The following is a 115343-nucleotide window of genomic DNA, read 5'->3' on the forward strand; positions in this document are numbered from 1 at the left end:
GCATTCCGGCCCTGGGTGGCGGCAGCTACCTGACACGGGTACAGGTGGAGGCCTGCATGGCGATGCCCGGTGCTGCGCTTTGACGGTACCCGCGAGTTCAACGCCTGCCGGAACCTGCCCGCCGGACGCCATGGGCGACTGGATCCGCGAGCACCTGGAGCCCGTGCTGCGCACCCTGGACCGGCAGCGCCGCCATGCCCTGGGCCAGGACTTTGCCCGCAGCGGTGACCTGTCGGTGATTGCCCCCATGGAGATCGGCTCCACCCTGCACCGCACGGTGCCGTTCCTGGTGGAGATGCACAACGTGCCGTTCAAGCAGCAGGAACAGGTGCTGTTCGCCGTTGGCAACGGCCTGCCCAGGCTGTGCGGCGTGGCCATCGACAGCCGGGGCAACGGCAGTTACCTGGGCGAGGCCGCCCGGGATGAGTGGGGCTCACTGGTGGACCAGGTGATGGCCACCGAAAACTGGTACCGCGAGCGCATGCCCAAGCACAAGGCCCGGTTTGAGGATGGCGGCATTACCATCCCTAAGAGTGACGAGCTGCTGGAAGACTACCGCGCCTTTACCCTGGTGCGCGGTGTGGCCCGACTGCCGGAGGGCAAGACCAACAAGGCCGGCACCCGCCACGGTGACGCCGCCATGGCCATCGTGCTGGCCGACAGCGCCTCCGATATGGACGGCGTGGAAATCGAATTCACCCCGGCACCCCGCCCGGGCAGCCACAACGATGACGACGGGGACAATTTGAATCTATCCGGCTTTGGCATTGGAGGTGGTGCATGGTGAACGGACTGAAACGCCTGGCCGGCCGCCTGTTTGGCGATGACGGCGAAGGCAAGGAAGACCTGGGCAAGGCCCTGGAAGAACAGCAGACCCAGGAGGCCCGCGTGGGCATCCTGCGCGGGAGTTTGCGGAGCACCCCACCAAGGGCTGACCCCGGCCAGGCTGTACGAGATCCTGGAAGCCGCCGAGCACGGCGATCCCAAGGCCCAGCACGAACTGTTCGAGGACATGGAAGAGAAAGACCCCAGATCGGTGCGGATCTGGGCAAGCGCCGGCAGCTGGCCGCCGAACTGGAGTGGCAGATTGTGCCGCCGGATGGTGCGAGCAGCGCCGAGCGTAAGGCCGCCGAGCACGCCGCCGAGGTTTTCAGCTCGCTGGAAGTGGAAGACCTGATCCTGGACATGGGCTCCGCCATCGGCCATGGCTTTTCCAATTTGGAGTTGTCCTGGGGCCGTGATGGCAGCCTGCGCTACATCGAGCAGCCGCAGCTGCGGCCGCAGTCTTGGTTCCGCCTGCACCCGGATGACCAGAACCAGCTCACCCTGCGTGACATGAGCCTGACCGGTGCACCACTATGGCCACTGGGCTGGGTTCAGCACCGGCACAAGGCCAAGCCCGGCTACATCGCCCGCAGCGGCCTGCACCGCATGCTGGTGTGGCCGTACCTGTTCCAGAACTACGCCCTGGGCGACCTGGCCCAGCTGCTGGAGATCTACGGCATGCCGGCGCGGGTGGCAAGTACCCCCGCAACGCCTCCGACAAGGAAAAAGCCACCCTGTTGCGGGCGGTGGTCACCCTGGGCCAGAACGCTGCCGGCATCATCCCCGAAGGCATGGCCATCGACTTCCTGGAAGCGGCCCAGGGCCGGGCCGATGTGTACGTGGCCATGATGAACTGGTGCGAGCGCGCCAAGGCCAAGGCCATCCTGGGCGGCACGCTCACCAGCGGCACGGGCGAAGGCACCAACACCAATGCTCTGGGTAATGTTCATGAGCGCGGCCAGGCCAGCCTGATCCGTTCCGACGTGCGCCAGTACGCCGGCACCATTCGCCGGGATATTCTGTGGCCGATGGCCTGCCTGAACTACGGCATCGAGAAGGTCAACCGGGCCCGCGCTTCTACCTCGACATGGGCGAGACCGAGGACTACAAGACGCTGTCGGAGTCATTGCCGGTGTTTGTCGACATGGGTGCGCGCATCCCCACCTGGTGGCTGCATGAGCGCACCGGCATTCCCGAGCGGCTGACGACGACGAAGTGCTGCAGCCGAAACAGAAGCCGGAGGCCCCTGGCCTGAGTGTGCTGCGCCAGGCACTGACGGCCCAACCGACACCCCGCAACCGATAGCAGCCCTGCGCCAGGACGAGCCCAACCTGGATGGCGAGGAGCAGGCCGCACAGTTGGAGACTCTGGCCAAAGCCGCCGCCGAGGCCGAGACCGCCCAGGTGGAAGCCATTCGCCAGGCGGTGGAACAGGCCGAGAGTCTGGAAGACCTGCGCGACCGCCTGGTGGAGCTGTCGGCGAGCCTGCCGATCGGCAACCTGGCGGAGGTGATGGGCGATGCCCTGGCCGCCGCCCAGCTGGCCGGTCGTGCCGACCTGCTGGATGAGGTGCGCTGATGGCCGTGCGCTATGGCAACCTGCCGTTCCGGGAACAGATCGAGTACCTGCGCGAGAAGGTGGCCGTGCCCACCCGCGCCTGGACCGACATCTACGGCCGCGAGAACGATCACGCCTTCATGGTCGCTGGTGCCAATCGCATGGCCATCGTGGAGGACTTCCAGCGCTCGGTGCTCAAGGCCATCGAGAACGGCACCACCCTGCAGGACTTCCGCAAGGACTTCGACCAGATCGTGGAGCGCCACGGCTGGAGCTACAACGGCTCCCGGGGCTGGCGCACGCGGGTGATCTACGAAACCAACCTGATGCAGAGCTACAACGCCGGACGTGAAGCGCAGATGGCGGACCCGGAGCTGCGCCGCCTGCGGCCGTTCGGGCTCTACCGCCACGGCGGCAGCGAGAACCCCGCCCGGAACACCTGGCCAACGATGGCAAGGTGGTGCCGCTGGACGATCCCTGGTGGGGTGTGTGGAGCCCGAAGAATGGCTGGGGCTGCACCTGCAAGAAGTACATGATCAGCCGGGCCGAGGCCGAGCGCCGGGGCTACACCGTGCTGGACCAGGGCCCGGAGATCGAGTGGGAGGAGAAAGTGGTGGGGGCCAATGGCCCCAGCCCACGCACCGTGCGTGTACCGAAGGGTATCGACCCGGCTTTGAGCACCGCCCGGGTGCCGATCGGGTGCGCAGCGTAACCCCGCCGCAACTGGACGGCCCGTTACGCGGCACACGCGGGCCATTCCCGCCCGGCCAGCGACTGACCCGATGCCCGGCCCCGCCGCTTTGGCGTTGATCTGCCGGACCAGGCGGAGAGCGACACGGCCGCCGTGGACCGATTCCTCGGTGTGTTCGGTGCCCGCCGTGGTGGTGAACCCGTGCGCTTTGATGACGCCGTTGGTGAGCCTCTGCCCATCAGCGAGGCGCTGTTCCAGGCCGCTGACGATGCCTGGCAGTTGCCGGCCGGCACCGACCGCCGATACCTGGGCGTGCTGGCCGAGGCGCTGCGCGATCCGGACGAGATCTGGGTGGCGGCCGAGCTGCCCGGCGATGACCAGCGGGCGGTGTTGCGCCGGCGTTACCTGGCCCGTTTTGCGCTGCCAGGTGATGAGGGCGTGGCCGTGGCCATCTTTGAGTGGGGCCGCGATGGCTGGGCGGGTACCACCGCCACCGGAGAAGACAACGCCGAGCTGCAGCGCCTGCGCCAGGGCGTGCGGCTGTACCGCCGGGGTGAGGACGACTGATGGCCGGGGTGAACCTGCAATGGCGCATCGAGACCGAGCGGCTGGAGCGAGCCCTGCAGGCGCTGGCCGACCGGGGCGGCAACGCCCGCCCCGCGTTCGAGGCCATCGGCGAAGACCTGCTGCTGAGCCACCGCGACCGGTTCGACGCCCAGGAGAGCCCGGAAGGCGAACCGTGGGAGCCCCTGAGCGAGGCCTACCGCAAACGGAAGAAGCGCCGCAAGGATGAGATCCTGGTATTGAACACCTATCTGCGAGACACTCAGCGCTACCGGGCCGATGCGGACCAGCTCGAGTACGGCAGCGATCGGGTGTACGCAGCTACCCACCAGTTCGGTGACGATGAGCGCGGTATTCCGGCCCGCCCCTGGCTGGGCCTGTCACCGGATGATGAGCGTGCTGCCGTGCAGACCCTGCTCGATTTCATGGGCCACCCCCTGGGTTTGAATTAAGCAACGCCCTCAGAGCCGCTACAGCGACTCAGAAAGCCCACCCGGGGCGATGGCACCAGAAAACCCGAAAGGCCCGTTAGACCCGCGTTAGATTTCCTCCAGCGGGCCATCCGATCCGACAGTCTGACCCACGGTTGCGCGAAGCGCCCACCCACACCTCAAAAACTACCAAACCGCTTTATATCCTGACTCCACCCGGGGCCGGCAATCTGGCCCCATGAACCGACACGCAGTGAACACCCAGACCCTTGCAGCCTGCAGCCAGGCCACCACCCGCCAACCCATTGCGGTGTGCGCCCTGGAAGTGCGGCTGGCCGACGACAAGACCCGGCTGATCCCTGCCGGCCGCTTTGATGCGCCCCGGGGCTCCATGGCGGGCCAGGGGCCGTGGGTGCTGGATGAAGCCGGCGCCCAGGCCGTGATCCGCAAGGCGTCCAGCCGCAGCACCGACATCGCCATCGACTACGAGCACCAGATTCTGCTGTCGGAGGTCAACGGCAAGCCGGCCCCGGCGGCCGGTTGGGTGGACCCTCGCTCACTGGAGTGGCGGGAGGACGGCCTGTATGGCCGCATCGACTGGACCGACAAGGCGCGCGCCGCCATTGAGGCCCGGGAGTACCGCTACCTCTCCCCTGTGTTCCCGTACCACGCCAGCACTGGCGCGGTGCTGGATCTGTTGCATCTCGCACTCACCAACACGCCTGCCATCGACGACGGCGCCATCACTGAGCTGGCCGCCGCCCGCATGGCAACCCATGAAGCCGAACACGAGGAGGAAGACTCCGTGAAACGTGAACAGTTGATCAAGGCGCTGGGCCTCAAAGCCGACGCCACCGACGAGCAGATCGACCAGCACCTGGCCGCCCTGAAAGCCAAAGCCAGCCAGGCAGACGAAGTGCGCCAGGCCCTGGAACTGGGCGATGACGAAAAGCCGGCCGAGGCCGTGGCCGCGCTCAAGAGCAAGGCCGGCAAAGCCGCTGAACCAGACCTGACCCAGTACGTGCCCCGCGCGGTTTACAACGAAGTGAATCAGCAGCTGGCCGCCCTGAAGCAAGGCGGTGACCAGCAGGAGCTGAACAACCTGGTGGAGGAAGGCCTCAAGGATGGCCGCATCGCCGGCAAGGCGCACGCCGAATGGCTGAAGAGCCAGGGCCTGGCCGCGCTCAAGGCACACCTGAAGGACGCCCCGGGTATTGCCGCCCTCAAGGGCACCCAGACCAACGGCCGGCAGCCTGAAGGCAACAACGACGGTGAGCTGACCGAAGAGCAGCTGGCCGTGTGCAAGAACATGGGCCTGGACCCCAAGACCTACAAAGAGACGCTGGCCAGCCAGGCCTGAGCGTTGAACCACTGACCGAATAACGGGAGGACACCCTGATGGTAGCGGCCACCAAAAACCGAAACACCCCGACCCGCGCCGGTTACAGCCGGGGCCACGCCGTCAAGGCAGGCGTGATTGCCTACGCCGGCACGATCGCTGTAATGGGCGCGGGCGGCTTTGCCGAGCCGGGCATCACGGCCACCGGGCTGACCGCCCTGGGCCGATTCGACGAGTTTGTGGATAACTCAGGCGGTGCCGACGGCGACAAGGAAGTGACCATTTCCCGTGGTTGCTTTCATTTTGCCAACAGTGCCGGCGCTGACGAGGTTGTGCGCGCCGACATCGGCAAGCTCTGTTACATCGTCGACAACCAGACGGTGGCCAAGACCGACGCCACCGCCACCCGCTCAGTGGCAGGCATCGTCGATGGCGTCGACGACACCGGCGTCTGGGTAAACATCGACCCGACCAACGGCGTGAACGCCTAACCGATAACCTAGGAGCCATCCGATGGATTTGACCAACGCAAGCCTGCAGGCGCTGTTCCAGGCCTACAGAATGAACTTCCAGCAGGGCATGACCTCGCTGGGCGACCAGGGCTCCCTGTACGAGAGCTTCTGTACCGTGGTGCCCAGCACCACCGCCGTGGAGGTGTACCCCTTCCTCAAAACCCTGCCGCGTTTGCGCGAATGGGTAGGTGATCGGGTTATCCACTCCCTCGAGGGCGCGGACTTCTCGATCAAGAACCGCAAGTTCGAGCTGACCGAGGGCGTGCCCCGCGACAGCATCGAGGACGACACCTACGGTCTGTATGGGCCGGTGTTCCAGGAGTTCGGCCGCAGCTCCCGCGAGCATCCGAACGAACTGGCGGTGGAAGTACTCACGGCTAACCCCGAGTGCTACGACGGCCAGCCGCTGTTCGACACCGACCACCCGGTGCTGGATGAGAACGGCGCGGAACAGTCCGTGAGCAACGACATGGGCGGTGTTGGCCCGGCCTGGTACGTGATGGACCTGACCCGCGCGATCAAGCCGCTGGTGTTCCAGCGCCGCCGGGACTATGACTTCCGCTCGATTACCAGCCTGACGGACTCCGAAGTGTTCATGAAGGACAAGTTCCTGTTCGGCGTGGATGCCCGGGTGAACGCAGGCCCCGGCCTGTGGCAGTTGGTGGTGCGGTCCCGCCAGGACTTCACGGCGGCCAACTACGAGGCTGCCCGCAAACGCCTGCAGGAGCTGAAAGGCGACTACGGCCGCCCGCTGGCGTTGCGCCATAGCCACACCATGGTGCCCAACAACCTGGAAGGCCCCGCGCGCAAGGTGCTGCAGAACGCCCTGGCCGCCGGCGGCGAGACCAACGAATGGGCCAACACCTCCACCCTGGTGATGAACTCCTGGCTGCCCAGCAGCTAAGGCAGTAGGCACCCGGTAAAGCGTTAGAAAACCCGCCCTCGCGTGGGGCGGGTTTTTTCAGGAGACCGATCATGGCAGCACGCAAGAGCACCGCAAAAACCAAGGCCGCCGCCAGCACCAAGGCAGCGGAACCGAATACCCAACCTGGCCAGGGCGCCAAGGAAACCGAAGCAACGGAGCCGGCCAAGGACCAGGCCGCCAAGGAAGGCACCACCGATAACGCCCAGGCACCGCAAGCGCCAGAGAGTGCGAGCGCCACGGGCGAGGCTGGGCAGCACGTTGCAGAGCCGGCTGGCGACGCCAAGCCCGAGGACGCCCAGGGTGACAACACCCAGGAAACCGGCAACCAGAATGACCAGGGCGAGCAGACCCAGACCCGGAGGGCGACAACGACAACCCGCCCGAGGGCGAGAAGGCCGCGCTGTGGGTGCGTACCCGCCGCCGTGTGGGCAGTCGCCGGCGTGCCGGCATTCGCTTTGGCCGCGAGCCCATCGGTGTGGACCTGGAGTCCCTCACCGACGAGCAGGTGAAAGCGATCAAGGAAGACCCGGCACTGATTGTCGAGGACGTGACCTACCCGGCCGAGTCCGAGGAGTAAGCCATCATGCCCTACTGCACCCTGGATGACCTGATCGAGCGGTTCGGCGAGAACGAGCTGCTGGATCTGGTGCCTGACAGCACTGGGGCAGTCATCGACCAGTCGGTGGTCGACAAGGCCATTGAGGACGCCAGTGGCGAGATCGACGGCTTTGTGTCTGCCGGTGGCTATCCGGTGCCGATGGACCCGGTGCCGCGCATCGTCACCGCCTACTGCACGGACATCGCCCGGTACCGGCTCTACGACAACCGGGCAACTGATCAGGTGACCAAGCGCTACGACGACGCGGTCAAGTTCCTGCGCTCCGTGGCCAGCGGCCAGGTAAAGCTGGGCACCCGGGTACCGACGGAATCCTCGGTTGGTGACGCGCAGTTCGACACCGGCCGGCGCACCTTTAACGGCGGTGGCTTCTGATGCTGGCCACCATTGAGGACGCCATCATCGAGCGCTGCCAGGCGGTGCTGGGTGCGCACGTGCGCACGGTGGAGGATCTGCCGGGGCGCTGGAGCGAGGCCACCCTGCGCGCAGCGCTGCGAAGAACACCAGGTGTTTACGTGGCCTGGGGTGGCAGCAGCGGCGGTGGCGACAACACCCAGGCCACCACCAATGCCCGATACGTGGTTTACGTGGTGACCTCCCACGCCAGTGGCGAGCGTGAACGCCGCCGGGGCAACAGCCGCCAGGTGGGCGCTTACGAATTGGTGGAGCGCGTGGCGCCTGCCGTGCATGGGCTGAAGGTGGACAATATCGGCAGCCTGAGCCTGGAGAGCATCGACAACCTGTACTCCGACCGGTTCGACAAGGAAGGCGTGGTGATCTACGGCCTGGCCTACCGGCTGCGGTTGACCTTCCCGCCCGCCTTTGATGTGAACACTTTGAACGATTTTGAGCTTTACACCGGCACCCATCAGGTGGGTGATGCGGACGATCCCGAGCTGCAAAGCCGGGCAGATCTGAACCAGCCAGAGTAGGAGGAGTGATCCGTGGCCAAAGAACGCATTTACGTGAAGCCTCGCCAGCGTGACCCGGCCAAACCCGCCGCCGGTGTGCTGCAGGTGCGCCGGGAGAACGGCACGCCGATCCCGGACGAGGGCGCCTGGGTAGAACCCAGCCAGTACATCCGCCGTCGCCTGCGCGATGGCGACCTGGTAACGGCCACCGCCCCGAAAAAGGCGAGTGCCAAAACCGCCGCCAAATCCACTGACACCCAGGAGTAAGCCATGATTACCGCCGGTGTATTCAATGACATCCCCAGCGCGCTGCGCATTCCGGGCGTGTTCATCGAGTTCGATGACCGCCTGGCCAACAGTGGCGTATGGCAGACCCGCCTGCTGGTGCTGGGCCAGCGCAGCGCGGCTGCTGAAAAGCCCGCCCTCTCGGTTGAGCGGGTCACCAGCGCCGAACAGGCCGACCGCTTCTACGGCCGCGGCTCCATGATCGCCGAGATGATCCGCGCGGCACTGGAGATCGACCCCTACATGGAAACCTGGGCCATCCCTCTGGATGACGACGGTACCGGCGTGAAGGCTACCGGGAGCATCACCGTGGCTGGCACGGCCACCGTGCCGGGTACCCTGGCGCTGTACATCGCCGGTTACCGGGTGCGTGTTGCGGTTGACGCCGCCGATGCGGCCGCCGATATCGCCCAGAGTATGGTTGCGGCCATCACCGCTGACGATCGTTTGCCGGTGACCGCGGCCGTGGACGGCGTGGATACCACCAAAGTGAACCTCACCTGTCGCTGGGCTGGCGAGACCGGCAACGACATCGATCTGGATCTCAACCGCCAGGACGAGGTAAGCCCGAATGGCGTCACCCTGACCTTTGGGGCGATGGCCAACGGGGCCGCCAATCCGGATCTGGCCGCTGCGATCGCCGCCATGGGTGACCAGTGGTACCACTACATCGCCTGCCCCTACAACGACACCGCCAACCTGGGAGAGCTCAAGAACGAGCTGGACCGCCGCTGGGGCCCAATGGTGCAGCAGGGTGCCCGGGCGTTCACCGCGTTCCGGGGCACTCACTCTGAGACGGGCACCTTTGGCAGCGGCCACAACAACCCGCACCTGACCGTGATGGGCACCAACCTGGCAGCCAGCCCAACCTGGTTGTGGGCGGTGACCTACGCCATGGTGTCGGCGGGCTCACTGAGCAACGACCCGGCCCGGCCGCTCCAGTACCTGGCGTTGCCAGGGCTGATCGGCCCGCGTACCTCTCTGGCCTGGACCAAGGCCGAGCGCAACCTGCTGCTGTACGACGGCATTGCCACCTTCACCGTGGCCAACGACGGCACCGTGCAGATCAACCGGGAGATCACCACCTTCCAGACCAACAGCGCCGGCGTGGCCAGCGATGCCTACCTGGACATCCAGGTGCCGGAAACCCTGGAGCGGATCCGCTACGAGCAGATCAGCCGCATCCTCTCGAAGTACCCGCGCCACAAGCTGGCCGGCGATGCCGACGCCGGCAACTACGGCGCTGGCCAGCCGATCGTGACGCCCCGGGTGATCAAGGCGGAGCTGCTGGACCTGTACCGCGACTTCATGACCAGCGGCTGGGCCCAGGACTACGCCGGCTACGCCGAGAGCCTGACCGCCAACATCGACCCGGCCGACCCCAAGCGCATGAACGTGATTGACTCGCCCAAGCTGGTTGGCCAGTACCGCATCCACGCCATGCAGACCCAGTTCCGCCAGTAAGGCCTGACGCCCCTGGCATTGAGAGACAGGAGTAAAGAGACATGAGCCAGATTACCGGCAAAGCCACCGTCAAGGTGGATGGCGAGGAGCTGCTCACCGACGTGGACGCCACCCTGAACGTGGGCGGCGTGAGCCGCGAGGCCGTGATGGGGCCCCGTGGTGTGCAGGGCCACCGGGAAACCCCGGAAGCCCCAACGCTCACCACCACGGTGCGCCACACCGAAAACACCGACCTGCTGGCCCTGGGCCGCATTACCGGTGCCACCGTGCTGTTTGAGACCGACACCGGGGATGGCTACATGCTGCGCCGCGCGTTCGTAACCGACACGGTCGAGCTGAGCAGCGGCAACGGCGGCGTGCGGCTGAACTGGAGCGGTTACGGCGTGGAGCGGATCTGATGGCGGGCGCACGAATCACCGTTGCATTGATCCATGGCCTGGCCCTGGGTGAGGAGGTGCACAAGGAAGTGACCCTGCGTGAGCCCACGGCCGGCGACATTCTGGACGCCCAGGAAGCCTCCGAGCGCCTGATGATGGTGCCCACCGGCGACGGTGGCGTGGAGCCCATGCTGGTGAGCAGCCCATCGCGCAGCAGCATGGAAGTGCTGCGCCGGCAGATCGTCAGCGTGGGCGACATCAGCGGCCCGCTGGACATGAAGATGCTGCGCAAGCTGGACCCCGAAGACCTGGACCTGCTGCTGGCCACGACCGGCAACCTTAACGCCGGCAGTATCAACCAGGTGCAGCAGGAGGTGGGCAAGCGGGGGCGAGACGGCGGCGGCCGTCCGGACGCTGACTAAAGCGATCTGGAGGGTTGCCACCCACACCGGCTGGAGTGAGGCCGAGCAGCGCGGCATGACCCCGCGCCAGTTATTGCGATACATCCACCAAACCCTGAAGGACTCAGCATGAGCGAATTGCGCGCCAGCGTGGTGATGAACCTCCGGGGCAACCTGGAGCGAAACGCCAGGCGTTACGAGGGCTCTATGCGCCAGCTGGCCACGAACGGCAGCCGGCAAATGAGCCGCCTGCAGCGGGCAACCAGTGGGCTCGGGCGTACCCTGGAGTCCCTGGGCGGCAAGTATGCTGCCATGTTGGGCGGCGCTGCTGCTGGGTATGCGGGTATAAGGGTGGCGGTAGAATCAGCAAAGCTGGACAAGCAGTTGATCCAAATCCGGCAAACCGCTGGGGCTACCGTCGAACAATCTCGGCTCTTGAGGGAAGAGCTGCATCGAATGAGTGAGGAAACGGGCCAGTCTCTTGGCTCCTTGCTCAATGGGTTTAATAGCCTGATCCAGGCTGGCCAGACCTGGGACCAGGCTCTGGCCACTATCATGGCCATTAACCCGGCCATGGCGGTGACTGGTGCGAATGCCGAAGTGCTTGCCTCGGCGGTTGGTGTTGCCGGTGAAGCATTCAAGTTTGATCTGTCTGATCCAAAGACGGCGGTCATGCTCATCGATAAGATGACCGCAGCTGGCCGGGCAGGCAACGCTGAGCTGGAGGATTTGTCCAGTATCTTTGCCCGGGTTGGTGTGAATGCCAAGGCTGCAGGCCTGGACTTTTCAGACACCCTGGGCCTGATCGAACAACTCTCAATGACAGAAAGAAATCCCGAACGCTTGGCAACGTTCATGGATTCTACACTTCGTGTTTTCACAAACTCGAAGTACATGATGAACGCTCAAAAAGCGACGGGAGTGCGCTTTTATAACGCAGAGGGGGATCGCAGGGCTGCTTTTGATGTATTGGAAGACATCTCATCCAGGTATCAAGAGATGGGGTCCGAGCTGCAAAAAGACAGGTTTGTGGCGAAGGCCTTCGGCGATGCCGACCTAGACACGATCAAAGGCATGCGCACGCTTTTAAGTGAGGGCGCAATTGCATCGGCCAGAGCAAAGACTGATGTGATCACTAGTAGCGCCGGCACCATCAGCAAAGATCTGGATGAGGCGTTATCCAATTCCCTCGATCAGGTTGCTCGCCTCAAAAATGCCCTTTCCAGCGCTGCCGATGAATTCGCGAAGCCGATCAATGAGGCCGTTGAAAACGCCGTCAAATATCTTCTCGACGAACAGAATCTTAGCGGCAAAGAGATCATTGGTGGCGGTTTAGCGGTTGGTGGCGTTGGCGCGCTTTTGGCTCGAAGCGGTGGCAAATTGCTCCAGCGGGCTGGAGGCCTGGGAACCGGTGTTGCAGTCGGTAAAGCTTTGGAAGAGGCATCGGGAGTACAGCCAGTCTATGTGGTCAACATGCCTGGTGGTGGATTTGGTGGTGAGCCCGGCGCCCGCAACCGATCCGGACGAGCTGGACGAAACGGCCGACGCGTAAACCGTGTGAGCAACTGGCGGGTGGCGCGCCGGGCACCATCTCTGCGCATGCTGCCGGCGGCAGGTCTTGGGGCTGTGGGTGCGGCAGGGTTGGCCGTTGGCGCTGCGGGTGCTGCTGGCTATGGTTTGGGCACGTTAATAAACGACAAGTTGATTGATGGCACCGCCTTGGGTGACAAGATCGGCGAAAGTGTTGCCCGGGTGCTGGCTGCCTTCGGGAACGATGAAGCTCAGCGGGCGCTTCGCACGAATGAAAGTACCGTCAGAATTCAGATTGATCAGGACGGTCGTGTGAGAAGCGCAACCCCAGAGAAAGGTACTGGCGGGCCTGATTTGGATGTGGACTCTGGGGCATGGGGGATGTGGCCGTGAACTCAGTGTTTGTACAGTTCAGGTTTTCGGCCCTCGGCCAGTTGAAGGAGAGTGAAATAGCTCCCTTGTTGGGTGAGATGTTCTTCTGCCAACAGGGTTACATCTTCCTTGGTAAGGTAGTAACCCTCAAGGAAGGGACCGTCGCCGGGAGTGGTGCAGGTGCCGTAACGGTCCTTTCCATGAGAACAGTAGATGAGTTCCACGCCTTCATAGCTGGCTTGCCGCTCACATTTCTTAGGCTCGGTCCAGGTGCCGCAGTCACCAATGGCGGGGACGTAGAAGCGGAAACCTTTCAGTGTTTCCTGTTTCCATTCGGTGTAGCTGTACCTTTGCCCGTATTTAAGTCCGAGATCGCTTGCGAGTTTTTTCGATTCGGCTTTTTCGGCCTCGTCAACTTCAACGGGGATCGGCGCGTTGCTTGCGGGTTCCCCCTTGGTGTAAACCAAAGTTTCATGCAGGCCCGGTACTTGACCGCAGAATTCTGCGCCGGCGTCCTTTTGAGTAATCCAAAGGTCGTTCCACATGTAGTACCGAAGATGATGCCCGCTGGCCACCCCTGCGTCAGACTTCACCACCAACTTGACTGCAACCTCAAGGGGCCAGCCGTATGTGTCTTCACGGTATGGCTCGGGTTCTTGCAGCTCGATCTTAGGGCCTTCAGCAATGCGCCCTTCAAATTTCCCAAGGAGGTTTGGGCACGTCTGCAGAAAGCCGTCCAGGTAACCCTTGGCTTTCTGAATATCTTCCTTGGTCGCCTTCTCCGCGCTCACTTTCATGATGTATTCCGGCTGAACCGGACCGCCAAAAATCGCACCGTAAGCGGCAGCAACCACTGCAAGAACCAGGAAACCACCGCCAAAGTAACGAATGAACTTGCTCATCATGACATTTCCTCCATCTATTCGGGGAGCATAGCCCAATGACCTGGCGAGATCGAATCGGAGACGGCACCGCCGAGTTCCGGGGCGTGGTGCTATACCTGGAGCGCGGCTCCATCTCACCCGGTCGACGCGTGGAGGTGCACGAGTACCCGCTGCGTGATGAGCCTTACGCCGAAGACCTGGGCCGCAAGGCACGGGAGTGGCAGATCACCGGCTACCTGGTGGGTGACGATTACGACGCACAGCGCAACCGCCTGGCGGATGCCCTGGAGCTGCCGGGTGCCTTTGAGATGCGCCACAGCTATTACGGCACACACCAGGTGGTGGTGATTGGTGAGCCGCGCATCACCGAAACCACCCGCGAAGGCGGCATGGCCCGGGTAACCCTTACCGTCGTTCGGGCGGATGACAAGCCCCGGTACCCGCGTGCGGTGGCAGACACCCAGAAGGTGGTGGAAGACCGCGCCGAGAGCGCCTTCGATGCCCTGCAGGCGGAGTTTGAGGAGCAGTTCGAGATCGTCGACCTGGCCGCTGATCGGGTGGAAGAGGTGGAAACCGCCATTCTGAATGCCCTTCAAGACGCGGAAGGCATCGCCGGCGATATCGGCGGCACCATTGCCCGCGTAATCCGCACGCCAGGTGAATTGGGCGTGGCCATCATAGACAGCCTGGTGGGCATTGCCGATCGGCTGGCCGAGCCATTGCGGGCACTGCGTTCCTATGAGGCGCTGTTCGGTGCCGGTGAGACCCGGTCCGCATCGCTAACCGCTCCACTGGACACCCGCCTGCAGGCCCAGGCGCAGACCGCTGCCGTTAACCTGGTTCGCCGTGGCTCAGCCGTGGCGGCTGCCCGTGCCTCTGCCAGCTGGACCTACAACACCCGCGACAGTGCCCAGCAAAGCCTGGAGACCATCCACCGTGGCTTGACCGACCCGCTCTCCACCACGGAGCCACCCACACCGGCAACCACTCAACGCCTGGTGTCTCTGCGCGCGGCCGTGGTGGATGACCTGCGCCGGCGCGGTACCGCCCTGCCAGAGCTGACTGTATTCAACACCCGCCGCGCCATGCCGGCGCTGGTGATCGCCCATCGCCTGTATGGCGACGCCACCCGCAGCGAGGAGATCGTGGCCCGCAACCGCGTCCGTCATCCAGGTGCGGTGCCCGGTGGTTCGGAGCTGGAGGTGCTGAGTGAGTGAGCTGATGTTGCGCGTAGATGGAAAGCTCCACGGCGGCTGGAAGAACGTGACCATCCGCCGGAGCCTGAAACAGATGGCGGACACCTTCGAGGTAAGCCTGACCGAGAAATGGGCGGACTCACCTGAGCCCCGGCCGCTGCGCCCGGGCCAGTCGGTGACGGTAGAGATTGACGGCGAGCGCGTGATTACCGGTTACATCGACGACGTGCTGCCTAGTTACGACGCCCGCACGCACAGCCTGGTGGTTAGCGGCCGTTCTAAAACGGCAGACCTGGTGGATGCCTCCGGTACCGCCCAACCGATTGAGACGTCCCAGACCGTGCTGCAGATCGCCCGCAAGCTGGCCCGGCCTTTTGGCATTGAGGTGGTGGCCGAGATCAACGTGGGCGGGCCGATTCGTAGCCTGGAGGTGGAGCCTGGCCAGACCTACGCCGAGGCCCTGGCCCAGATTGCCAGTTACCGCGCACTCATTCTGGTACCGGATGCCGATGGCCGCCTGGTGATCACCCGGCCGCCGCGCGGGCGCTTGAGCACGGAGCTGGCCCTGGGCGAGAACATCCGCACGGCCAGCGGCCGCTTCAGCGATCGGGACCGGTTCAGCGAAGTGATTGTCCAAGGCCAAAGCGTGGCCGACGACGCCATCTGGGGTGAAACAGCCAGCGAGCCGGAGGGCCGGGCCAAGGACACTGGTATTGGTCGGTACCGCCCCACGTTGGTGGTTTGTGACACCGGTGTGGATCGCAGCTCCTGTAAGCAACGGGCGGATTGGGAAGTGCGCCGGCGCTGGGGTGAATCCCGGGGCGTGACTTACACGGTGGCCGGCTGGCAGCACGCCCAGGGCATCTGGCGGCCGGGGGACATCGTGCCAGTGCGCGATCGTTGGCTGGGGCTGGATGGCGTGGAGTGGCTGATCACTGAGGTGCAGCTGCTGCTCGATGAGCGCGGCGAACGCAGCGAGATCCGTGTGGCCCCGCCCAGCAGCTTTGACCTGCAGGCCCAGCCGGAGCCCGAGCAAGAGGAGAGTGTGTGGTGAATGCGCGCGAGGCTTACAAACTGCTGTCGCCGCTGTGGCGCCGCCTGCGCCTGCTGATCAGCCGGGGCGTGGTTGGCCGTACCGAATCCAGCGCAGGGCTGCAGCGCCTGCAGATGAGCCTGCTCAAGGGCGAAACCCGCAACCTGGAGCACATGGAGCCGTACGGGTTTACGGCTCGACCGCTGAAGGGCGCGGAGACCATCGCCGCTGCCGTGGGCGGTGCCCGTGGCCACCTGGTGGCGCTGGTGGCCAGCGACCGCCGGTACCGCCGCAAGGGCTTGGCCGAGGGTGAGGTGGCGCTTTACACCGATGAGGGCGACGAGCTGGTGTTCGCGCGCGGTCGCGTGGTGCGCCTGAACGCCGGTAACGCGGTGGAAGTGACGGCGCCGGAGGTACGGGTGATCGCCAGCACGTCCGTCACCCTGGACACGCCGCTGACCACGGCCACCGGCAACCTGGTGGTTGAGCAGAACATCAACGCCGGCGGCAACATGGTGGCGGCCGGCCAGGTGCAGGACGGCGTAGGCACCATGAGTGACATGCGCGGTACCTACAACAGCCATACCCACAATGAAAACGACAACGGTGGGCCGACTGATTCGCCCAACCAGGGGATGATCTGATGGATGTGCGCCTAAAGGGACTCAATGGGGAGCTGGACGTGTCTCTTGGTACCAACGGCGACCTACTGGCTGACGATGGCATGCGCACGGCCGTGGCGCTGTCACTCCTGAGCGATCGCCGCGCCCGTGCGGACGACGCCTTGCCAGACGGCACCACCGACCGGCGTGGCTGGTGGGCCGACGCCCTGGCCGATCGGCAGGGTGACCAGTTTGGCTCGCGCCTCTGGCTGCTGAGCCGCGAGAAGGATCTGGAGGAAGTTCGCCGGCGTGCCGAGGGCTACGCCCGGGAGGCGCTGCAATGGTTGCTGGATGACCGCGTGGCCACCGATATCGAAGTGGAAGCGCGCACGGTGGGTGGTGACCGGCTGCTGATCGACGTGGCTGTGATCCGTGGTGACGGCACGCGCCTGGCGCAACAATTTGACTATGTGTGGAGGTAATCGATGCCCTGGAACTCGCCGAGCTTAACCGAACTGGCCGAAGGCGTCCGGGCCGATATCCGGGGTCGGGTGTCGTCGGCACGTCCGGAGTTGCGCCGGTCGCTACTGCGGGTGATTGCCGATGTGGATGCCGGTGTGGCTCATGGCCTTTATGGCTATCTGGCGTGGCTGGCCAAGCAACTGATGATCGACACTGCGGATGCGGAGTACCTGGAACGCTGGGCAGGCATCTGGCGGATCGAGCGGGAAGAGGCGGTGTCTGCCACTGGCCCGGTGCTGTTGACCGGCACCTCCGGCGCGCAGGTGTTGCAGGATACAGAGCTTGAGCATGACAGCGGTGCGGTCTACACGGTGGACGACACCGTGACTCTGGATGCTCAGGGCAATGCGGTGGCGCAACTCACGGCTGTAGAGCCTGGTGCCTCCGGCAATCTGGATGCCGGCGCCACGCTGCGTTTTGTGGAACCGGTAAGCGGCGTGAATGCTGAGGCCACAGTAGATACAGAGGGGCTCACTGGCGGCGCCGATCAAGAGGACATTGAGCGGCTCCGGGAGCGACTGCTGGAGCGGATTCGCCGGCAGCCCCATGGGGGCAGCGAGGCGGATTACATTGGCTGGGCCCTCGAGGCGCATCCGGATGTGACCCGGGCCTGGGTTTACCCGCATCAACCGGACGAAGGGGAGGTGTCCCTGCGCCTGGTGTGCGACGAACTGGCCAACATTATTCCCACCGATGCCGTCATACAGGCGGTCGAGACCTACATCGATGGGGAGCGTCCGGTGGCCGCCAGAGGGTTTTATGCTGTTAAACCAGTGGCCAAACCGTTAGATCCGAGCATCCGTCTAACGCCTGACACCCAGCAAGCCCGCGATCGGGTAAGTGCCGCACTCAAGGACTTTCTGACCGATGTGGCCAAGCCTGGTGGCACTCTATATCGAGAGCAGCTATCCGGTGTCATCTACGTAGCCGCCGGAGACAGCCGCCATGAACTGGTGATGCCTGACACGGATGTGGTGCATGCCATTAACGAAATCGCCGTTCTGGGGACACCGACATGGCTTTAAGCCGTGACCAGTATAAAGACCTGATGAATCAGCTGGCTCCGCCCGGGGCAGCTCTGCCGCAAGCGCCCGAGAGCCTTTGGCAGCAACTTCTGGCTGCTCGGGCTGGCGCGTTCGAACGATTGGACGGTCGGGCGGATGTGCTGATCAACGAGGCGGATCCGCGTACCGCCTATGAGCTGCTCAGCGACTGGGAGCGAGTGGCCGGCTTGCCTGATCCTTGTGTCGACCGTGAGCAGACCATCGCAGAGCGTCGAGCGGCCCTGTTGCGAGTGTTCACGAGTACCGGCGGTGCCAGCCGCAAGTACTTTCAGGAACTGGCGGCGGATCTCGGTTACGCCGTTGCGGTGGAAGACTACACCGCGCATACCGTTGGCGACCCGGTTGACAAGCCGATCTATGGCATCGCCTGGCGATGGGCTTTCACCGTGCGCAGCGCCGAGGAAACCGTGATCTATCACTCCGTCATCGGCAACGTCGGCGAGGCCCTTGCCACGTGGGGCAACGACCGCTTGGAGTGTGTTATTGAGCGCCTGAAGCCGGCGCATACCCGTGTTCTATTTGCTTATGGAGAGGACTGATGGTCGATAGAGTTTATGAGCGCAATGCAACGCAGTCGGCGCCGCAGGCTCCACAAACGCCCAGTGCAGGTTATCCGACCGATGGCAACCCCGCGCAGGGTATCCCCGCGACAATTCCGGGTGCTTACTGGTACCACATGATTCTGGAGAGCCTGGTGGCCTTGGTCTCGAAATCAGGCCAGCAACCGGATCACACGGACTTGCAACAGGTGGTCGAAGCTGTAAGTCGGCTTTCTGCCCGTGGTGTTACGACCGTTACCAGTGCGGACTCGCCGAAGTCCCTGACCGTGGCCGAGGCCGGGCTGGTGCTGGTGGATGCTAGTGCAGGCGATGTGACACTGAATTTGCCGGCCTCTGCTGGCAATAAGGGCCTGGGCTACACAATCGCCCGCACCGACAGCAGCGCCAACGCCGTGACGGTGACCCCGGACGGCACGAACCCGGACACCATCGAGGGTGCTGCCAGCCTGTCCCTGACCGTTTCCCGGCGCTTAGTGCTCATTGCGGACGGTGTGACCGACTGGACTGCGCCGGTGTTGGTGGCGACGGATGCCGAGGCTCAGGCCTTCGACGCCGGACGGTTGATCGATGGCGCAGCTTTGTTGGCAGCATTTAAAGGCGGGAACCAGAATCTGGCGGACAGTGGTTATCAGAGGCTTCCAGGTGGTCTGATCATTCAATGGGGTAAAGCAGCTACCGATAGTCAGGGCTTCATAGCAGCTTTCTTTCCGATCGCCTTCCCAAACGCGTTCTTGGGCGCAGTATTAACTGAGGCAAATGCGGATTCAGCTACTGGAGGACTTTGGGACACGGACACCGCGACTGTTTACGGAACCAACGGTAATAGCACTTTGACGGAAATTCGAGGCGCGGGACGCAGGCTCGACCCTACAGGCCCTTCCAAGCAGGCAGGGATGGCTGTTCAATACTTCGCTTTCGGATACTAGGAGTCGTATATGGCACTTTACTTTAGCAAGACTGCCGGTGGATTTTTCGATGACGCCATTCACGACAACCTGCCTGCCGACGTTGTCGAGATTTCATATGAAGATCACGCTACATTGATCAACGGGCAGGCGGACGGAAGCACGATAAAGGTTGATTCAGATGGCAGGCCGTACTTGGAGTCGAAGCCGATACCCGTTTTGGCCGATCGGCGAAAATCAGCCAAGCAAGCCATCGACCGGGCTGCGGGACAAGCCCGCCAACGCTACGTAAGTGATGGCCAACTGGTGGAGCAGGAATATCGCCAGGCGCTGGAGGCCACAAAAGAGTGGCGTGCGGCCGGCAGTCCGGCAAATTCGGTGCCGGCAGATATTCAGGTGTGGGCAGACGCTGCAGGTATTTCTGCAGAGGAATCGGCCCAGAACATCGAAGCTACTGCCGCAGCCTGGACACAAGTTCTCAGTAACATCCGCCAGATCCGCCTATCTGGGAAAGCCGCTGTCGACGCGGCCACCGACCAGTCATCCGCACATGACATGGAGGTGGTCGCCCAGCCTTATATAGACCAGCTAGAAGCCCTGAAACCATGATCACCCTGCAATTCTCCACCACCAAAGGCATCGGCAACCGGGTGATCCGCTGGGCCACCTGGTCGCCGTTCAGCCATGTGGACCTGGTTCTGGACGATGGCCGGCTGCTGGGCGCCACGGCCCGTTTCGGTGTCTCCGTGCGAGATCCCGAGCCGGTTAAGGCGTCTGTTCGCTTCCAGGTGGCTGCGCCTGCTGAGGTTGTTGAGGCCGCCCGCAGCCAGATTGGCCGGCCCTACGACTGGCCCGGCATCTTTGGATGGGGCTTTCGCCGTAACTGGCAGGAGCAAGACTCCTGGTTTTGTTCTGAGCTGATTGCCTGGGCTTTCCAACAGGCCGGGCATCCGTTGCTCCGTTTCGACAAGGTATGGAGGGTCACCCCCCGCGACATCCTATTGTCTCCACTGCTGGAAGCCATCGATTAATTTTGAAGAAAAGAGAAAGCGACCCAATAGCGCTGCCACGCTAGAGGGCCACCAGAACACAGCGAGCTAGGCGCTGTGAACCAGCCAAGGCTTTCTCACCGCGACGTCACGGCGCGAGAAAGCCTACCAGAAACAAGGTAGGTTCACATGCATAACATCCGTTGTGGTAGTTGCAACAGGCTGCTCGCTAAGGGTTTGTTTGAACAACTAGAAATCAAATGCCCGCGCTGCGGGAAAATCAACGAGAGGACCGCGAGTCCCATGGAAAAGGATGTGAAGTACTCCCATTGCAAAACCTCTCGTACCCTGGATCGGCGGCAAACGAAAACTCGCTGATCACATTATCCCGCTGTTCCCAGACCACAGCTGCTACGTAGAACCATTCTGCGGCGCAGCTGCACTGTTTTTCATGAAGGATCCTTCCAAGGTCGAGATCTTGAATGATGTGAATGGCGACTTGGTTAACCTTTACCGCGTGGTCAAGTACCACCTGGAGGAGCTGTACAAACAGTTCAAGTGGCTGCTATCGAGTCGGCAGCACTGGGAGTGGATGAGCCAGACCCCGCCTGAGACCATGACGGACGTCCAGCGGGCTGCGCGCTTCCTATACCTGCAAAAGCAGGCGTTCGGTGGCAAGGTCGATGGTCAGTGCTTTGGAACAAGCGCCACCAGCCGTCCTCGGTGGAACATCTACACACTTGAGCATGACCTGGCCGAGGCCCACTATCGGCTTTCGGGCACAACGATCGAGCACCTCGACTGGAAAAAGATAATCCAGAAGTACGACCGCCCCGGCACTCTGTTTTACCTAGACCCACCATACTGGCAAACCGAAGGATACGGAGTTCCTTTTGGGTTCGAGGAATATGAGTCTATGGCGTCTCTCGCCAAGTCAATCGATGGTGAGATGATCATAAGCATCAACGACCATCCTGATGTCAGATCGGCCTTCAGTGGCCTTCACGTTGTAGAGGTCGATTATCAGTACACTGTGGGTGGTTCAGACAAGCCCTCAAGCTGCGTTGAGCTCATTTACGGAAGCTGGGAAAAGGCTCCGGTCCCGAGGGGGCAGGCTGGTCTATTTGAGCGGTGATTTACCGTGGTTTGCGTGTGCCAAGTCCGGCGCCACTCGGTGCCAAATCCGGCGCGCGTTTACACATATCACTCTGGGCGAGGGCGAGATCATCCAGTTTGGTCTGCAGCTCGGTGTTGATGGTCTGCAGTTCCTCGTTCATCGACAGCATTTCCTCCTTGGAGGTGGTCAGCTCCTCATTGGCCGACTGCAACTCTTCGTTGGTGGACTGCAGCTCCTCGTTGGACGCCTGTAACTCCTCCCGGGACTCTTTTGCCTGCTGGCGCAGGCTGTCAATTTCCTGCTGATACTGCTGGCTCAGCGCGGCCTGGTCCGCCCTGGCGGCTGCCGCCGGGCTTCGGCGCCGGGAGGGAGCAGGGGCTGGCGCATCGCGGAACACCACCATGGTCATGCCTTTGATGGCATCAGGTTCACCCAGCGGCCGAATGATCACATCAACCGCCTGAGTGCCGGCCTCGGTCTGGACCGGCAGCCCCGTGAGCTCCACTGGTTCCTGTTGCCCGGATGCCTTCTTCAGGGCGCTGTACAGAGGTTCGCGCAGCCCTTCCCGGGCCATCGCGTGGATGTTCCAGTTGGCTTTTCCGGCGGCCGGTTCCAGATACTTGCCGGTGCGCCCGCTGATGTACACGATGTCAGCATTGGCATTGAGCACCACAGCAGCCGGCGCATAGCTCTGTAGCAACACATGATCCGCGGCGGACTGCAGAGTGTTTGTGGCCCCCTGTGGCGGCGTCTGGCTGGATGACACGGGCTGCTCCCTGGGTAAGGTGGACATCGGTGGGAAGGATTTTAGCAGGAAGTCCGAGTGGCGGGCGGATTGAAAAGGCTTGCACCGGTACAGCCGCATCTTCGGCTTCAATGGGGCAAACAGATGATTCAGCCGGCCGATGGTTTCCGAACTGCCCAGCATCAGTAATCCGTTGGGGCGAAGGCTGTAGTGGAACAGGGGCAGTATCCGCCGCTGCAATGCCAGGTCAAAATAGATCAGCAGGTTTCGGCAGGCAATCATATCCAGCCTGGTGAACGGCGGGTCGAGAATGACATCGTGCCGGGCGAACAGGACCTTGTCCCGTATGGACGGCCTGATCTGGTAATACCGGTCATGCCTGGTGAAAAACCGTGCCAGCCTGGCCTCGGACACGGCGTTTTCAATGGAAAGTGGGTATTGCCCCCGGCGAGCCACGCTAATGGCTTCCGGGCTGATATCGGAGGCAAAAATCTGCAGGTCCGGTGCCCGGCCGGGCTCGGCCTGTTCCAGCGCCTCGGTAAAGGCAATCGCCAGCGAATAGGCCTCCTCCCCGGTTGAGCAACCGGCCACCCATGCCCGCAGCGTGCCGTCGCGGGGCCGATGCGCGATCAGATCCGGCAGGCCGGTTTCAGTCAGGTAGTCCCAGGTGCCCGGGTCCCGGAAAAACTCGGTGACGCCAATCAGCAGTTCCCGGAATAGCAGCTGCACTTCCTGGGGGTTGTCTGCCAGGAACCGGGTGTAGTCGTCCAGCTCCGAAATGCCATGGATGACCATGCGTCGTTCGATACGGCGGTTCAACGTTGTCGGCTTATAGAGGGAAAAGTCGTGCCGGGTGTGCTTCTGCAGCAGCTTGAGAATCGGCGCCAGCCGGACCAGCGAGTGGGTGGGGCCAGAGGGGCTTTGCCCGGGGCTGTCACCAGGCTCCGGAACCTGCCGGACATAGGCCAGAATCCGCGCCGGCATCTCGCTGGCCGGTGCCACAATATCGGCGCAGCCGGCGGCGATGGCACTTTTGGGCATGGCATCAAACTGGGCCGATTCCGGGCTCTCAACCACCGAGAGCCCGCCGGTGGCCTTGATGGCCTGTAATCCGAGGGTGCCATCCGAGCCCATGCCGGAAAGCACAACGGCAATGGCGCGCTCGTTCCGGGCGCTGGCCAGGGACGAAAACAGCACATTGATGGGCAGGCGCAGCCCGCGAACCTGGGCCGGCTCTTCCAGCTTCAGGGTCTCGTCGACCACTCGCAGTTCCCGGTTCGGCGGGATGACATAAACCGAATCCGCCCGCACCGGCATGTTCTGCTGTGCTTCGAACACCGGCATTTCGGTATACCGCTGCAGCAGCTCCGCCAGCATGGCCTTATGGTTGGGGTCCAGATGCTGCACCACCAGAAACGCCATGCCGGTGTCGCTGGGTGTATTGCGAAAAAAGTCCTCGAGGGAAGCCAGGCCTCCGGCGGAGGCGCCAATACCAACGATATGCATCAGGGCGGCGCGGCGGCTTCGGTCAGTATCACCAGAATGCTGTCACCGGACTCTGCAGGCCGTGCATTCAGCATCAGGTACCGGTGGTCCGGGAGTGCAACCGGGTGCATTGCCGGGCTGTGCGCCTCCGGATGGCGGAGCAGCGTGTTCAGGGTCTTGTCCTGGCCCGGGGCCAGAAACCCGGACAGGGCTTTACCGGCAAGTTCGGCAGCCGGTTGGCCGAACAGCTCGCCCGCAGCCTGGTTGCCTTCAATGATCTCGCCGTCATTGGCCATAGTCAGATAGGCAGCGGGCGCCTGCTCATAGAGCGATTTGTAATGCAGCAGCTCCTCGCTGAGTTCGTGCTCGTTTGCCTGGAGTTGTTCATAGAGAAGGTCGAGCTCTACCTGATAGGTCTGTAGCTCATGAAGTAGTTTGACCGCGTCAGCCGCGGATGCAGGCGAGCTGGCCCGCTCGTACAGCAGCTGCAGCGCGTCCACGCTCAGGTTACCGCCGCGGTGAGGGGGTGGCACGCCGTGGTCGATCAGGTCTCTGGCACTGGCCCGCAGCCGCTCATGGCTGTGGGCATTCGGGTATCCGTCCGTGTGCTTCATTGGGCCTCCAGAATGCGCCGCCCGAACCTCGGGGTTGGGCCAGGTGAATTGAGTCTACTCCAGCTTCGGACACCCGAAAAGCCAGGGTTGGCGGTTTTTGATAAACAGCCGCCTGGTGTGTGCGTTAACGAACAGAAGATATGCAAGGTGGGGCCTAGTGTGTTTGTAACGGAATGTTGCCGGGCCGCCCAGGTTCGCGTAACGCCCCGGCATGAGGAGCACTGCCATGACTATCGACCTGATCCGGTGTGCCATCAGACGCATCGGCCTGTTCACAACCTTGCTACTGGCAACCCTGACGCTGGTTGCCTGCGCCTCCGCACCCTTACCGCCAACCGAGTCCCTGAACGATGCCAGGGATGCCATTGCCAGTGCCGAGCAGGCGGAAGCCCGCCAGTACGCCGGTGCGGAACTGGAGGAGGCCAACCGGCATCTGACGGCGGCCCTGAAAGCCGCCGAGGCAGAACGTATGGCGGAAGCTGACCGCCTGGCCAAGGAGGCCCGGGTTGCCGCCGAGCTGGCCATCGCCAGGACGGAAGCGGCCAAGGCTGCGGAAATCAATCGTGAGATGGGTCGCAGTGCCGAGGCCCTGGATGAAGAAATGCAGCGTCAGGGAGACTCGCAATGAAGACTCTATCGTTCTGGAAACCCATGTCCGGGGTAAAAACCGGTGCCGCAGTGCTGCTTTCCTCGCTGCTCCTGACCGCCTGCGCCATGTCGCCGACCAGCCCCGATGGCTCGGAGGACGTACGAGCCAAATTGACCGCCCTGCAACAGAACCCGGACATGATGGCCCATGCCAGGGTGGAGCTGCGTGATGCCGAAGCGGCTGTACAGCTCGCCGAACAGCCATCGGATGACGAGGCGGTGGTGGCGCACCGGATCTACATGGCAGACCGGATGGTTGAAATTGCCCGGGCCAAGGGCCAGGTCGGCCTGCTGGAGGCGGAGCGGGCGCAGTTGGGCGAGCAACGGGATGCGTCCCGGCTGGCGGCCCGAACCCTGGAGGCAGATCGGGCCCACACCGAGGCCGAACGGGCTCGCAGCGCCCAGGCACAGGCAGCAGCCATGTCTGCCCGGGAAGCCGAGGAGTTGCAGCGGCAGATCGACACCCTGGAAGCCGAGGCGACCGAACGCGGGCTGGTGCTGACCCTGGGTGATGTCCTGTTTGCCACCGGCAGTGCGGAAATCCAGGGTGGCACCAATCAGAATCTGGAAAAGCTGGTGAACTTTCTCAAGCAATACCCTGATCGCCAGGTACTGATTGAAGGCCACACCGATAACGTCGGCAGCGCCAGTTTTAACCTGGCACTGTCACGCCAGCGGGCCGAATCGGTTCGTGAATTTCTGATCAGTCGTGGCATCGAAAGTAGCAGGTTGTCGGTGTCCGGTTATGGTTTTGAACGCCCTATCGCCAGCAACGACACTGCAACCGGCCGGCAGCAGAACCGCCGGGTTGAAGTGGTCATCGAAAACGGGGAATAACAGAATGCTGAGATACCGGGATTATTTTCCTCTGGCAGCGGATACCCAGTCGAATGCCGGCCACGGAAACGGCAGCCCACTGGCGGATGCCCTGCCGCTGGGCATACTGGTAACCGACCGGGAGGGTAAATGCCTGTACAGCAACGCCGCTTACCAGAAGCTCTGCGGCTGGAGTGGCGATGAGCTGGTCGGCTCACACTGGAGTGCCGTTATCCACCCGCAGGATCACGACCGGGTTGTCCAGCATTGGGAGGCGGCCGTGCTGGGCCGTCAATCCTTCCTGTGTGAGGCGCGCCTGAAGACCTCAAACGGCAAGGTCATCTGGATCCGCCGCAACGCGGCCCTGATGACCGATAACCTGCCCGGCCACGGCTACGTGCACACGATAGAAGATATCAGCGTGTACAAGGCCCACGAAAAAGCCCGGAGAAAAGCCGAGGCCCAGTTGTTCGAGGAAAAGGAGCGGGCACGGGTTACCCTGGATTCCATTGGTGACGCGGTGCTGTGCACCGATATCGACGGCCAGGTGTCCTACATGAACCTGGTGGCGGAGACCCTGACCGGCTTCACCCGGCGGGAAGCCATTGGCCGACCCCTTAAAGAGATTTTCAAGGTGGTGGATGCGACCAGCCGAAAACCAACACCCGATCCGGCCCGCCGGGCGATTCTGTCAGACAGCATTGTGGCGCTGGAAGCCAATTCGCTGCTGGTTGCCCGGGACGGCGAGGAACTGGCGATTGAAGACTCCGCCGCACCCATCCATAACCGCTATGGCGTGGTGACCGGTGCGGTGATCGTATTCCACGATGCCCGCTATTCCAGGGAAAACACCGCGCGCATGGCGCACCTTGCCCAGCACGATGCGCTTACCGGCCTGCACAACCGCAATGCCTTCTTTGAGCGGTTCGAGCAGTCCCTGGCCCTGGCCCGGCGCAACGGGAAGCAGATGGGCCTGCTGTTTATCGATCTCGATAACTTCAAGGCCATCAACGATGTCCTGGGCCACGACAGCGGCGACATTATCCTGGCGGCCCTGGCCGGAAAACTGAGAAGCTGCGTCAGAGCGACAGATACCGTGTGCCGGTATGGCGGTGACGAATTCGTGGTGTTGCTCAGTGAGATTGCCCAGCCGGACCATGCCGTTGCCGTTGCCGACAAGATACGGGAGGCGGCGGCCGCGCCCATGCAGCTGGCCGGCCATGAGGTGGCGCTTCAGCTCAGTATCGGCGTGAGCGTGTACCCTGACAACGGGGAAACCGCCGAAGAGCTGCTGAGGAAGGCCGACCGGGCCATGTACCGGATCAAGACGCTGAACCGCCCGCTCCCCGGCGGGAGCTTGATACCAACCGGTCCGTTTCGCGTTTGACCACGGCGTAGCATTCGCAGCAGAGTTCCTCGAGCCGGGCCCGGTTGATCACCGTAATGTGCCCGCGGTGGTATTCGATGACGCCCTGTTTCTGCAGCTTGCCGGCGGCTTCGGTTACCCCCTCGCGCCGCACCCCCAGCATGTTGGCAATCAGTTCCTGGGTCATGGTCAGGTGATTGTCCGGGAGGCGGTCAAGAGATAGCAGCAGCCATCGACACAGTTGCTGGTCTATTGAATGGTGGCGGTTGCAGACGGCTGTCTGGGACATCTGGGTAATCAGTGCCTGGGTGTAGCGCAAGGCCAGGAACCGCATCTCGGGCGTGGCGTCGAACTCAGCCTTGAGTTCCGGGGCCGGTAGCCGGTATGCGAAGCCCTTGCTTTGTACCACCGTGCGGCTGGGAGTGCGGTCTCCGCCCATGAACACAGAAATACCGACCATACCTTCGTTACCCACCACCGAGATTTCGGCGGAAGAGCCGTTGAGCATCACGTAAAGCAGCGAAACGATGCAGTTGGTGGGGAAATAGACAAACTCAATGGTTTGGCCGGATTCATGAATCACGCCGCCGAGGCTCATTTCAACCAGTTTGAGCCGGGGGAAAATCCGCTGTTTGGCACTGTCCGGAAAAGCGGCCAGCAAGTGGTTCTGCTCGGGAGTAATTGAAGCCTTCGACGTAGTCGAAGTAGTTGAAATATCAGGCATAGTCACCTCCATGGCGAAGCTATTGGCGATGGGCGCATTCCTATATCAAAGTGATCGCTGACAGGTTCGAGCAGGCCTGCCAGTCACCACAAGAAGCTAGCACAAAATAAACATTCTGACTGCAAGATTCGTCCTTAAGATTTGTTCCTATTTTGCCTGGCTACAGGTCGTTCTTTGAGTGTGCGATTTATGGTGACGGTCTGTGCCTTTCCCTCCCTGGCAATGGCGCCCCACGCCTGCTCCAGAGTTGCCCGGGCAATGGCCTCGTGGTTCTGGGGCAGAGAGTTTACCGCCAGTGGTAGAAAATCCAGCAGCCGGTCATCCCCGAAGGTGGCCAGGCGCAGGTTTTCGGGCAGCCCGCCTGGTTGGTCCAGCAGCACATCCAGAACCCCTTGCAGCAAAGTGTAGGATGCCGTCACCAGGGCATCCGGCAGACCATGTTCGTACATCAGCCGTTCCATCATCGCGGCACCGGAGGCGCGGTCATAGCGGGGGCCGCTTTCAATGAGGGTATTGACCCCGGCCCGGCCAGCCGCCGCCAGAAAGCCCTTGCGGCGTTCCCGGGTCATGGCGATTTCGGGTACGGCGTCCAGCCAGGCTATGCTGGCGGTATCAGGGCCCAGCACCGAACGGGTCAGGGCGTCTGCCGCAGTGCGGTTGTCGCTGACCACGCAGCGGATCTGCGCCGGTGACTGGGCCCGGTCGACGGCCACCACCGGAAGGCCGTCTTTCTGCAACTGAGGGTAGAAGGGGTCGTCCTGGGCCAGGGCGCTGGCCACAATCAACGCATCGCAGCGCCGGGCCTTGAGTGCCCGGGCCAGGGACTTCTCGGTTTCCGGATCGTCGTCGGAGCCGACAATCAGTAGCTGATAACTCCGGGCTCGGGCACCTTGCTCCAGCAGTTTGGCGAGCCGGGCGTAACTGGTGTTTTCCAGGTCTGGCAGGATAAAGCCCAGGGTGCGGCTGGCGCCGCCCCGCAGGGCGGCTGCCTGGGTATCGACCTGAAAATCATGTTCACGAGCCACCGCAAGTACTTTCTCGACGGTGTCCGGCTTGATGCGCCGGGCAGGCCCCTGGCCATTGATGACATAGCTGGCGGTGGTTCTTGAAACGCCGGCAAGCCGGGCAAGTTCCGCAAGGGTCATGGGCGACAGCTCCCGTTAAAAGATTGCTTGATTTCTGATCATATCTGTTTCATCATCGATTTTAAGCATGCTGACACGATTCAGCAAACAAAAACCGATATGCATCACAACAAAAAGCGAGGCAACCATCATGCTGACGCTGACCGCCGATGACGTTCGACTGGGTGCCCGGGCCACTGACTGGCAAGACGCCCTGCAACAGGCCGCCCGGGACCTTGAAACCGCCGGCCGCACCTCCCCCGATTACCTGGCCGGAATGAAGGCCCGGGAACAGCAGTCCTCCACGGTGCTGGGTAACGGCATTGCCATTCCCCACGGCACACCGGAAAGCCGGGAGGCCGTTCTCAAAACCGGCATCCGCATTCTTCAGTTTCCGGAAGGCATCACCTGGCACGATGGCGCCCGGGTCAATGTGCTGGTGGCCATCGCCGCGCAGTCTGATGAACACCTGGACATTCTCCGCCACCTTACCCGCGTGCTGGACAAGCCCGGTCTGGCTGAAAAGCTGGGCCGGGCTACGGAGGCTGCTGAACTGGTTGCCTTGCTCTCCAAAGCCCCCGCAGTGGCCAAATGCGACAGCGAAACCCTGTGTCTGGGTATCGACGCTTCCACTCCGAACGAACTGGCTCTGATTGCCGCAGCCCGCCTGCAGAGCCTGCGCTGTGTGGACACCGAGTTTCTCGCCAGCATTATTGGCCAGCCGCCGGTGGCGCTCGGCCAGGGCTTCTGGCTGACCCACCACACGGTTGGTGCCAGGCGCCCGACCCTGTCCCTGGCGACACCCAAGCGGGCAACGCCGGAACTGCGCGGGGTGTTCTGCCTGGCCGGTCCCGGTGATGAATGCCATGACCTGCTGGACCGCATTGATAACTTCCTGGCTCGCAATGAACCGATTGACGGCCTGAGTGCCGAGGCCGTACTGGCCAGGCTGTCCGGTGAGGCTGCGGATGCGGTTACCGCCAAAGTGACCCTGCTCAATAGCCACGGGCTGCATGCCCGGCCGGCGAAGCAACTGGTGCAGGAGGCACGCCGCCACAATGCCAGTATCCGGATTCGCCTGCTGGAGGGCGATGGCAGTGCGGTGTCGGCCACCAGCCTGACCCGGGTGATTGGTCTGGGCGCTCGCCGGGGCCAGACCTTGCTGCTGTCGGCAACCGGGGATCAGGCCGAACAGGCCATCACGGCCCTGAGCCGGGCCATCGAAGCGGGCCTGGGTGAGAATGTCGCTCCACTGCGTTCGGCGGAGCAGCAAGCCACGGTGCTGGAGGCTAAACCCCCAGAACCACTGGCCGATGACCAGCCGGTCAAAGCTGTGGCCGCGTCTCCGGGGCTGGCGCTGGCGCCGGCGTTTGTGATGCGCCAGCCGGTGCTGGAGTACCCGGAATCTGCCGCCGACAGCGAGCAGCAGATCCAGCGTCTTAACCAGGCCATGGATGAAGCCGATGGTCAGCTCCGGACCCTGATCCGGCAGGCCGAAGGCGGTGAAGCCGCGCCGATTCTCTCGGTGCATGTGGAGATGCTGCAGGACGAAGACCTGTATCAGGCCACGCTGGAAGCGATCAACGAAGGGGCATCCGCCGAGGCGGGCTGGTGGAAGGCCATTGATACCGCGGCCCGGGCCCAGGAGGCGCTGGCCGATCGGTTGTTGGCAGAACGGGCTGCTGATCTGCGGGATGTCGGCCGCCGGGTGCTGGCCAATCTTTGCGGCGTGGCCATGCTGACGCCGCCGGACACCCCCTACATTCTGGTGGCCGACGATCTCGGGCCGTCGGATGTGGCCCGGCTGGATACCACACGGGTACGCGGTCTGGTTACAGCGCGCGGTGGCGCCACCTCCCACAGTGCCATCCTCGCCCGCGCCCTTGGCCTGCCTGCGGTGGTGGGTGCGGGTGAGCGCATACTTACCATCCCGGACGGCGCGGATCTGGTGGTGGATGGTGAACGGGGCTGCCTGGTGCCCAACCCCGGGGCCGAACGATGCGACAAGATCCGGCGCCGGTTACAACAACTGGAATCCCTGCAGGCCGAAGCCCATGAAAACCGCCACCAGCCTGCCACCACCGAAGATGGCCATACCATCGAAGTCTGCGCCAATCTGGGTAACACCGCCCACACACCGGATGCGGTGGATCGGGGCGCTGACGGTGTCGGCCTGCTTCGTACCGAGTTCATTTTCATGGCCCATCCGGAAGCGCCGGATCTGGCCACCCAGGTCAGTGAATACCAACACGCGTTCGATGCCCTGAACGGCCTACCCCTGGTGGCCCGTACCCTGGACGTCGGTGGCGACAAGCCGCTGGATTACTGGCCGTTGCCCCAGGAAGACAACCCGTTTCTGGGCATGCGTGGTATCCGGTTGTCACTGACTCGCCCGGATATCCTGGAAACCCAGGTGCGGGCGCTGCTAACTGCCGCCGGCGACCGGCCCCTGCGCATCATGTTCCCCATGGTGAAGGATGTCGAAGAGTTCCGGGCGGCCCGGGCGATTGTTTCCAAAGTTCAGGCGGAGGTAACCGCCGGCGATGTTCAGGTGGGTGTGATGATTGAAGTGCCCTCCTGTGCATTGTTGGCGTCGACTCTGGCGCCGGAGGTGGACTTCTTCTCGGTTGGCACCAATGACCTGACCCAGTACACCCTGGCCATCGACCGTGGCCACGGGCAGCTTTCGGCTGAATCAGACGGTCTGCACCCGTCAGTATTGCGGCTGATCCGGATGACCGTGGAAGCGGCTCACGCCCACAATCGCTGGGTCGGGGTGTGCGGAGAACTTGCGTCCGACCCGCAGGCCATTCCGGTACTGGTCGGGCTGGATGTGGACGAGCTGTCCGTGACCAGCCGCCGGGTACCCCTGGTCAAGGCCTGCATTCGTGGCCTGAGTCTCGAAAGCGCTCGCCAGCAGGCGGAGAAGGCGCTGTCTCTGGCAACGGCGGCCGAGGTGCGTGACGCCCTGGAGGCCTGGTGATGGCCAACATTCTCACAGTCACCCTGAACCCGGCCCTGGACCTGAGCGTTGAAACCCCCACGCTGAACCCCGGTGAAGTTAACCGTACCGGCAATACCCGGCTGGAGCCGGCCGGCAAGGGCATCAACGTGGCAAGGGTACTGGCGCGACTGGGCCATTCGGTCACGGTAACCGGCCTGTTGGGCGAGGCCAATGCCGCGCCCTTCGAGCGCCTGTTCGAAGCGGAAGGCCTGCAGGACAGTTTGGTGCGTATTCCGGGCCAGAACCGCATCAATATCAAGATTGCCGAAGCCGGTGGCCGGGTGACTGATCTGAACGGACCGGGTTTCCGGGTGTCGGAAGACGCCCTTCAGCGCCTCGAATTCCGGCTGGCGCAATTGCTGCCGGAATGCGATGCGGTGGTGATCGGTGGCAGTCTGCCCGAGGGCTTTCCGTCCTCCGGGCTGGCGGGCCTTGTGCAGTTGGCCTCCGGTGCCGGCAAACCGGTGTGGCTGGATACCAGTGGCGAGGGCCTCAGAACGGGTATCGAGGCCGGGCCTTTTGCGGTCAAACCCAACACCGATGAGTTGTCCGGCTGGGCGGGCAAGCCTCTGAAGGACATTACGGCCGTGGAAGCTGCAGTCGCCCGTGTCCATGCTGCCGGTGTTTCCCATGTGGTGGTGTCCATGGGCGCGGACGGCGTTTTGTGGTCGTCACCGGCCGGTACCCTGCGATCGTGGGTTCCCCCCGTGACGGTGGTCAGCACCGTGTGCGCCGGCGATACCCTGCTTGCGGGCATGCTCCATGGTGTGCTTCTGGGCCAGCCTGATGAGACGATACTGACGTTCGCCACCGCTTTGTCTGCCGAATGTGTGCGCCACATTGGTGTCGGAAACCCGGATGCACCGGACTTTTCTTCCCTTCTCCAACAAACCCGGGTGCAGCCCTGGCCTGCGGAAAACAACACCGGAGAGATGCCGTTATGAATCTGATTATAGTGACTGCCTGCCCCCAGGGCGTGGCAACCCGTTTTCTGGCCGCCCGGGCCCTGGAGCGCGCGGCGAACCGGCGTGGCTGGTCGGTGACCACAGACAGCCGGGGACCGGATGGCAAGGCGGATAACCTGCCCGACGCTGCAATCATAGAACAGGCGGATCTGGTCATTGCTGCGCTCGGTGTGCCCGTTGACCTTGACGCCTATGCCGGCAAGCGTCTGCTGCAGATTCCGGTGACCGCGGCGCTGCCGGATCCGGAGGCTATTCTGGACCAGGCCCAGGCGCAAGCCATCCCCTGGGATCCTGCAAACGCCAGCCAGCAGTCGTCAGCATCAAGCCCCTCTGCCGGCGGAGCATCGGACGTTAAACGAATTGTCGCCGTTACGGCCTGCCCCACCGGCGTCGCCCATACCTTTATGGCGGCGGAGGCCCTGACCGCTGCGGCGGAATCCGCTGGCCACCAGATCCGGGTGGAAACCCAGGGCTCGGTTGGCGCCCAGGATCCGCTCACTGATGGGGAGATTGCGGCGGCCGATGTGGTTGTTCTCGCCTGCGACATCGAGGTGGACCCCAGCCGGTTTGCCGGCAAACGGGTGTGGCGGACCTCCACCGGTGCCGCCCTGAAAAAACCGGCTGATACTCTCAGTGATGCCCTGGCCGAGGCCGTGGTTCTTGAAACCGGCCAGCAGAAAGCTACCAGCGGTGCAGGAGGTGGCGAAAAACGGGGGCCCTACAAGCACCTGCTCACCGGCGTGTCCTTCATGCTGCCCATGGTAGTGGCGGGCGGTTTGCTGATCGCCCTGTCGTTCGTGTTCGGGATTGAAGCGTTCAAGGAGGAGGGCTCCCTGGCGGCCGCCCTGATGCAGATCGGCGGCGGCACCGCCTTCAAACTGATGATTCCGTTGCTGGCCGGGTACATTGCCTGGTCGATTGCTGACCGTCCCGGCCTGACTCCGGGGATGATCGGCGGCTATCTGGCCGGCGAACTGGGCGCCGGTTTCCTCGGCGGTATTGTTGCCGGCTTCCTGGCCGGCTACGTAGCTCGCTTTATCAGCCAGAAACTGCCGATGCCGGAGAGCATCGAATCCCTCAAGCCGATCCTGATCATTCCGTTGCTGGCCAGCCTGGTGACCGGCCTGGGGATGATCTATGTGATCGGCGAGCCCATGGCGGCCATCATGGACGGTTTGACCGGCTTCCTCGAGAGCATGGGAACCACCAACGCGATTCTGCTCGGCGGTATCCTGGGTGCCATGATGTGTTTCGATCTGGGCGGACCGGTGAATAAGGCTGCCTATACCTTCGGGGTTGGCCTGCTTTCGGAGGGCAGCGGAGGCTCCGCGCCCATGGCGGCCATCATGGCGGCGGGCATGGTGCCGGCCATCGGCATGGGAGTGGCCTCGTTCGTGGCCCGGCGCAAGTTTGCCGAGGCCGAACGCCAGGCCGGCCGGGCGTCGTTTGTGCTGGGGCTGTGTTTTATCTCGGAAGGCGCCATTCCGTTCATGGCCAAAGACCCGCTGCGGGTGATTCCGGTGTGCATGATCGGCGGCGCCATAACCGGTGCCCTGTCCATGCTGTTCGCCGTCAAGCTGATGGCGCCCCATGGCGGGCTGTTTGTGCTGGCCATTCCCAATGCGGTCAGCGCGGTGGTGCCCTACCTGATTGCGATCACCACAGGATCACTGGTAATTGGGCTTGGCTATGCCCTGGTCAAGACCGGCAAGGCGGAGGTGGTGGCTGGCGCGAGCTGAGCCGCTGCCGGCATCAGTCGTCGTTGCCATTGGCCACTATCCGGTTACGGCCGGATCGTTTGGCCGCGTACAGTGCCTGGTCGCAGGCCGAAAGCAGATCCCGGACAGCAAGTGTCTGCTCCTCGGCGGACCAGTTGACCACCCCGGCGCTGAAAGTAACGGTGAAGGTTTCACCCTCATCACTGACAAAGCGCTCGGATTGCAGGGCAAGCCGCAGGGATTCCGCCACCTGTTCGGCTTCGGCCAGGCCGGTTTTTGGCATCAGGATAATGAATTCCTCGCCGCCGGTACGGGCAACGGTGTCGGACTTTCGGGTTCGGGATGCGATGATATCGGCGAATCGTATCAGCACGGCATCGCCGGTCGGGTGGCCGTAGGAATCGTTGATCGCCTTGAAAAAATCGACATCCAGCGAAATCAGCGAGAAGGTTGCGCCGTAGCGTTCGCCCTCCGCGACCGATTCCTGCAGCTTGCGGAGCATGTAGCGCCGGTTGTACAAGCCGGTCAGCTCATCGGTAATCGAGAGTTGCTCAAGCTCAAGCTCGAGATTTTTCTGGATGTCGATATTGATGGTCATGCCGTGCCAGATGATCCGGCCGTCCGGTTCTTTTTCCGGCCGGGAGACACCCTTCAGCCAGTAGCAGGTACCCCTTGCCCGGACACGGTATTCGCAGACCCACTCCTCAAGGGTCTCAGCAGACCTGGCAATACTTTCGTGCACCCGGGGCAGATCCTCCGGATGAATCAGGCTAAAGATATTGTCCGGGTCGTCCAGGCATTCTTCTGCCCTGGCCCCATAAAAATCCCAGGTTTTTTCACTGACGTAGGAAAAGTAATAGCGCCCGTCCGGTTCCAGCACAAAGGTGTAGATAATGCCCGGCAGGGACTTGGACAGTTGCTCCAGCTGATGCTCGCTCATCTTCTCCCGCGTGACATCCAGGTGGGTGCCCATCAGCCAGCGGGTGCCTGAATCATCCTGACTGGTCAGCAGGGTTCCGCGGGTGTGGATCCAGCGCCAGTCGCCATCCCTGTGGAGCATGCGGATCACGCATTCAAACTTCTGGCTGCCGCCGCCCAGATAGCTGGCAAGCGCGTTTCTCGCCTCCTGCAGATCGCTGGGATGGCACAGGCTTTCCCAGGTCTGGAAGCTGACGGGTTCGAGCTCTGCCAGACTGTATCCGAGAAGCTGGGCCCAGCGTTCGTTGTAGATGACCTCCTGGGTGTCGAGGTTCCACTCCCAGGTACCAGCCCCGGTGCCTTCAAGAATCGCTTTCAGTAGGATTTCCGGTGTCAGTTCCATGTGTTCCGTCACGCTGTCTTTTACAGTCAGGCCTCGCTGAGTGCTCTGCTCTCCCAGCTGAAGTTCTTTGCCCATTCCAGAGCCTGGCCGAGTGGCAGGGGCTTGCTATAGAAGAAACCCTGCCCCAGGTCGCAGCCAAGTTCCATGAGTTTTGCTTCCACCGCAGCAGATTCAATGCCCTCGGCAACCAGCCGGCGCCTGAAACTTTTCGTCAGGCTGATGATGGCGCTGACGATCATTGCGCTGTCGGTGTTCTCCAGCATATCCATCACGAACGAACGGTCGATCTTGATCTCCTGGGCGGTCAGGCGGCGGAAAAGATCCAGCGAGGAGTAGCCGGTGCCGAAATCGTCGAGTGAGATATCCACGCCCAGCTCGTCGCAGGCCCGGAGGTTTTGCAGAACCCGGTCGGTATCGTCCAGCGCGGTGGTTTCCAGAATCTCGAGAATCAGTCTGGCGCGAACAGCCCCTGAGCAATCGGCCAAAGCCCGGGCCAGGTCGTTATGGAAACCGGGCCCGAGAAAATGCGACGGGCTGAGGTTTACGCTCAGGGTATAGGGCAGCCCCTTCTGTTCGAAATCCTGCAACAGGCTGACCGCATCCCGGATGACAAAATTACCCACGCTGCGGGCGTATTCGGTGTATTCGATGTGGTCGAGAAAATGCCCGGGGCCCAGCAGTCCTTCCTGCGGGTGGTTCCAGCGCAGCAGTGCCTCGAAGCCGACGACCGTGCGCCGGGAAAAGCAGATCTTGGGCTGGTAGTAGAGCTCGAGCTGGCCGAGTCTGATGGCATCGCCGATCTGTTCAATCACCCGCACTCGTTCCTTGCGGGAAAAATGGGAATCCAGGTCAAACAGGGTGTAGGTGTTTTTGCCCGCTTCCTTGGCGGCGTACATGGCCTGGTCGGCGTGGCGAATCAGCAGGTCGGCATCGGCATCATCATCCGGATAGACCGTCACCCCCATGCTGCCGGATAACTGCAGAACATAGTGCTTGTAGCTGATGGGCTGGCGGATGGCGTCCAGAAGCCGGGCATAGACGCGCTCGTCATCCACATCCCGCAGAATGGCGACAAACTCGTCGCCGCCGAGCCGGGCAACGACGTCGTGGGTGCGTACGCTGGTCAGCAGGCGGCTGGCCACGGATTTGAGCACGGCATCGCCGACGGCGTGGCCATGCTCATCGTTGATTTCCTTGAATCCGTCCAGATCAATGAAGCATACCGAGACCAGGCCATTGCGCTCATTGGCTTCCTGCAGCTCCTGCTCAAACAGCTCCGTTAGCCGCCGACGGTTGGGCAGGCCGGTCAGTGCGTCGTAATTTGCAGCCTGCTCGAGACTTTTCTGATGCTCCCGCTTTTCCTGGTACAGCCACTTGCGCTCAATCAGGTTGCCGACGGTTTGCATCAGCGGTTCCAGTTCTTCGGCGAGCTTGGCCTTGTAACCACCACTCCGGTTGGCCAGGCCAACAAGGCCCACCTGCCGCTCGCCGGAGAACACCGGAATCCCGATATAGCTCCGGATGGGCGGATGACCCTTGGGCAGGCCGCCGCGCCTGGCATCGGAGGCCAGGTTATTGGAGACAATCACCTCGTTGGTCACCATGGGCCGCCCCATGATGTTGTCCAGGCGCTCGAACACCAGCCCACGGCGCTCCACTTCCTGGTACAGAGCCTGGGTTTCCGGACTCCAGGCGATATTGGTGATGGCGCCGATTTTCAGGTACGGGGTCTGGTCCTGGCGGTGGAGCACTTCGCCCACGAAGCCGAACTGGCTGCCGGTCAGCGACAGCAAATCGCTGAGCATCAGCTCGAAGGCGGCCCGTTCGTTATCGCTGGTCAGGAATACATTCTGGGCCCGGTGAATGGCCCGGCCCAGATGGGAGACGGGCACATATTCGTTGTTGTCCGAGTCGATGTAGGAGCGCTCCAGCTCATCCTCGACAATACTGGCCAGGCTGCGCAGGATATCCAGATCGATCTCGCTGAATTGCCGGGGTTTGTCGTCAATGATACAGAGTGAGCCAATCTTGAAGCCGCTGGGTTCCCGCACGGGCATGCCGGCGTAGAAGCGGATGTGGGGTTTGCCGGTCACCAGGGGGTTTTTCTGAAACCGGGGGTCCCGGGTAGCGTCCTCCACCAGCAGGAGCTTGTCCTGCTGGATGGCGTAATCGCAGAACGCGACCGACCGCGGGGTTTCGGTGGTATCCAGGCCCTGGCGGGATTTGAACCACTGGCGATCTTCATCCAGCACGGAGAACAGCGCGGTTTTCACGCCGTAGTATTGTCGAGCGATCCTCGTCAGCCGCTCAAAGCGCTCTTCCGGTGGGGTATCGAGAATACCCAAACGATCGAGCGCGGCCAGCCTGCGCCTTTCGATGCCTGGGTTTATCATAGGCCTGTCTCCGCAAAGGTTCAGGGTTTGGTTGAACCTTGCAACCAGTAAGTGGAGCTCGTTCTCAATCGCTCTCTCTGGCTAACACTATGGGTTTATTCTTCTCGTTTGGCCAGATGGTTTGACACCAAACCAGAAAATTTCCCGCCGGTTTGATGGTGTGGCTCCTCAGGTCTCCGGGAAGACCTGCACTTAAACCATGTGGCTGGTTTAATGAAATTTAATATCCGTTCCTAATGCCGAAGATTTACCAGGAAATTCAACGGCTAAGCGGACAACCAATAAACCTGCGTCGTTGAGGGTCTGCCTTTGATGGTTCATGCTCATGGAGTATGGGCAAATCAGGGTAATACCATGTTGGGATCGCCAAAATCACTCTACTTTCTGTTTGTCGCCATCACGGTGTTGCTGGGTGTTGTTTTCTACCTCTGGAACCCGGTCTGGCTCTTGCCCTGGGGGATTCTTCCGGCACTTGTATTGGTGGGCGCGCGAGATCTTCGCTCCACTCACAACGTTCTGCGCAACTACCCTGTCCTGGGGCATATCCGCTACCTGCTGGAGTTTGTCCGCCCCGAATTGCGCCAATACTTTTTTGAGTCAGGGCAAAGCGGGCGCCCCTTCAATCGCGAACAGCGGGAAATCGTCAACAAGCGGGCCGACGGCCTGGCCGATACCGAACCTTTCGGCACCCGGCGAGACGTAGAAGGGGCGGGGTTCGACTTTTGCCAGCACTCAGTTTCACCGAAGGAGGTTGACGCGAGTTTCTCGCGCATCTGGATCGGCGGGCCGCAATGCCTCAAGCCCTATCACTCGTCACGATTGAATATCTCTGCCATGAGCTTCGGGGCGCTTTCCAGTAATGCCGTGCTGGCCATGAACAAAGGCGCCAGGTTGGGAGACTTTGCCCAGGACACAGGCGAAGGTGCGATAAGCCCCTATCACAAGGTGCACGAAGGCGATCTGATATGGGAAATCGGCAGCGGCTACTTTGGCTGCCGGACCCGCAACGGTGATTTCGATCCTGAGGATTTCAGAAAGAAATCGAGATCGGACCAGGTGAAGATGATTGAAATCAAGATATCCCAGGGCGCCAAGCCCGGCCACGGCGGGCTGCTGCCGGGCTCCAAGGTAAATGCGGAAATCGCCAGAACCCGGGAAATAGAGCAAGGGAAAGACTGCCAGTCGCCGGCCCGGCATCCCGAGTTCGATACCCCGGCCGGCCTGCTTGAATTTGTCGCCCGGTTGCGCGAACTGTGCGGCGGCAAGCCCGTTGGCTTCAAGCTGTGCCTGGGCAAACGCGACGATTTCATGGGTATCTGCAAGGCCATGCTGGAAACCGGCATCCAGCCCGACTTCATCACCATAGACGGCGCCGAAGGCGGTACCGGTGCCGCGCCTGCAGAGTTTGAGGATTTTATCGGCACCTACATCAATGAAGCCCTGCCGTTTGTCGATAATTGCCTGAGGGGCATCGGCAAGCGTGAGGAAATCGTGGTGATCGCCAGTGGCAAGGTGGCGATGGGGTTCGATATGGTCACCAAGCTGGCCCTCGGGGCCGACATGTGCAATGCCGCCCGCCCCTTCATGTTCGCCGTGGGCTGCATCCAGGCCCAGCGCTGCCACACCAACACCTGCCCCACCGGCGTGGCCACCCAGAATCCGGCGCGCGCAAAATCGCTGGATGTGCCCTCCAAGGCGGTGCGGGTCCGCAATTTCCACCATGCAACGATGCAGTCATTCCTTGATATTACGGGGGCACTGGGCCTCGATTCGCCGGAACTGCTTGGCCCGGAGCACATATACCACCGGCCGGAATACGGCCCGGCCTGCACCTACCGGGAGATGCACCCCCGGGTCGAGCCGGGCGACTTTCTGAACGGCAAGGTTCCGGACGCCTACCGGGCGGATTGGCAAAGAGCCGATGCCGGGCATTTTTAACATCGCCAGTCTTGGGAGTGATGCTGCCGAGCAGGCCCTGTTCAACACCTGTATGACCCTTCTGGGGCCCCAACCTGATATGAGGACCGGTTCATTAAGGACGGCGTGGAAGACGATCAGCAACTGGGGGACTGGCTGCTCGAAGTGCTGGGGGTCGCCATGTGTGCAACGGGCCTACCAGAGTGTATTGCCAAGTCTTAAAGGGCTTACTATAGTTTAGGTTATGTGAGCAAAGATCTCAGGATCAAACATTCAGGCAGGCAGCATTCCAATTTGATGGAAATTTGATCATTTTAGGGCGACTGCGTAGAATGCTGCGACCTCAATAAGTTAACAGGGTATGATTATGCTGACGTTATCAGTTGCGCTAGGGATTGTCGCACTGGGAGTATTTGCTTACCTGGCATTGAAATTCGCGGGTGAATGGCAACTCCGTAACAAGATGATTGATAAAGCAAGTCGTCTTGAGCGTCAGGGTGTGAAACCTGCTGGATCTTCCCTTTCCCATGGCATGTGCCTGCATAAAGAATCTTCCAAAATTATTCCTGATCAGATGGAATCGCTTGTCTGGTACAAACGGTTAATGGACTGACCACAACTCAATGGAATATCAGTATCTTGGCTGGATACCCTGTATCAGCGGCCATCTTGATTTCGGCTTGATGAAGCCAGGAATATCTGGCGGCTTCACGAATAAGGATATCAAGGACAATAAAACCAACCACATCAATTTCGGTTATCTGGCGCAAAAGGATCATCATGCACGTCGGGTAATGCTGCAGTCGAAGGTCAACTGGCAGGATCGTCTCAGTGACGACGAGTACGACGGTTCCTTCCGGGTATTTGTGCTCGCCGAGGCGTCAGAAAGTGCCTGCATGGATAATCGGGAACTGCTTGGCAGAGTCTACGTTTACCCGACCAGTGAACAGGAAGGCAGCAAAGCCGAAAACCGCGAAAAGTCATGGTTTCAGACGATTCACGAGGCCCAGAAAGTCTATAACAGTGCCAACGGCAATATTGATGGTTGGGATAAATCGCGAAGTCAGCTCAATCAGTGTTACGACCGGCTCAAGGGCGAGTTGGAAACAATGGGCTTCTGGCGAGTGGACTTCAAGGCCACGTCCGGCGGACTGGTTTATCTTTCCACCCCCACGGAACAGCACCGCTCACTGTCCGATAACGAAAAATACCTGATTACCCGTCAAGCGTACTACTACATCAAGTATTCGCTTCACTCCCATAAACATCATCAGGCTGAGCAGGACTCCCTCACCACGATCGTTCCCTATGACCCATCCAGAGATGGCAAGCTCGAAGCCGCATTAAAGATGTTGTGCCAGTTGAAGCGGGAACTTACCCACATCAAGCGAACACTGACCCAAGAGCAAGGACTGTATTCAGACGATGCCCTGGGAATCCTCAGCTATATGGGTTCGCTGTTAACAACCTTGCACACTCGAAAATTGATCGATGGTGATCTTCACCAGCGAGAGGGGCGTTACATCGATTCGCTCCGCAGTTCTTTTCAGGTCCAGGAGTCGAGAACCAGGAATTTCCGTTCAATCGAAGATTCAATCCGCTCTACGTACAGAGTCTATATCGGCTGGGGTTTGGCGTTACTCTCACTGTTCTTCGGAATAGTCGCACGGCCGTTTTATGCACCAGTGCCGGAAAATCAACTGTTGACGATTCCTTCGCTCGCGGAATTGATATTGTTGGTAGCGTTGACTCTGTTAGTAGCCGGCATGGTTTACAGCAAACTGTCGGCATATATGATCAGCACCAAGCGCGACGAGGCATCGTTACGATATTTCGTACAGACTCGTTATCATCCAGGTAGTTGGAAGCTTGTCAGATCATTCCTCAAAGATAACAAGGCGACCATCTTTGTGTTGATGCTATTGGTGGTGGGGGCTGTTGTTGCCGCGTTGGTCTGACAGATTCCGCGATTTCGGGAAACGAGATTTAATCTTGTCGATCATTTTTGAGTGACTTTGAAAGATTCTTCGAGATATCCATCAATACGGACTCAATATCCGGGTCCATGTGTTTGGTAGCGACATACTGCGGTATAACAAGCCCGGCCTTCTCGATATCAGGTAATTGGCGCAGAATGTCAAGGTAACGCTCAAGCAGCTCGGGTTTGGTAGTAGGCCGCGTTAGTTCCTTCTTGAGACGCTCCTCGAAACGTTTCAGCTCTTCATCATCATCAGTGTCATTCAGTTCCCAGTGCAGCTGTCGGGCAAGCGCCTTGCGTGACCAGCCCACTCTCGCGATCAAAGACTCAATCGCTTTCTGAAGCTCCAGCGTTCGTTCAGTCCCCATTTGTCCCCGACCCCCTCTGTATCTTTTGAACGGTCCCAGCGGGGACATAAACCAAACATTGATGGAGAAATACCATGAGCAAAGCAAAAACACCGATGTCGCCGGCCGCTGCTGCACGTATTCAGAGCGCTACCGCAAAACAGCATGGTGGAAACACACCGAAAGGCTCTTTTGCAGCGAAAGCGCAATCCGTAGCTGCCAAAAATATGGCTTCCGGTGGTCAACGGCCACCTAACGGACCGAGCACCACGGGTAAACCTTCCGGTAAAGGGCGCGGTAATAATCGGCCCTCACGTTAATTAGACGTGGGGATGCGGGGGCATGCTTGCCCCCGTTTTACCAACATTCGTTGGCACTGGAAGACAGAATTGCTCTGAGTTCGGACTTTCGTTCGTCAAACTCATTGTATGGCAGCGCTTCCACGGTCTTTCCCACAGCACAGAGACAGATTTCCTGCTTCGACTCATACAGTTCACGCGGCAGGACGCTCAAATCCCCATTTGCGCATGCGTTCACCATCGCATACTCCAGTTCCATGGGATAACGTTTGGCGTCCAGGAAATTGCGATCCACAAGGCCGTATCCCGTAAACCCAACCGTGAATGCCAGAACCGCCGGTAAAGCACCTCGTGTGCCATACTTCTGCCCCGTGATCGGTTTCTGGCATTTTTCGCATTCGATAGGGCGGCGCTGGTCCAATTCGTTGACGGCAGAACAGGCAGGACAATTGACCGATACAGTGGTCGAGTGTTCGATTTCTTGGGTCATTTTTCAGCCTGTTCGGTATTCCTGATTTTTTTGCGGCGTGCCGCGGGTTTTTGTGCCGCCCGCTCTGCCTGGATCCTCTCCAGCAACGCCTCCGCGCTGTTCTCCCCACTGATCAGTTCCGGGTTGTCCTTGCGCCATTGCTCGGTGAGTTCGCCCCGGAAGGCCTTGGCCAGGATCGACTGGGTGAGGTTATTGACGCGGGCCAGGGCGTTGTTGACCTGCTGTTCGATGCGGTTGGCGCGGGCGAAGAGTTGGTCTACTCGGCGGACGATTTCATTGAGCTCATTTTCTGGAGGCAGGCCCATTGGTAAAGAATTCAAAGCCGCTTGTGTGAGCTTTGCGCGCCCTGTAGTTCCAGAAAGCCAAGGGATGACGTTGTAATGCATCAAGCTATAGCAGAGATAGTCGTTGGCAGACTTGGTAGGAGCTTTCAGGATGTGTGCATGGTTATTGACCCAACATTTGCCGGAGTAACGATAAGCAATGGGCTTTTCTCTACCGTAAAATGTCTCGTCCTCCGTGACGAGGACAAAATCTCCGTCAAAAATATAGTCATCGACTTTATCAACTTCCCCGTTAGCACCGAAGTATGGGTACAGACCTTTAGCTGTAGCCCTATCATCTTTCTTCACTGGAATCCTCATGTGATCTAAGCATTCAGCAAACTGCGAAACACTCACTAGCGTCCAGCTGTCGGGAGTATCTGGTGGTGGCGCTGTATCGATGTCAGGTTTGGATGGCGCTTTAAATTTCCTGATTTTTTTGATTTTTCTACTTTGCAGTAGTTTGCCTTGTGCTTCGTCAAACATCTCATAACGAGTCTTTTCCCAACGAGAAAGTAGCTGATCTGAATTTTCCGTTGGCGAATGGGTGCGCCGCCACTCCTCCGTCAACCGCCCACTCACCGCCCCAGCCAGCACGGACTGGCGGAAGAGTTTGAGGATTTGCGGGATGCGTTCGAGACGGGCTTTGGTGTTTTCCACCTGGGCCAGCAGGATGTCGAGTTTGTCGGCGATGACTTTTTGTTCGGCGAAGGGCGGTAACGCTAACGGAAATGCTTCTACAAATGCTCGCGGAACTCGACGCAGACCCACTGCCCCCGTCATGTTTTCTGCACCCTGCTGCATGAACGACTGAGTTTTGATGATCGCAAAAAGCAGGCTTGATGAAATCTCTTTGCTGGCTGGCCTGAGGACGTAGAATTCCGAACTCCCAGCGCCAATTCCGGCCGGCATATCGCGCACAATGGCTGCTTTACCATTTTCGAAACAGGGAGTCACCTTGGCGAATATGACATCGCCATCAGCGAAGTTGGTATAGGACTTTTTAATCTCGCCCCATAGTTTTTCTTCGTAGTGCAGCGCGCCGTGATAATCGGTAGGAGCCAGTGCCATTGGAACAAAGCCTGCCCTTTGCTCGGCGCTGGCATCATTCTTGGGGTTTAGTACAACAATATCTGCGAGCGAGCACCGTGGCCAATTCTCTGGAGCAGGATCTGTTTCACTCACGCGTCACCCTCCAGAGCTGTCGCCAGTGCTTCAAGCTCACCCAGTGCCGCCCTGAGCTCCCCCATCGCCTCACCCGCCAACACACTCGGCTCCGGCAGATTGGCGGCATCCACACTGTCATTGTCTTTCAGCCAGGAAATATCCAGCGAGTCGCCCTTGTGTTCGGCAATCCATTGGCGGCTGAAGCTACGCCAGCGGCTGTGGGCCAGGCGGGGGTCGATGCCTTCGTTTTCGTCGCTGTGTTCGGGCAGCTTAATGGCGTCGGAATGGAAGCTGTATTCGCCCTCTTTGCGATCACTGTCGCCGTTGGGGCTGTTGCCATACACGGTTTCAAACGGCTTCAGGTGCTGGTCGCCAAAGGGTGTGCGTTTGCCGAAGCTGGGCATGTTGGTGCGCAGGTCGTACACCCAGACGCTCTCGGTGCAGTTTTCTTCCTGGTATTTGTCCGCCGCGCTGCCCTTGGTGAAGAACAGCACGTTGGTTTTCACGCCCTGGGCGTAGAAGATGCCGGTGGGCAGGCGCAGGAGGGTGTGCAGGTTGCACTTGTGCATCAGGTCCCGGCGCACGTCGGTGCCCACGCCGGCTTCGAACAGGACGTTGTCCGGCAGTACCACGGCGGCGCGGCCGCCGGGCTTGAGGTTGCGGTAGATGTGCTGCAGGAAGGCCAGCTGTTTGTTGCTGGTTTTGTAGGTCAGGTCGTCCCGGGTGATGCTGGCATCGCCGCCTTTGCTGGTGCCGAAGGGCGGGTTGGCGAGGATTACGTCGGCCTTTTCCAGCCCGGCGCCGGTCTGGCCCAGGGCGTTGCCCAGGTGCACCACGCCTTCGGCGTCCCCTTCCATGCCATGCAGCAGGCAGTTCATCAGGGCCAGGCGGCGGGTGCCGGGGACCAGTTCGATGCCCACATAGGCCTGGGTGGTCTGGAAGGTTTTGTCTTTGTCGCTCAGCTCGTACAGGTCGTCGGTCTGGCTTTTGATGTATTCGTGGGCGGCAATCAGAAAGCCTGCCGTTCCCGCCGCCGGGTCCTGGATGTGCTCGCCGGGTTGCGGCTTCAGGCAGCGCACCATGGTGTTGATCAGGGCGCGGGGGGTGAAGTACTGGCCGGCGCCGGATTTGGTTTCATTGGCGTTTTTCTCCAGCAGGCCTTCGTACAGGTCGCCCAGGCCGTCCTTCTGGGCGCTGAACCAGTCGATCTGGTCCAGGGTCTTGATCATCTGCTCCAGGTGGCGCGGCTCCCGCAGGCGGGTCTGGGCGTCGGCGTAGATGGCGCTGATCAGCGGGTCGTCATGCACCAGCGTGCCGTCACCGTCCTTGCCGGTGGACAGGCTGAGCAGGATGCGTTTGTAGTCGTTGAGCAGGTTGATGCCGGATTTGCCGTTGATGTCTGTCCAGCGGCAGCCTTCCGGCAGCGGGTGCTTTTTCAGGGTGCCGGCTTCGGTGTTTTCATGGACCATCTTGATAAACAGCAGCAGCACCAGTTCGGTGACGTAGTCCGAGTAGTTGATGCCGTCGTCCCGCAGAACGTCGCAGAGGTTCCAGAGTTTCTGGACGATGTCGTTGTTGGTCATTGTTACTTCCGGATTGGTGAATGCCTGGCAATGGGCGCAGTACACAATGTGGGTGTCGATTATGCCAATTTTTCGATTGTCATGTTTGGACTGCAGAATGCCTTGCGATATAGTCCGGGCGCTTGGCGGCCCAATGCCGTGCTAGTTGCCTGCGACAGGACTGAGCAGGTGCCTTCAGAGTGACAAGGAGTTGTTTGATGTTGAACCCACTGAAACGTGTTCTGCAGAGCAGAGTTGGAGGAATTGTGGCTGCGCTGTCTGTTACATTCCTGACCGCCTGTGGCCCGGAAGACAAGCCTGTTATCCCTGAGTTCGATGCAGATAAGGGATTATGCTATTCGATGACACCTCTTCTTCAGACGTTGCCCCAGACCGCAAATCTGGGCAGTTTTGTGGAGCTGCAGCGAGACTGTTCATTCCATACTGTGTCTGCTCTCTATGTCGATAAAGAGGCTCGTGGCCGCCCGCGTTATGAAATTACCACGAAGGTTATTGATGGCACGTCACCTTTCGTAGATTTTTTTACAAAAGATCGTCCCGATTTGCTTCAGGACCCGGCTGTTAATCAAAGAATGATTAGTCGATATGGTAAACAGTCACTCATGCACTTCAAAGATTGTCATCAGCACGCAGTTGAGCTTGGAACTGCCATACTGGGGAGGCACTTCAGCGTTGTAACGGAGGAAGCAGGCCATAAGGTTTGCGTCAGTACGTTCTCCTCCCCCAAGCGGGGAGAGATGTATGGCGATTTATATATCCAGCCTCGGCCAGATATTCTCATGGAAATCCGCTATGCCCGGAGCTCCAAAGAATACTGGCACAACGTGGACGATGTGGCTCAGCATCTACTCCCGCTTGTTTCGGAGTTGAATGTTCCCACCAGCGAGTGGCCAAAGCCGATTGAGAAAAGCAAAAACGATGGGGTTGGCAGGCAGCCATAGTCTTTTCGGGTTAGCTATTGGCGGTGTCGCTGTTGGTAGTCGGAAAGATGTCTTTTCCTTCACAGATGTTAAGAAGTTCTGGAAAGGCGTAAATTGAAGCCCGGCGACCCTGTCCTTCCTGTAGGATAATCAGCGGCCCATCCTCTTTTACCAGTTGACGTAACAAGCCGTGGAGTGTTTGCCGGTGGATACCTGTCCATTTGGCAAAATCACTGGTACTGAAGATGGGGCGGTCAAAAATGCCATCCAGAAGTAGCGGTGTATGCTGGGAATGTGTAGTTTCCCTGATCCAGGTCTTGGTGTCTTCATAGAGCGCCATGATTTGCCGAACCCGACGAAGGTTAACCTCCGCCTGCTGGACGATGGCGCCAAGGAAGAACTTGATCCATCCTGTCCAGTCCCCCTGTTGAGAAATGGCCGACAGTCGCTGGTAGTACTCTTCTCTGTGGGATTCCAGATAGTCCGATAGGTAGAACATCGGGCTTGAGAGCCGCTTTTTTGAGTACAGGAATAGGGGAATCAGAAGCCTGCCAATCCGGCCATTCCCGTCCTTGAATGGATGCAGTAATTCGAACTGAGCATGGACGATTGCCGTCTGTGCCAGCACGTCAAAATCATCCGCCCGCAGGTAGTGTTCCCAATACTCCAGATAATTTGGTAGCTGCAATGGGTTAGGTGGCACAAATGTCGCCTGCTCAATTGCGCAGCCAGCACGCCCAATCCAGTTTTGCTCTTTTCTGAATTGGCCAGGAGACTTGTGCTGCCCCCGAACACTGTCCAGCAGAATGCTGTGGAGTTGAAGTAACAGGTTCAGCGTTATCGGCCGGCCATCTTTGAGGTGGTCCTGGGACAGACGTAACGCTTTACGATAATTGAGTATTTCGTTGATGTCTTCGTTCTTTTGGTCATCAAATTTCTGGCCGGCTTCTCGCTCCAGAACCTCTTCAATGGTTGCCTGTGTACCCTCTATTTTGGAGGAAAGTACAGCCTCCTGTTGGGTCAGGGGTGAGAGCATGACAGCCGGGTTTACAATGCCTTGCAGGAGGCCACTGTACTCGGCCAGCTTTGAATTGGCTTCCCCGACCAGTGTGATGAGCTGGACGTAGTCCAGGTCTTTGAGCGGTAGTGTGTCAGGGACGTAGGGTTCCACGTTGCAAGTATCCTTTTGTATGAAATTATTCGTTATCTAATACGCAAATATATTTGTGTGTAATCTACCATACAAAAAGCTCTTTGTGTATTAAGAACAGGAAAATGCCATAAGCAAGCTTGTTACTGTATTAGAGGCCGTACACAAAGATACTTGTGTATGCTTTGTACAAGAATACCGGATGCAAATCAGGTCAATGTCGATGCCGTAAACATAGTTTGATCAGGCGCTCCGCTCCGGCCACATCGCCTCATTCAGCTCCTCCAGCACCGTATCCAGTTGCTCCCCCAGCACCTTGTCCATCTGCTTCGCGCCGCCGTCATCGGCAAACCGGTGGTTCACAAATTCCCGGTCGATGATCACTTCGTGTACCAGTTGCTTGGCCAGGCGATTCAGCCAGGTGCGTTGGTTGTGGGTCCAGTTGTGCTGGGTGAGGATACGGTCCATGGCTTCGGCTACCCGTTGTTCGAAGGGAATCAGCGCTTCGCCCAGGGCAGCGCGGCGGATGTAGCCGATGATGCTGGCGGCAATGTCCTTGTTGGTCTGGTTGCGCACGGCGGTTTGCAGGCTGGCTTCGGAGTAGCCGTGGTTGTCCAGCAGCAGTTTTACTTCCCGTAGCTGTTCCCGGGTGAGGTCCCGGGGTTTGTTGACCACCACGGCCAGGGCGGCGGACTGGTTGAGCTGCTGTTTGATGAACTCGTTGAAGCTGTCCAGGTAGTCTTCCGGTTTATCGTGCACGCCATAGCTCTGGATACGCTCGCGGATTTCGTCTTCATGGTCGGATATAACCGGCATGTAGTCGCTGACCACCAGCGACTTCACCTCTGCCAGTTGGTTAAGCAGGCCGCTGTGCTGTTTGATGAACTCGGAAGCCTGCCGTGGGCCGAGCTTATGCAGGTGGGTATGCAGGGATTTGGGCTCCACGCCCCAGCTCTGGTGCAGTTCATCCAGTTTCTGTTTCAGCGCTGGCCGGCTTTCGGCTTTGTTGTCGGCCTTGCGCAGCACCCGCATGAGTTTCTGGCTGAGCTGGCTGAGTAGCACATCGGCCTGGCTTTCATCAGGTTGTTCGCCGGGGCTGTTGATGGCCTTTCCCAGTTGCTCGTCGTCGGTGAGTTCTTCCACCAGTTGTTCCAGGGTGATGTTGGGGTCTTTCACCAGGGGCTTCATGGTGTTCACATCCTGCAGCGCGGCGTAGATGTCCACCGGGTCGTAGATGCGGAACACGGTCTTGCCGATCTCGTCGCAGCGGCGGGTAGCGCGGCCGATCATCTGTTCGTACAGGATGCGTGAGCGTACCCGGCGCATGAATACCAGGTTGCAGATGCGGGGTACGTCGATGCCGGTGGTGAGCAGGTCCACGGTGATGGCGATGTTGGGGTAGCGTTCGTTCTTGTAGCGGCGGATAAGCCGATCCACTTTGTCGCTCTGGCCGGTGATCTTGGCCACAGCGGCTTCGTTGTACTGGCCGTTGTAAAGGTCTTTGAAGGCATCATCCAGCAGGCGTTTGACCATATCCGCGTGCAGGTCGGTGGCGCAGAAGATCATGGTTTTTTCGTCGCCAAACGGGTCCAGCTCCTGCACCAGCTGTTCGCAGATCACCCGGTTGAAGTTCTCGTTGATCACCCGGCGGTTGAAAGTATCCACTTCGAAGTTGAGTTCGTCCTCCAGTTCGGTGGTGTCCACTTCCCCGGTCTGGGTGTTGATGACTTCGACGGGTTTGCCCTTTTCAAAGGTAATGCCATTCTGGGTCAGCAGGGTTTCGTAACGGATGGGCGGTTCGTGGTCGATCAGCCAGTCGTCTGCCACCGCTTCCCGGTAGGAGTAGGTGTAAACGGGTTTGCCGAAGATTTCACTGGTGTGCCTGGCAGGGGTGGCGGTGAGGCCGATTTTCACCGCATCGAAGTAATCCAGTACCCTGCGGTAGCTCGACAGATACTGGCTGGTGTCCCGCAGGGCCAGTTCGCCTTCGGTCATTTCCTGGTCCAGGGTGTAGCCCCGGTGGGCCTCGTCGATAATGATGCAGTCGAACCGGTCGATCGGCGGCGGGTTCTCGCTCATGAAGATGCGTTTGACCATGGCCTGCACGGTGGCGACCTGAATGCGGGTTTCTGCTTCGGCCGCCATGTCACCCAGCTCGGCAACATTATAAATCTTGCTGAGGGTGAGGTTCTGGTCCATAGGCGCTTCGTTGAAGGCATCAATGGCCTGTTGTCCGAGAGCGGTGCGGTCCACCAGGAACAGGATGCGGTGGAAGCGTTCGGTCTTCAGAAACCGGTACATCAAACCGATGATGGTGCGGGTTTTACCGGTGCCGGTGGCCATGGCAAGAAGTGTGGAACGGATACCCTGAGCCAAGGCGTGTTCAGTGGCGATGATGGCTTTTTGCTGGTAGTCCCGAAGTTTCAGGTAGCCGAAGGGCTCGTGTTTTAACAGTTTCTCGGCGTTTCCCTTGTCCCGTTCGAGCAAATCCAGCAGGCCGCCGGGGGTGTGGAATTGCGGCAGTGCCCGGCTCAGGCTACTGGGCTCCCGCACATCCCGAAACCAGGTGCCGGATTGTTCCGCCAGTTGCGGTACGTAGGGCCGGCCGTTGCAGGAATAGACAAAAGGTACGTGGTAATGGCCGTTGTCATCGGCGGGCCAGGCAATGGTGCGGCCTGTTACCTCCCACGCACCCACTAACGGTGCGGCTATCTTGAAGCCTTTGCTGTAGCGCTCGGCCTGGCGGATTTTGCCGGCGACGTTGGTGTTCTCTTTCTTGGCTTCCACGACGGCGATGGGGGTGAGGCCAACAAACAGCACATAATCCGCCCGGCCCTTCTCGCCGTTGTGGTTGGTGGGCCATTCGGCAATGGCGCGGTAGTGGCCTTTCTCCGGGCGTGCGCCTTTCTGGAAGGTGATGTCCTGACTGTCGGCTTCCCAGCCGGCGTCCTGCAGTTGCTGGTCAATCAGGATGCGGGTGAGTTCTTCGTTCAGTACCAGGGTGTCGGTAGCGGCTTTGGTCTGTTTGGCTACCTGTTGGCGCTGTTGGTTAACAGTCTGTTCGCCCTGTTCCGTGAGCTGTTGTTGCAGCGCTTTGATCTTCTGCTCGTAGGCCTGTTGCTGATGGCTCAAGGCCTGTTCGTGCTGGCGGGCCTGTTTGGCCAGGGCTCGGGATTCTTCGTCCATGGCCACGGCCAGGGCTTCGTATTCGGCCTTCTCTTTCTCGATCAGCTGGCTGAGCTGCTGGCTGCTGTCCAGCGCCATATTGGCGTGTTGCAGATCGTGGCGGAGCTTTTCGATGTCACTCTGCAGCTGGCGCAGCTGGGTGCTGGGGTCGGCTGGCGGTACAAAGGGGCCGGGCTTGAAGCTGGCACCGGCTTTCCCGAAGGAGCGGTGAAACCAGGTTGCCAGGGCTCGCGCCACTTTCAGGCCATCCATCGCTTCTTTGTGTTGGGTGCGGAACTGGTGAGTGGCCTTGTTGCCCTCGATGCGCAGGATATGGAACAGCTCTTTGATCTGCGGTTCCAGCCGCAATTCGCGGTTCAGGCGGTATAGAAGCTCGGACTGGCTGGTTTGTTCATCAAACTCGATGCCGGAGCGCGCGGCCAGGTGCTGGGCCAGGGCTTCGCCAAGCTGGCGGAGCTTGATCAGGGTGGTGTTGGGGTCACTGGCGAAGGCACGCTCGGCGGATTCGGCCAGCTCGACGAATAAAGCATCGTGCTCTGACAGAAACGAAAAGTTGCCGGAGATGAATTCCGTTGCCTTGTTCAATGTATCCCTCCGCGACAGTCTTACGGCAGAACATTAGCAGACTTATCAAGGATACAGAAACGCAGTGCCCCTGTGGGCAGCAGGCCATGACACAACGTTTATGTAGTGGTTATGGACTCAGAATCTGTATCTCCCGGTTCCAGCGATTCATAAAAGCGGCCCGCCGCATCGGGTCGACAAAAGCCAGCAGGCCAGCGTTGATGGGAATGGGGTAAAGGCTATCGCCAACCTGGTCACGTAGCCGCTGGGCCGTATAGGGGCCGGTGACGTCCGGCAACACACTGAATAAGGGGGTACTCCCGGCGAGGATCTTCTGGCCCTCGAAACTGAGCAGGAAATTCATGAATACCCTGGCTGCCGCCGGGTGGGGTGCGTCTCTGTGGATGAATGCCATGCGCATCATCACCAGGGCATAGTCCTGGGGTATCTGCACGATAAGGTCTGGATGGTTTCGGGCCCAATGCATGGCGTACGAACCCAGCAGGTTGTACCCCACCCAATAAGTGCCATCTGTGAGGCCATTGAGCATAGCCTGAGTACTGTTTTCGAGGCTGACATCTGCTGCACCCATAGCGGCGACCAGATCCCAGAACCGGGGTGAGTAGCGCGCATCCTGCTGGAACAGCGTATAGCCGATGCCGCTCCCCGAAGGGGAATAGGTGGTCACACGCCCACGCAGTAACTCCCTGTGGCTCCTCAGGATGGCATTCAAGGTGGCGTGGGTGGTGGGTGGCATCATGTGTTTTGCCAGGTTGAGCCGGTACACAGTAACTATCGGCTCGAAGGTAAAACCGAAAACCTCGTCGCGCCATTTCGCCCACTCCGGCCACTTCTGGGCGACGCCACTGTTCAATGGCTGTGCCAGCCCCTCGTTGACCCGTGCCATTTGCCAGGGCATGGCCGAGCTAATAACCACGTCTGGAGCAGGTCTCTCGTCGCGAACAATTCGATCGACCTCCAGAGTGGATTTGTCGTGGTAGGTCAGGTCTATTTCCGGATAGACGCGCTCAAAAGCATCAAGCAGGGGAGCCACCACCTGCCGGTCAAGAGCGGCCTCGACATTCAAAGGCATTCCCGATTGCGCCATCAACGTGGCGGGCGTCACGCACGCCAGGATGAGCATTGCTGCAACCCATATCTTCATTTCAGGCACAGTCTCCCGAGACAGGAAATCGAACGCATACCTCCAGGCCCTCTCCAGGATTGCTTTCAATGCTGAGAGTGGCATGGTGGCGACGCACAATTGAGTCCACGATAGACAGGCCAAGACCCGAGCCTTCTGTGTCCTGTCGTCCTCCGCGCTCAAAAGGCTGGTGCAGGCGGTCCAGCAGATCACCACTTACGCCAGGCCCATTGTCCTTTATTGTCATTGTTGCTGTGTCCTGTGTCAGCTCCAGCCCCAGCGTGATTTCGCTCCCCGGCGGAGTGTAACGCAGGGCGTTGTCGATCAGGTTGCCAATCATCTCCCGCAATGACCAGGCCTCGCCCCGAATGGAAACGGGTCTGTCAGGCATTGGCCCAAGGCCCAGATCGTGATGCCGCGCGTCGCTGCGTTCCGCCCATTCCATCACGGTCTCGCGCATCAGGTTCGACAGATCAATCCGGGTTGGGATGCCGCCTTCATCGTGGCGGAGGCGGGCGAGGCTGAGTAGCTGTGTTGCCAGACGGCTGGTTCTTGAGGTGCTGTCATGCACCGTTTGCAAAGCACGTCGCCAGTCTTCCGGGCGACTGCTCCTCAGCGCCAGTTCGCTGGTACTCTGTAAACCGGCAAGCGGTGTCTTGAGCTGATGGCTGGCGTCGGCGGTAAAGCGCAATAGGGCGTCGCGCCCCTCACGCTGCCGCTCAAAAAGCGAGTTCAAGGTCTCCGCCATGTCGTAGAGTTCCCCGGGCACCTTGGCATTTAACGGGCTGACATCGTCGGCATCGCGTTGGCGAATAAGCTGCCGTAAGCGGCGTACCGGGCCGAGGGCAGTTCGAATCGCAAAAAACATCAAAAGCCCCGTCAGCATAACCATGGCAAGGAAACGGGTCACCGCTCGAATGAACAGGTCCCTTGCCAGGGCATCACGACCCGAGAGGGTATGACCGACCCAGATCTGCACCGGCTCCACGGATTCCCAACCAGCAGACTTCAGTTCACGCCCGTAAAGCCTGATGGGTGCGCCAAGGTACTGAACGAACTTCCACACGGGGTGGCCTTCGGCTTCCTCGCGAAACGAATCGGTCACGAAACCGTCGAGATTGCCCGTCACTTCACCGCCCCCTGCGTCGAGGATGCTATAGAACACTCGCTCCTGCTGATCGGTGGCGAGAATCTGCAAGGCCGCGGGCGGTATCTCGACGATAGGGCGCCCGTCCTGCCACTGAATTGACTCGGTGATGGTAAGGCTCGCAGCTTCAAGCTGACTGTCAAAAGCACGATTGGCTGCACGCTGGGCGCTGGTGTAGGCCTCGACAAGCAGAAACGTACCAAGCACGCCAACGGCAGCCAAGAGCCAACCCCCCAGGCGTTTTTTCAGCGTTCCGTCGACGACGATCACGCGACATCATCCTCCAGCCGGTAGCCCAGGCCTCGCAGCGTGCGGATGCGAACCCCCGTTCCCGACAGACGCTTGCGCAGGCGGCTTATATACAGGTCAAGTGCGTTGGGGCCGACCTCTCCGAAACCGAACAGTCGATCAATCAGTTGCTCCCTGGGAACAATGCGTCCGGCGTGGAGCAAAAGACCCTCCATTAACCCCAGTTCCCGGGGGGGGAGGTCCAGGCGTTCATCGTGCAATGTCACCTCCCCAGAGGCAGGGTCGAAGCATAGTGGTCCGAATCGAAGTTGATTGTCGGTGCGCCGCTGGCTTCGCCGGAGTAGGGCGCGCACCCGGGCTTGAAGTTCCGCAATCGAAAACGGCTTGGTCAGATAGTCGTCAGCGCCGAGGTCCAGCCCCTGAACGCGCTCAGCCACGCCATCCCGGGCGGTCAGGATCATAACAGGTGTGACGTCACCTTTTTTTCTGAGTTCTGACAGCAATGAAAGGCCACTGCCATCTGGTAAGCCCAGGTCCAGCACCAACAGATCGAAATGGCCGACCGCCATAGCCGACCTTGCCTCTCTCAGGTTGGAGAACACCTCCACCGTGTTGCCCAGCGGGGTAAGCCCTTTGATGAGGGAGTCGGCTATCAACGGGTCGTCTTCGACGATAAGCAGGCGCATGAATTCGGTATCTCATAAGGGAGTGACAATCATAGATCACTGACAGGTTGATGACAGGTTGGGTCCATACAATGGTTCACGTCGTCACTATGGCGGTGAACCGCACAGACGTTTCCTGACGCCTCTGCGGAAAACAAATACAAATACAACAGGAGTCCTCAATGAGATTCAACTCTGTATTTCTTCGATCGTCTGTATCGCTTGTTCTTGGCGCTGCGCTCATGGTCGGTACAGCGCAGGCTCAAGCCGAAACAACCGAGTGTATTGCTCCGGCAAAACCTGGCGGTGGTTATGATCTGACCTGTCGCCTGGCAGCGAATGGCCTCCAGAAAACCGGAATGATCGACAAACCAATGATGGTCAGTTACATGCCGGGTGGTATCGGCGCCGTCGCTTATAACCACGTTAACGGCGTGAGACCTGACGACCCCAACCTGATCGTTGCAGCCAGCACCGGCGCCGCCGTTAACCTCGCACTGGGCAAGTTCGGTGAGTACGACGCCGATGAGGTGCGGTGGCTTGGCGCTCTGGGTGCCGACTATGGTGCCATCGTGGTCAAGACTGATGCTCCGTGGGACAACCTGGGTGCCCTGATGAAAGATCTGAAGACGCAGCCGGGAGAAATCGTGTTTGGCGCCGGTGGCACTGTCGGTAGCCAGGACTGGATGAAGGCGGCATTGACAGCCAAGGCCGCAGGCATATCTCCCAGGGATCTTCGCTACGTCGCATTCGAAGGCGGTGGTGAGTCACTGGCGGCTCTGCTGGGCGAGCATATCGATGTTTACACAGGTGACCTTTCTGAACTGCGCTCGCACCTTGAGAGCGGCACGGTTCGTGTTCTTGCCGCGCTTTCTGAGGAACGGTTGGAGGGACCTTACGAGGACATCCCCACGGCGGCAGAACAGGGCTACGACGTACAGTGGCCAATCTGGCGTGGTTACTACATGGGCCCGGAAGTCAGCGATGAGGCTTACCAGCAGTGGGTGAGTAAACTTGAGGACCTGGCCAAAAATGAGACCTTCGCGGAACTGCGTGAGGCCCGTGGACTATTCCCCATGTCCCGTTTCGGCGATGACTTTGACGCTTACGTCAAGGATCAGGTCGCCGAGTTCAAGGGGCTCGCAAAAGAAGTAGGACTGATAAAATGAGAATTGCCGCCGACCGTATTCTGGGAATAGCCTTGATCGGTTTGGCGGCACTCGCCGCCTTCCAGGCTTACCAGCTTCAGCCAACATTCAATTACGAGCCCGTCGGACCAAGAGCCTTTCCGATCCTGCTTTCATTCATTCTGACGGGCCTATCTCTGGTGTTGGTAATCCGCCCCGGAGCAAACGGGGAATGGCCGGAGAAGCGAGTCGTCCTCAAGTTGGCTTGCGTGCTGGCTGTTCTGCTTGTCTATGCACTCTTGTTCACCCGTCTGGGCTTTCTGATCACGACATTCTTTGCCGTGTTCTCACTGTCACGCCTGTTTGACGCTACGTGGCTTAAAGCGTTGACGGCGGGCGTTCTGATGGCCCTGGGAAGCTATTACCTGTTCACGCTGGGCCTTGGAATTTCATTGCCAGGCGGCCGCTGGTTGCCCATTTAAATTGAGGAGCCTGACATGTTCGACTTTCTGATCCAGGGCTTTGAAGTGGCTCTGACCCCCATGAATCTGGGGCTGGCTTTCATGGGCGCCTTGCTCGGGACCCTGTTCGGAGCCTTGCCGGGAATCGGCCCGATCAACGGTATTGCCATTCTGATGCCGCTTGCCTACACGCTGGGCCTGCCGGCGGAATCCGCACTTATTCTGTTGGCGGGCGTTTATACCGGCTCCGAGTACGGTGGACGCATGTCGAGCATCCTGCTCAATGTGCCTGGCGATGCCGGTGCGGTGATGACAACCCTTGATGGTCACCCGCTGGCCAAAAAAGGACTCGCAGGACCGGCACTGGGTCTGTCTGCCGTCAGCTCGTTCGTTGGAGCGACGATCGCGATTATTGGCCTCACGCTTTTTGCGCCAATGCTTGCGAAAGTGGCGGTGATGTTTGGCCCGGCTGAATTCTTTGCCCTGATGGTATTTGCCTTCGCATCCATGGCCGTGATGATGGGTAAGGATCCGATCAAGACCGGTATCGGCGCGGTACTGGGGGTACTGATCGCCATGGTTGGCGTGGATTCCGGTACCGGTGTCCTGCGTTACACCTTTGGTATGGCAGAGCTATACGACGGCGTTGATTTTGTGGTGATGATCATTGGTCTGTTTGCGATCAGCGAAATTCTGCTGATGCTTGAACATGCCCACCATAAGGACTCCAGCGACAAGATGCCTCCTATTGGCCGGGTGATGGTCAGCCTCAAGGAGGTTCTCCACTGTAAGTGGGCCATGCTGCGCAGCGGTGTCATTGGTTTTATTGTCGGTGTTCTACCCGGTACGGGTGCGTCTGTTGCGAGTGCTGTTGCTTACACCACTGAGAAGCGCCTGTCCGACAAGGACAATACCTTCGGGACTGGCAACATGCGTGGTCTGGCAGCGCCAGAGGCGGGAAATAATGCCGCCGCTGCGGGTTCGTTTGTACCAATGTTGACACTGGGTATTCCAGGCTCTGGCACCACCGCAGTCCTGCTCGGTGCGTTGATGCTTTATAACATCACGCCCGGGCCTATGATGTTCTCAGAGCGCCCGGAAGTGGCTGGTGGCCTGATTGCGTCGTTGTATATCGGGAATATTATGTTGCTGCTTCTGAACCTGCCCTTGGCTGGCGTGTTCGCCAAGGTGCTTACGATTCCCCGCTGGACCCTGGTTCCAGGTATCGCAATCCTCGCATTTGTGGGCGTTTATCAGTTGCACTCCAATCTGATGGCGATCTACATGATGTTGGTAATAGGCCTCTTCGGTTACGCGCTGCGTAAGCTGGGATTCTCGCTGGCGCCGGTCATTCTGGGCTACGTGTTGGGCGGTCTTATGGAGGACAATCTGCGCCGTGCATTATCTATCAGCGGCGGTGATCCTGGCATCCTCTTGCAATCGGGTATCTCAGTCGGTTTGTGGATTGCGGCGGTCCTTCTTTTGGTATTGCCATGGCTGGTACCAAAGGTGTTGCCTCGCAAGGCTTTGGTTGACGCCTGAACCATGATTAGACTGACGTGATTGATGCGTTGACGGTACGTTTCAAAGCGGGCTGGAGACTGGTGCCAACGACTTTTGTTGGCGCCAGTGGCGGCGGTCTTGCTTATGCCGCTGACATGCCCCTGCCCTGGTTATTGGGCGCGATGCTCGTGACTGCGGTGCTTAGCCTGATGAACGTTCGGCTGTCACCACCGAGGGCATCGCGCAAAGTGGTATTGGCTGTAATCGGCGTGATGCTGGGGTCGGCCTTTACGCCGAATGTGGCCGGCAACCTCGGCGATTGGGGAGCCAGCCTGGTCATTATGCTCGTGGGAACCCTGTTTATGACCGGGGTTTCGGTGTGGCTGAGTTATCGCGTCGCGGGTAACTCATTAGCGACCGCCATTTATTCCGGAATGCCCGGCGGAATCTCCACGGTTACGCTTATGGCAGCAGATTCCGACGCGGATTTGCGCATCGTGGGCCTGACCCATGCAGTTCGAATCCTGGTTTTACTGCTCGTTATTCCACTGATATTGAACACCATCGGCCACGTCAATCTGGAGCCAGGCACGACTACTTTGGCTCAATGGTTGTTCATGCCATCAATCGGCGAATCTGTGATTTTGGTCGGTGCAGGTGTTGGGGGCGCGTGGCTGGGACTTTGCTTGCGCCTGCCCAATCCGCTTCTGTTCGGACCCGTACTCGTATCCGCTGCGCTTCACATGACCGGAGTTTCTGAAGCCGCGATCCCGCCGATGATAGCCGCCATGGCCCAAATTGTTATTGGTGTATCGATTGGTGTTCGATTTTTGGGAACGACTTTGGCGGCGATGAGGCTCAACCTGGTAGTTTCTGTGTTCCAGGCATTCATATTGATCCTGATTGCTGCAGTGGCGGCTTGGCTGGGCCACGTCGTAACCGGTTATTCACCAGCTGCAACATTGCTTGCCTATGTGCCGGGCGGGGCGCCCGAACTCAGTCTGGTGGCGCTGTCACTGGGCATTGAACCGGCCTTTGTGACTTCCCACCACCTGCTGCGGATCAGTGTATTGATTCTTGCTATGCCATTGCTCTTTGCGTGTATAAGAAAAAGAAATTGAGGTAGTGCCGTTGCCCATGGGCTGATGAGCACCACTGCCTTTATGCCGAGCAAGGGCTGGCTATTGCAGACATGAGATTAGTGGGAACCAAGCGAGCTAAGGAATTCAGAAGGAAAACAAAGCGGGAAAATGGTCGGCGTGGCAGGATTCGAACCTGCGACCCCTTCGTCCCGAACGAAGTGCGCTACCAAGCTGCGCCACACGCCGATCAACGGCCGGTATTATACGGATTCGCCTTGGTTTTACCAGCCCCCGGCGGATAAAAGGGCATCCGTAAATTTGCTGAGATCGTCGTAGATGGTGACATTGGCGCCGGGTATGGGCCTGGCGTCCAGGTGGCGCTCGGTGTCCTGGCCGTTGCCGGTTCTTACCAGTATGGCCCGGCACCCTCCCGTGTGCGCCGCTTCCAGGTCTTTGCGGCTGTCGCCGACCATGATGGCGCCGCCAAGGCTGGCCAGGTGAAAATGCTGGCGGATCTGGTCCAGCAGCCCCGTCAGTGGTTTGCGGCAGCGGCAGTGGTCGTCGGGATGGTGGGGGCAGTAGGCGATGAAGTCGATGCAGCCGCCCTGGGCTTCCACAAGGTGCTCCAGCTTGTCGTGCATGGCATCAAGATCATCGCTGCTGAAGTAGCTGCGGGCGATGCCGGACTGGTTGGTGGCGATGGCGATGCGGTGGCCGGCGTTACAGAGCCGTGCCACCGCTTCGACGCTGCCGGGAATCGGGTGCCACTCATCCGCTGAGCAGATGTAGTTGCCATCGTATTCGTTGATGACCCCATCCCGGTCCAGGATGATCAGCACTGTCAGCCCGCGGTGGGCAACAACGAGATATCCGCAACGCGCAGGAACAGGTTGCGCAGTCGGTTCAGCAGTGCCAGGCGGTTGTTCCGGATGGCCTCGTCATCGGCCATCACCATCACTTCATCAAAGAAGCGATCTACCGGCTCCCTCAGGCTTGCAAGAGAGCTTAGCGCGCTGGCGTAATCGCCGCTCTCGAACAGTGGCAGCACCTTGTCCGCCTGCTGGTCGATCTGTTCGGCGAGGGCTTTTTCGGCGCTGTCCTGCAGCAGGCTGGCGTCAACGGATTCACCGGTGCTGTCGCCACCCTGTTTGGTCAGGATGTTGGAGACCCGTTTGTTGGCACCGGCCAGGGCCTGCGCCTCGGGCAGTTGGCGGAAGGCTTCCACCGCCTTCACCCGGCGGTCGAAGTCCAGCGGGCGGGTGGGCCGGCGGGCATGCACGGCCAGGTAAACCTCGGCACCGATGCCCTGTTCGTCATAGTGGGCCCGGAAGCGCTCGAGCATGTAGTCCACCACGGTGGTGGCGGTATTCTGCTCGGTCAGCACCGTGAAGTTCTCCTCCGCCCACTCGCAGCAGGTCTGCAGGTCGAGCGGCAGTTCACGCTCGATGATGATGCGCAGCACCCCGAGGGAGGCCCGACGCAGGCCGAACGGATCGCGGGTACCGGACGGCGGCTGGTTAATGCCGAACAGACCGACCAGGGAATCCAGGCGATCGGCGATGGCAATGGCGCAGCCGGTCAGGGTGGTGGGCAGATCGTCGCCGGCAAAACGGGGCATGTACTGCTCGTTCAGGGCCCTGGCCACGTCTTCCGGTTCGCCGTCGTTGGCGGCGTAGTACTGGCCCATGATGCCCTGAAGATCAGTGAACTCCAGCACCATTTCGGTGACCAGATCGGTCTTGGCCAGCATCGCAGCGCGTTCGGCCAGAGCCGGGTCACTGCCGATGGCCTCAGCAATTTTCTTCGCCAGGGCGGCAACGCGCACGGACTTGTCGTAAAGGCTGCCCAGTTTTTCCTGGAACACGATGGGCTTGAGGGCGTCGATGCGGTCCTCGAGTCTGGTCTTCCGGTCGGTCTCGTAGAAGAACGCAGCATCGGACAGGCGGGGCCGGATCACCTTTTCGTTACCGGAGATCACCTGGGCCGGATCCTTGCTCTGGATGTTGGCGACGGTGATGAACAGGGGCAGCATTGCACCGTCAGCGGCGACCACATGGAAGTACTTCTGGTGCTCCTTCATGGAGGAAATCAGTGCTTCCGCCGGCACTTTCAGGAAGCGTTCCTCGAAACGGCCCATCAGGGGCACCGGCCATTCGTTCAGGGCGGTCACTTCGTCCAGCAGGTCTTCATCGATCACGGCCTTGCCACCGGCTTCCTTCTCGGCCAGTTCGGCCACGCCGGCGCGGATCTGTTCCCGGCGCTCGGCGAAATCGGCAATGACATAGCCCTCCTGTTTGAGGACCACTTCGTAATCGCCCGGCGTGGGCACGATCAGGGATTTCGGGCAATGGAAGCGGTGGCCGCGGGTCTTGTTGCCGGGTGTCAGGCCCATGATCGGGGTATCAATCACCTTGTTGCCGAACAGCATGACAACCCAGTGCACCGGGCGGACAAATTCGGTGCGGTGGGCGCCCCAGCGCATACGCTTGGGGATCGGCAGGCCGGCCAGGGACTGTTCCACCAGCTCCGGCATCAGTTCCACGGTGGGTTTGCCCTGCTCTACGGTGCGGTATACCACCCAGGCACCTTTATCGGTTTCCAGGGTGTCGAGCTGGTCTGGCGTAACGCCGAGCGAGGTCGCGAAGCCGGTCAGCGCCCGGGTCGGGTTGCCGGCGTCATCAAAGGCGGCCTTGACCGCCGGGCCGCGTTTTTCCACCGATTTGTCCGGCTGGGCGTCGGCCAGGTTCCGGATGCGCACTGCCAGGCGGCGCGGAGCCGCGAAGGCCTCAACCTTGCCGAATGCGATACCGGCCTCTTCCAGGCCCCGGGAAATGCCCTGGGTGAAGGCGTCAGACAGTGGCTTGAGGGCCTTGGGGGGCAGTTCTTCGGTGCCCAGTTCGACCAGAAAATCCTGTGTTGCCATGATTATGCGTTCCCCTGTTCCTGCGGTGCCTTCTTCGCTTTCTTGCCGTTCTTGCTCTTGGCCTTGTCATCGGCGGCTTCGGCAGCGGCCAGAACTTCCTTGCGCAGCGCCTCGGGCGCCAATGGGAATTTCAGTGCCCGGCGGCTGTCGAAGTAGGCCTGGGCAACGGCCCGGGCAAGGGTGCGTACCCGCAGGATAAAGCGCTGACGCTCGGTGACCGAGATGGCGTGGCGGGCGTCCAGCAGGTTGAAGGTATGGGAGGCTTTCAGAACCTGTTCATAGGCCGGCAGCGGCAGGCCGACTTCGATCAGGCGGGCACTTTCCCGCTCGTGAACGTCGAAGCTGTGAAACAGGAACTCGGTATCGGCGTGTTCGAAGTTGTAGGTGGACATCTCCACTTCCTGCTGGTGGAACACGTCACCGTAGGTGACCACGCCGTCCGGGCCGTTGGTCCACACCAGGTCGTAGACGCTGTCCACACCCTGCAGGTACATGGCAATACGCTCAAGGCCGTAGGTTAGCTCGCCGGTGACGGGGAAGCATTCCAGGCCGCCCACCTGCTGGAAGTAGGTGAACTGGGTGACTTCCATGCCGTTCAGCCAGATTTCCCAGCCCAGGCCCCAGGCGCCAAGGGTGGGTGATTCCCAGTTGTCTTCCACGAACCGGATGTCGTGCACCAGCGGGTCCAGGCCCAGGGCCTTCAGGGAATCCAGGTACAGCTCCTGGATGTTGTCTGGCGATGGCTTGAGCACTACCTGGAACTGGTAGTAATGCTGCAGACGGTTGGGGTTCTCACCGTAACGGCCGTCTGTAGGACGGCGGCTGGGCTGAACATAGGCGGCGTTCCAGGTTTCCGGCCCGATGGCCCGCAGAAAGGTGGCCGGATGAAAGGTGCCGGCGCCCACTTCCATATCCAGTGGCTGGAGGACCACGCAGCCATGCTGGGCCCAGAAGTTCTGCAGAGCCAGGATCAGGCCCTGGAAGGTCCCGATGTCCGGAGTTGTCTGTTGTGTTGCCTTGTCTGTCACGACGGTTGCCTGCTGATCAGTCTGTGTGTGGCGCCCCGGTTATCCTTCGGGGCACTCCGAAAAAAGGCGCATTATACGCGCGCTGGCTGTGTATTTCTAAATCAGAAGAAGGTGAGCCCGACCTGGAACAGTTTTTCCACTTCCCGTATCCGGGTTTTGTCCACCATGAACAGGATCACGTGGTCATCCGGCTGAACGCGGATGTGGTCGTGGGCGATGAGCACTTCGTTGCGGCGCACGATGGCGCCGATGGTGGTGCCTGCCGGCAGGGTGATTTCATCCAGCCGCTTGCCGACCACTTTCGAAGACCGGTGATCGCCATGGGCAATGGCCTCGATGGCCTCGGCAGCGCCCCGGCGCAGTGAGTGAACGTTTACCACGTCGCCCCGGCGTACGTGGGTGAGCAGGCTGCCGATGGTGGTTTGCTGGGGGGAGATGGCGACGTCGATATCGCCGCCCTGGATGAGGTCGACGTAGTCCGGGTTGTTGATCAGGGTGAGTACCTTTCGGGCCCCGAGGCGCTTGGCCAGCAGCGAGGCCATGATGTTGGCCTCGTCATCGTTGGTCACGGCGCAGAACACATCGGTGTTCTCGATGTTTTCTTCCAACAGGATGTCCTTGTTGGCCGCATTGCCTTCCAGTATCACGGTCTTGCGCAGCTTTTCCGACAGCATCACGCAGCGGTCGTGGTTGCGCTCCAGCAGCTTCACCTGGTACCGGCTTTCCAGCGTGCTGGCCAGCCGCTGGCCGATGTTACCGCCACCACAGATAAAGATGCGCTTGTAGGGCTTCACCAGAGGCTGAAGCTCGCTCATCACTGATTTGATATGGTCGCCGGCGGCGATAAAGAACACTTCGTCGCCATCTTCGATGACCGTCTTACCCTCGGGCATGATGGCCCGGTCCTTGCGGAATATGGCCGCCACCCGGGTGTCAATCTTGGGCATGTGGGTGCGCAGGTAGGACAGCTCGTGGCCGACCAGCGGACCACCCTTGGTGGCGCGCAGGGCGACCAGCTGGGTCAGCCCCTTGGAGAACTCCAGCACCTGCAGCGCTCCGGGATTTTCGATCAGGCGGGTAATGTGCTTGGTCACCAGGTGCTCCGGACTGATCAGCACATCAATGGGAAAGCCCCGGAGGCTGTCCAGGTCTTTTTTCTGGTCGCGCTGGTAAAACAGCTCGGCTTTTGACAGGTAGGCATTGGCCCGCACCCGGCAGATGGTGGTGGGTGTCTTGTACAGCAGCTTGGCAACCTGGCAAGCCACCATGTTGGTCTCGTCACTGTTGGTGACCGCGATCACCATGTCGGCATCTTCGGCGCCGGCCTGCCGAAGCGCCGTCGGATACGAGGCTTCGCCCTGCACGGTCCGGATGTCGAGCCGGTCCTGCAGCTCGCGCAAACGGGCACCGTCGCTGTCGATGATGGTGATGTCGTTGGCTTCGTTGGCGAGGTTTTCCGCGAGGGTGCCGCCCACCTGGCCGGCACCGAGAATCAGGATTTTCATGGTTCGGGTTTCTCCAGCACGGCGTAGAAAAAGCCGTCATGGCTGAACGGATCCGGGAGCAGTTGCCGCCCGGCACCCATATCACGCCCCCATTGAGCCTTTGGTTCAACAAGGATGGCATCGGCTTGCTGTTTGCAAAACCGCTGAATTATACGGTGGTTTTCCTGCGGGAACACCGAGCAGGTGGCATACACCAGCCGGCCACCGGGCTTCAGGATAGCCCATAGGGCGTCGAGAAGCCCAAGCTGGATCGCTGCCAGCGGGACTATGTCGGATTCCCGACGCAGCAGTTTGATGTCCGGATGGCGGCGGATCACGCCGCTGGCGCTGCAGGGTACATCCAGCAGAATGCGATCGAAGGCCTGCCTGTCCCACCATTGGTCGGTATCCGCTGCATCGGCTTGTGCCAGGGTGGCGTGCAGATCCAACCGGTCGAGGTTTTCCTGCACCCGGGGCAGCCGGTCGGCGGATTCATCAATCGCCACGACCTCTTCCAGCCCGGCACAGCTCTCCAGGATTGCACAGGTCTTGCCCCCGGGCGCGGCACAGGCGTCGAGTACCCGCTGGCCAGGCGCCAGGTCCAGCAGAGTGGTGCAAAGCTGCGCTGCTTCGTCCTGCACGCTGACCGCGCCATCAGCGAACCAGGGCAGCCGGTCAACCGGTACCGGCCTGGCCAGTTGAATGCCGTGGGGGGCGAAACGGGTCGGGCTGGCCTCGATGCCGGCATCCGCCAGCAGGCCAAGGTACTCATCGCGGCCGAACCGCAGGGCGTTGACCCGCAGGGTCATGGGCGCCTGGGCATTGTTGGCCTCGAGAATCCGTTGCCAGTCGTCCGGCCAGTTGTGGCGGAGCTTTTCCACCATCCACCCGGGATGGCTGAAACGGCCAGAGTCATCGGCGGGTTCCGGTGCACCCTCGCGCTCGGCCGCCCGCAGCACACCATTAACCAGGCCGGTGAGGTGGGGTTTGTCGAGGGCCCGGCAGGCTTCCACGGTTTCGTTCAGTACGGCGTAGCTGGCCTGCTGGCTGAAACGCAACTGAAAGAGGGCCACCAGCATCAGGTGGTGGACAATGCGGTCCGGCTTGCGAAGCGGTTTTTTCAACCGGCCATTGAGCTCGCCATCCAGCCGGTGGAACCAGCGGCAGGTGCCGTAACACAGGGCCTGGAGTTCCGGGCGCTCGTTCGGTGGCAGGCGGTTCAGGGCCGGTGGCAGGCACTGGGACAGGGACTGGCCGTTCTCCACTGCCAGCATGACGCCAGCGGCGATGGCACGCATGGGCTGCTGTTGGTCGCCCATCTCAGCGTAGCTCCTGGCCGGGCATGAGCAATGCCTTGCCGCCGTTGATCAGGTCGTTCACGCTCTGGGCCCGGGAGCCCGGCAGTTGAAGCCGGGTGATGCGCAGGCTCCCCGTTCCGCAGGCAATGTCGATACCGTCCCGCTCCCGCCGGAGTACCGTGCCTGCCGGCTTGTTGCCGGTGTCATTCAGGGCGGTTGCTTCGTGGATCCGGATGCGCTGGTCGCCCAGGTCGGTGTAGGTGCCGGGCCAGGGGTTGAAGGCACGGATCAGTCGCTCAATGGCCACAACCTCAGTAGTCCAGTCGATGTGCCCCTCGTCCTTGCTCAGTTTGCGGGCATAACAGGCGAGATCGTCGTTCTGGGGCTCGCTGCTGAGCTCGCCTTTTTCCAGCAGTTCGAGGGCCTTGACGATCGCCTGGCCACCCAGCTCTGCCAGACGGTCGTGCAGGCTTCCGCCCGTGTCCCCCGGGTTAATGGCAGTCAGGGATTTCAGCAGCATGGCGCCGGTATCCAGGCCTTCGTCCATCTGCATGATGGTGATGCCGGTGTCCGCGTCGCCGGCGGCAATGGCTCGCTGGATGGGCGCCGCGCCACGCCAGCGGGGCAACAGGGAGGCGTGGATGTTGAGGCAGCCGTGGGTCGGGATTTCCAGCACGGGCTTCGGCAGGATCAGGCCATAAGCGGCCACCACCATGACGTCCGGGCGCAGGTCGGCCAGCTGCTGCCGGGCCTCCGGGGTTTTCAGGGTCTCGGGCTGGAAGACCGGAATTCCATGGTCAATAGCCACCTGCTTGACCGGGCTGGGCTGCAGCTTGCGGCCGCGGCCTGCGGGCCGGTCCGGCTGGGAATAAACACCAACGATAGTGTGTTTGGCCGCAATCAGGGCCCTGAGAGCGGTCGCCGCGAAATCCGGGGTGCCGGCAAAGACAAGTCGCACGGTGTGTTGATCTCTGTTCCGTTGAATACGAAAAGACCGGGTCATGACCCGGTCCGGAATAGCGCCTGATTCTGTTAGCCACCTGCCGGCGGATCAGGCGCTTTTCTTGTGGAGTTTCTCCAGCTTCTTGCGAATGCGGGTACGCTTCAGGGAGCTGAGGTAGTCCACGAACAGCTTGCCGTTGAGATGGTCAATCTCGTGCTGGATGCAAACCGCCAGCAGGCCCCGGGCTTCCAGCTCGAACGGTTTCCCGTCACGGTCCACAGCCCGGATCTTGCAGTGCTCGATCCGCTCAACGTCTTCGTAGAAGCCGGGCACCGACAGGCAGCCTTCCTGCATGGCTTCCCTCTCACCATCCAGCACCTCCACCTGCGGGTTGATGAACACCCGCGGCTCGCTCTTGTCCTCGGACAGATCCATAACGATGATCTGCTTGTGAACATTGACCTGGGTAGCCGCGAGGCCAATGCCGGGCGCATCGTACATGGTCTCGAACATGTCGTCGATCAGCTTGCGGTCGGCGTCTGTGACCTCGTCCACCGGTTTGGCGATGGTGCGCAGACGCGGATCCGGGTATTCGAGAATCTCTAGAATCATATGCTCGTACTTTTGGCCTGTATGACGGGACGCCAGACCATCGGCCCGCGTCTCTATTAATGTAACCTGTGCGCTCTTTGTAACAGTGTGAAACCGATCTCCGAAATGCGACAGCGTACTGCGCAAATTTCCGCCCTGACTCTACTATGATCGGGGCGGGGCCGCAGGTTTCAACGGCTCCCGGAGTCTCCGGCGCTATCAGGGTTATTATCCAACAATTCGGCGATTGAGTACAAACTGATCAGTCAATAGTTAAAAACTTTCACCGGCGGGATAGAATTTACTGGAAGAACAAAAGATAACATCACAATTTGCGAGACTTCTTCTATAGTAACTGGAATAACAACGTAATAAGCTGCAGACAACTGACTGCATCCCAACAGAATGCAAAGAATCAAGGCACGCGATCAAGGACTTACACGATGAGGAAACTGCTGTACGCTCTGGCAGCATCTACGCTGCTTTTAACCTCCTGGGCCCATGCTGCACCGGAGCTGCGGACCGATCACCCCGAGCGTTACACCGTGGTGAAAGGTGACACCCTCTGGGACATTTCGGGCCGTTTTCTGAGTAACCCGTGGTACTGGCCGGAAATCTGGCATGTGAATCCGCAGGTTGCCAATCCTCACCTGATTTACCCCGGCGATGAGCTCGCCCTGGTTTACATTGATGGCAAGCCCCGCATTACCAAGGTGGCGACCGGCAATAACGTGGTCCGATTGTCTCCGAAGGTTCGTTCTGTGCCGATTGAAACACCGATTCCGGCCATTCCTCTGGATGCCATCGGCAGTTTCCTGACGGACACCCGCATCGTCAGCCCGGAAGACCTCAACCGTGCGCCTTACGTGCTGGAGGGTGAGGACGGCCGGATTATTACCGGCGCCGGTGATCAGGTCTACGCCCGTGGTGAAAAGCCGGCCAACAAGGTTGGCATTTTCCGGCGTGGCCAGGAATTCCACGATCCGAAAACCGGCGAGTTTCTTGGCCTGGAAGCGCGGAGTATTGGTGCGGGTAATGTGATTGCAGAAAATCGCGATGTGCTGACGGTCAATCTGACCAACACCAACCAGGAAGTGCGAATCGGTGATCGGTTGATGACGAACGTGAACCGTCCCCTTGCCACCAGCTTCGTGCCCAGCGCTCCGGACCAGAAGATAGAGGGCGAGATGATTGCGGTGGAAGGCGGTGTCAGCCAGATCGGCCAGTTTGATGTGGTTGCCATTAACCGGGGCACCCGTGAAGGCATTGAATCGGGCAACGTGCTGGCCGTGCTCCAGAGCGGCAATCTGGTTCGCGACCCGATGACCGGTGAAACCATCGAGCTGCCCTCCGAGCGAGCCGGCCTGTTGATGGTTTTCCAGGCCTACGAGAAAATGAGTTACGGCCTGGTTCTGGAAGCAACCCAGGCACTGGAAGTGGGTGACAAGGTAACCAACCCCTGATTGACCGAATACCCTGTGGTATTGAATAGCCGGGCCAGGAAGGCCCGGCTTGCTATGTTTTCAAGGATGATGCCGTGTTTTCCACTCCTTCAGCCCAGTGGCTGTTCCTGACTCGTCTACCAAAATTCGGCCCGGTCCGGCGCCGTGAATTACTGGCGGATATTCCCGACCTGACCCACCTGCTCACCCTGAATAGCGCTACCCTGCGGGCACTTGGCCTGGCAGCAGACAGCCTTGCGGCCATCCAGGCCTGGCAGCAGCGGGATGAATCACATCCGATGGTGGGTGAAGTCTGGAGCATTCTTAATAATTGCCGGCGCCATGGCATCGGCATTCTCACCTGGCAGGATGTGAATTACCCGGAGCAGCTCAGGCACATTCACGATGCCCCGGTGGTGCTCTATACCCTGGGTGATACCGGCCTTCTTGGCCGCGACCAGCTTGCTATCATTGGCAGCCGCAAGGCTACCCGGGCCGGGCTGGATCATGCCCGACGGTTTGCCGCCGAACTCAGTGCCCGGCAGTTGCTGGTCACCAGTGGCCTGGCGCTGGGTGTCGACGGTGCCGCGCACGCCGGCGCGCTGGATGCCGGTTTTCCGACCACCGCGGTGATTGGCTGTGGCCTGGACCGGATCTATCCCAACCAGCATCGCCGACTGGGCGAGCGGGTAATTGCCGAGGGGCTGATGCTTTCCGAATACCCGCCCGGTACCCCGGCCAGGGCAGCCCACTTTCCCCAGCGTAACCGGATTATCAGTGGCCTGAGCCGTGGCGTTCTGGTGGTGGAGGCGGGCCTGCGCAGTGGCTCCCTGATTACCGCGCGGATGGCCCTGGAGCAGGGGCGCGAGGTGTTTGCCATTCCCGGTTCGGTGCACAGCCCGGTCGCCCGGGGTTGTCACCAACTGATCAAGCAGGGGGCCCGGCTGGTAGAAACGGTGGACGATATTCTGGAAGAACTGGGGGCCTGGTGGTCGCCGCCGCTTACTGAAACCGCCAGCGCCCCAGAATCACCGGCCACGACCAATCCCCAGCCGGCAGTGGCCGGTCTGGACCGCCGGGAAATCGCGGTATTTGAGGCTTTAGGGTATGATCCTCAATCAACCGATGCACTGAGCTCAGCCACCGGTCTTCCTGCCGATCAGCTTATGCAGTCCCTGTTGCTCCTGGAGTTGCAGGGCCTGGTGAGTTCGGCCCCGGGAGGGTTCCAGAAAATCGCCTGAGCGCCGGTGTGGTCATCCACCCTGATTGATTCTGACAAGAGCAGTATGGCCGCTTCCCACCCTCTCTCTGACTGGCAATTGCATTGTGCCCGGCGCACCGTATTCCATGGCGGCGTGATCGCCTATCCGACCGAAGCGGTCTGGGGCCTGGGCTGTGACCCCTGGGACCCGCAGGCGGTCGAGCGCATCCTGGAACTGAAGCATCGCCCTGTGGAGAAGGGTGTGATCCTGGTGGCCTCCTCGGTGGACCAGATCCGTTTCCTGCTGGACCCCCTGCCGCGATCACTCCAGGCGGAGGCCGAACGGCACTGGCCCGGGCCGGTGACCTGCCTGTTGCCGGATGTCGAACAGCAGGTGCCGGAATGGGTGCGCGGGCAGCATCACTCCATCGCGGTTCGGGTCAGTGATCACCCGGTCGTACGGGCCCTGTGCGAAACCACTGGAATGCCGCTGGTGTCCACCTCGTGCAATCCGGCCGGCCGGCAGCCGGCCCGGACGATCTGGCAGGTCCGGCGCTATTTCGGTAACCAGCTCGACTGGATTGTCCCCGGCTCGCTCGGTGGCAATCGCAAACCCAGCCGGATTATTGATATTGTCAGCGGCAAGCAGCTTCGTTAGGAGAATTCATGCCACAGCAACCCGATAGCCAAGCCGTCAAACACTACCTGCTGGGGCTGCAGGAACGCATTTGCAGCCGCCTGGAAGCGGTTGATGGCGGCGCAGCCTTTATACAGGATGCCTGGGATCGCCCGGAAGGCGGTGGTGGGGTCAGCCGCGTGATCACCGAAGGCCGGGTGTTCGAGAAAGGCGGTGTCAACTTCTCCCATGTCATGGGCGACACCATGCCAGCCTCCGCCACCGCCCACCGGCCCCACCTGGCCGGCGCACCCTGGGAGGCCATGGGCGTGTCCCTGGTGATCCACCCGAACAACCCCTACGTGCCCACCTCCCATGCCAACGTGCGGTTCTTTATTGCCCGGCCGCAGAACAGCGAGCCGGTGTACTGGTTTGGTGGTGGTTACGACCTCACGCCCTACTATGGTTTCGAGGAAGACTGCGTGCATTGGCACAGGACTGCCCGGGCCGCCTGCGAGCCGTTTGGCGAGGGTACCTACCAGCGCTTCAGGCACTGGTGCGACGATTATTTCTATCTCAAACACCGGGACGAGCCCAGGGGCGTCGGCGGGCTGTTCTTTGACGACCACAACACCGGAGATTTCGGGCAGGATTTCGGCCTGATGCAAGCCGTGGGTGACAGCTATATCGAAGCCTATGAACCCATTGTCCGGCGTCGGATGGATCTCCCCTACGGTGACCGTGAGCGGGATTTCCAGCTTTATCGCCGGGGCCGTTACGTGGAGTTCAACCTGGTGTACGACCGGGGCACCCTGTTTGGCCTGCAATCCGGCGGCCGTACCGAATCCATCCTGATGTCGCTGCCACCCCTGGTGCGCTGGGACTACAACCGGACCGCAGAGCCCGGATCAGACGAGGCCCGGCTCACCGAATTCTTCCTCACCGGCCGGGACTGGCTGGAGGGCAACCATGACTAATGATCTGTACGCCGTTGTTGGCAACCCCATCAGCCACAGCAAGTCACCGCGCATCCACAGCCTGTTTGCCAGCCAGACCGGCGAAACCCTGGAGTACACCGCCATCCAGGCGCCGCTGGACGATTTTCCGGGCACGGTGAGGCAATTCTTCGAGCGCGGCGGCAAGGGCCTGAATGTGACGGTGCCGTTCAAGGAGCAAGCGTGGACGCTGGCACAGCGCCGGACCGACCGGGCGCAAAAGGCCGGCGCGGCCAACACGCTCTACCTGGATGCCGACGGTGGGCTTGTCGCCGATAACACCGATGGTTGCGGTATTGTCCGGGATCTTGTCAGCAATCACGGTGTGCGCCTCGAAGGCGCCCGTATCCTGGTGCTGGGTGCCGGAGGCGCGGTGCGTGGGGTGCTCGGCCCGATTCTGGCAGAGCGGCCGGGCCTGCTGACCATCGCCAACCGGACCGTCGCCCGGGCGGACGCCCTGGTTGCGCTGTTCGCGCCGGTTGCCGGTCAAACCCGCCTGTCGGCCTGCGGTTTCGAGCAGCCCGGCGAGCCTTTTGATCTGATTATCAACGGCACCAGCGCCAGTCTGCAGGGCGATCTGCCGCCGCTGTCACCGGGGGTTATCGGTGCACGCACGGTGGTCTACGACATGATGTATTCTCTGCAGACCACCACCTTCAATCAGTGGGCACTCGAACATGGCGCACAAACCGTTTACGACGGTCTTGGTATGCTGGTGGAGCAGGCCGCGGAATCGTTCCGTATCTGGCGAGGCGTCAGCCCTGCCACAGGGCCTGTGATCGAGGAACTGCGTAACGACTGAGCCGCAGGCCCGGGATTGGGCTATGCTCAGAGTCAACATTCCGTAAGGATTTTCGATGGATATTCTTACCCTCGTAGGGCTTGTGGCCGGGGTCCTGATTGTCATTCTGGCCATGCTGGCCAACGCTTCCCTGCTGACATTCCTGAATCTTCCGGGCCTGGCGATCGTGCTCGGCGGCACCTTTGCCGTCACCCTGATCAAGTTCCGCATGGCGTCGGTGATGAGCGCTTTCCGGATGGCCATGTCGGCGGCATTCACCGATCGCATGGCCCGGCCGGCGGAGCTGATCCGGGAAGTGGGCACGCTGGCCATGGTGGTGCGCAAGGAAGGCACCCTGGGGCTGGAGAATCACCAGACCGACAACGAGTTTCTGCAAAAGGCCATCAATCTCTGTGTCGACGGCCATCCGCCGGAGCTGGTCGAGGAAGCCCTGGCCCAGGAAACCCAGCAGACGGCCGAACGCTACGAAGTGGCCGAGCGGGTCTTCCGGGGCATCGGCGAATCGGCGCCGGCCCTCGGCATGCTGGGTACCCTGGTGGGCCTGGTGCAGATGCTCAACACCCTGGACGATCCGGGCTCCATTGGCCCGGCCATGGCCGTTGCCCTGCTGACGACGCTGTACGGCGCCTTCATTGCCCAGATGATCGCCCTGCCCCTGGCCGACAAGCTCCAGTTGAAGGCGGAGGACGAGGCGCGCAACCAGGTGCTGATCATTACCTCGATCAAGAACATCATGCGCGGTGAAAATCCGCGGGTCATGACTGAATTGCTGTCCTCGTTTGTCACCCCGGAGCAACGCACTGGCCTGGCGCCGGAGCGGGAGGCCTGAGGGTTGGAGCTGGTCCGCAAGAAAAACAGGAAGACTCTGCAGACCCAGACACCGGCGTGGCTGGTCACCTTTGCCGATCTGGCGACCCTGTTGCTGACCTTTTTTATCCTGCTGCTGTCGTTTTCTGAAATGGATGTCGAGAAATACCGGGCCATGGCCAATTCCATGTCGGTGGCTCTGGGCTCGGATAAGGTCATTGCCCAGGGCGTGGGCGGCTCGCCGCTGACCATGATCGAATCGGACTCGGTGTCCTTGCCGGCGCCCACCGAGTCCCAGGCCCGGGTGCCGGAGTTCATTGACGAGCGCTCAGACAGTGACGCCACCACCAGGGTCCCCGGCGGGGTGATTGATCTGGCCAGCCGGATGATCCGGGAGCTGGAGTCGGAAGTGGCCTCCGAGGCCCTGAGTGTCAATTACGACAAGCACAAGGTGGTCATCCGGTTCTCGGAGGCGGCCACCTTCCGCTCCGGCGAGGCGGCCATCAAGGCGGAAATGATCCCGATCATTGATCGGGTGGTAAAGGTACTGTCGTCGTGTACCGGCGATGTCCTGGTGTCCGGTTACACCGATGACCGGCCCATTTCCAGTGACCGTTACCGCTCGAACTGGGATCTTTCCGCGGCGCGTGCGGTGTCGGTGGTGCATGAGCTGGTGTTGAACCGAAAGATTCCGGCCGAGCGGGTGGTGGCAGCCGGCCGCGCCGAGACCAATCCGCTGGTTCCCAATGACTCTCCGGAAAACCGGGCCCTGAACCGCCGGGTGGAAATCGCCATTCGTGAACCCGAATGCAGCGAGGACGTTTCCACGGGCGAACGGCCGGTCGAAATCCGGCCCTGAGCCTTATACCTGCGGCGCAGCTTCTCATTCGCAATCCATATAACTGGCGGGCATTCAGGGCATTATACTGTGCGCCCGATCATTAACTGGCATAACGGAACAAGAGAGCGATCATGAGTGGACCAGACAAGCCCAAAGTCATTGGCGAAGAGTGGAGCGATGAGCGGGTCAGGAGTTTTCTGGACCTCCAGCCCTGGGATGCCTCGGAAAATGCTGACTACCACGCTTTGCTGAAGGCCTACCAGGCCATGCGGGCGGAGGATTTTGAGCGCTTTATCGGGTTTTTCGTGGCTGCGGGCCGGGACCTGAACGCCACCGGCGGGGAAGGTGAGACCATCCTCGAGCGGATCTCGCGGCATCGCCGGAGCGTGGATTACGCAACCATCCTGGAAAACGCCGGCGCGAAAAAAACAGCCGCAGCCGGGAACTGATCCCGGTGCGGCCGCCTGATGTCGGCGCGGTTTACTGCACGTCGACTTCGATGGCCTTGGGTTCTTTCGGTTCGGCCTTCTGCAGGGTGAGGGTCAGCATGCCGTCCTTGAAACTGGCCTTCACGCTGTTTTCGTCGACGTTTTCCGGCAGGGTGAACCGGCGCAGGAAACTGCCATAGAAGCGCTCAATCCGATGATGCTTCTTGTCCCCGTTGTCTTCCTCGCTCTTGCGCTCACCCTGAATGCTCAGAACACCTTCGTGTACGGTGACTTTCACGTCTTCCCGAGACATGCCCGGTAACTCGGCCTCGATGGTGAAGGCCTCCGGGGTTTCCTTGATATCAACGGCCGGGGCCCAGTCGCTGCGGCTGAACAGATCCTTGCCCTCGCGCTCGCCACCCGGGCGGGTCAGGCCAAACATTCGGTTATAGCGGTTCATCAGGTCTTCGAATTCATTGACCGGATTCCAGCGGGTTATGTTACTCATAAGGGGCTCCTCCTTTTCATCGGAACGAATCTGAATAAGTGAACATCAGCTTCGATCGCGGAACAGCTCCATGCCGGTGGCGCCAGCCGGATGGTTATCCGTGACCCTCTGCTAACTCTGAATGTAGGTGCAGCCCGGCGGTTTTCAAGGGTGGGTTGGCGGTAATTTGACCAGTATCAAAACCGGGTCAGAATTCACCAAACTGCCGGTGCAAAAAGGGGCGCAGCTCGCTCATGGTGGCGCCGGCCGTGTCCAGGTCGGGGCGGGTGCCAGGGCGAAATCCCGGCAACGCTCCGGACAGGAAGGGCTCGACCAGCGCCGGGTCGCCGCTGATCACATGCACAATCACATCCCGGCTGGCGTTTTCGCCGGTAATCAGCGGTGCTGGCTGATGATCACCGAGAACAATCATCAGGGTGTCTTCGGCCAGATTGCGGGCAGCGAATTCCCCGGCCACTTCCAGCGCATAGGCAATCGCCTGTGCGTAGTGATCACGCACCCGGTCCGGATCGCGCCAGAGCGAGACCGGTGCCTCGCCGGCACCTTGCCAGCGCCGGAACACCTCGCCGTTGCCGATGGTGCTCCAGTCACCGAGCACGGGCAGTACCGGAACCCAGGGAGCGTGGCTGCTGATCAGCGCCAGCTCGGCGAACAGCGGCTCCTGATGCGTTTCGCGGATGCTCTGGAACTGGTGCCAGGTGTACTGGTCGGGCATGGTGACCCAGTTGAACGACGGGCCCTGGTAACCCAGGTCGTCATGGTCGTAAATCCGGTCATAACCCAATAACCGCCCCTCGGGCCATGCCAGGGTAATGGCGGGCATGATCGCCACTGTCTTGTGGCCGGTTCGACGGAAATCATCAATCAGCGTGGCGTAGTCGCTGCTCAGGAGGGTTTCGTAGGCGAGCTGATTATGCACCCACTGACCGCTGATTGCCGTCAGGCGGCCAAGCCAGGATTGCCCACCCTGGATGGGCGACTGCAGGCGCCCGGTGGCCACAGTCAATCCGGCGGCGGCCAGCTCCCGGGCCACGGTGTCCAGCACCGGACCGACAATCGCCCGATAGCGTTCGCTGGCAACCGAAGAAATGCCGTAGGACTCGATAAAGCCAAGAATCACATCCGTGCCGGCCAGCCGTGGCAAGGGCGTTGGTTGACTCGCCGCACTCGATTCCATTCGGAGCTGTTTCGCAAAGGCTTCAGTGGTCTGGTGGGTATGGGCGATCAGGGAGGCCTGATTGGCGACAAATACCAGCGTCGGGCTGCCAATCCAGGGCGTGACCATGCCGGCAGCCAGCAACCCGGCAACCAGCCAGAGCGGTTTGGCCAGTTGTCGCGGTGCGTGCTTTGCCGATTGCTCCAGCAGGAAACGAATCAGCCATATAATACCGGCCAGCAGACCAACCAGCAGGCAAAGCGCCAGGCCTGCGAGCGGGATGCCGAGGTTGGTGCTCAGCAGATTCCAGCCTGCATCCAGCAGCCGTACTTCGAGATACAGATTCAACCCACGCCCCAGGCTTTCCCGAACCAGGCTATCGACCAGTAGCAGAAGCGCCAGGAATCCATAGACAACGGCTATGGCGAGGGTAAGACGGCGCCGCTGGCGTGGCTCCTCCAGCCCGCACAGGGTCGCCCAGAGAACCAGGGCTTCCAGAGAAATCCAGGGGCTGGCCCCCGGCAGAGCCAGCGACGGGATCAGGAACAGGGCGTTAACAAGGAGAAACCAGAGCAGCATGGCCAGGATACGACCTCCGCCAGCATTTCAGACCACTGGCTCAGCGCTCACTCAGGTAGTCATCCTTGAGCCGGACATAGTTGGCCGCGGTGTACTTGAAGAAGTCCCGCTCCTTGTCCGTCAATGCCCGGGCCTTCCTGCACGGTGAGCCGACGTACAGGTGCCCGGACTCCAGGGTCTTGCCGGGCGGTACCAGACAGCCGGCGGCAACGATCACTTCGTCCTCGACCACGGCGCCGTCCATGATGATGCAGCCCATACCGACAAGCACCCGGCTACCGATGGTGCAGCCATGCAGCAGCGCCTTGTGACCGACGGTCACGTCGTCGCCCAGAGTTAGTGGATAGCCTCCGGGGTTGTAATCACTGGCGTGGGTGATGTGCAGGACTGAACCGTCCTGGATACTGCACCGGTGGCCTATGCGAATTTTATGCATATCGCCACGCACCACGGTCATCGGCCAGATAGAAACGTCGTCCCCTGTTTCAACATCGCCAATCACCAGGGCACCTGGATCTACCCACGCCCGCTCCCCAAAATATGGCGTGATACCCTTGTGTGAACGTATATTCGTCATTACATAGTACCTGTTAAGAGTTTACCCGGAGGCTCGGGGTGCCTGTGGGGGATGCCCTTCCAAAACTGTGCGGAGCCGTGGATGGCGGAGCCCAAGCGTCACATGGCTGTGCCGCAAGGAGCGTGTTTTGGAAGGGCATCCCCCACAGGTACCTGCCCCGAGGTCTGATGAAACGAAACTACCTGAGATCTTACTAGCTGAGAAGGGGACCTATGAATAACCCGTTACTGACTGACGACCTGTTGCCGAAATTCGACCATGTCCGCACCGAGCACATGGAAACGGCGATTGACCAGATTCTCAGCGAAAACCGGATGAAGATTGCCAGCCTGGCGCAAAACGAGGATCCCACCTGGGAAACCCTGGCGCAGCCCATGCAGGCCATGGAAGACAAGCTGAGCAATGCCTGGTCGGTGATCTCACACCTGAACGGCGTGATGAACAACGACGACCTGCGCAAGGTGTACAAGAACTGCCTGGAGAAGCTGACCGAGTACAGCACGGAGGTCAGCCAGAACGCGGCCCTGTGCAACGCCTACAAGAAACTGGCCGAGCGCGACGATTTCAAGGACCTGAACGAAGCCCAGCGCAAGTCTGTGGAAAACACCCTCCGGGATTTCCATTTGGGTGGTGTCGACCTGCCGGAAGACAGGAAAAAGCAGTACGCCGCGCTGTCCCGGGAGTTGTCAGAACTGTCCAACAAGTTCAGTGACAACGTGCTGGATGCGACCCAGCACTGGTTCAAGCAGATTACCGATGTGGATGAGCTGGCCGGTGTTCCTGAAACCGCCATTGCAAGCGCCAAGCAGGCAGCCCGTCAGAAAGAGCTCGAAGGCTATGTGATTACCCTGGATTTCCCCAGCTTCTACCCGGTGATGACCTACTGCGACAACCGGGAGCTGCGTCGGGAAGTCTACGAAGCCTTCGTGACCCGTGCCTCGGACCAGGGCCCGGATGCCGGCCAGTGGGATAACACACCGGTGATGGCGGAAATCCTTAAGCGCCGCCACGCCCAGGCCCAGTTGCTGGGTTTCGACAATTATGCCGAGCGCTCCCTGGCCACCAAGATGGCCCGTAGCAGTGATGAAGTGCTGGACTTTCTGAACCAACTGGCGGCCAAGTCCAAACCTCAGGCTGAAAAGGAGTTTGCTGAACTCAAGGCCTTCGCCAAAGACGAATTCGGCGTGGACGACCTGCATGCCTGGGATGTCGGCTACTACAGCGAAAAGCTTCGCCAGAAGCGCTACGACATTTCCCCGGAAACCCTGCGCCCCTGGTTCCCGGTTAACAATGTGGTGCCGGGCCTTTTCCGGGTGGCCGAGAAACTGTTCGACGTGCAGATTGAAGCGAAGCCGGAGGTGGAAACCTGGCACGAGGATGCCACAGCCTACTGCATCAGCCGTAACGGCAAGCCCCTTGCGTGGTTCTATTTCGACCTTTATGCCCGCCAGGGCAAGCGTGGCGGTGCCTGGATGGCCGACTGCCGGGTTCGCTGGCGCAACCTGCGTGGCCAGCTCCAGCTGCCGGTGGCCTTCCTGACCTGTAACTTCACACCGCCGGTGAACGGCAAGCCGTCGCTGCTGACCCACGATGAGGTCACCACCCTGTTCCACGAATTCGGCCACGGCCTGCACCATATGCTGACCCAGGTTGACGTACTGGACGTATCGGGTATCAACGGCGTGGCCTGGGATGCGGTGGAGCTGCCCAGCCAGTTCCTGGAAAACTGGTGCTGGAACCCCGAATCCCTCGCCCTGATTGCTTCGCACCATGAAACCGGGGAACCACTGCCGGACGACCTGCTGAAGAAACTGCTGGCGGCCAAGAACTTCCAGTCCGGTATGGCGATGGTACGGCAGCTGGAGTTCTCCCTGTTCGATTTCCGCCTGCACGCGGAATTCAACGCCGAAGCGCCCACCAACCCTCTGGACATGCACCGCAAGGTCCGAAGCGAGATTGCCGTAGTGGAAGCGCCGGAATTCAACCGCTTCCCCAACTCCTTCTCGCACATCTTTGCCGGTGGCTACGCGGCTGGCTATTACAGCTACAAGTGGGCGGAAGTGCTGGCGGCTGATGCGTTCTCCCTGTTCGAGGAAAAAGGCATCTTTGATCCGGAAACCGGGAAGGCGTTCCTGACCAACATCCTGGAAAAAGGTGGCTCGCAGGAGCCCATGAAACTGTTCAAGGCCTTCCGGGGCCGGGAACCGCAAGTGGATGCCCTGCTGAGACAAACCGGCATCATGGACGAAGCCGCCTGACGAAACGCGTTGTCGGATTACGCTTCGCTAATCCGACCTACAGCTAATCCGACCTACATGGCGTTTCGATCCAGGCGTGGCCGGAACATGTAGGTCGGGTTAGGGCAACGGCCGTAACCCGACAACCACTGCCCAAATTTACGGGAGTTTTAGTATGGCGAGTCCAAAACGTTTTATCGCCGGCGCCGTCTGCCCCCGCTGCGCGGAGATGGACAAGATCATGATGTTCACCACCGATGACGGGGAGCAGGTGCGCGAGTGTGTGGCCTGTGGCTTCACCGATGCGATGTCCGATACCGAGCAGCCGGCCAATCCGGAGCTGGAAACCCGGGTCAATAAGCGCAAGAACGAGGATGATCACACCGTTAAGCAGGTGGTGTTTTTCAAGTCTTCTGCCGATGATGGAGAGTAGGCTGTTCCTTACAGACTGCTGGTTGAGGGGCTGAGAGGCCATGGGGGTGCTTTTCTTCTGGGGAAAAGCAACTCGCTTCGCTCAGACATCTTTTCCCCGCCAGAAAAGCACCCCCACACCCTCTCGATCTGACTCAAAAGATAGTTCTTTAAGACAAAATCTTCCCAGCAATATCTGACGTTTCCTATGTGAGGGGGCCGGGATATTTTTACCGCCGGAAATGGATGTCTGAGCGAAGCGAGTTGCCATTTCCAAGGAAAAATATCCCGGCCCCCTCGCAACTCCCCTCAACCAAAAGGCTACAAAAACAACCCACCCGAGCTTAAAGAACCATAGCCGCCAGCCACCCAAAGCCAAGCAGCCGCAGGTTGTCGTGCAGGAAATGGCGGCGGTAGTCAAAGAGGTTCTGTAACCATCATTTCTCGTCGAGGCGGGCAAAGCGGGGGACCTGTTCGCCGGCAACCTCCACGGTTTCCCGGAACATGGCCAGCGGGCGTACCCAGAGGCTGTGATCGCCGTACAGGCAGCGATACACCACCATTTGTTCCTCGGTTTCGCTGTGCCGGGCAATACCAAGCACTTCGTAATCCTTGCCCTTGTAGTGCCGGTAGCGGCCGGGGCGTATCTCGCTCTTTCGATCAGTCATTCTCGGCCTCGTGATTTTCGGCTATGCTGCCCCTTTGGTAACGGAGGGCGCGGAGCGCATAACCGTCCAGACTTCAACCAACAGCAGGGACGTTAAAAGACTCAGTCAGGGCCTGAAAGTGTAGAACAACAGCGCGGGCCCGGAAACCGGAAACAGCCATGATTCGGCAGGTCTCCTGCATTTTTTTGCTGATTTTTATGTCACTGGCCGGCCTTGGCAGCCCTCCTGCCCGCGCCGCGCCGGTGGCGTTCCAGTGGCTGGAGGCGCCGGCGGATGAGTTATCCCTGGAGGCGGTTCGCGCCTTGCCTCCCGGGCGCTGGAATGCTTTTGCCGCCGGTGAGGTTTTCAATCGTGGCTTCAGCGAGGGCAGCTTCTGGCTGAAAATCGAGGTGCCGCCGGAGCCGGCCAACCGGGTCCTTGAAATCGGCTACCCGTTGCTCGATGAGGTGTCTGTGCACTGGGTTCGGGATGGTGAGCTTATCCAGAGCTATCGCACCGGCGACACCCTGCCGTTCAGCAGCCGGCCGATCTACCATCGCAACTTTGTCTTCCTGGTGCCTTCCAACACCGAGCCGGTGACCGCGTTCGTGCGTGTCCAGACGCAGGGAGCGGTGCAGATTCCGGTTGAAATCACGCCCTCGGCCCGGTTCCTGGCCAATGAGCAGTTGTCGTATGGCTGGCAGACGGCCTTTCTGGGTATCGTTATCGCGATGGCCCTGTACAACCTGTTCCTGTTTGTGATCGTCCGGCATCCGACCTATCTGTGGTACGTGTTGTTTGTGGTGACCACAGGGCTGGTGCAACTGAACTTCCATGGCCTGCTGTTCCAGTGGTTGTGGCCACAGTTTCCGGGCCTGAACCGTTACTTCACGGCGCCGGCGATCAGTCTGGCAATATTTTTTGCCGTCATGTTTACCTTGCAGATCCTGAACGTTCGACTTTACAGCCGGACCAGTTACTGGGCCCTGTTGTGGATCCTGGCGGGTGCCGTGGTGGCCTTTTTCTATGGGCTGTTCGGCTCCTACCAGACCAGCATTGAGGTGATCAGTGTGCTTGCTGCGGTGGCAACACCGACGGCCTGGGTCGTTGGCCTGGTTACCTGGCGCCGTGGGCAGGTTCTGGGAGGCTTTTACGTTCTGGCCTGGACACCCCTGCTTATTGGTCACCTGATTTTGGCACTGAGCAAGCTGGGGGTTATGCCCCGCAGCGTCCTGACGGAGCTTGTACCCCAGTTGGGTGTTGCGCTGGAAGTCATCCTGCTGTCTTTCGCCATGGCCTACCGGATCAACCTTGAGCGGCGCAAGCGACAGGAGGCCCAGGAGCAGGCGCTGACGATCCAGCGCCAGGCCAACCAGACACTGGAGCTCCGGGTGCAGGAGCGCACCGGGGAACTGGAGCGGGCGAATGAGCAACTGAAGGCCATCAGCCTCACGGATGGCCTGACCCACGTGGCCAACCGGCGGCGATTTGATGAAAAGCTGGAGGACGAATGGAAGCGGGCCCAGCGCCACGGACACCCGCTGAGCCTGTTGTTGCTGGACATCGATTACTTCAAACGGGTGAACGACGAGCTGGGCCACCTGGTGGGCGACGACTGCCTGACCGAAGTGGCCTCGCTCTGCGCCGCCGAAGTCCAGAGATCGGGGGATCTGCTGGCCCGTTACGGCGGTGAGGAATTCAGTATCCTGTTACCGGGCACACCGGAAGAGGGCGCGGTTCAGGTTGCCGAACGGATTCGCCAAGCCATTGCCCGGACTCCGGTGCAGTCCGGTGAACGGGTGGCGCCGGTCAGTCTGACCATCAGCGTGGGCGTGGCCACCCTGGTGCCGGACCAGGATATGGAGCCACAGGCGCTGATCCGCCAGGCCGACGAGGCCCTTTACCAGGCCAAGGAGTCCGGCCGCAACCGGGTTAGGGTGGCTCGCGGATTCCTGGCGGCAACGGCGCCCGGGGCCTGATCCGATCCGTCAGTTCTTCAGTTTGTACCGTCCGGGACCGAGGAACATCACCGCCACGGCGGTAAACAGGAAGAAGCCCTGCAGTTCCAGCGCCCAGCCCCCGCTGCTGCTCAGGGCCAGCAATTCGTTGGTATGCACCAGCACGATGGCGACCAGCATGTTGAACACAATCAACAGGGCACCAATTCGGGTCTGGTAACCGAGAATAACCATCAATGGGGCGATCAGTTCGCCCACGAAAACCCCGTAGGCCAGAAAGCCGGGCAGTCCATGGCTGGTCAGCAGGCCCTCAATAAAACCAACGCCGTTGAGCAGCTTGGCAATGCCATGGAACAGTATCAGGCCGCCCAGGGTCAGGCGGATAATCAGTTTTCCCAGATCAGCGTTTTCTAGCAAGGCAGAGATCTCCATTTCAGGCTGGAATTGTGTTTGTCCCGGTAAGCTCGTCAGCTTACCGTTTTCGGCGCCACTCTCAAAGATTGCGAATGTCCGGGTACAGCGGCAACAGGCGTTTGATCAGCCGGTTCTGGGCCCCGGTGGGAATGCCGTTTTCCTCCATGGCAAGGATCAGGTTCTCGGCCAGGGCATTGAACTGGGTATTGGTGATGGCCATGTCGGCGTGCAGTTCGCGCATTTCCCGGCCGCTGTAGGTGCAGGGCCCGCCACTGAGCTGGCACAGCTGGTCGGTCAGGTTGCGGTGGAACTGGACCACGTCGACGCCCTTGAACTGATGATTGATGCGCTCATCCTCCACGATCAGATAAAGCAGATCCTCAACAACCTTGGCAATGCCCGCCCGTTCACCGAGTTGCTGGTACAGGCTGGGCTCAGGCTGTGGGTTGAGTATCTGGCAGCCGCCCAGCAGCAGGGCTGCGACCATCAAAAAGGACTTGAAGGCGGTGTTACCATTAACCGGATGCGTCATCAGAAACTCCCCTGCAGAGACAGGTACACGCCCTGCTGGTCTTCCAACGTGGCCACGTCGCCCAGGTTAACCACGGCCGCCGTAACGGCCAGCCGGCGATCCGGAATCCAGGCCACAAACAGATCGTACCAGTCGTCCTCGGTGGCAAACCCCAGGTTATCCGGCTTTTGCCGGTATTCAGCCCCCACCAGCCACTGGCGGTTGATGAACAGACCGACACTGCCTTCCATCATCACCTGGTAGCTGTTATTGCGGTCGCCGCCGAAACCCAGCAGCCCGCCCTGGTTGGCGCGGGTGCCCCGGGCCGTAAGATTGACCAGCAGGTTGCGATCCATCAGGGCAGCAAAGAACAGCTTGCTGGCACTGACATAGACATCGGTGCCGCTGTCATCCCGGGCGCCGATGGCTCCGGGCACGGTGAAATCCTGCAGGCGCTTGTGTTGCACGCCGGCCGACCACTGGCCCCAGGGGCTGTAAAGAACGTCACCGGCAAGCCGGACCTTGGCGCCGAAGATGTTCTGGCGCAGCTCGTCCTGTTCCAGCCCGAAGCCATCCTTGAGGGTGAACACCAGGCTGTCCAGATCCAGGGTCTGCTGCGCCACGGTGAGTTCAACCCGGTTGTGCCAGTTCAGCCCGGCCCCGGTCACCGACAGGCTGTAGTCATCCACCCGGGCTCGGCTGATTGCCAGGGTGCCGCCCCACTCCTGATCACTGGCGTAACTGCCCAGCAGTGCCCAGGGAACCAGTCCGCCACCGGCGCTGCCTTCAATGCTGGTAACGCCACCGGTTGCCCAGATCCGGCTGCCGATATCGGCCTGTGCCGCCGGGCAAGCAAACAGGGCTGCGGCCAGAGCCACCAGGAGCCATTTTGTCATGTTGAATACTCCGGGTTGGGTTGGGTCAGTTCCTGGTTCCGGGCGGCCAGTGCCCGGGCGGTTTCCGGCAGTGCACCGGCTGCCACCGGGCGGCTCAGGTAGAAACCCTGGCCCAGGTTACAGCCCCACTGTTGCAGGAGCTGCCAGGCCTTGAGGTTTTCAATGCCCTCGGCGACCACTTTCAGCCCAAGCCCGTGTGCCATGTCGATAGTGGACCGGACAATCAGTTGGTCCTGGGGTTCGGAATCGAGTTTCAGGACGAACGACTTGTCGATCTTCAGTTCCTGTACCGGCAGCATGCGGAGCTGTGACAGTGAGGAATAGCCGGTGCCGAAGTCATCTACCGACAGGGTTACGCCGAGATCGCGAAGCCGGTTCAGGGTGGCCATGGCTTCCTCGGGATCGTCCATAAGGGCGCTTTCGGTCACTTCCAGGGTGATGCGCTCCATACTGTGGTGCCAGTCCCGGAAGGTGTCGGCAATATATCGGGGCAGGGCTGGCCAGGTCAGGTCCATGGCGGACAGGTTGATGGCCACGCCGGCGTCGACACCGCGCCTGTGCCACTGGCGGGCATCGTCGGCCACGCGCTGGAGGATGTGGGCGGTCAGGTCATGGATCTGGCCGGACTGTTCCGCGAGAAAAATGAACTCCTCGGGGGAGATGAAGCCCAGCTCCGGGTGAACCCAGCGCACCAGGGCCTCCACCTGGACCAGCTCGCCGGTGCGGCTGTCGAGCTTGGGCTGGTAATTCATGTGCAGCCCGTTGTTGAGGATTGCGGTGTGCAGGTCGGTGATGAGTTTCAACTCCCGGAGGTGGCTCTCGTCCTGCCCCGGCTGATAGCGGGTAAAGGGCGCCGCGTGGTTTTCCGCCTGCTCAAAGGTAAGGTTCAGACGACGGCGCAGCTCGTTGGTGTTGGCGGCATCGTCCGGCAGGTTCAGGGTTACCATGGTGATCCGGAGGGAAAACGGCGTCTGGTCAATCTGCAGCGGGGACTGGATCAGGTCGTGCAGCTGCGTAGCCCTGCGGTCAAGTTCTCCGTCCGCCACAAGGGGAATCAGAGCGAGAAACTCGCCGCCGCCGGTGCGGGCGATGAGCCGGGCGTCTGGCAGTTGCTCCTGCAGTCGCCGGGAGATCCCGCCCAGTACCTTGTCGCCGAATTCCAGGCCGAGGGTATCGTTGATGTCGGAAAGATCGTTCAGGCGAATGCCGATGAGGGTGCCCTCACCCCCCTGGCCCTGGCTGAGCAGCTCGGCCGCGGTCTGCATCAGGGCATTGCGGTTGCCCAGGCTGGTGACCTCGTCGTGGGTGGCGGCGTAGCGGATCTGGGCCTCACGGTCGCGCAACCGCAGCAGCATATCGCGCAGGGCATCGCGCAACTGGGTCAGTTCGCCGCTGGCCCGGATTGCCGGCGATGCCGGGGTATCCCCCTCCCCGATAGCCCGGGCGTAGTCTGCCAGTTGCAGCACCGGGCGGCCCAGGTTGCGGGCAATCAGCAGAGCCAGCAGGATGGCGAAAACCAGTATGGCCGATACCAGCAGGGCAATCTCCACGGCCCGCCGATAGTAATTCGCCAGGGTGGCATCACGGCTGATCAGCAGCACGGCCTGAACCGGCGCGGGATTGGTGGCACCCAGATTGATGATCCGGGTGAAATACCCCCCGCTTTCAATGAAATTCCGGCTTCCGGACGCCTGGCTGAGCTCCTGCTCGAGAGCGCCGTCGATGCCGGTGGTGGCGGCGAAATTGCTGAACGTTCCGCTGCCATCGGCGCGGGCCCGGAAGATCACCGATGTGCCGCTGAGCCGGGAAATAACCTCGGCCAGGGCCTGATCCATGGCAAAGCCCATCACTACCCAGGCCCTCAATCCGGGCGCTTCCACCGGAATGACAAGCACTTCGTAGCCCTGGCCGTCCATGACCAGCAACGACCTGCTGAACCCGCTGCGCCGGGCGCTGGCCAACTGGCCGGGGGCCATTTCCGGGAGCCGGCGGTTCAGGGTTGAGGCTACCCGTTCCCCTTCGCTATCCAGCAGCAGGGCAAAACTGGCACCGACCCGGGCACTGTGGTTCTCCAGGGCACTGGCCATGGTGGCCGGATCGCCGCTGGCCACGGCCGAGCGGAAGCCAAAATCCTGAACCAGTACGCTGAGGCGGGACAGTTCAAGTTCGGTTCGTCGCTCGATGACTTCCCGAGTCAGGCGTTCGCCGATGGTCAGTTTTTCCAGCGCCCGGCTCTTTTCATCTTCAAACAGGTACACCATCAGCAAGGCAATGATCACCAGGCTGACCAACGCCACCAGGGAGATCATGGCGGCAATCAGCCGGCCGCGGAAGCCGAGTCGGGAGGCAATGGCCATTAAAGCTCCCGGAAACGCTGCTGGAGCAGGTCCAGTGAGCCGTCTGTGGCGGGCTCGGGTTCAACGTCCAGGGCGATGGTGACCGGCTGGCTGGCGTCCACTTCCCGGATCACCGGCCTGGTGGTATCCGGCAAGCGGGGGTGCCAGATTTTCAAGACCGCCCTGCGTTCGCCCGGTTGTGGCTTGAGGTCCAGTGTTACCTGGCCGGCATCGTTGGTGCGGCCGACAGCAGGGGTGTCAGTAACCACCACGAAGCCCTGCATCTGATCATGGATATTGCAGCCCAGCTCGACGATGCCCGGTTTGTCGAAAATGATGGGTGCCTCAGGGCGGCCAGCGTAGAGCTTGATGTTGAAGGTCTTCGCCGGGGAAAAGGAATAGACGTGGTGCTGGGTGTTGTCGCGGTTGGGAAAATCGACACTGGAGCCGACCGGAACCACCAGAATCCGGGGGTGGAAGGCCCGGTCCTTCTGGTAAATCTCGGCGGAAACCGGCGCCACTGCCTGCGGGTTGCCGGCCCAGACCACCGCGCCGGCAACCGGCTTGTTGTTGTCACTGTTGATCACGGTTACTGGCAACCCGGTCGCCGCTGTCGCCGTGGCCGCAAGGCACAGGAGCAGCCCGGCTATGAAAGTAGTCGCTGATTGTTGCATCAATCCTCTGAGCCTGTCAGAACAGGCGGGAACCGAGGGAGAATCGGATGTGGTTCCTGACCAGCAGATTTTCCCAGTAATGCCGCATCCAGTCCCAGGCGGCGTTGTTAACCTGCTCGACGAAAGGGTCGAGGTTCAGCTCGTAATAATCCGGCGTACCTGCAATCTGCAGCAAGGTTATGGTGACGGAGTCATCCAGCTCATTGGCAAACGGCTCGCCGATCAGCTGGTGAGCGAGCAGGTTAGCACGGGTTGCCTCAATATCCACCAGCTCACTGGCCCGGGTGCAACGATTGTTTTCATACATTTCTTCCATCAACCGGTGGCACAGGTAGGCGCGGATCAGCAGGCCATCGAGGCCGTCGTAACGCACCAGCAGGGCGGAGGGTTGGGTGAAGTAACGGATGGCGGCATTCACGAAGGGTTCGAACAGATCGGCCTTGCCAGCCTCCCGGGCACAGGCTTCCACGCATTCAATGAGCCTGGGCGCCATTTCTATGTACTCAACCACGAACTGGAACAGGCAGGTGGCGGGCTGGTAGCCCTCGATAGTGACGGCAGACGGCAGTGCGGCAGCTTTCTCATGCAGCTGCCGCAGGAAGGTGCCGGAACGGGCCTCCTTGCGCCGCGCCTGATCAATGATCTCGAGAACTACCTGTGGTGTCATTTCAGGAGATGCCGATGTCTGAACGAATTGAGGTCGCAAGGCGCCTCCCATCCCGTGCCTGCCTTTCCTGACAAGTGTAGCCGAGATTTTGCAGGCTGCTTTTCCCGGGCGGTGAAAAAACGTTGCGGTAATGTTTCCGAAGGTATGGCCGTCACTGAGGACTGAACCAGCGGTCGTTGCGAGTGTGGCGCCAGCACAGCCAGCCCATGCTCAGGGCCCGGCCCAGCATCAGGGCAATCAGTGCGAACCAGAGGCCGTGGTTGCCCCAGCCGGTGGTCAACCACCAGGCCGGGGCAAACACCCCCAGGGCGGAAAACAGCATGGTGTTCTGCATGTCACGGGTTCGGGTTGCACCGATGAAAATGCCATCCAGCAGAAAACCCCAGACCGCCGTAAGGGGCAGCAGCCAGAGCCAGGGAAGGTATTGCCAGGCGGTGGTTCTCACTTCCTCGATGCCGGTCAGCAGCGCGATCAGCCAGTGGCCGCCGGCGACAAACCCGATCGTGAGCAGCAGGGCGCTCCACAGGGACCACCGCAGGGCGCTCCGGAAAACCAGCCGGAACCGGCGCCGGCTGCCGCGGCCAACCGCTTCGCCGATGAGTGCCTCAGCGGCATTGGCAAAGCCGTCCAGGGCGTTGGAAATCAACAACAGGAAGGTGATCAGCACCGCATTGGCAGCCAGTATGATGTCGCCCTGCCGGGCGCCCTGGGCGGTGAAAAACGCCAGAACCAGCAGCAGCGCGATGGTGCGAACCATGATGTAACGATTTACCTGCAGGATCTTCAGGTAATCCGCGAGTGAACCGAACAGGGCGCGAGTCAGCTTCTGGCCTTCCGGCAGGCGGTTCAACACGATCAGGAGGCCGATGCCGGCCGCTCCGTATTCGGCGATTACGGTGGCGATGGCCACCCCCCGGCTGTTCCAGCCGAGCAGGGTGACAAACAGGATGTCCAACACGATGTTCAGGCCGTTGGCGACGATCAGCATCAGCATCGGACCTCTGGGAAACTGGATGCCGATCAGCCAGCCCACCAGGGTGTACTGGCAGAGCACCGCCGGTGCGCTCCAGATCCGGATGGCGGCGTATTCGGCGGCCAGTTCGGTAACGTCCTGGCTGGGGTTCATCAGGGTTAACCCGGTCCCGATCAGCGGCTGGTGGAACAGTATGAGTAACAGGCCGATACCGGTGGCCAGCAGTATTGACCGTAGCAACAGGGCGACCTGGCTGAAACTGTCCCGCTTGCCCCAGGCCTGGGCTGCCAGCCCGGTGGTGCCCATGCGCATAAAGCCGAAGGTCCAGTAAAGGATGCTGAACAGGTTGGCGCCAACGGCGACCGCTCCCAGATATTCCGGGCGCTCCAGGTGCCCCAGGACAGCAGTATCCACCAGTCCCAGCAGAGGCACCGTCAGATTGGTCAGCATTAATGGCCAGGCCAGGGCCCAGAGCCGCCGGTCGGTTACGGGCAGGTTAAATGCCATATTCCTTTTGCTTCTTAATAATTTTTAGTTAGCGTTTTTAGGTTTAGTTGATTTTTTAGTCTTTTTTTGATCCGTGTCTATACTCGAAACTGAAGTATCCGTAAGTAGGCTCCCACTCTGGTTTTTCCGGTGTATGCGAGCGCCGGCAAGGCCAGAGGGATAACGCAAAATCCGACAAGAATAACACTCTGTGGAGACACAGTATGCGCGTGCACGCTCAGCGGGCAGGTGCCCTTTTAGGCGGTCTGATGTTCCCCGCCTGGTCCATGGCGGACTGGACACTGAACATGACCCCCGGGGTGACCGGCACCAGTAACGAGATCTTTGACCTCCACATGACCATACTCTGGATCTGCGTCGTCATTGGCGTTGTGGTATTCGGTGTCATGTTCTGGTCCATCTTCGCCCACCGCAAATCCCAGGGCGCCAAACCGGCAAACTTCCATGAAAACACCGTGGTCGAGATCCTCTGGACCATCATACCGTTTGTGATTCTGGTGGTGATGGCCATTCCTGCCACCGCCACACTGGTGGATATGTACGACACCGATGAGGCCGACATAGACATCAAGATAACCGGGTACCAGTGGAAGTGGCGGTACCAGTATCTGGACGAGAATTTCGGTTACTTCTCCAATCTTGCCACCCCCATGGCGCAGATCAACAACCAGCAGGAGAAGGGCGAGAACTACCTGCTGGAGGTCGATAACCCGCTGATCATCCCTGTGGGCAAGAAGATCCGCTTCCTGGTGACGGCTAACGACGTCATCCACTCCTGGTGGGTGCCGGACTTCGGGGTCAAAAAGGACGCCATTCCCGGCTTCATCAACGAAACCTGGACCCGGGTCGACGAGCCGGGTACCTACCGCGGCCAGTGCACGGAGCTCTGTGGCCGCCACCATGGTTTCATGCCGGTGGTGGTCAAGGCCGTGCCCCAGGAGGAGTACGTCGCCTGGGTGGCCGAGCAGAAGGCGGCGGCCGAGAAAGAGCGCGAGCTGACCCAGAAAGACTGGACCATGGCCGAGCTGATGGAGCGTGGCAAGACTGCCTACGAAACCACCTGCGCGGCCTGTCACCAGGTTGATGGCAGTGGTTCACCGCCGGCTTTCCCGGCGCTGAAGGGCAGCAATATAGCGACCGGAGATAAGGCCGCGCACATTAACATCGTGCTCAACGGCAAGTCCGGGACCGCCATGCAGGCGTTCGGAAGCCAGCTCAGTGAAGTGGATCTGGCTGCCATTATTACCTACGAGCGGAACGCCTGGGGCAATAACACCGGCGAGATGGTCACGCCAAAAGAGATCTTTGATATCAAGAACCAGCAGTAATCAACGCCAGCTAACAGATATCACCAGCCAGGATAACTGGCGGTAACGGGGGTTTTCATGAGTGCGGTTGCAGATACCCACGCCCAGGATCATCATCATGGCCCGGCCAGAGGCATCACCCGATGGATTCTGACCACCAATCACAAGGACATCGGTACCATGTACCTGGTGTTCAGTTTCACCATGTTCCTGTTGGGCGGCAGCATGGCCATGGTTATTCGCGCCGAACTGTTCCAGCCCGGTCTGCAGATTGTGGTGCCGGCCTTCTTCAACCAGATGACCACCATGCATGGCCTGATCATGGTTTTCGGTGCGGTCATGCCGGCGTTTGTGGGGCTGGCCAACTGGATGCTGCCGTTGATGATCGGGGCACCGGATATGGCGTTGCCCCGGATGAACAACTGGAGTTTCTGGCTGTTGCCCTGCGCCTTCCTGATTCTGGTTTCCACCCTGTTCATGGAAGGCGGGGCGCCCAACTTCGGCTGGACCTTCTACGCGCCCCTGTCGACCACCTATGCCCCGCCAAGCACCACTTTCTTCATTTTTGCCATCCATATGATGGGGATTTCCTCAATCATGGGTGCGATCAACGTGATTGCCACGATCCTGAACCTGAGGGCACCGGGCATGACCCTGATGAAAATGCCGCTGTTCGTCTGGACCTGGCTGATCACCGCCTTCCTGCTGATTGCGGTGATGCCGGTGCTGGCGGGTGTGGTGACCATGATGCTGATGGACATCAACTTCGGCACCAGCTTCTTTGATGCCTCCGGCGGCGGCGACCCCGTTCTGTTCCAGCATGTGTTCTGGTTCTTCGGACACCCCGAGGTGTACATCATGATCCTGCCGGCGTTCGGGGCGGTGTCTCATATTATTCCGGCGTTCTCGCGCAAGCCGCTGTTTGGCTATGCGTCCATGGTCTATGCCGTCGGCGCCATTGCCCTGCTGTCCTTCGTGGTCTGGGCGCACCATATGTTCACCGTCGGTATTCCCATCACCGGCCAGCTGTTCTTCATGTACGCCACCATGCTGATCGCCGTGCCGACCGGGGTAAAGGTGTTCAACTGGGTGGCCACCATGTTCCGGGGTTCGCTCAGTTTTGAGGCGCCGATGTTGTTCGCGGTGGCCTTTGTCATCCTGTTCACCATCGGTGGTTTCTCGGGCCTGATGCTGGCGATTGCGCCGGCTGATTTCCAGTATCACGACACCTACTTTGTAGTGGCCCACTTCCACTATGTGCTGGTGCCGGGCGCCATTTTCGGGATCTTCGCCTCGGCGTATTTCTGGCTGCCCAAGTGGACCGGCCACATGTACGACGAAACTCTGGCCAAGACGCATTTCTGGCTGTCCTTCATCGGCATGAATCTCGCCTTTTTCCCCATGCACTTCCTGGGGCTGGCAGGCATGCCACGCAGGATTCCGGATTACGCCCTACAGTTCGCCGATTTCAACATGGTGTCGAGCATTGGAGCCTTCATGTTCGGTGCGACCCAGATTCTGTTCCTGTTCATCGTGGTCAAATGCGTCCGGGGCGGTAAGGCAGCGCCGGCCAAGCCCTGGGACGGTGCTGAGGGTCTGGAGTGGACCCTGCCGTCGCCGCCGCCCTATCACTCGTTTGCGACCCCGCCGGAAGTGAAATGAGGTTGTGAGAGTGTAAACACGGCAAGACAACAACAACGAAGATCGGATAAGCCATCGGAGACTGTCATGGCGGAGAATCAGAGCTATTACGTTCCGGAACAGAGCAAGTGGCCGATTATTGCCACGGTGGGCCTTGGGACGACTCTCTATGGGGTCGCATCCATCCTGGTCAATATCCAGCAGAATGAGAGTACCACCGGGCCCTGGATCCTGTTCTTTATCGGCGCAATGATCATGGCCTATATGTTGTTCGGCTGGTTTGGCAGTGTGATCCGGGAGGGCCGGGCGGGGCTTTACAGCGACCAGATGGAGCGGTCATTCCGCTGGGGGATGACCTGGTTTATCTTTTCCGAGGTCATGTTCTTCGCGGCCTTTTTCGGTGCCCTGTTCTATATCCGGATGTTTGCGGTGCCCTGGCTGGGCGGCGAAGGCGACCGGGGCAGTTCCAACATGCTCTGGCAGGGGTTCGAGGCGACCTGGCCATTGATTCATACCCCGGATCCCGAGGCCTATCCGCCGCCTGAGTCGATTATCGGCCCCTGGGGCCTGCCACTGGTGAATACCATCCTGCTGGTGTCGTCATCGTTCACCATCACTGTTGCCCATCATGCACTGAAGGCGGGCAACCGTGCCCGGGTCAAGATCTGGATGGCCGCCACCATTCTGTTGGGCATCGGCTTTCTGGTCCTGCAGGCCGAGGAGTACATGCACGCCTACCAGGAGCTGAACCTGACCCTCGAGTCCGGCATCTACGGCAGCACCTTCTTCCTTCTGACCGGCTTTCACGGTGCCCATGTAACGCTGGGAACGCTGATGCTGTTCATCATGCTGATGCGTATTACCAAGGGTCATTTTACCCCCGACAGCCACTTCGGCTTTGAGGCCGCGGCATGGTACTGGCATTTCGTGGATGTGGTCTGGCTCGGGCTGTTCGTGTTTGTCTACATCATCTGATGCGTGGGGTCAGGGAGTCGGATTCAGTGTCAGGCTCCCTTGCCAGAGGGCAATAAGAATCACCGCCAGGAGCAGTATGCTAAGCGTGACCCGAACCGCCAGAGAGTTCAGTACCCGATTGGTCTTGCCGCCGTCCTTGATGAGAAAGAACAGGCCACTGAACAGGCTCACCACGACGGCAAGCAACAACACAACGATAACGACCTTGAGCATTGGGCTACCTGTTTTTATTGGAGTTTCAAATCGGCGAAGCGGCCTGTGTCCCGAACCCGCTAAAGTCACTATAGCAGAGCATGTCTGATTCGCAGCGCCAGCGCCGTTACTGGCATTTTGATTGGCGCTTGCTGGTATTCAGTGGGGTTTTCCTGCCGGTTCTGATCAGCCTTGGTATCTGGCAGCTTAACCGGGCGGAGGAGAAGCAGAAACTGCTGGCGCAGTGGCAACAGGAGGCGGTTCATCTGGAGTGGCCGGATATGGTGGCCGGGGATCTGAGTAATGGCCGGCCTGTGACCCTGACCGGGGCCTACGGAAGGCCGAACTGGCTTCTGGATAACCGGACCCGGGACGGGGTTCCGGGCTACGAGGTACTGACGGTGTTTCACCCTCTCGCCGGCCCGCCGGTGGTGGTCAACCGGGGCTGGGTGCAGGCGCCCCGGACCCGGGACCAGCTTCCGGATGTTGACCCGCCAGACGGGGTCTTCACTGTCGAGGGAAGGATCAGTGATTACCCGGTGCCGCCTGTGCTTGGTGATCAGCCCATGGCAACCGGCCCCTGGCCCCGGCGCGTGCAAAGCCTCCCGCCAGAGGTTGCCCGGGCCGAGGTTCCGGGGCTTCCCGGCCGGATTGTGCGGCTTTCCGGCCATCGTCAGCCCGGTGCCTACCGTGCCGACTGGGAGCCGGATCTGATGGGGCCGCAAACCCATTACGGCTATGCCGCGCAATGGTTTGCGCTGGCTGTGGCGCTGACTATATTGACGGTAGTGGCGAGTTACCGAAAGACAGGAGCCAATAATGACAATGACAATGGCTAACCGGATTTCCGACCAGGACCAGAACGACGGCCCCACCCCGGAACAGGCTCGCCGCGGCCGAAGGACCGCGCTTCTTCTGTTCGCCCTGGGCTTTGGCCCGCTTATTGTTGCGACCGTCATGTTTTACACCGGCTGGCTGAACCCTTCCGGGCATACCAATAACGGTGTGCTGGTCGAGCCGGTTGTGCCGGTGTCGACGCTGCACCTGCAATCCACGACCGGCACCCCGCTGGCCGCGCGCTTCGGACCGGAGGTGGTAAACCCGAACTGGATGATGATTGTTGCGGCCGATGAGTGCGGCAGCCAGTGCGAGGAACTGCTCTATCTCGCCCGCCAGGTAAACATCGCGCTGGGCAAAAACGCCAACCGGGTTTCCCGGGCGGCGGTACTGGGCAGTGTACCGCCTGATCTGCAGGCGCGCTGGCCGGAGGAGTACGGCTCCATGGAGCTGCTGATGCCAGCCGCCGGTTCCACGCCAGCCTGGCCGGCCGGTGTCAATCCGGCAACCGAGCCACGTGTCCTGGTCGTCGATCCGTTCGGCAATATCATGATGCATTACGGAGCCGGGCACACGGGTAAGGACATGCTTGAGGATCTCAAGCAACTGCTCAAACTGTCGCAGATCGGTTAAAGGTCCGAACAGGAGGGTTCGCCGTGAGTCAGTCATCCCTTTCACCTTCGTTTGCGGCCCGGGTCATGGCCAGATGGGCGACCCTTGCGGTACTGCTGGCCGTTGTGGTGATCACACTAGGCGCCTGGACCCGCCTGGTGCATGCCGGCCTCGGTTGCCCTGACTGGCCCGGATGCTACGGATTTCTCACCGTTCCCCAGAGCGAATCGAGTATAGCCATCGCCAACGCGCGCTTCCCGGAGACCCCGGTGGATGTCGAGAAGGGCTGGCCGGAGATGATCCATCGCTATGCCGCCGGAACCCTCGGCCTGGTGGTTTTCAGTCTCGCCGCCTATGCCGTTCGTCACCGGCGCAGGGGGGTGCCGGTCAGGCTGCCGCTGTTCATAACCGGTTTCATCCTCCTCCAGGCTGCTTTCGGCATGTGGACTGTTACCCTCAAGCTGTGGCCCCAGATCGTGGCCCTCCACCTGCTCGGGGGCTTTACCACCCTCAGCCTGCTGACCTTGCTGACCCTGCGGCTCAGGCGGCTGGCAAAGCCTGAAACGACCCTTGAGAAGCCGCGCGCAGGCGCCTTGGCGGGCTTCCGGCCCTGGCTCTATGGCGGACTCCTGCTGGTGGTGCTCCAGATCGCTCTCGGCGCCTGGACCGCCGCCAATTATGCCGCGGTGGCCTGCACCGAGTTGCCCACCTGCCAGGGCCAGTGGTGGCCCGAGGGCATGGATTTCCGCCATGGGTTTGATGTGACCCAGCATGTCGGCCCAAACTACCTCGGTGGCCAGCTCAATGCGGACGGCCGGGTAGCCATTCATATCACCCATCGGCTGGGAGCCATGGTTGTGCTGGTCTACTTTGGCGCATTGCTGTCGCTGATGTGGCGCCGGCGGGGCAATACGGGGCTGGACAATGCCATCCGGCTGGTGGCAGCCGTGCTGGCCATCCAGATTCTGTTGGGGTTGGCCAACGTCCTGTTCCACATTCCCCTGGCTGTCGCGGTCGCGCACAATGCCATGGGTGCCGGCATGCTCCTGTCCGTTATTTATCTGGTCTGTCAGCATCAACGGTTACCGAAAACGCAGACGGCAACAGCAACAAACACAATGACAATCACCCAGGAGGCTGCGGCATGAGCGAGCAAGTCGAAGCACTGCCGGCCCAGGCAATTGCGAGAGAATCCAGAGCACGCATTTCCTGGCGGGATTACCTGGAGCTGACCAAGCCCCGGGTCGTTGCCCTGATGATCCTGACATCGGTGATTGGCATGTTACTGGCCGAGCCGGGTGTGCCCGGATGGGGCGTCCTGTTCTGGGGCAATCTGGGGATTGCCTTGCTGGCCGGGGCAGCCGCGGTGGTCAACCATGTGGTGGACCACAAGATCGACGCCGTGATGGCCCGCACCCGGAAACGGCCGGTCGCCACTGGCAAGATTTCCACCGCCGATGCCATTGTGTTTGCAACCCTTCTGGCCTGCGTGGGCATGGCCGTGCTGATATGGCAGGTCAATCACCTGACCGCCTGGCTGACACTGGCCTCGCTGGTGGGTTACGCCGGTGTCTATACCCTGTTCCTGAAACGGGCGACGCCACAGAACATCACCATTGGCGGCCTGGCCGGCGCCATGCCGCCGCTGCTTGGCTGGACCGCAGTAACCGGGCAGGTGGAAGGTCACGCGCTGCTGCTGGTGCTGATCATCTTTGCCTGGACGCCGCCGCATTTCTGGGCGCTGGCGATTCACCGCAAGGAAGAATACGCCAAGGCGGGCATTCCCATGCTGCCGGTGACCCACGGCAACCGGTTCACCGAGCTCCACATACTGCTTTACACCCTGATGCTGCTGGCCGTCAGCCTGCTACCGTTTGTCACAGGTATGTCGGGCTGGATCTATCTGGCAGGCGCCCTGGCCCTTGGCCTGCGCTTTCTGCAGTACGCCGTTCGGCTTCTCAAGGGTGATGACCGGCGGGTTGCCCTGAATACCTTCAAGTATTCCATCACTTACCTCATGGCCCTGTTCGTGGTATTGCTTGTGGATCATTTTGTGTATTTCTAAATAGGACACCTTCCCGCCCGCTTTATTGGTCACCGAATTGGATTCAGCATGAACAGCTCTATTCGCCTTACCCTCTTCTGTCTTCTATTAGTTGTGGTTTTGATCTTCGGACTTGTCGTCGGCCGTCAGGTGTTTCTGGTCGGTAACCAGGAGCCGATTCCGGCGCCGGAGCTGACGGAGCTCAATACCTATGTCTATGATCAGCCCCGGCAATTGGCTGAGTTCACATTGATGAATGAGAACGGCGAGACGGTGACCCGGGAGAGCCTGAAGGGGCGTTGGACCTTTGCCTTTGTAGGGTACACCAACTGTCCGGACATCTGCCCGGCTGCCATGGCCAATTTGCGCAAGACCGATCAGCTCCTGTCGAATGAATTGCCCCAGCCGGATTATCTGTTGGTGAGCGCGGATCCCGAGCATGACACCCCGGAGAAGCTCAAGGCCTATACCGATTTCTTCGGTGACAACTTCCACGGCCTGACCGGCGACCTGGGAACGCTGCGAGCCCTGGCCAAAAGCCTCAGTGCGGTGTTCGTTCACCGGGAAGTGGATGGGGAACTGCTGGTCGAGCACAGCGGCCACTTTGCCTTGCTGAACCCGGACGGCGAGCTTGCTGCCCTGATACAGCCGCCGCATAATCCGGAGAACCTGGCCGAGGCGTTTGAGCGGATCTACCAGTGGGCGAAGGCCAATCGTGACCGGGGCCAGTCCTGACGCCGCTGAAATCGCCATCGCCACTGTAAAACCAACCTCCGGAACGCCATGCTTCCCATTGATGCCATTCTGCCCGACCTGAAACAGTCGCTGGAACAGGCCAGCACGGCGTTGTTGCAGGCCCCGCCCGGCGCCGGCAAGACCACCCGCGTGCCCCTGGCCCTGCTGGATGCGCCCTGGCGACAGGGTGGCCGGATTCTGATGCTGGAACCAAGGCGGCTGGCGGCCCGGTCGGCTGCCCGGTTCATGGCCGGGCAACTGGGCGAGAAACCTGGCCAGACCGTTGGCTACCGGACCCGGCTGGATACCCGGGTCTCCGCTGCAACCCGCATTGAGGTGGTCACCGAGGGTATCCTGACCCGCCTGATACAGGCCGATCCGATGCTGGAAGACTACGCCGCGGTGATATTCGACGAGTTTCATGAACGTTCCCTGCAGGCGGATCTTGGCCTGGCCCTGGTGCGTGAATCCCAGCAGGCGTTGCGGGAGGATCTGCGGTTGCTGGTGATGTCGGCCACCCTGGATACCGCGCCCATTGCCCGGGTGCTCGGCGATGTACCGGTGATCACCAGCGAAGGCCGGGCCTTCCCGGTGGATGTGCTGTACCGGCCGTTGCCCCGTAATGGCCGGATGGTGGATCAGGTGGCGGCAGTGATCCGCGAGGCGCTGCAGGACCAGAGCGGATCACTGCTGGTGTTTCTCCCGGGAGCCGGGGAAATCCGACGGCTGGAGCAGCAACTGCGGGGCAGTCTGGCAGACAATGTGCTCATCGCCCCGCTCTACGGCAACCTGAAATCGGAGCAGCAGGACCAGGCCATCGCTCCGGCGCCGGACGGTCAGCGCAAGGTGGTGCTGGCCACGGCCATTGCCGAAACCAGCCTGACCATTGAAGGGGTGCGGGTGGTTATCGACAGCGGCCAGCAGCGCCGGGCGGTGTTTGACCCCAACAGTGGCATGACTCGCCTGGTGACCGGCCGGGTATCCAGGGCTTCGGCAGAACAGCGCAAAGGCCGGGCCGGCCGGATCGAACCCGGCACCTGTTATCGGCTTTGGAGCGAGTCGGAACAGTTCGGGCTGGCGGACTACACGCCTCCGGAGATTCTCGAGGCGGATCTGGCACCGTTGGTGCTGGAACTGGCGCAATGGGGCGCGCGGGACGCCGCCAGTGTGGCCTGGATTGATGAGCCGCCCGCAGCGCACTGGAAGCAGGCGGCAGACCTGTTGCAATGGCTGGATATGCTCGATTCCGGGGGTGCCATTACCGATCACGGCAAGGCCGCCCGGGAACTGGGGATTCATCCACGCCTGGCGCATATGGTGCTCAGAGGGCGTTCTATCGGACTCGGCGGCCCTGGCGCAGCGCTGGCAGCCCTGCTGGAAGAGCGGGATTTGCTGGGCCCCGGCGCCGGGGCGGATATGCACGAGCGGGTTCGTGTGTTTTACGGGGAGCGCAGTGATCGCGGGCTGGATCCCGCCCGCCTCAAGGCCGTGCGCCAGGCTGCCAGGCGGCTTTCCGGGTCGGCTCCGGCAGATGCGTCAATGCCCTCAGAGACCGGGATCGGGCGCCTGCTGGCGTTGGCGTATCCCGACCGTGTCGCGCGCCGGCGGCCCGGTAATGCGCCAAGGTATCAACTCAGTAATGGCAAGGGGGCGGTATTACGGGACGGCGACCCCCTGGCCCGGCACGACTGGCTGGTGGCTGCCGAGCTTGATGGCAGGGCCAGGGAAGCGACTATTTACCTGGCAGCGCCAGTGGACCCTCCGGATCTGGAACAGGACCTGTCCGGTCATATTCAAGACACCGAGGAAGCAACTTGGGATGATCGCCGGGGCACCATCGTGGCCCGACGTCTCAGAAAGCTGGGTGAGCTGGTGCTGCACGAATGGCCGTTGGACCACGTGGACCCGGAACTGTTTCAACAGGGCCTGCTCACCGCGATCCGGAAAAAGGGGCTGGAAAGCCTGCCCTGGACAGACGAAAGCCGGCAGTGGCGCGCCCGTGTCCGGATGCTTGCAGATACCTTTCCGGATAGTGGCTGGCCGGACGCAAGCGACACTGCACTGCTGGCGAATCTCGAGCACTGGCTGGCACCGTTTATGGCCGGCATGACCCGCTGGTCGGACCTGGCCCGTGTGGACATCCTGACCGCCCTCAACACGCTTCTTGATTACCCGGCACAGCAGCAGCTTCAGGTCCTGGCCCCGATGGCCCTGACCATCCCGACCGGCCAGCGGACGCGTCTGGACTACACTGCAGAGAACGGCCCTGTTCTGGCGGCAAAGCTTCAGGCCCTGTTCGGCTGGGCAGAAACCCCCGCCGTGGCTGGCGGCCGGGTTCCAGTGTTGATCCATCTGCTGTCACCCGCCCAGCGCCCTCTGGCGGTCACTGCCGACCTGGCCAGTTTTTGGCGCAATGCCTACCAGGAGGTGCGCAAGGACATGCGCGGCCGATATCCCAAGCATCCCTGGCCGGAGGATCCGTTTACGGCCCAGGCTCAGCAGGGCACGAAAAAGCGCCCTGCTCGCTGATCCGCTTGCTGACCAGTGCCTGGGGCACCGCCTCGAAGTAGGCGTTGTGCGGAGGCATTCAGTGCCAACCGGGTAGCACCGGTAACGTCTCTGCCTGATGCCGGAGTGGTGAAAATACCGCTTGCCAGAACCCCGGCTCTGTATAAAATGCGCACAATTCAATTCCGAGTGCCGCAGGTACCATGCACCTTGTCTCCTTCGATATTTTCCGAACCCTGGGCTTCCCTAATACCACCGTGCTCAAACCGGACCAGTTCCTGCGCCACAAGGAACTGCTGCGGGAAGCGGACTGGGTGCTGTTTCCCGAATACTGGCAGTTGAATGCGCTGGTTCACGGCCTGAAATGCCGGGTATTTCCCAGCATTGCCAGTTACCGGGTCGGCCACGACAAGATCGAGATGACCCGTGCATTTCAGGCGGTTGCCCCCGAGCACACACCCTGGACCCTGATCCAGGCCAATGGCCCGGTGGAGCGGGAGATGATCTGGGACACCATGGCGCATCCGTTTGTCGCCAAGCTGCCAAAGTCGAGCATGGGCGAAGGCGTGTGGCTGATCGAAACCCGTGAAGACTGGCGCCGGTATTGTGAACGCACCGATGTGCTCTACGCCCAGGAGTACCTGCCCCTGGACCGCGATGCCCGGGTTGTGGTGGTGGGCGACCGGGTGCTGACGGCCTACTGGCGCACCCAGGCCGACCAGGGGTTCTACAACAATGTGGCCCGTGGTGGTCGCATTGATACCAGCCCGGTGCCGCCGGTGATGACGGATCTGGCACTCCGGCTGGCCCGGGAGCTGGGCGTGGATCACGCGGGTTTCGATATTGCCCTGGTGGAAGGCTACCCCTACGTGCTGGAATTCAACCGGCTGTTCGGCAACCAGGGTCTGGGCCGGGGTGGCGAACTGCAGGACGCCATTCTGGCCTACCTCCGCCGGCAGTCCGAACCCCGGGATCCGGATGGCCCGGTAGACCCGACACCACTCTGGCCGGTGGCGGTCTGATTGCTCGGGCGCCCTTGGCCCCGGCACTGCGCTATCCTGTATATTGTCCTCGGTACGGACAAGTGGGAAGGACGCATGCGAGTGTTGCTGGTTGAGGATGATGAGCTGCTGGGTGATGGCCTGTGCCGCGGGCTGATGCAGGAAGGCTATGGGGTCGACTGGCTGCAAGACGGCCAGTCGGCAGCGGCCGCCATGGATTCGGATCAGTTCGACGTGGTGGTGCTGGACCTGATGCTGCCCCGGCGGTCCGGTATTGATGTCCTGGTCAACTGGCGCAATCAGGGCATCACCGTGCCCATCCTGATCCTTACCGCACTCGACAGTGTCGATGAGAAGATACAGGGGCTGGACTATGGCGCCGACGATTACCTGGTCAAGCCGGTGGATATCGGAGAACTGGTGGCGCGCATCCGTGCGCTGGTGCGACGGGCCTCCGGGCGTGACAGCAACCGTATTGAGTGCGGGCCGGTCATGTTGGATTTCACCACCCGTTGTGTTTCCGCCCACGGTGAACCCCTGCGCCTGTCCCGGCATGAATTCGCCATTCTTGAGGCCCTGCTTGAGCGGCCGGGCCATGCGGTCAGCCGCGACCATCTTGAATCACGGCTGTACGGCTGGTCGGACGGCCCGGAGAGCAACAGCCTGGAAGTGCACATCCATCGATTGCGGGGCAAACTCGGCGACGGTCTGATCGAGACGGTTCGTGGCCTGGGTTATCGCTTCGCACTGCCCCCGGCATGTTAAAACCTTCCGCGTTCGCCCCGCGCATCCACCTGCGCCTGCTTGTTATGGTGTTGCTGCTGTTGTCTGCCGGCTGGCTGATGCTGTGGTTCTATCTGTCCTCCAGCGCCGCCAATACGGCGGCAAAGGATGTGGATCACCAGCTCAACCAGGCCGCATTCAGTCTGCTTATGGGTCTGAACCAGGGCTTGGCTGGTGGTGATGCCACGGGCAGCACCCCGGAGCGCAAGCCCGATGAACTGCCCGAGTTTGAGCTGCTGTCGGAATCCGGTGATGTGCTGGTACGGAGCCGCCGGTTCCCCTTGACGGAAACTCAGCCAGGGCAGCTGGAAGCCGGTTATTCCCGGCCACGCATCAATGGTATCCCGTGGCGGGTGCTGACGGTGCGGGATCCGGCCAACGGCCGATATGTCCGGGTTGCCGTACCTCTGGAGACCGTGGCGCAGCGGGGCTCGGAGCTGGCCTCGGCGTTCGTGACACCGTTGTTGGTGGCCTTGCCGGTACTGGGCATCCTGGTTTGCCTGGGTATCTGGCAGGGCCTGCGGCCACTCAGGGAACTCAGTGTGAAGCTGTCGGAGACCGAGGTGGATCGCCTGCAGCCCCTGGCCATTGATCTGAAACGGGTGCCCCGGGAAATGCAGGCGCCGGTGCTGGCCATCAACCGGTTGATCCGGCGGGTCCGGGAAGCCATGGCCTCCCATCGTGCCTTCACCTCGGCCATGGGGCACGAACTGCGAACCCCGCTGGCCGGTTTCAAATCCCAGGTGCAGGTCGCGTTACGCTCTGACAGCCAGGCCGACAAGGATCGGTCTTTGAAGAAGCTGGCGGGCGCCATCGATGGCATGGACCGTATCGTCGACCATTTGCTGATTCTCGCGCGGGTGGATCCAGTTCAGCCTCAACTGGAGGCGTCCGAGATTGATCTGGCGGCGCTGGCCGAGAAATGCCTCACCGAACGGGAAAGCCTGATGCAGGCCAAGTCCCTCACACCGGAGCTGGATCTGGCCGGCGAGCGCCTGCGGATGCAGGGCGATGCCACGCTCATCGGTTCGCTGATCGGCAACCTGCTGGATAACGCCGCACGTTATTCCCCCGTCGGGGGCCGGGTGCTGGTGCAGATTGCCGCCTCCGATGGTGGTCTGGAGTTGCGGGTATCCGATCAGGGCCCCGGGATTCCGGAGGGGCAGCGGGCCGAGGTGTTCGAGAATTTCCATCGTGAACCGGACCAGAGAAAGACCGGAAGCGGGCTCGGCCTGGGTATCGTCCGGGCCATCGCCCAGGCCCATGGCGGCTCGGTGGAGCTGGTGGACGGCCCGCAACAGGGTGCCTGTATCCGGGTCTGGCTGCCAGCAGACGGTCCGAGTGTTGTTCAGACTGCCGTAAGGTGACCGGTATAGGGTCTCTCCCAGTCATCGCCAATTCCGGTGATGACCAGTGAAATTTGCTGAAAGGAGAACGACCATGAACCGTAAGACTCTTTTTGCCATCAGTCTGATCACTTTCGGTTTTGCCGGCACCGCAGCCGCGGCGGATTGGGAATGGAAAGCCGACTGGCAGCAACTGGACGCCGATAACAGCGGCGAGCTGGTACTGCAGGAATTCGAATCCGGCTATTTTGATGTGGTCGATACCGATGACGACGGCTGGGTGACCGAGGACGAGTACGACACCTACCTCTCGGACTACGATCTCGATCTGTACGCCTACGATACCTATGACTTCAATGATGACGGCTATCTGAGCGAAGACGAGTTCGATAACGGCCTGTTCGATCTGGCCGATACCGACGATGACGACATCCTTGAGGAAGACGAGTGGGATTCCGGTTTCTGGGATGTCTGATAGTGCGCATTATGGGTAGATATGCTCATATCCGGGTGTAAAAAAAAGCCCGATGATCGCGCCAAATCGGGGGTAGCACGGTTTCGCTGTGCTACCCTTTTTTATGCCCGATATCCCACTGATAAGGAGAGCTTCACCCGATGAACCAGGAAGCCAATGCCAACATTGCTGAGTACTACGACGATGAGACGTTCAAGCGGATCAAGTCATTCGCGGATACCAGGGAAACTCCTTTTGTCGTCATTGATACCGCCACGATCGACCGCCAGTACGATGAGTTGGTGGATGGCTTCCCCTACGCCAGAGTCTACTACGCGGTGAAAGCCAACCCGGCCCCGCAGATCCTGACTATGCTGCGCGACAAGGGTGCGAACTTTGATATTGCCTCGGTGTATGAGCTGGACAAGGTTCTGGCCCTGGGCGTCAGCGGTGACCGCATCAGCTACGGCAACACCATCAAGAAGGCGAGGGATATCCGCACTTTCTACGAGAAGGGTGTGCGCCTGTTCGCCACGGACTCCGAGGCGGATCTGCGCAACATCGCCAAGGCAGCCCCGGGCTCGAAGGTGTATGTGCGTATTCTCACCGAAGGCACACTGACGGCGGACTGGCCGCTGTCCCGCAAGTTCGGCTGTCAGACCGACATGGCCATGGATCTGCTGATCCTGGCCCGTGATCTGGGCCTGGTGCCCTACGGCGTGTCTTTCCATGTGGGTTCCCAGCAACGGGAAATCGGCGCCTGGGATGCGGCCCTGAGCAAGGTGAAGGTGATTTTCGAGCGCCTGAAGGAAGAAGACGGCATCGAGCTGAAGATGATCAACATGGGCGGTGGTTTCCCGGCCAACTACATCACCCGTACCAATGACCTGAAAGTGTACGCCGAGGAGGTTGCCCGGTTCCTGCACGAGGATTTCGGTGACGAGCTGCCGGAGATCATTATCGAGCCCGGCCGCTCACTGATTTCCAACGCCGGGGTGCTGGTGAGTGAGGTGGTGCTGATTTCCCGGAAATCCCGTACCGCCCTGCACCGCTGGGTGTTTACCGATGTGGGCAAGTTTTCAGGCCTGATCGAGACGCTGGATGAGGCGATCAAGTTTCCGATCTGGACCGAGAAAGTGGGCGAGGGCGAGGATTGCGTGATTGCCGGGCCGACCTGTGACAGCGCCGATATCATGTATGAGCACCACAAGTACCCGCTGCCGTTGAATCTGGCCATCGGAGACCGGATGTACTGGCTGTCTACGGGTGCTTATACCACGACTTACAGCGCCATTGAGTTTAACGGGTTTCCTCCGTTGAAGGACTACTACATCTGAGCCGGTTTTAGCTCGGAGTCTGGCCGCGGGGCGTCCGCGATGTTTTGGGGAGGCTTGGCCTGCGGCCATTGCGGGAGTATGGGGTCAGAAGAACGCTTTCTTCTGACCCCGTTTTCAGCCACTAAAGGATCAGCTCTCGGGTTGGTCCTTTTTTCGTTGCAGATCGAGTTTGAAAGCCAGCGGCAGCACCAGCAGGCTGTAGCCGATGATCGTGAGAATCGCGTGGCGGGCGTCGCCGGTGGCGTCGGCGATCAGACCGCCCAGCATGGGAACGGAGAACGCCAGGGTGTAGCCGACCAGGAAGGTGCCGGCGGACAGGCGGCCGGTTTCCCGGGCGGTGGTCACCAGCGGGGGTACGGCGACCAGCAGGATCAGCAAGATGCCGGCGCTGAGGCTCATGACGGTGGCGCTGGCGATGGCCCACCAACCGGTGAAGGTGATGGCGCCGAGGGTGCCCAGGATGCTCAGGGAGGCGGTGATGATGATCACCGACCGGCGGCCGACCCAGGCTTTGGCCATTTTCAGCATGGTCAGTGAGGCGAAGACCTGGGCGATGTTGAACCAGAACAGGGCGTCGGCGAGTTTGTTGAACTGGCCCTGTTGTTCCAGCAGGCTGCCCATGTAGGCGTTGAGGCCGAAGAACATTGAGCCGGACAGGCCTAGTAGCAGGCCGATTCTGAGGGTCAGCGGGTTGCTCCAGTCTGGCAGCCAGGAGACTTTGCCCACGGGCTTTTCCCGGTCACGCCTGGGCAGGTAAAGGGCTGCGGCGACCAGCAGGGCCGGGAGCGACCAGACCATCAGGGTGGCGCGCCAACTGTTGTCGAGGAGGGGCATGAGAATCGGCAGGGTGATGCCGGCGCCGATGAATTCGCCCATCAGCATGCCGTTCATGTAAATCGCGGAGCCGAGGGCCAGGTGGTGGGGTTCCAGCCATCTTGGCAGCAGGGCGGGGAGCGCCGGCTGCATCATGGCCACGCCTATTCCCATCGTGGCGCTGGCCAGCATCAGGGTGACGGTATCCGGGGCCAGGCCGCGGCCGGCGGAGCCGAGCACCATGATCACCATGGCCATCGCCAGGGTGTTCCGGGGGCCGATGCGGGCAATGGCCAGTGAGCCGGGCATGGAGCCGATGGCGAGCATCAGGATGGGCAGGGTGGTCAGTGCCCCGGTAAGGGTCTGGGTCAGCGCCAGCTCATCGCCGATAAAGGGGGCCAGGGGCGGGGCTACCAGGATCGGTATGCGCAGGTAAAGGCCCGCCAGCCAAAGCAGCACCGCCACCGGCAGCAGCCTGGCTGGCGGTGGCGGTGCGGTTGTGGCCTGGTGTTCAGCCACGGATCAGCGAATCAGTCTTCGCTGGTGTCCGGCAGATAGGCGCCGTCTTCGTCGTGGATTTCCTGGCCGGTCACCGGCGGGTTGAACGCGCAGATCAGGCGCATGTCCTCGGTTCCACCGTACAGCGTGTGCCGGTCGTGCTTGTCGAGGGCATACAGCGTGCCGTCCGTGATCTCGTGGACTTCGCCGGTGGCGAGATCCTTGATCCGGCCGTTACCCGAGACGCAGTAGACCGCTTCCAGGTGGTGCTTGTACCAGAAGGTGTGCTCTGAGCCGGCCTTGATGATGGTCTCGTGGAACGAGAAGCCCATGCCGTCCTTTTTCAGCAGCAAGCGGCGACTTTTCCATTGCTTGTCGCTCACTTCCCGTTCGGTACCAATGATGTCCTGCACTCGTACGATTTTCATCTGCATTCCTCATTTTGTGATGGAATAGCCTTTTAGTATAAACATCCCTTTCAGGTCCGGTTCAACCGCCAATCGTCGTAGACTGCCATGCACTGCTCTATGGCGTCGGTGAATTTTTCCCTCTGGCGCAAATCCAGGGGGCGCCGTTTACGGCACTTGTCGAAGGCCTGCTGGATGTCCTTGCGGCTACCTTTATCAAGACTTTCCAGCCAGTGATGATCGGCCGGTTCCAGCTCCAGCAGGTCCCGGCCGGCGTGGTTCCGGTGGCTGATATGCCACCAGTGATCAATGGCACGCCCTAATACAACATAGCCGAACTGGCTGTCCTGTACAGGTCCGAAGGTGGCTGTCTTCAATCCGTCCCGCAGCACGCCGATGTTCAGAGCAGGCAGGGCAAGCCGGTCGCCGTAGAGGTAACTGCCGGCGGCGCCGATCAGGCCGCCGACCAGCGCGCCGGTGCCCAGGGAGGAGCCGAGGGTCAGGGCGTCGATGCCGGCGCCACTCACCGCTCCGGCCCCGAAACCGGCGGTGGCCAGATAGCGTTTGCTGACGGCCCACGCCCGGCGGCTGTCCTCGGAGAACAGGTCGTGCTCGCTGTGCCATTCCAGTTCGGCTTCCTGGCGGCGGATGCGTTGGTGCTGGTACAGGTGCTCGATCTCCACCCGCAGGGTCTGTTCCCGCTGGCGCTGGTGGCGGTACCAGCGCTGGCGGAGCTGGTCGGCGAGTGAGCCGTCGCTGGTTTCGGCGGCCTGGCCGGCGGTCAGGGTGCGCTTTTCCTGGAACGACATCATGTCATCCAGGGCCCTGGCAACCAGCGAGGCGGCCTGCCGGCGGCGCTGTTGCCGCTGACCGGACAGGTATTGGGTGGCCTGCTCCAGCGGCGCTTCCCAGTCCGGTTCCAGTTGTCCGAATGCCCGTAACAGGCTGAGATGTTGCTCGAACGGGGCCCGAACGGCGTCGAACCGGCGAACAACCTGGAAGAACTGGCCCAGCGCAGTCTGCCAGGTATCGCTGTAGTCGTCCGCGCCGATGCTGTTGATCAGGGCAAGGCTGGGGCGGCCGGTCCAGCGCAGGATGGTCATTTCCGCTTCGTGCTCGGCACTGTAGGGCACGGAGCCATCCACCACGTAGATAATGCCGGCGCCGTCCAGCAAGGGGGCCAGCAGCTCGCACTCATCGGTGAATCGGCCGTCGTCCCGGTGTTGGGTGACAAAGGCACTGACGGTGTCGACATGGTCCGAGGCGGACACACTGTGGGCCTCCAGCCATTGCAGGACACGGCGCGGGCGCTGGAACCCGGGGGTGTCCACCAGGGTGTACAGGGTCCGGCCGTCCACGGTCAGCGGGTAGGCCTGGCGTTTGCGGGTGGTGCCGGGTTCCAGGGCAATGGCAATGGCGTCGTTCTGGGACAGGGTGGCCACCACACTGGATTTACCCTTGTTCGGATGCCCCACCACGGCGAACGTAGGTGCCTGGGTCATGAGGGTTCCCCGCTGGTGGTGTAGGGATTTGGCTGTGGCTGGAGCGGTGGCAGCGAGACCCGGACGAAGTCGTTGCCGAGCCGCTCGGCGAACCGGAGCCAGGGCTGAACCTGGTGGGCGTCCGGCTCGCGTGTGCTGTCGGCGGCCAGCGGCACAAGCGCTACCCGGGTGCCGTCGGGCCAGACGTCCCGGGCGGATTCCAGGAAATCCTGGAGCTCGCCGGTAGGCGGCTCCCAGCACCGGGTCAGCAGGATCACGGCTTTGCTGTCGGCCCCGTGGCAATGCGTTCCGATCTGACTCAGAACCTGTTCATCGTCGGCAAGGCTGGCCCGGCCCCCGGCCCGGAGCACCAGTTGCTTGCCGGAACTCAGGGTGTCCGGCAGTTCCGGTTCCCCGGCGCCGGCCCAGCACAGCAGAATATCGCTGTCCGGCATTGGCAGCAGGTTATTGCGAAGGCCGGTGTCTGGCAGGTCGGCGGCGTCGTTATGGGCATTCCCGGTATCCAGGGCGGGCGTTTCCATACGGTACAGCAGGGCCCGCATCGCGGGGTGATGGGAGAGCAGTCGCCGGGCCCGGTGCCGGAGCAGCATTGAGGTGAGAACCCACAGCAGCAAGCGCGGCAGCAGTACCCAGGTTAGCCACAGCATCGTGACAAAGGGCCACCACTGCCCCCACCGGGCCGGATCCGGGCTGGTATTTCCGGTTCCGGCCCGGAAGAAACGGGTGGCTTCGATCAGGGTCAGATCCGGCGCCGCCGCCGACCACAGCCAGGCCCAGGGCGCTGCGATGATCTGGACCAGCCGGTGATAGTTGGCCGCTGCGGTCTCCAGGGTGGTGCTCCAGCCGAAGGCCAGATCCTGTACCACCACCATGACCAGCAGCGTGACCAGGCCCGAGATGGCAAAGCACAGGCCGCCGAGATGAGCCGACCTGGCCATCAGCACCGGTTGGAGCCGGTTGATCACCCCCTGGGTCGGCGTGCCCTGGAACCGCCGGAGAAGCCAGCGCCAGGGCTGCCAGCCGGCGAGGGACTGCACAGCGGTAAGCAGTGCCAGCAGCAACTGCAGCAGGACGAAGGCCAGCAGGACGGTGATGTTGATGCGCTGGCCGCCGTCGTAGAACAGCAGCCCGACCATGGCGAACACGCCGGCAACCATACCCACCGCCGCAAAGCCGGTACTGACCCGGCGCCAGAACCTCAGGGGTTGGTTCGCCGCAGAGGGTTTTGTCCCGGGCCCGCTCAGCCGGTTCAGGTGTGCCAGCCAGCGGTTTGCCTCCGGGGTTACCCCCTGCTGCTCGCAGACCAGCGCAAACTTGCGGTCCCGTCGGTGCAGGAACGCCGGCGGCTGGGACGTGTCCCGTCGGGCCTGGGCATCAAAAGCCAGCAGCAGTCGGAGAGGGCTATCGGTCATTCAGTGTCCCGGTGGTGGATTCGGCGAATCGTGCTTTGATGCTAGGATATAGGGATTCCCGCACCCGATACCAGACAACGAGTCCCCATGCCCCATCACCTGATGAACCTGCGCCATGTGCCGGATGACGAAGCCGACGAAATCCGGGCCCTGCTGGAAGCCCACGAGGTGGCTTATTACGAGACGCCGCCAAGCCGGTGGGGGATCAGCATGGGTGGCTTCTGGGTGCATGATGACGATGAAGCGGAGCGGGCCCGGGTGCTGCTCGAGGCCTACCACCGGGAGCGCCAGGAAACCCAGCGGCGGACCTACCAGGAAAATCTGGCCCGGGGCGAGGCGGGCGGCGTCTGGTTCATGTTCCGGCGCTATCCGGTCCGGACTCTGGCGGCCTGCCTGGCCATTGTGGTGATTATGGGCCTGAGCCTGCTGCCGTTTGTCCATATTGGCTGAGCAAGCCCGGGTTCTTTACCGGATTGTCCGATAATCCATACGCTGTCCGGATGCCCGGACAACGCCTCCCGGCCGCCTGTTTGCAGGGCTGATTCCATCCTTTCTCTCTTTGCAGTGTCCGGATATCCGGATTCATGTCGCGAGTGTTTCCAGCATTCTTGAATTATCTATTTGAAATCAATGTTCTGGGTGATTGGCACAGGATCCGCATGGCGTGCACGGGGGCCTGGCTCGGGTCTGGCCCATTCGTCAACAACAACAAACAAGGAACGACCATGAAACGAATGATGCTCTGCGCCCTGATCGGCGCCTCGGGGCTTACGCTGACTGGCTGCAAAGCCCCCTTCAATGAAATTCCCGACTTCGTACAGGGTGAGATTCAGCACACCAGCTACGATGGCATTACCGATGACCTGCTGACGGCTGGTCTGGGCGCTACCGGCCTTGCCAGCACACCCGCCCCCGCGTTTGCGGACCCCCTGAATCCGACACCGGCCGAACTGAGGCGCCTGGCCATTTACAACAATTACCGGGCGCTGGTGGATACGTCTGCAGGGGGCGGTTACGGCGCTTTCTTCGGTCCGCAGGTGGGCAGTGGCGGCGAAGGCCTGATTCCCGGCGACGAATTCATTGCCTTTATGACCGTGCCCGGTAGCGATGTCCCGGTCACGGTCATGGCCCAGGTGCCGGACAGCTTTGATCCGAAGAGCCCCTGCATGGTCACCGCCCCGTCGTCTGGCTCCCGTGGCATATACGGCGCCATTGGCACGGCCGGGGAGTGGGGCCTGAAAAAAGGCTGTGCCGTTGTGTATACCGACAAGGGCACAGGAACTGGCGCGCACAACCTGGCCACCAACACCGCACAACGTATTGATGGCACGCTGAGTTCAACCGACGAGGCGGTTCAGTTCCGGGCGGACCTGACCGACGGGGAACGGGCCGCATTCGACAGTCGTTGGCCGGATCGTTTCGCCTGGAAACATGCCCACTCCAAAGCCAATCCTGAAGCCGACTGGGGCCACCATGTACTGCAGTCCATCGAGTTCGGTTTCTACGTGCTGAATGAAAAATTCGGCCGTGACCTGGGTAATGGAAAGACTCTTCAGACCATTAATCCGAAAAACACGCTGGTGATTGCTTCCAGTGTGTCCAACGGCGGTGGGGCGTCCGTGCGTGCCGCTGAACTGGACACTCTGGGATTGATTGACGGGGTTGCCGTATCCGAACCCAATGTGAACCCCGAAGTGGACCGGAGCTTTACCATCGTTCAGGGCGACGGCCCGGTGATCAGCGAGCACAGCCGGAGCCTGCTGGATTACACCACAGCTCTCGCCGTCTATCAGGGCTGTGCCAATCAGGCACCGGCAATCCGCGAGTCTGCTCCGCTCAATGCGGTGTTCAATCCCCCTGCGATCGGCGAGAATATCTGTAACTCCCTGGCCAACAAGGGGCTGGTATCCGGCGCAACTCTTGACGACCGTGCCGCCGATGCCCTGCGCATTCTGAACGAGGAGTTCGATATCCAGCCCGAGCAGAACCTGCTGGCGCCGGTGCACTTCGGGCTGGCCGTGGCCCAGAGCATCTCCATGACCTACGCCAACGCTTATGGCCGGGCCGGTGTGGAAGACCGGGTCTGTGAGCTTAGCCTGGCCGCGACCGATACCGCCGGGGCTGTTACCCAGCTGGCGGCTGCGGCAGAGGCAGCCCTGTTTTCTGTCAGTAACGGTATTCCGCCAACCGCCGGCGTGAATATTGTTTACGACAATGCCGAGGGCCAGCCTACCAATCTGGCAGCCAGCGCTTCCCCCAGTTCCAGCCAGCAGGATTATGGTCTGGATGCCCTATTGTGCCTGCGCAGCCTGGCCACCGGTCGAGACACTGTAACCGGCACGGCCCTTGAGGGCCCCGACGCCGAACTGGCCTCCGCCATTGCTGATGGTATTGCCAGAGTACGCGCCACCGGCGATCTTCAGGGCAAGCCGGCGATCTTTGTCGCTGGCCGGTCTGATGCCATTCTGCCTATCAACCACACGTCCCGGCCTTATTTTGCCCTGAACCAGCGTGTTGAAGGCAAAAACAGCAATCTGAGATACTACGAAGTCCTCAACGCCCACCATCTCGATGTGCTTAACGGCTTCCCGGGTATCGCCGGCCGCTATGTGCCCCTGCACCATTACTATTTCCAGGCGCTGGACCTGGTCTGGGCGCATCTGACCGACAAACAGCCCCTGCCGCCGAGCCAGGTGGTGCGGACTGTGCCGCGGGGCGCGATCACAAATCCGCTGACGGCTGCTAACCTGCCGGCCATTGATCCCTCGCCCGACGCCGGGAACCGGATTGTGTTTACCGACAACCAGCTCCGCATCCCGGAGTAACGGCAAGCCTGGCCGGCCCGGTTCCGGGTCGGCCCCCTGGTTTGCCCCCGCCCCGGGGGCCCCATATACTTCCGTGACGGCATCCGGGTTGCAGGATGCCAGGGGTTTCACCATGAACGATACTCGACCCGTTGGTGCACGGCACATGACAGAGCTGTTTACAGACGAGAACAAGAGCGGGCTGACCCGGGACCTTATTGAAGCCCTGTTCCCGATGTTCGAGGAAGCCAGTGCCGGTGCCATCGCTGTTGACCGGGAGGCGCGGATTACCTGGATCAACAGCAGCTACTCCCACCTGTTGGGCCTCGGGGACCCGTCCCGGGTCATCGGCAAACCGGTGCGCCAGGTCATTCCCCAGACCCGGATGCCGGAGGTCGTTGAAACCGGCAAGCCACTCTTGCTGGATATCATGGAGCACAATCAGCAACAACTGGTTGTGACGAGGCTGCCTTTCTTTGACGACGAAGGGCAGATTGTTGGCGCCGTTGCCTTTGTCTTGTACGACGACCTGCAGCCCCTGACGCCACTGGTCTCCAAATACCGGCGGTTACATCAGGATCTGGCGGCAGCCCGCAAGGCCCTGGCAAAAAAGGCACGGGGAACCCGGTACAGCCTGGGCGATTTTGTCGGCGCCAGCCCGGCGGCACTGGAAGTAAAACGCCGTGCCCGTCTGGCGGCGGGGCGAGACATGCCGGTGTTATTGCTGGGCGAAACCGGTACCGGCAAGGAAGTTCTGGCCCAGGCGATTCATGCGATCTCCCCACGTGCGGACAAACCCTTTGTCGGGGTCAATGTGGCCGCCATTCCGGATAACCTGCTGGAAGCGGAGTTCTTCGGTGTGGCGCCGGGCGCCTACACCGGTGCCGACCGCCGTAACCGGGAAGGCAAGTTCCAGCTGGCCAACGGCGGCACCCTGTTCCTCGATGAAGTGGGCGACATGCCCCTGCCGCTGCAGGCCAAGCTGCTGCGAGCCCTGCAGGAAGGGGAAATTGAACCACTGGGGTCCAACAAGGTGGTGCCGGTGAATGTCCGGGTGATCGCCGCCACCAGCCGGAATCTGGAGCTGATGATGGCCGACGGGGTTTTCCGGTCTGATCTGTATTACCGTCTGAACGTGCTGGAAATTCCGATTCCGCCACTGCGGGACCGGCTTGCCGATCTGGGGGTACTTTGCGAGGCGCTGCTGGAAGATGTCTGCGAGGGGCTGGAGCTGCGCGGGGAAATCACCGACGCCGGCGTATCAGCGCTTGGCAGTTACGACTGGCCCGGCAACATCCGGGAGTTGCGCAATGTTCTGGAGCGGGCCCTGACGATGGGTGAAGAAGGTGGCCTGCTGGACGCCGATGCCATCTTCAAGGTGCTCCCCCGCAATGGCGGCCGCCCTGCTTCATCGCTTATGCCGCAACCGGTTCGGCCATTGGCCCAGACCCTGGCCGAGGCCGAGTCCCAGGCCATTGAAGAAGCGCTGGTGGTCAGCCGGGGCAATCGTACCCGTGCGGCAAAGCTGCTGGGCATCTCCCGATCCGTCCTCTACGAAAAACTCGCAAGAATGTCCTGAAATCCAGACACTTGTCCGGATGTCCGTACAATTACCTACGACCCTGGTCTAGGTATGTCCGTGATTCCGGACATTCTGGCTTGGCTTCAGATGCCACAAAATACATAACATATTGAAATATAAAAGAAAGATTCTTTTGGCATAGTGCCTGCTATTACCGGGTTGCAGGACGTCAGAACAACTCAGAGAACAAGACTGGCGCCAACCGTT

110 protein-coding genes, 1 tRNA gene and 2 pseudogenes are annotated in these 115343 nt (G+C 60.9%); 73 read left to right on the plus strand and 40 right to left on the minus strand.

Annotated features, from left to right (window positions below):
* The 19 genes and pseudogenes from msub_RS15875 to msub_RS15955 form a co-directional block, all read left to right on the plus strand.
* Nucleotides 1-787: pseudogene (locus msub_RS15875) on the plus strand (hypothetical protein); the annotation flags it as partial.
* A pseudogene (locus msub_RS22245) lies at nt 781-1808 on the plus strand (DUF935 domain-containing protein); the annotation flags it as partial. The pseudogenes msub_RS15875 and msub_RS22245, both read left to right, overlap by 7 nt.
* Nucleotides 1809-1912: 104 nt before the next feature.
* Nucleotides 1913-2080 (plus strand): hypothetical protein, encoded by a 168-nt coding sequence (locus msub_RS22595; protein ID WP_156182828.1) that lies wholly within the window; start codon nt 1913-1915, stop codon nt 2078-2080.
* A 103-nt stretch (nt 2081-2183) separates the two neighbouring features.
* Entirely contained in the window at nt 2184-2402 is a 219-nt protein-coding gene (locus msub_RS15885; protein WP_048497165.1) for a hypothetical protein, read from the plus strand.
* Complete coding sequence (locus tag msub_RS21870) at nt 2402-2917, plus strand: phage head morphogenesis protein (RefSeq protein ID WP_053077975.1); 516 nt, start codon at nt 2402-2404, stop codon at nt 2915-2917. The genes msub_RS15885 and msub_RS21870 overlap by 1 nt, the downstream gene beginning before the upstream one ends.
* A complete protein-coding gene (locus msub_RS21875) occupies nt 2842-3093 on the plus strand; it encodes a hypothetical protein (protein WP_227506825.1) in 252 nt (83 codons plus the stop codon). Before msub_RS21870 ends, msub_RS21875 begins: the two co-directional genes overlap by 76 nt.
* A 132-nt stretch (nt 3094-3225) precedes the next feature.
* Nucleotides 3226-3639, plus strand: coding sequence for a PBECR2 nuclease fold domain-containing protein (locus msub_RS21880; RefSeq protein ID WP_048497166.1), 414 nt, complete (start codon nt 3226-3228; stop codon nt 3637-3639).
* The gene (locus tag msub_RS15900; protein ID WP_053077942.1) at nt 3639-4088 is read left to right on the plus strand and encodes a phage virion morphogenesis protein; all 450 of its coding nucleotides are present in this window, start codon (nt 3639-3641) and stop codon (nt 4086-4088) included. Before msub_RS21880 ends, msub_RS15900 begins: the two co-directional genes overlap by 1 nt.
* 217 nt (nt 4089-4305) lie before the next feature.
* Nucleotides 4306-5427, plus strand: coding sequence for a phage protease (locus tag msub_RS15905; protein WP_048495439.1), 1122 nt, complete (start codon nt 4306-4308; stop codon nt 5425-5427).
* 38 nt (nt 5428-5465) lie between these two features.
* Nucleotides 5466-5897: a hypothetical protein gene (locus tag msub_RS15910; RefSeq protein ID WP_048495438.1), complete on the plus strand. Its 432-nt coding sequence runs from the start codon at nt 5466-5468 to the stop codon at nt 5895-5897.
* A 22-nt stretch (nt 5898-5919) separates the two neighbouring features.
* Nucleotides 5920-6822, plus strand: coding sequence for a Mu-like prophage major head subunit gpT family protein (locus tag msub_RS15915; RefSeq protein WP_048495437.1), 903 nt, complete (start codon nt 5920-5922; stop codon nt 6820-6822).
* A 71-nt stretch (nt 6823-6893) separates the two neighbouring features.
* Nucleotides 6894-7352 (plus strand): hypothetical protein, encoded by a 459-nt coding sequence (locus tag msub_RS15920; RefSeq protein ID WP_048497167.1) that lies wholly within the window; start codon nt 6894-6896, stop codon nt 7350-7352.
* Nucleotides 7353-7426: 74 nt separating this feature from the next.
* Nucleotides 7427-7834: a gp436 family protein gene (locus tag msub_RS15925; RefSeq protein WP_053077941.1), complete on the plus strand. Its 408-nt coding sequence runs from the start codon at nt 7427-7429 to the stop codon at nt 7832-7834.
* Nucleotides 7834-8391, plus strand: a complete 558-nt coding sequence (locus tag msub_RS15930; protein ID WP_048495435.1) for a phage protein Gp37 — start codon at nt 7834-7836, stop codon at nt 8389-8391. The genes msub_RS15925 and msub_RS15930 overlap by 1 nt, the downstream gene beginning before the upstream one ends.
* A gap of 12 nt (nt 8392-8403) precedes the next feature.
* Nucleotides 8404-8637 (plus strand): DUF2635 domain-containing protein, encoded by a 234-nt coding sequence (locus msub_RS15935; protein ID WP_048495434.1) that lies wholly within the window; start codon nt 8404-8406, stop codon nt 8635-8637.
* Nucleotides 8638-8640: 3 nt separating this feature from the next.
* Entirely contained in the window at nt 8641-10119 is a 1479-nt protein-coding gene (locus tag msub_RS15940; protein WP_048495433.1) for a phage tail sheath subtilisin-like domain-containing protein, read from the plus strand.
* A gap of 41 nt (nt 10120-10160) precedes the next feature.
* Complete coding sequence (locus tag msub_RS15945; protein WP_048495432.1) at nt 10161-10517, plus strand: phage tail tube protein; 357 nt, start codon at nt 10161-10163, stop codon at nt 10515-10517.
* Nucleotides 10517-10918 carry a phage tail assembly protein gene (locus msub_RS15950; RefSeq protein ID WP_053077977.1) on the plus strand — a complete coding sequence of 134 codons (402 nt, stop codon included), beginning with the start codon at nt 10517-10519 and terminating at the stop codon, nt 10916-10918. The genes msub_RS15945 and msub_RS15950 overlap by 1 nt, the downstream gene beginning before the upstream one ends.
* 108 nt (nt 10919-11026) lie before the next feature.
* Nucleotides 11027-12820 (plus strand): phage tail tape measure protein, encoded by a 1794-nt coding sequence (locus msub_RS15955; RefSeq protein WP_048497168.1) that lies wholly within the window; start codon nt 11027-11029, stop codon nt 12818-12820.
* Nucleotides 12821-12822: 2 nt separating this feature from the next.
* On the opposite strand, the gene msub_RS15960 is transcribed toward msub_RS15955, so the two are convergent.
* A complete protein-coding gene (locus msub_RS15960) occupies nt 12823-13704 on the minus strand; it encodes a hypothetical protein (protein WP_048497169.1) in 882 nt (293 codons plus the stop codon).
* A gap of 35 nt (nt 13705-13739) precedes the next feature.
* Here msub_RS15960 and msub_RS15965 point away from each other — a divergent pair, with 35 nt between their 5' ends.
* The 11 genes from msub_RS15965 to msub_RS16010 all read left to right on the plus strand — a co-directional run bounded on the left by msub_RS15965 (nt 13740) and on the right by msub_RS16010 (nt 21689).
* The gene (locus msub_RS15965; protein ID WP_048494137.1) at nt 13740-14900 is read left to right on the plus strand and encodes a DNA circularization protein; all 1161 of its coding nucleotides are present in this window, start codon (nt 13740-13742) and stop codon (nt 14898-14900) included.
* Complete coding sequence (locus tag msub_RS15970) at nt 14893-15933, plus strand: phage baseplate assembly protein (RefSeq protein ID WP_048494138.1); 1041 nt, start codon at nt 14893-14895, stop codon at nt 15931-15933. The genes msub_RS15965 and msub_RS15970 overlap by 8 nt, the downstream gene beginning before the upstream one ends.
* Nucleotides 15927-16556: a phage baseplate assembly protein V gene (locus tag msub_RS15975; RefSeq protein ID WP_048494139.1), complete on the plus strand. Its 630-nt coding sequence runs from the start codon at nt 15927-15929 to the stop codon at nt 16554-16556. Before msub_RS15970 ends, msub_RS15975 begins: the two co-directional genes overlap by 7 nt.
* Entirely contained in the window at nt 16556-16996 is a 441-nt protein-coding gene (locus msub_RS15980; RefSeq protein WP_048494140.1) for a phage GP46 family protein, read from the plus strand. The genes msub_RS15975 and msub_RS15980 overlap by 1 nt, the downstream gene beginning before the upstream one ends.
* A gap of 3 nt (nt 16997-16999) precedes the next feature.
* Nucleotides 17000-18061, plus strand: coding sequence for a baseplate J/gp47 family protein (locus tag msub_RS15985; protein WP_048494141.1), 1062 nt, complete (start codon nt 17000-17002; stop codon nt 18059-18061).
* Nucleotides 18052-18639, plus strand: a complete 588-nt coding sequence (locus msub_RS15990) for a YmfQ family protein (RefSeq protein WP_048494142.1) — start codon at nt 18052-18054, stop codon at nt 18637-18639. The genes msub_RS15985 and msub_RS15990 overlap by 10 nt, the downstream gene beginning before the upstream one ends.
* Nucleotides 18639-19586 (plus strand): gp53-like domain-containing protein, encoded by a 948-nt coding sequence (locus tag msub_RS15995; RefSeq protein ID WP_048497170.1) that lies wholly within the window; start codon nt 18639-18641, stop codon nt 19584-19586. The genes msub_RS15990 and msub_RS15995 overlap by 1 nt, the downstream gene beginning before the upstream one ends.
* 9 nt (nt 19587-19595) lie before the next feature.
* Complete coding sequence (locus tag msub_RS16000; protein WP_048494144.1) at nt 19596-20174, plus strand: hypothetical protein; 579 nt, start codon at nt 19596-19598, stop codon at nt 20172-20174.
* Nucleotides 20171-20596 (plus strand): C40 family peptidase, encoded by a 426-nt coding sequence (locus msub_RS16005; protein ID WP_048494145.1) that lies wholly within the window; start codon nt 20171-20173, stop codon nt 20594-20596. The genes msub_RS16000 and msub_RS16005 overlap by 4 nt, the downstream gene beginning before the upstream one ends.
* A gap of 147 nt (nt 20597-20743) precedes the next feature.
* A complete protein-coding gene (locus msub_RS21295) occupies nt 20744-20932 on the plus strand; it encodes a Com family DNA-binding transcriptional regulator (RefSeq protein WP_082146565.1) in 189 nt (62 codons plus the stop codon).
* Nucleotides 20883-21689 (plus strand): DNA adenine methylase, encoded by an 807-nt coding sequence (locus msub_RS16010; protein ID WP_048494146.1) that lies wholly within the window; start codon nt 20883-20885, stop codon nt 21687-21689. The genes msub_RS21295 and msub_RS16010 overlap by 50 nt, the downstream gene beginning before the upstream one ends.
* A gap of 1 nt (nt 21690) precedes the next feature.
* Here the strand turns inward: msub_RS16010 and msub_RS16015 are convergent, their stop codons facing one another.
* The gene (locus msub_RS16015; protein WP_053077978.1) at nt 21691-23922 is read right to left on the minus strand and encodes a chemotaxis protein CheB; all 2232 of its coding nucleotides are present in this window, start codon (nt 23920-23922) and stop codon (nt 21691-21693) included.
* Nucleotides 23922-24515: a PAS domain S-box protein gene (locus msub_RS16020; RefSeq protein ID WP_048497171.1), complete on the minus strand. Its 594-nt coding sequence runs from the start codon at nt 24513-24515 to the stop codon at nt 23922-23924. The genes msub_RS16015 and msub_RS16020 overlap by 1 nt, the downstream gene beginning before the upstream one ends.
* 226 nt (nt 24516-24741) lie before the next feature.
* On the opposite strand from msub_RS16020, the gene msub_RS16025 reads away from it, so the two are divergent.
* The 3 genes from msub_RS16025 to msub_RS16035 are packed head-to-tail and all read left to right on the plus strand — an operon-like array spanning nt 24742 to nt 27366.
* Complete coding sequence (locus msub_RS16025) at nt 24742-25143, plus strand: DUF4398 domain-containing protein (RefSeq protein WP_048497172.1); 402 nt, start codon at nt 24742-24744, stop codon at nt 25141-25143.
* Nucleotides 25140-26000, plus strand: a complete 861-nt coding sequence (locus msub_RS16030) for an OmpA family protein (RefSeq protein WP_048497173.1) — start codon at nt 25140-25142, stop codon at nt 25998-26000. The genes msub_RS16025 and msub_RS16030 overlap by 4 nt, the downstream gene beginning before the upstream one ends.
* 4 nt (nt 26001-26004) lie before the next feature.
* The gene (locus msub_RS16035) at nt 26005-27366 is read left to right on the plus strand and encodes a diguanylate cyclase domain-containing protein (protein WP_053077979.1); all 1362 of its coding nucleotides are present in this window, start codon (nt 26005-26007) and stop codon (nt 27364-27366) included.
* Here the strand turns inward: msub_RS16035 and msub_RS16040 are convergent.
* A complete protein-coding gene (locus msub_RS16040) occupies nt 27302-28069 on the minus strand; it encodes a Crp/Fnr family transcriptional regulator (protein ID WP_048497174.1) in 768 nt (255 codons plus the stop codon). The genes msub_RS16035 and msub_RS16040 overlap by 65 nt on opposite strands.
* A gap of 134 nt (nt 28070-28203) precedes the next feature.
* Nucleotides 28204-29214, minus strand: coding sequence for a catabolite repressor/activator (cra, locus tag msub_RS16045; protein ID WP_048497175.1), 1011 nt, complete (start codon nt 29212-29214; stop codon nt 28204-28206).
* A 130-nt stretch (nt 29215-29344) separates the two neighbouring features.
* Between cra and ptsP the strand changes: the two genes are divergently transcribed.
* The 3 genes from ptsP to msub_RS16060 are packed head-to-tail and all read left to right on the plus strand — an operon-like array spanning nt 29345 to nt 34901.
* Nucleotides 29345-32176: a phosphoenolpyruvate--protein phosphotransferase gene (gene ptsP / locus msub_RS16050; RefSeq protein WP_048497176.1), complete on the plus strand. Its 2832-nt coding sequence runs from the start codon at nt 29345-29347 to the stop codon at nt 32174-32176.
* Entirely contained in the window at nt 32176-33141 is a 966-nt protein-coding gene (gene pfkB, locus msub_RS16055; RefSeq protein ID WP_048497177.1) for a 1-phosphofructokinase, read from the plus strand. The genes ptsP and pfkB overlap by 1 nt, the downstream gene beginning before the upstream one ends.
* Nucleotides 33138-34901 (plus strand): PTS fructose-like transporter subunit IIB, encoded by a 1764-nt coding sequence (locus msub_RS16060; protein ID WP_048497178.1) that lies wholly within the window; start codon nt 33138-33140, stop codon nt 34899-34901. The genes pfkB and msub_RS16060 overlap by 4 nt, the downstream gene beginning before the upstream one ends.
* A 13-nt stretch (nt 34902-34914) precedes the next feature.
* On the opposite strand, the gene msub_RS16065 is transcribed toward msub_RS16060, so the two are convergent.
* Nucleotides 34915-36276 carry a sensor domain-containing diguanylate cyclase gene (locus msub_RS16065; protein WP_082146568.1) on the minus strand — a complete coding sequence of 454 codons (1362 nt, stop codon included), beginning with the start codon at nt 36274-36276 and terminating at the stop codon, nt 34915-34917.
* Nucleotides 36228-38594: a sensor domain-containing phosphodiesterase gene (locus msub_RS16070; protein WP_048497179.1), complete on the minus strand. Its 2367-nt coding sequence runs from the start codon at nt 38592-38594 to the stop codon at nt 36228-36230. Before msub_RS16070 ends, msub_RS16065 begins: the two co-directional genes overlap by 49 nt.
* Before the next feature lie 354 nt (nt 38595-38948).
* On the opposite strand from msub_RS16070, the gene msub_RS16075 reads away from it, so the two are divergent.
* The 3 genes from msub_RS16075 to msub_RS16085 all read left to right on the plus strand — a co-directional run bounded on the left by msub_RS16075 (nt 38949) and on the right by msub_RS16085 (nt 42469).
* Nucleotides 38949-40532 (plus strand): FMN-binding glutamate synthase family protein, encoded by a 1584-nt coding sequence (locus tag msub_RS16075; RefSeq protein WP_048497180.1) that lies wholly within the window; start codon nt 38949-38951, stop codon nt 40530-40532.
* A gap of 346 nt (nt 40533-40878) precedes the next feature.
* On the plus strand, nt 40879-41124 hold the full coding sequence (locus tag msub_RS16080) for a hypothetical protein (RefSeq protein ID WP_048497181.1): 246 nt from the start codon (nt 40879-40881) through the stop codon (nt 41122-41124).
* Nucleotides 41125-41134: 10 nt separating this feature from the next.
* Nucleotides 41135-42469, plus strand: a complete 1335-nt coding sequence (locus msub_RS16085; RefSeq protein ID WP_156182829.1) for a hypothetical protein — start codon at nt 41135-41137, stop codon at nt 42467-42469.
* 28 nt (nt 42470-42497) lie between these two features.
* Here msub_RS16085 and msub_RS16090 read toward each other — a convergent pair whose 3' ends face one another.
* Nucleotides 42498-42857, minus strand: coding sequence for a hypothetical protein (locus msub_RS16090; RefSeq protein ID WP_048497183.1), 360 nt, complete (start codon nt 42855-42857; stop codon nt 42498-42500).
* A 74-nt stretch (nt 42858-42931) separates the two neighbouring features.
* On the opposite strand from msub_RS16090, the gene msub_RS21300 reads away from it, so the two are divergent.
* Nucleotides 42932-43156: a hypothetical protein gene (locus msub_RS21300; RefSeq protein ID WP_082146569.1), complete on the plus strand. Its 225-nt coding sequence runs from the start codon at nt 42932-42934 to the stop codon at nt 43154-43156.
* A gap of 37 nt (nt 43157-43193) precedes the next feature.
* Here the strand turns inward: msub_RS21300 and msub_RS16095 are convergent, their stop codons facing one another.
* From msub_RS16095 to msub_RS16105, 3 genes are read right to left on the minus strand one after another with little or no spacing between them, the layout of a single operon-like run.
* A complete protein-coding gene (locus msub_RS16095; protein WP_048497184.1) occupies nt 43194-43625 on the minus strand; it encodes a hypothetical protein in 432 nt (143 codons plus the stop codon).
* Complete coding sequence (locus tag msub_RS16100) at nt 43622-45133, minus strand: restriction endonuclease subunit S (RefSeq protein ID WP_082146570.1); 1512 nt, start codon at nt 45131-45133, stop codon at nt 43622-43624. The genes msub_RS16095 and msub_RS16100 overlap by 4 nt, the downstream gene beginning before the upstream one ends.
* A complete protein-coding gene (locus msub_RS16105) occupies nt 45130-46698 on the minus strand; it encodes a class I SAM-dependent DNA methyltransferase (protein WP_048497185.1) in 1569 nt (522 codons plus the stop codon). The genes msub_RS16100 and msub_RS16105 overlap by 4 nt, the downstream gene beginning before the upstream one ends.
* Nucleotides 46699-46895: 197 nt before the next feature.
* Between msub_RS16105 and msub_RS16110 the strand changes: the two genes are divergently transcribed.
* A complete protein-coding gene (locus msub_RS16110) occupies nt 46896-47639 on the plus strand; it encodes a hypothetical protein (RefSeq protein WP_048497186.1) in 744 nt (247 codons plus the stop codon).
* A gap of 10 nt (nt 47640-47649) precedes the next feature.
* Here the strand turns inward: msub_RS16110 and msub_RS16115 are convergent, their stop codons facing one another.
* The 5 genes from msub_RS16115 to msub_RS16135 form a co-directional block, all read right to left on the minus strand.
* Entirely contained in the window at nt 47650-48789 is a 1140-nt protein-coding gene (locus msub_RS16115) for a Fic family protein (protein ID WP_053077980.1), read from the minus strand.
* 222 nt (nt 48790-49011) lie between these two features.
* Complete coding sequence (gene hsdR / locus msub_RS16120) at nt 49012-52539, minus strand: type I restriction-modification system endonuclease (RefSeq protein WP_048497187.1); 3528 nt, start codon at nt 52537-52539, stop codon at nt 49012-49014.
* A gap of 109 nt (nt 52540-52648) precedes the next feature.
* Nucleotides 52649-53683, minus strand: a complete 1035-nt coding sequence (locus tag msub_RS16125) for an ABC transporter substrate-binding protein (RefSeq protein WP_048497979.1) — start codon at nt 53681-53683, stop codon at nt 52649-52651.
* A 1-nt stretch (nt 53684) separates the two neighbouring features.
* Nucleotides 53685-55079, minus strand: a complete 1395-nt coding sequence (locus tag msub_RS16130; protein ID WP_048497188.1) for a sensor histidine kinase — start codon at nt 55077-55079, stop codon at nt 53685-53687.
* The gene (locus msub_RS16135; RefSeq protein WP_048497189.1) at nt 55076-55744 is read right to left on the minus strand and encodes a response regulator; all 669 of its coding nucleotides are present in this window, start codon (nt 55742-55744) and stop codon (nt 55076-55078) included. Before msub_RS16135 ends, msub_RS16130 begins: the two co-directional genes overlap by 4 nt.
* 161 nt (nt 55745-55905) lie before the next feature.
* Here msub_RS16135 and msub_RS16140 point away from each other — a divergent pair, with 161 nt between their 5' ends.
* From msub_RS16140 to msub_RS16155, 4 genes are read left to right on the plus strand one after another with little or no spacing between them, the layout of a single operon-like run.
* Complete coding sequence (locus msub_RS16140; RefSeq protein ID WP_048497190.1) at nt 55906-56892, plus strand: Bug family tripartite tricarboxylate transporter substrate binding protein; 987 nt, start codon at nt 55906-55908, stop codon at nt 56890-56892.
* Nucleotides 56889-57332, plus strand: coding sequence for a tripartite tricarboxylate transporter TctB family protein (locus tag msub_RS16145; protein WP_048497191.1), 444 nt, complete (start codon nt 56889-56891; stop codon nt 57330-57332). The genes msub_RS16140 and msub_RS16145 overlap by 4 nt, the downstream gene beginning before the upstream one ends.
* A gap of 60 nt (nt 57333-57392) precedes the next feature.
* Nucleotides 57393-58853, plus strand: a complete 1461-nt coding sequence (locus msub_RS16150) for a tripartite tricarboxylate transporter permease (protein WP_227506826.1) — start codon at nt 57393-57395, stop codon at nt 58851-58853.
* A 17-nt stretch (nt 58854-58870) separates the two neighbouring features.
* Complete coding sequence (locus tag msub_RS16155; protein ID WP_048497193.1) at nt 58871-59935, plus strand: AbrB family transcriptional regulator; 1065 nt, start codon at nt 58871-58873, stop codon at nt 59933-59935.
* Nucleotides 59936-60065: 130 nt separating this feature from the next.
* On the opposite strand, the gene msub_RS16160 is transcribed toward msub_RS16155, so the two are convergent.
* From msub_RS16160 to def, 8 genes are all read right to left on the minus strand, one after another.
* Nucleotides 60066-60142, minus strand: a tRNA-Pro gene (locus msub_RS16160).
* Nucleotides 60143-60177: 35 nt separating this feature from the next.
* Nucleotides 60178-60735 (minus strand): D-glycero-beta-D-manno-heptose 1,7-bisphosphate 7-phosphatase, encoded by a 558-nt coding sequence (gene gmhB / locus msub_RS16165; protein WP_048497194.1) that lies wholly within the window; start codon nt 60733-60735, stop codon nt 60178-60180.
* A 2-nt stretch (nt 60736-60737) separates the two neighbouring features.
* Nucleotides 60738-62819 carry a glycine--tRNA ligase subunit beta gene (gene glyS / locus msub_RS16170; protein ID WP_048497195.1) on the minus strand — a complete coding sequence of 694 codons (2082 nt, stop codon included), beginning with the start codon at nt 62817-62819 and terminating at the stop codon, nt 60738-60740.
* 2 nt (nt 62820-62821) lie between these two features.
* The gene (glyQ, locus tag msub_RS16175) at nt 62822-63847 is read right to left on the minus strand and encodes a glycine--tRNA ligase subunit alpha (protein WP_048497196.1); all 1026 of its coding nucleotides are present in this window, start codon (nt 63845-63847) and stop codon (nt 62822-62824) included.
* A 101-nt stretch (nt 63848-63948) separates the two neighbouring features.
* Nucleotides 63949-65352: a Trk system potassium transporter TrkA gene (trkA, locus tag msub_RS16180; protein WP_048497197.1), complete on the minus strand. Its 1404-nt coding sequence runs from the start codon at nt 65350-65352 to the stop codon at nt 63949-63951.
* Complete coding sequence (gene rsmB, locus msub_RS16185; protein ID WP_048497198.1) at nt 65349-66650, minus strand: 16S rRNA (cytosine(967)-C(5))-methyltransferase RsmB; 1302 nt, start codon at nt 66648-66650, stop codon at nt 65349-65351. The genes trkA and rsmB overlap by 4 nt, the downstream gene beginning before the upstream one ends.
* 1 nt (nt 66651) lies before the next feature.
* Complete coding sequence (gene fmt, locus msub_RS16190) at nt 66652-67587, minus strand: methionyl-tRNA formyltransferase (protein ID WP_048497980.1); 936 nt, start codon at nt 67585-67587, stop codon at nt 66652-66654.
* Nucleotides 67588-67680: 93 nt separating this feature from the next.
* On the minus strand, nt 67681-68184 hold the full coding sequence (def, locus tag msub_RS16195) for a peptide deformylase (RefSeq protein ID WP_048497199.1): 504 nt from the start codon (nt 68182-68184) through the stop codon (nt 67681-67683).
* A 422-nt stretch (nt 68185-68606) separates the two neighbouring features.
* Between def and msub_RS16200 the strand changes: the two genes are divergently transcribed.
* The 8 genes from msub_RS16200 to msub_RS16235 all read left to right on the plus strand — a co-directional run bounded on the left by msub_RS16200 (nt 68607) and on the right by msub_RS16235 (nt 75316).
* A complete protein-coding gene (locus msub_RS16200; RefSeq protein ID WP_048497200.1) occupies nt 68607-69626 on the plus strand; it encodes a LysM peptidoglycan-binding domain-containing protein in 1020 nt (339 codons plus the stop codon).
* Between the two features lie 74 nt (nt 69627-69700).
* The gene (dprA, locus tag msub_RS16205; RefSeq protein WP_048497201.1) at nt 69701-70846 is read left to right on the plus strand and encodes a DNA-processing protein DprA; all 1146 of its coding nucleotides are present in this window, start codon (nt 69701-69703) and stop codon (nt 70844-70846) included.
* 45 nt (nt 70847-70891) lie between these two features.
* Nucleotides 70892-71464 carry an L-threonylcarbamoyladenylate synthase gene (locus msub_RS16210; protein WP_048497981.1) on the plus strand — a complete coding sequence of 191 codons (573 nt, stop codon included), beginning with the start codon at nt 70892-70894 and terminating at the stop codon, nt 71462-71464.
* Between the two features lie 8 nt (nt 71465-71472).
* The gene (gene hemF / locus msub_RS16215; RefSeq protein ID WP_048497202.1) at nt 71473-72399 is read left to right on the plus strand and encodes an oxygen-dependent coproporphyrinogen oxidase; all 927 of its coding nucleotides are present in this window, start codon (nt 71473-71475) and stop codon (nt 72397-72399) included.
* The gene (gene aroE, locus msub_RS16220; RefSeq protein ID WP_048497203.1) at nt 72392-73219 is read left to right on the plus strand and encodes a shikimate dehydrogenase; all 828 of its coding nucleotides are present in this window, start codon (nt 72392-72394) and stop codon (nt 73217-73219) included. The genes hemF and aroE overlap by 8 nt, the downstream gene beginning before the upstream one ends.
* 55 nt (nt 73220-73274) lie before the next feature.
* Nucleotides 73275-74048 (plus strand): MotA/TolQ/ExbB proton channel family protein, encoded by a 774-nt coding sequence (locus msub_RS16225; protein WP_048497204.1) that lies wholly within the window; start codon nt 73275-73277, stop codon nt 74046-74048.
* 3 nt (nt 74049-74051) lie between these two features.
* Complete coding sequence (locus msub_RS16230; protein WP_048497205.1) at nt 74052-74885, plus strand: flagellar motor protein MotB; 834 nt, start codon at nt 74052-74054, stop codon at nt 74883-74885.
* A gap of 113 nt (nt 74886-74998) precedes the next feature.
* Nucleotides 74999-75316, plus strand: a complete 318-nt coding sequence (locus msub_RS16235) for a PA4642 family protein (RefSeq protein WP_048497206.1) — start codon at nt 74999-75001, stop codon at nt 75314-75316.
* Between the two features lie 31 nt (nt 75317-75347).
* On the opposite strand, the gene msub_RS16240 is transcribed toward msub_RS16235, so the two are convergent.
* From msub_RS16240 to msub_RS16250, 3 genes are all read right to left on the minus strand, one after another.
* Nucleotides 75348-75803, minus strand: coding sequence for an Hsp20/alpha crystallin family protein (locus msub_RS16240; RefSeq protein ID WP_048497207.1), 456 nt, complete (start codon nt 75801-75803; stop codon nt 75348-75350).
* A gap of 187 nt (nt 75804-75990) precedes the next feature.
* A complete protein-coding gene (locus tag msub_RS16245) occupies nt 75991-77538 on the minus strand; it encodes a sulfatase-like hydrolase/transferase (protein WP_048497208.1) in 1548 nt (515 codons plus the stop codon).
* A gap of 40 nt (nt 77539-77578) precedes the next feature.
* Nucleotides 77579-78115 carry a gamma carbonic anhydrase family protein gene (locus tag msub_RS16250; protein ID WP_048497209.1) on the minus strand — a complete coding sequence of 179 codons (537 nt, stop codon included), beginning with the start codon at nt 78113-78115 and terminating at the stop codon, nt 77579-77581.
* A 212-nt stretch (nt 78116-78327) separates the two neighbouring features.
* Between msub_RS16250 and prlC the strand changes: the two genes are divergently transcribed.
* Nucleotides 78328-80373: an oligopeptidase A gene (gene prlC / locus msub_RS16255; RefSeq protein WP_048497210.1), complete on the plus strand. Its 2046-nt coding sequence runs from the start codon at nt 78328-78330 to the stop codon at nt 80371-80373.
* A gap of 154 nt (nt 80374-80527) precedes the next feature.
* Nucleotides 80528-80785, plus strand: a complete 258-nt coding sequence (locus msub_RS16260) for a YheV family putative zinc ribbon protein (protein ID WP_048497211.1) — start codon at nt 80528-80530, stop codon at nt 80783-80785.
* Between the two features lie 415 nt (nt 80786-81200).
* On the opposite strand, the gene msub_RS16265 is transcribed toward msub_RS16260, so the two are convergent.
* On the minus strand, nt 81201-81431 hold the full coding sequence (locus tag msub_RS16265) for a DUF1653 domain-containing protein (protein ID WP_048497212.1): 231 nt from the start codon (nt 81429-81431) through the stop codon (nt 81201-81203).
* A gap of 158 nt (nt 81432-81589) precedes the next feature.
* On the opposite strand from msub_RS16265, the gene msub_RS16270 reads away from it, so the two are divergent.
* Nucleotides 81590-83389 carry a sensor domain-containing diguanylate cyclase gene (locus msub_RS16270; protein ID WP_082146571.1) on the plus strand — a complete coding sequence of 600 codons (1800 nt, stop codon included), beginning with the start codon at nt 81590-81592 and terminating at the stop codon, nt 83387-83389.
* 9 nt (nt 83390-83398) lie between these two features.
* Here msub_RS16270 and msub_RS16275 read toward each other — a convergent pair whose 3' ends face one another.
* The 7 genes from msub_RS16275 to msub_RS16305 form a co-directional block, all read right to left on the minus strand.
* The gene (locus msub_RS16275; protein WP_048497983.1) at nt 83399-83785 is read right to left on the minus strand and encodes a DoxX family protein; all 387 of its coding nucleotides are present in this window, start codon (nt 83783-83785) and stop codon (nt 83399-83401) included.
* Nucleotides 83786-83861: 76 nt separating this feature from the next.
* The gene (locus tag msub_RS16280) at nt 83862-84314 is read right to left on the minus strand and encodes a group I truncated hemoglobin (protein WP_048497213.1); all 453 of its coding nucleotides are present in this window, start codon (nt 84312-84314) and stop codon (nt 83862-83864) included.
* Nucleotides 84314-85189 (minus strand): DUF3034 family protein, encoded by an 876-nt coding sequence (locus msub_RS16285; RefSeq protein ID WP_048497214.1) that lies wholly within the window; start codon nt 85187-85189, stop codon nt 84314-84316. The genes msub_RS16280 and msub_RS16285 overlap by 1 nt, the downstream gene beginning before the upstream one ends.
* Entirely contained in the window at nt 85186-87546 is a 2361-nt protein-coding gene (locus tag msub_RS16290; protein WP_048497215.1) for a putative bifunctional diguanylate cyclase/phosphodiesterase, read from the minus strand. Before msub_RS16290 ends, msub_RS16285 begins: the two co-directional genes overlap by 4 nt.
* Nucleotides 87546-88199 (minus strand): methylamine utilization protein, encoded by a 654-nt coding sequence (locus tag msub_RS16295; protein WP_048497216.1) that lies wholly within the window; start codon nt 88197-88199, stop codon nt 87546-87548. The genes msub_RS16290 and msub_RS16295 overlap by 1 nt, the downstream gene beginning before the upstream one ends.
* A 16-nt stretch (nt 88200-88215) precedes the next feature.
* Nucleotides 88216-88866, minus strand: a complete 651-nt coding sequence (locus tag msub_RS16300) for a hypothetical protein (RefSeq protein ID WP_048497217.1) — start codon at nt 88864-88866, stop codon at nt 88216-88218.
* A 151-nt stretch (nt 88867-89017) separates the two neighbouring features.
* The gene (locus tag msub_RS16305; RefSeq protein ID WP_048497218.1) at nt 89018-90346 is read right to left on the minus strand and encodes an MATE family efflux transporter; all 1329 of its coding nucleotides are present in this window, start codon (nt 90344-90346) and stop codon (nt 89018-89020) included.
* A 203-nt stretch (nt 90347-90549) separates the two neighbouring features.
* Between msub_RS16305 and coxB the strand changes: the two genes are divergently transcribed.
* From coxB to msub_RS16320, 3 genes are all read left to right on the plus strand, one after another.
* Nucleotides 90550-91674 (plus strand): cytochrome c oxidase subunit II, encoded by a 1125-nt coding sequence (gene coxB, locus msub_RS16310; RefSeq protein WP_048497219.1) that lies wholly within the window; start codon nt 90550-90552, stop codon nt 91672-91674.
* A gap of 57 nt (nt 91675-91731) precedes the next feature.
* Nucleotides 91732-93315 (plus strand): cytochrome c oxidase subunit I, encoded by a 1584-nt coding sequence (gene ctaD, locus msub_RS16315; RefSeq protein WP_048497220.1) that lies wholly within the window; start codon nt 91732-91734, stop codon nt 93313-93315.
* A 66-nt stretch (nt 93316-93381) separates the two neighbouring features.
* Entirely contained in the window at nt 93382-94269 is an 888-nt protein-coding gene (locus msub_RS16320; protein WP_048497221.1) for a cytochrome c oxidase subunit 3, read from the plus strand.
* A gap of 9 nt (nt 94270-94278) precedes the next feature.
* Here the strand turns inward: msub_RS16320 and msub_RS16325 are convergent, their stop codons facing one another.
* Complete coding sequence (locus msub_RS16325) at nt 94279-94482, minus strand: twin transmembrane helix small protein (protein WP_048497222.1); 204 nt, start codon at nt 94480-94482, stop codon at nt 94279-94281.
* Between the two features lie 80 nt (nt 94483-94562).
* Here msub_RS16325 and msub_RS16330 point away from each other — a divergent pair, with 80 nt between their 5' ends.
* The 11 genes from msub_RS16330 to msub_RS16380 all read left to right on the plus strand — a co-directional run bounded on the left by msub_RS16330 (nt 94563) and on the right by msub_RS16380 (nt 106118).
* Nucleotides 94563-95300, plus strand: a complete 738-nt coding sequence (locus msub_RS16330) for an SURF1 family protein (RefSeq protein WP_048497223.1) — start codon at nt 94563-94565, stop codon at nt 95298-95300.
* A complete protein-coding gene (locus tag msub_RS16335) occupies nt 95281-95931 on the plus strand; it encodes a hypothetical protein (RefSeq protein ID WP_227506827.1) in 651 nt (216 codons plus the stop codon). The genes msub_RS16330 and msub_RS16335 overlap by 20 nt, the downstream gene beginning before the upstream one ends.
* 65 nt (nt 95932-95996) lie before the next feature.
* Nucleotides 95997-97058, plus strand: coding sequence for a COX15/CtaA family protein (locus msub_RS16340; protein WP_048497984.1), 1062 nt, complete (start codon nt 95997-95999; stop codon nt 97056-97058).
* Nucleotides 97055-97975, plus strand: a complete 921-nt coding sequence (cyoE, locus tag msub_RS16345) for a heme o synthase (RefSeq protein WP_048497225.1) — start codon at nt 97055-97057, stop codon at nt 97973-97975. The genes msub_RS16340 and cyoE overlap by 4 nt, the downstream gene beginning before the upstream one ends.
* A 48-nt stretch (nt 97976-98023) precedes the next feature.
* Entirely contained in the window at nt 98024-98689 is a 666-nt protein-coding gene (locus msub_RS16350; protein WP_048497226.1) for an SCO family protein, read from the plus strand.
* A gap of 48 nt (nt 98690-98737) precedes the next feature.
* Complete coding sequence (gene hrpB / locus msub_RS16355) at nt 98738-101218, plus strand: ATP-dependent helicase HrpB (RefSeq protein ID WP_048497227.1); 2481 nt, start codon at nt 98738-98740, stop codon at nt 101216-101218.
* 182 nt (nt 101219-101400) lie between these two features.
* Nucleotides 101401-102219 carry an ATP-grasp domain-containing protein gene (locus msub_RS16360; RefSeq protein ID WP_048497228.1) on the plus strand — a complete coding sequence of 273 codons (819 nt, stop codon included), beginning with the start codon at nt 101401-101403 and terminating at the stop codon, nt 102217-102219.
* Between the two features lie 75 nt (nt 102220-102294).
* Nucleotides 102295-102963 carry a response regulator gene (locus msub_RS16365; RefSeq protein ID WP_048497229.1) on the plus strand — a complete coding sequence of 223 codons (669 nt, stop codon included), beginning with the start codon at nt 102295-102297 and terminating at the stop codon, nt 102961-102963.
* The gene (locus tag msub_RS16370; RefSeq protein WP_048497230.1) at nt 102957-104348 is read left to right on the plus strand and encodes a sensor histidine kinase; all 1392 of its coding nucleotides are present in this window, start codon (nt 102957-102959) and stop codon (nt 104346-104348) included. Before msub_RS16365 ends, msub_RS16370 begins: the two co-directional genes overlap by 7 nt.
* A 73-nt stretch (nt 104349-104421) precedes the next feature.
* Nucleotides 104422-104802: an EF-hand domain-containing protein gene (locus msub_RS16375; protein ID WP_048497231.1), complete on the plus strand. Its 381-nt coding sequence runs from the start codon at nt 104422-104424 to the stop codon at nt 104800-104802.
* Between the two features lie 140 nt (nt 104803-104942).
* Nucleotides 104943-106118: a type III PLP-dependent enzyme gene (locus msub_RS16380; RefSeq protein WP_048497232.1), complete on the plus strand. Its 1176-nt coding sequence runs from the start codon at nt 104943-104945 to the stop codon at nt 106116-106118.
* Between the two features lie 129 nt (nt 106119-106247).
* Here msub_RS16380 and msub_RS16385 read toward each other — a convergent pair whose 3' ends face one another.
* Genes msub_RS16385 through msub_RS16400 form a run of 4 tightly spaced genes read right to left on the minus strand, consistent with a single transcriptional unit; the run spans nt 106248 to nt 110750 of the window.
* Nucleotides 106248-107450, minus strand: coding sequence for an MFS transporter (locus tag msub_RS16385; protein ID WP_048497233.1), 1203 nt, complete (start codon nt 107448-107450; stop codon nt 106248-106250).
* An 11-nt stretch (nt 107451-107461) separates the two neighbouring features.
* Nucleotides 107462-107857 carry an ectoine synthase gene (locus msub_RS16390; RefSeq protein ID WP_048497234.1) on the minus strand — a complete coding sequence of 132 codons (396 nt, stop codon included), beginning with the start codon at nt 107855-107857 and terminating at the stop codon, nt 107462-107464.
* Nucleotides 107858-107907: 50 nt separating this feature from the next.
* Nucleotides 107908-109338 (minus strand): GTPase/DUF3482 domain-containing protein, encoded by a 1431-nt coding sequence (locus tag msub_RS16395; RefSeq protein ID WP_048497235.1) that lies wholly within the window; start codon nt 109336-109338, stop codon nt 107908-107910.
* On the minus strand, nt 109335-110750 hold the full coding sequence (locus msub_RS16400; protein WP_048497236.1) for a DUF2868 domain-containing protein: 1416 nt from the start codon (nt 110748-110750) through the stop codon (nt 109335-109337). The genes msub_RS16395 and msub_RS16400 overlap by 4 nt, the downstream gene beginning before the upstream one ends.
* 87 nt (nt 110751-110837) lie before the next feature.
* Between msub_RS16400 and msub_RS16405 the strand changes: the two genes are divergently transcribed.
* The 3 genes from msub_RS16405 to msub_RS16415 all read left to right on the plus strand — a co-directional run bounded on the left by msub_RS16405 (nt 110838) and on the right by msub_RS16415 (nt 115133).
* Entirely contained in the window at nt 110838-111200 is a 363-nt protein-coding gene (locus tag msub_RS16405; protein WP_048497237.1) for a DUF6164 family protein, read from the plus strand.
* 275 nt (nt 111201-111475) lie between these two features.
* Entirely contained in the window at nt 111476-113575 is a 2100-nt protein-coding gene (locus tag msub_RS16410; RefSeq protein WP_048497238.1) for a 3-hydroxybutyrate oligomer hydrolase family protein, read from the plus strand.
* A gap of 145 nt (nt 113576-113720) precedes the next feature.
* Nucleotides 113721-115133, plus strand: coding sequence for a sigma-54-dependent Fis family transcriptional regulator (locus msub_RS16415; protein WP_048497985.1), 1413 nt, complete (start codon nt 113721-113723; stop codon nt 115131-115133).
* Nucleotides 115134-115343: the final 210 nt, after the last annotated feature.

This window comes from Marinobacter subterrani (assembly GCF_001045555.1).
In the GTDB taxonomy this organism is placed as follows: Bacteria; Pseudomonadota; Gammaproteobacteria; order Pseudomonadales; family Oleiphilaceae; genus Marinobacter; species Marinobacter subterrani.

Bases quoted from the DNA above. Each gene is read 5' to 3' on its own strand.
- msub_RS15945 (WP_048495432.1), top strand. From the start codon at position 10,161: ATGAGCCAGATTACCGGCAAAGCCACCGTCAAGGTGGATGGCGAGGAG.
- msub_RS16305 (WP_048497218.1), bottom strand. From the start codon at position 90,346: ATGGCATTTAACCTGCCCGTAACCGACCGGCGGCTCTGGGCCCTGGCC.
- msub_RS15900 (WP_053077942.1), top strand. From the start codon at position 3,639: ATGGCCGGGGTGAACCTGCAATGGCGCATCGAGACCGAGCGGCTGGAG.
- msub_RS15965 (WP_048494137.1), top strand. From the start codon at position 13,740: ATGACCTGGCGAGATCGAATCGGAGACGGCACCGCCGAGTTCCGGGGC.
- msub_RS15960 (WP_048497169.1), bottom strand. From the start codon at position 13,704: ATGATGAGCAAGTTCATTCGTTACTTTGGCGGTGGTTTCCTGGTTCTT.
- msub_RS16300 (WP_048497217.1), bottom strand. From the start codon at position 88,866: ATGACACCACAGGTAGTTCTCGAGATCATTGATCAGGCGCGGCGCAAG.
- msub_RS16330 (WP_048497223.1), top strand. From the start codon at position 94,563: ATGTCTGATTCGCAGCGCCAGCGCCGTTACTGGCATTTTGATTGGCGC.
- msub_RS16350 (WP_048497226.1), top strand. From the start codon at position 98,024: ATGAACAGCTCTATTCGCCTTACCCTCTTCTGTCTTCTATTAGTTGTG.
- msub_RS16250 (WP_048497209.1), bottom strand. From the start codon at position 78,115: ATGACGAATATACGTTCACACAAGGGTATCACGCCATATTTTGGGGAG.
- msub_RS15915 (WP_048495437.1), top strand. From the start codon at position 5,920: ATGGATTTGACCAACGCAAGCCTGCAGGCGCTGTTCCAGGCCTACAGA.
- msub_RS16200 (WP_048497200.1), top strand. From the start codon at position 68,607: ATGAGGAAACTGCTGTACGCTCTGGCAGCATCTACGCTGCTTTTAACC.
- msub_RS16065 (WP_082146568.1), bottom strand. From the start codon at position 36,276: ATGGGCAAAGAACTTCAGCTGGGAGAGCAGAGCACTCAGCGAGGCCTG.
- msub_RS16000 (WP_048494144.1), top strand. From the start codon at position 19,596: ATGGCACTTTACTTTAGCAAGACTGCCGGTGGATTTTTCGATGACGCC.
- msub_RS16075 (WP_048497180.1), top strand. From the start codon at position 38,949: ATGTTGGGATCGCCAAAATCACTCTACTTTCTGTTTGTCGCCATCACG.
- msub_RS16365 (WP_048497229.1), top strand. From the start codon at position 102,295: ATGCGAGTGTTGCTGGTTGAGGATGATGAGCTGCTGGGTGATGGCCTG.
- msub_RS22595 (WP_156182828.1), top strand. From the start codon at position 1,913: ATGGGCGAGACCGAGGACTACAAGACGCTGTCGGAGTCATTGCCGGTG.
- msub_RS16410 (WP_048497238.1), top strand. From the start codon at position 111,476: ATGAAACGAATGATGCTCTGCGCCCTGATCGGCGCCTCGGGGCTTACG.
- msub_RS15920 (WP_048497167.1), top strand. From the start codon at position 6,894: ATGGCAGCACGCAAGAGCACCGCAAAAACCAAGGCCGCCGCCAGCACC.
- pfkB (WP_048497177.1), top strand. From the start codon at position 32,176: ATGGCCAACATTCTCACAGTCACCCTGAACCCGGCCCTGGACCTGAGC.
- msub_RS16060 (WP_048497178.1), top strand. From the start codon at position 33,138: ATGAATCTGATTATAGTGACTGCCTGCCCCCAGGGCGTGGCAACCCGT.
- msub_RS16135 (WP_048497189.1), bottom strand. From the start codon at position 55,744: ATGCGCCTGCTTATCGTCGAAGACGACCCGTTGATAGCCGACTCCCTC.
- msub_RS16025 (WP_048497172.1), top strand. From the start codon at position 24,742: ATGACTATCGACCTGATCCGGTGTGCCATCAGACGCATCGGCCTGTTC.
- msub_RS15985 (WP_048494141.1), top strand. From the start codon at position 17,000: ATGCCCTGGAACTCGCCGAGCTTAACCGAACTGGCCGAAGGCGTCCGG.
- trkA (WP_048497197.1), bottom strand. From the start codon at position 65,352: ATGAAAATCCTGATTCTCGGTGCCGGCCAGGTGGGCGGCACCCTCGCG.
- msub_RS16210 (WP_048497981.1), top strand. From the start codon at position 70,892: ATGGCCGCTTCCCACCCTCTCTCTGACTGGCAATTGCATTGTGCCCGG.
- msub_RS16340 (WP_048497984.1), top strand. From the start codon at position 95,997: ATGGCCAGATGGGCGACCCTTGCGGTACTGCTGGCCGTTGTGGTGATC.
- msub_RS16335 (WP_227506827.1), top strand. From the start codon at position 95,281: ATGACAATGACAATGGCTAACCGGATTTCCGACCAGGACCAGAACGAC.
- msub_RS16070 (WP_048497179.1), bottom strand. From the start codon at position 38,594: ATGATAAACCCAGGCATCGAAAGGCGCAGGCTGGCCGCGCTCGATCGT.
- msub_RS15910 (WP_048495438.1), top strand. From the start codon at position 5,466: ATGGTAGCGGCCACCAAAAACCGAAACACCCCGACCCGCGCCGGTTAC.
- msub_RS16265 (WP_048497212.1), bottom strand. From the start codon at position 81,431: ATGACTGATCGAAAGAGCGAGATACGCCCCGGCCGCTACCGGCACTAC.
- msub_RS15925 (WP_053077941.1), top strand. From the start codon at position 7,427: ATGCCCTACTGCACCCTGGATGACCTGATCGAGCGGTTCGGCGAGAAC.
- msub_RS16360 (WP_048497228.1), top strand. From the start codon at position 101,401: ATGCACCTTGTCTCCTTCGATATTTTCCGAACCCTGGGCTTCCCTAAT.
- msub_RS21295 (WP_082146565.1), top strand. From the start codon at position 20,744: ATGCATAACATCCGTTGTGGTAGTTGCAACAGGCTGCTCGCTAAGGGT.
- msub_RS16395 (WP_048497235.1), bottom strand. From the start codon at position 109,338: ATGACCCAGGCACCTACGTTCGCCGTGGTGGGGCATCCGAACAAGGGT.
- msub_RS16290 (WP_048497215.1), bottom strand. From the start codon at position 87,546: ATGGCCATTGCCTCCCGACTCGGCTTCCGCGGCCGGCTGATTGCCGCC.
- msub_RS16235 (WP_048497206.1), top strand. From the start codon at position 74,999: ATGAGTGGACCAGACAAGCCCAAAGTCATTGGCGAAGAGTGGAGCGAT.
- msub_RS16005 (WP_048494145.1), top strand. From the start codon at position 20,171: ATGATCACCCTGCAATTCTCCACCACCAAAGGCATCGGCAACCGGGTG.
- msub_RS15930 (WP_048495435.1), top strand. From the start codon at position 7,834: ATGCTGGCCACCATTGAGGACGCCATCATCGAGCGCTGCCAGGCGGTG.
- msub_RS16370 (WP_048497230.1), top strand. From the start codon at position 102,957: ATGTTAAAACCTTCCGCGTTCGCCCCGCGCATCCACCTGCGCCTGCTT.
- msub_RS16140 (WP_048497190.1), top strand. From the start codon at position 55,906: ATGAGATTCAACTCTGTATTTCTTCGATCGTCTGTATCGCTTGTTCTT.
- msub_RS15980 (WP_048494140.1), top strand. From the start codon at position 16,556: ATGGATGTGCGCCTAAAGGGACTCAATGGGGAGCTGGACGTGTCTCTT.
- msub_RS16285 (WP_048497214.1), bottom strand. From the start codon at position 85,189: ATGACAAAATGGCTCCTGGTGGCTCTGGCCGCAGCCCTGTTTGCTTGC.
- msub_RS15940 (WP_048495433.1), top strand. From the start codon at position 8,641: ATGATTACCGCCGGTGTATTCAATGACATCCCCAGCGCGCTGCGCATT.
- msub_RS16325 (WP_048497222.1), bottom strand. From the start codon at position 94,482: ATGCTCAAGGTCGTTATCGTTGTGTTGTTGCTTGCCGTCGTGGTGAGC.
- aroE (WP_048497203.1), top strand. From the start codon at position 72,392: ATGACTAATGATCTGTACGCCGTTGTTGGCAACCCCATCAGCCACAGC.
- msub_RS16405 (WP_048497237.1), top strand. From the start codon at position 110,838: ATGCCCCATCACCTGATGAACCTGCGCCATGTGCCGGATGACGAAGCC.
- cyoE (WP_048497225.1), top strand. From the start codon at position 97,055: ATGAGCGAGCAAGTCGAAGCACTGCCGGCCCAGGCAATTGCGAGAGAA.
- prlC (WP_048497210.1), top strand. From the start codon at position 78,328: ATGAATAACCCGTTACTGACTGACGACCTGTTGCCGAAATTCGACCAT.
- msub_RS16380 (WP_048497232.1), top strand. From the start codon at position 104,943: ATGAACCAGGAAGCCAATGCCAACATTGCTGAGTACTACGACGATGAG.
- rsmB (WP_048497198.1), bottom strand. From the start codon at position 66,650: ATGGGCGACCAACAGCAGCCCATGCGTGCCATCGCCGCTGGCGTCATG.
- msub_RS16095 (WP_048497184.1), bottom strand. From the start codon at position 43,625: ATGACCCAAGAAATCGAACACTCGACCACTGTATCGGTCAATTGTCCT.
- msub_RS16015 (WP_053077978.1), bottom strand. From the start codon at position 23,922: ATGCATATCGTTGGTATTGGCGCCTCCGCCGGAGGCCTGGCTTCCCTC.
- msub_RS16245 (WP_048497208.1), bottom strand. From the start codon at position 77,538: ATGCTGCTCTGGTTTCTCCTTGTTAACGCCCTGTTCCTGATCCCGTCG.
- coxB (WP_048497219.1), top strand. From the start codon at position 90,550: ATGCGCGTGCACGCTCAGCGGGCAGGTGCCCTTTTAGGCGGTCTGATG.
- msub_RS16040 (WP_048497174.1), bottom strand. From the start codon at position 28,069: ATGCCTGATATTTCAACTACTTCGACTACGTCGAAGGCTTCAATTACT.
- msub_RS16105 (WP_048497185.1), bottom strand. From the start codon at position 46,698: ATGACCAACAACGACATCGTCCAGAAACTCTGGAACCTCTGCGACGTT.
- msub_RS16030 (WP_048497173.1), top strand. From the start codon at position 25,140: ATGAAGACTCTATCGTTCTGGAAACCCATGTCCGGGGTAAAAACCGGT.
- msub_RS16280 (WP_048497213.1), bottom strand. From the start codon at position 84,314: ATGACGCATCCGGTTAATGGTAACACCGCCTTCAAGTCCTTTTTGATG.
- ptsP (WP_048497176.1), top strand. From the start codon at position 29,345: ATGCTGACGCTGACCGCCGATGACGTTCGACTGGGTGCCCGGGCCACT.
- msub_RS16035 (WP_053077979.1), top strand. From the start codon at position 26,005: ATGCTGAGATACCGGGATTATTTTCCTCTGGCAGCGGATACCCAGTCG.
- msub_RS16085 (WP_156182829.1), top strand. From the start codon at position 41,135: ATGGAATATCAGTATCTTGGCTGGATACCCTGTATCAGCGGCCATCTT.
- msub_RS16375 (WP_048497231.1), top strand. From the start codon at position 104,422: ATGAACCGTAAGACTCTTTTTGCCATCAGTCTGATCACTTTCGGTTTT.
- msub_RS15905 (WP_048495439.1), top strand. From the start codon at position 4,306: ATGAACCGACACGCAGTGAACACCCAGACCCTTGCAGCCTGCAGCCAG.
- def (WP_048497199.1), bottom strand. From the start codon at position 68,184: ATGATTCTAGAGATTCTCGAATACCCGGATCCGCGTCTGCGCACCATC.
- msub_RS15990 (WP_048494142.1), top strand. From the start codon at position 18,052: ATGGCTTTAAGCCGTGACCAGTATAAAGACCTGATGAATCAGCTGGCT.
- hrpB (WP_048497227.1), top strand. From the start codon at position 98,738: ATGCTTCCCATTGATGCCATTCTGCCCGACCTGAAACAGTCGCTGGAA.
- msub_RS16110 (WP_048497186.1), top strand. From the start codon at position 46,896: ATGTTGAACCCACTGAAACGTGTTCTGCAGAGCAGAGTTGGAGGAATT.
- cra (WP_048497175.1), bottom strand. From the start codon at position 29,214: ATGACCCTTGCGGAACTTGCCCGGCTTGCCGGCGTTTCAAGAACCACC.
- ctaD (WP_048497220.1), top strand. From the start codon at position 91,732: ATGAGTGCGGTTGCAGATACCCACGCCCAGGATCATCATCATGGCCCG.
- msub_RS16270 (WP_082146571.1), top strand. From the start codon at position 81,590: ATGATTCGGCAGGTCTCCTGCATTTTTTTGCTGATTTTTATGTCACTG.
- glyS (WP_048497195.1), bottom strand. From the start codon at position 62,819: ATGGCAACACAGGATTTTCTGGTCGAACTGGGCACCGAAGAACTGCCC.
- msub_RS16295 (WP_048497216.1), bottom strand. From the start codon at position 88,199: ATGCAACAATCAGCGACTACTTTCATAGCCGGGCTGCTCCTGTGCCTT.
- msub_RS16260 (WP_048497211.1), top strand. From the start codon at position 80,528: ATGGCGAGTCCAAAACGTTTTATCGCCGGCGCCGTCTGCCCCCGCTGC.
- msub_RS15995 (WP_048497170.1), top strand. From the start codon at position 18,639: ATGGTCGATAGAGTTTATGAGCGCAATGCAACGCAGTCGGCGCCGCAG.
- msub_RS16090 (WP_048497183.1), bottom strand. From the start codon at position 42,857: ATGGGGACTGAACGAACGCTGGAGCTTCAGAAAGCGATTGAGTCTTTG.
- msub_RS15955 (WP_048497168.1), top strand. From the start codon at position 11,027: ATGAGCGAATTGCGCGCCAGCGTGGTGATGAACCTCCGGGGCAACCTG.
- hemF (WP_048497202.1), top strand. From the start codon at position 71,473: ATGCCACAGCAACCCGATAGCCAAGCCGTCAAACACTACCTGCTGGGG.
- msub_RS21870 (WP_053077975.1), top strand. From the start codon at position 2,402: ATGGCCGTGCGCTATGGCAACCTGCCGTTCCGGGAACAGATCGAGTAC.
- msub_RS16080 (WP_048497181.1), top strand. From the start codon at position 40,879: ATGCTGACGTTATCAGTTGCGCTAGGGATTGTCGCACTGGGAGTATTT.
- msub_RS15950 (WP_053077977.1), top strand. From the start codon at position 10,517: ATGGCGGGCGCACGAATCACCGTTGCATTGATCCATGGCCTGGCCCTG.
- msub_RS21300 (WP_082146569.1), top strand. From the start codon at position 42,932: ATGAGCAAAGCAAAAACACCGATGTCGCCGGCCGCTGCTGCACGTATT.
- msub_RS16150 (WP_227506826.1), top strand. From the start codon at position 57,393: ATGAATCTGGGGCTGGCTTTCATGGGCGCCTTGCTCGGGACCCTGTTC.
- msub_RS16415 (WP_048497985.1), top strand. From the start codon at position 113,721: ATGACAGAGCTGTTTACAGACGAGAACAAGAGCGGGCTGACCCGGGAC.
- msub_RS16390 (WP_048497234.1), bottom strand. From the start codon at position 107,857: ATGAAAATCGTACGAGTGCAGGACATCATTGGTACCGAACGGGAAGTG.
- msub_RS16400 (WP_048497236.1), bottom strand. From the start codon at position 110,750: ATGACCGATAGCCCTCTCCGACTGCTGCTGGCTTTTGATGCCCAGGCC.
- msub_RS16020 (WP_048497171.1), bottom strand. From the start codon at position 24,515: ATGAAGCACACGGACGGATACCCGAATGCCCACAGCCATGAGCGGCTG.
- msub_RS16240 (WP_048497207.1), bottom strand. From the start codon at position 75,803: ATGAGTAACATAACCCGCTGGAATCCGGTCAATGAATTCGAAGACCTG.
- msub_RS16125 (WP_048497979.1), bottom strand. From the start codon at position 53,683: ATGAAGATATGGGTTGCAGCAATGCTCATCCTGGCGTGCGTGACGCCC.
- msub_RS16320 (WP_048497221.1), top strand. From the start codon at position 93,382: ATGGCGGAGAATCAGAGCTATTACGTTCCGGAACAGAGCAAGTGGCCG.
- msub_RS16225 (WP_048497204.1), top strand. From the start codon at position 73,275: ATGGATATTCTTACCCTCGTAGGGCTTGTGGCCGGGGTCCTGATTGTC.
- msub_RS16145 (WP_048497191.1), top strand. From the start codon at position 56,889: ATGAGAATTGCCGCCGACCGTATTCTGGGAATAGCCTTGATCGGTTTG.